The sequence below is a fragment of the Streptomyces sp. NPDC019396 genome (assembly GCF_040632375.1).
GTDB lineage: Bacteria > Actinomycetota > Actinomycetes > Streptomycetales > Streptomycetaceae > Streptomyces.
This window is the reverse complement of the sequence record NZ_JBEYBS010000010.1, coordinates 1-113,828: the sequence shown is the minus strand read 5'-3', so window position 1 is coordinate 113,828 and position 113,828 is coordinate 1. Positions and strand designations below refer to the sequence as shown.

The window sequence follows — 113,828 nt, the reverse complement described above, 5'->3', positions numbered from 1 at the left end:
AGAGTCACCACAGGGGTCTCGAAGCTCGCGTGGTAGCTGTCCGCCAGCCGGTCCCCGCCTGCCTTCGAGGCGGCATACGGCGACTGGGTGTTGATGGGGTGGTCCTCGGTGATCGGCACCGTCTGCGCGGTGCCGTAGGTCTCACTCGTGGAGGTGTGCACCAGCCGCGGGATGTCCAGTGCCCGCACCGCCTCCAGCACATTGAGCGTGCCGGTGACATTGGTGTCCACGTAGCTGTGCGGTGCCTGGTACGAGTACGGGATCGCGATCAGCGCGGCGAGGTGGTAGACGGCGTCGGCGCCCTGGACGAGGCCGCGGACGGACCCCGGGTCGCGGACATCGCCGAGGACGATCTCCACCTCGTCGAGTACCTCCGACGGCAGAGTCTCCAGCCAGCCGTAGGAGGAGAAGGAGTTGTACTGGGCCATGGCGCGCACCCGGTAGCCGGCGGCGACCAGGGTCTCGGTCAGATGGGAGCCGATGAAGCCCTCGGCCCCGGTGACGGCGGCCAGGGGAGCTGAAGTCGAGGTCACGGTGAGTGGTTCCTTTCCTGGGACGTGCTGTGTGGTGCCCGGGGGCTGTCCCCGGTGTTTCTGGTGGCTGTCTCGAACCCGTGTCTGTTGGTGATCGTGGATGTGCGATGCGTAGTGGTCCCGGACCGTGCGGGACTGCCCCGGGTCGGGCGGGGAATCAGGCGTGTGCGGTGGGCCGCCCCAGTAGCCACAGCGCGCTCGCGGTGAGGAGCACCGCGGCGGTGGCGCAGCACAGCAGCAGGACCGATGTGTCCGGTGCTCCGGCCGTGACCGCCGAGAGCGCCGCTACCGAGGCCGCGCCGACGGTGATCACGGCCGGGGTCCAGGCGATACCGAACGCCTGAAGGAGCAGCGCCGTCCACAGCAGGGCCGCGACGGCGACCACCGGCCCGGGCGGCGCTTCCGTCAGCAGCGCGGCCGGTACGAGCGGCAGCAGATAGCCGCCGAGGCAGATTGCCAGCGTCCCCGCCGACCGGAGCCGGAAGCCCGGCTCGTCCGCCGCCGCCCTCAGCGCCGTGAGCGAGAGGCCCCGATAGCGGTACAGCAGCCACTCCGCGGGGCCCATGCTCAAGGTCAGCGCCACAACGGCCAGCGCACTGCGCTGTCCCACGAACGTCACCAGCACCCCCGCGCCCAGCCCGAACAGCCCGTACGGCAGCGACGCGAAAAGCTTCGGCCGGGTGCCGTCCCCGGCCACCGCACCGGCTCGCAGCATCTCCAGGACGGAGCGCCCCGCAGCGGCGAGGGACAACAGCACCGTCAACGCCGGCAGGGCGATCCGCACCACGGCACCCGGTTCCCACCACGGCAACACCGCGGTGCCCGCGATCAGCGGGGCCAGCGTGGCCAGCAGCAGCCGCTCCCTCCCGCACACCAGCAGCACCCCGGCCGCGGCGAGATACAGCGACTGGCCCACGGCGAACAGCGCCGCAGGCCCGGGGCCCGCCACGGCAAGCGCCGCAGCCGAAGAGATCAGCGCACCGGCCGGGGCGCCGGACAGCAGCGTCCTGCCCGACTCCCGCCGCCCCACCGCCAGCCGCAGATACGCCCGGTGGCTGAGCGCCTGCCCCCATGCCCAGGACAGCAGCCCGGCCGCAATCAGCGCGTACACCCCCCGCTCCCCGTGCCACAGCCGCCCGGTCAGGACATACGCGAGACCCGGCAGGGCGAACAGCACGCCGCGCAGAGCGCACCGGACATGGTCCGGCGCCCAGGGATCGGCGCCTCGCGGCGGCTCGGGAAAGCTGCGCGGCACCCGTCCGTAGAGATCCCCGGCCAGCGAGAACAGACCCGGATGGCGGTACCGCTCCCTGATCTGTTCACCGGTCAGCCCCTCCGACTCGAGTAGGGCGGCCACCTCCCAGGCGTGCACGGCGGGCCCGATCTGGTCGGCCATGTCCGCCGCCAGCCGGTCCACCGGATCCTCGGGAGCCCTGGCCACACGCAGCGCGAGCGTGGTGTCGTGGGTGGCGCTCAGCCGCAGGGCCAGCGTGTCATCACGGCCGCCACCGGGTTCGAGGGACAGGGGGCCGCTCATCCGGCCACGCTCCTCAGCATCACCGTGCTGTCGAGGTCCGCGCCCCATGGATCGGCGAGCTGGAACATGCCGCGCACGGACAGGTCCAGATAGATGCCCCGAAAGGTCTCGATGGTCTGACGGAGCGTGAACTGATCGATGACCCTCAGCCTGGCCGCCTCACCCATCGCCGCCCGGCGTGCCGGGTCGCCCAGCAGTTCCAGAGCCGCGGCCGCCATCGCGGCCGGATCGCGCGGCGGCACGACGAGTCCGGCGTCGCCCACGGCCTCCCGTACCCCGCCCACATCGGTGGAGATGGTCGCCCGGCCGCACGACATGGCCTCTATGAGGGTGAAGGGGAAGCCCTCGCTGATGCTGGAGAGCATCACCACACTGCCCGCCGCATAGGCGTCCCGGATGTCGTCGACCCGGCCCTCGAAGGTGACCGCGTCGCCCTGTCCCAGCGAGGCGGCCAGCGCCTCACACCGCTCCCGGTACGCCTCGCCGCCGCGCGGGGTACCGCCGAACAGCCGCAGCGTGGCCTCCGGAAGCACTTCCCGGACTTCCGCGAACGCCCTGATCAGGGTCTCCAGGTCCTTGATCGGGTCGACCCGGCCGGCCCAGCTGAGAGTCGGGCGCTGCGGTTCGGGGCCCGCGGGCGGGAAGGCCGCGGGGTCGACGCCGTTGTAGACCGTGCGGATGAGCTGCGGATCGGCTCCGCCCTCCTCCTCCCAGAGCCGGTTGTAGCGGTTGCCGGGGGTGACCAGGGCGGCCTGCCGGTAGGTCTCCTCGGCCAGCAGCCGGAAGAAACCGAGCAGCACCGCCTTCACGGGCCATCGGTACGGCCCCGTGCGGTAGCCCAGATAGCGCTCCCGCAGATACACCCCGTGCTCCGTCAGCAGCAGTGGCACACCGTGCAGTTCCTTGGCGGCGAGCCCGGGGAGGACGGCGACGCCCCCGCTGACCGCGTGGGCGACCCCGTGCTCGGGCGGCCGGGCGCTCAGGGGCCGCAGCGCGTGCTCAAGGAGACCGGTGGCGGTGACGGCGTCGTGCAGGGTGGGACGGGCCTCGCGTACCGGCAGGCCCCGCCGGTTCCACACCCCGGTCAGCACCCGCAGGGCCCGGTCACCGCGCAGCGCGGGGCTGAGCCGGCCGTCCCGGGCGGCGTGCGCCATCTCGTACAGCGCGGGGGCGAAACCATCCTCGGCCGACGGGTCGAGAAGGGCGGTCAGGAATCTCTCGTACGAGGCCATCAGCAGGCGCTCCCGGCGCCCGCGTGGCGGCGCGCCCGTCGGCGCCGGACCCCACATGGGCACCGTCACGGGCTCGGACACATGCTGCGGCAGGTCCCAGGCGAGTGACTCGCGGCCGGTGCCGGTCACCGCGATCACGTCGAAGTCGATATCGGGCATACCACTGACGAGTTGGTCGCACCAGACACTCACCCCGCCGTGACTGTGGGGGTAGGTGCCTTCGGTGAGCAGGGTGACCCGCGCCGCGCCCGGGCGCGGCGCGCGGTGCTGAACGTGCATGGAATGGGCTCCACGGCAGTAAAGAACGGTGCGGATAGCGAGCGGATCGGGTTCCGGGCGCGAACGGCTCCTGGAACCCGATGCCTCGCGACGAGCCGGAGCGGCCCGGTACGAGCGGCCCGGTACGAGCGGGCCGCTGGTTCAGCTGCGCCGGGTTCGGCCCGGGGCCGCCGGGTTCCCGAGCCCGGCGGCCCCGGGTACGTCCGGCGACGGTGCCGTGGCGGTGGTGGCCAGGAACCCGGCGTCGGTCACCGGGCGCTGGGCGTCGCTGGGTTCGGCGGCGGTGTACGGGGTGCCCGGGCCGTCGAGCCCGGCGGTGGGCGAGGCCGTGGCCGCCCCCCTGTCTGACATGGCCAGCACCCGCAGATCGATGCGCGGTGTCCCGTCGGCGGCCTGCGCGGGCGCCGACGGCACCCCGAGCGTGAGGCTGCGTGCTCCTGCGGTGAGCGCGGCCGTGCGTATGGTCCGCGAAGTGCGGGTCCGCTTCATGCGGTGAAAGTCCCTCCCCCTAACCCCCCGGCACGACGACCACGCCCTCCCCCGAGCGCGGAAGTCGCCATGCCCTGTCGGTCACATGGTGGCGCCTGCTGTGTGGGTTCTGTGCGCCTTACGTGAAAGTTGACGCAAAAGCGCAGGGGATCGAGTCGGCCCGGGTCGTGACGCGATCAAGCGGGCGCAGCGGGAAAACGCTTACATTCGCCAGTGGTCCAGACAACGCGATGGATCGCGACCTGATGATTTTCAGCCAATGTGATGCGCGTACTGCGGGGGATGCGCCCGTGTGCGAGCCGACGATGGCCGACGGCGCGGTGCGCGATGGACCGCTGTACTGGTGCGCGTGTGCCAGAGGGGGAAGGCCTGGTCACAAGGGGCGGATGGGGCAAGCGGGTCGGGGAGTGTCGCGCGTCAGGCTGTGCCCCGTGTGGCCTGTGGCTCGGAGGTGGGCGGGTCGCAGGCGACATGGATGTGTGGCGTGTTCGCGATGGCGTCCTTGCTGCTTTGGCCGTTGTTGTACTCGCAGTAAAGGCACGAGTGGAAGCCGATGTCGTCGTCGCGGCCCGAGTCGCCCGCGAGCCCGTAGGTCAGGGTGACCGTCGGGCTGGGTAAGGCTAGGAGGGCGCCGCCCGCCGCGTCTGCCCCGTTCGGAGTACGGGACAGCCCTTCCGGCGAGAAACCGGCGGTTTCGAACGGGGGCGGGCGCGTGCCGTGCCCCGCGCGCCGCCCGGCATATGCACCGGTGAGACGCCTGCGCCCGCTCTGCGGAGTCCGTCGCCGAACGTGCGCGAGCCGCCACTCGGCGCTCTCCGGCAATGGCCGGTTCCGGGCACTTCACCCGGTCGGACCCGAGCCGGGGTGCGCTACCCCGCGCGGCGCGGCTCAATGGAGGACAAGGTGTGCACACCTGCGCCGTACGACCGGCAAAGCCGTACGACAAAGGAGGTCCGTACGGCATGGATCCCGACTTCGATGAGGCAGTGCTCGACGCGCTCTTCACACAGCCCCCGATCGGGCTGCACGTGATGGACCGCGAGCTGCGCATCGTGCGGTTCAACTCCGCCGCGCCGGGGGTGCGGGGCCTGGAGGCGCGCAAGCTGCAGGGCCGCACCTGGCGGGAGCTCGGGCTCATCGACGCCGAAACCGAGCAAAGGGTGCGCCGGGTGCTCGACACCGGCGAAGCGATCAAGGACCTGCGCTACCGGGGGCGGCTGCCCGGCACAGGCGAGGACGTCAGACTGCTGTCCATCACCGCGTTCCGCATCCGTGACCGCGAGGGAAACCCCCTGGGTGTCGCGGCGACCACGGTGGACATCACCGAACGTGACAGCGCCGAGCGGCGTCTCGACCTGCTCTACCGGGCCGGAGCGGCCATCGGCAGCACCCTCGACGTCTTCCGCACCGCGCAGGAGCTCACCGACGTCGCCGCGCCCGAGCTGGCCGACGCCGCCGTGGTCGATGTACTGGACTCCGTCCTGCACGGCGAAGCCCCAGCCCCCGGCCCGCTGACCGAGCCCATCACCGTCCGCAGGGCGGGCATCCGCGTCGCCGGCTCCCTCGCCCAGCAGAATCCCATCCGGGTCGGCGACGTGCGGGTGATGCCGTACGGCACCCCCTTCGCCGGGGCGCTGGGCGATCTGCAACCACGGCTCATAAGGGAGCTGGAGGCCGACGACACCCGCCTCGCCCGGGATCCGCGGTGGGCGGAGCTGCTGCGGGAAGCGGGCGCACACTCCCTGATGGCCGTTCCGCTCACCGCACGCGGGGTGGTGCTGGGCATGGCGGCCTTCTACCGTCTGCGCGGCTCCGACCCCTTCGACGAAGCGGACCTCGAGCTCGCGACCGACCTGGTGGCCAGGGCCGCCGTCTGCGTGGACAACGCCCGCCGCTTCACCCGTGAGCACACCCTCGCACGTCTCACCCAGCGCACCCTGGTGCCCGCCCGGCTCCCGGCGCACAGCGCCCTGGAGACCGCCTACGCTTATCTGCCGGTGGCATCCGGCGGAGCCTGGTACGACGTCCTGCCGCTCTCCGGGACCCGGGTGGCGCTCGTGGCAGGCGACGTGTCGGGCCGGGGAATGCGGGCCGTGACCACCATGGGGAGGTTGCGCACGGCTGTCGGGGCCTTCGCCGCCATGGACCTCCAGCCCGACGATCTCCTCGCCCGGCTGGACGACCTGACGGTGCGGCTCGGAAGTGAGCTACGGGAACCGGGCCGCGACGAACCGCTCCTGACGGCGTCATGCGTCTACGCGGTGTACGACCCCGCCACCGGGCTCTGCGCCGTGGCCCGCGCGGGCCACCCCCCGCCCGTCCTGGTGCCTCCGGACGGGCAGATCCGGGTGATCGACGGCCCGGACGGCCCGGTGCTGGGCAGGGGCGCGGGCGAGTACACCGCCACCACCGTCCGGCTCCCCGAAGGCAGTGTCCTCGTCCTCCAGAACCAGGCAATGTTCCCGGGGACGCCGGACCCGGGAAGCACGGACAGCCGGCTCGCTCACTACCGCTCCGTCCTGAGCCGGCCCGACACTCCCCTGCAGGAGCTGTGCGACAGGCTGCTGGCAGCCCTGCTCCCCGACGAGCCCCAGGACGACGCCCTGGTGCTGATGGCCCGCACCCGCGTCCTCGGCCCCGACCGCATCGGCTCCTGGAACCTGCCCAACGAGCCGGCCAGCGCGGCCGCCGCCCGCCGCCTCGTCTCCGGGCTGCTCGGCACATGGGGCCTCGGGGAGCTGGGTTTCAGTACCGAGCTCATCGCCACCGAGCTGGTCACCAACGCCGTCCGCTACTCCTCCGGGTCCGTCGAGCTCCGGCTGATCCGGGACGCCGCCCTCATCTGCGAGGTGTCCGACACCAGCACCGCGGCGCCCCATCTGCGGCACGCCGAGGACGACGACGAGGGCGGCCGGGGACTGGACATGGTCGCCCACATCAGCCGCCGCTGGGGGACCCGGCTGACCGGAGGCGGCAAGACCATCTGGACGGAACAGCAGCTGCCCGAGCCCTCCCCGGTGCCCGGTGACCGAGAGGCGGGGTGAACGTGAGCACGGACCATCCCGCCGCGGGTACGGGCAGCGCACTGGTCGAGCTGAGCAAGGTCAACAAGCACTTCGGCGCCCTGCACGTGCTCCGGGACATCGACCTGACCGTCCACCGGGGCGAAGTGGTCGTCGTCATCGGGCCGTCCGGGTCCGGCAAGTCGACCCTGTGCCGCGCCATCAACCGCCTGGAGACCATCGACTCGGGCGAGATCGTCATCGACGGCAGACCGCTCCCGGCCGAAGGCAGGGAGCTCGCCCGGCTGCGCGCCGACGTCGGCATGGTGTTCCAGTCCTTCAACCTCTTCGCCCACAAGACCGTGCTCCAGAACGTCACGCTCGGACAGCTCAAGGTCCGCAAGAAGCAGAAGTCCGAGGCCGAGGCACGGGCCCGCTCACTGCTGAACAGGGTCGGGGTCGCCGCCCAGGCGGACAAGTACCCCGCCCAGCTCTCCGGCGGCCAGCAGCAACGCGTCGCCATCGCCCGGGCCCTGGCCATGGACCCGAAGATCATGCTCTTCGACGAGCCCACCTCGGCACTGGACCCGGAGATGATCAACGAAGTGCTGGAGGTCATGCGGCAGCTCGCCCGGGACGGCATGACCATGGTGGTCGTCACGCACGAGATGGGTTTCGCCCGTTCGGCCGCCAACCGCGTGGTGTTCATGGCCGACGGGCGGATCGTGGAGGAGACGACGCCCGACGCGTTCTTCACGAACCCGCGCAGCGACCGAGCCAGGGACTTCCTGTCGAAGATCCTTCACCACTGACTTCCAGGGACGATCACCATGAAGCTACGCAAGGCCACCATGGCAGCCGCCGCGCTCCTGCTGCCCCTGACCGGCACCGTAGCCGCCTGCGGCTCGGACGGCGGCGGTCAGACCGGCGACGACAAGGACAAGATCACAGTCGGTATCAAGTACGACCAGCCGGGCATCGGGCTGAAGACCCCGGACGGCAAGTACACGGGCTTCGACGTCGACGTGGCTACGTACATAGCGAAGCAGCTGGGCTACAAGCCCGACCAGATCGTGTGGAAGGAAGCCAAGAGCGCCGACCGCGAGACGCTGCTCCAGCGGGGCGACGTGGACTTCATCGCGGCCTCGTACTCCATCAACGACGAGCGCCGCAAGAAGGTCGACTTCGCGGGCCCGTATCTGCTGGCCCACCAGGACGTCCTCGTGCGCGCGAACGACGGCTCCATCACCAAGCCGTCGGATCTGAACAACAAGAAGCTCTGCTCCGTCACGGGTTCCACCTCGGCGCAGAACGTCAAGACCAAGATCGCCCCCCAGGCCCAGCTCCAGGAGTACGGCGGCTACTCCGAATGCCTGACCGGGCTGGAGAACAAGGCCGTCGACGCGCTGACCACCGACGACTCGATCCTCGCCGGATACGCGGCACAGGAGCAGTTCAAGGGGAAGTTCAAGCTCGGCGGGTTCAAGCTGAGCAACGAGAACTACGGCATCGGGGTCCAGAAGGGCAGCGAGCTCAAGAACAAGATCAACGCCGCCCTGGAGAAGATGGTCAAGGACGGCACCTGGGAAGCGTATGTGAAGAAGAACTTCGGACCCGCCGGATACCGGAACGAGCCGCCGCCGAAGATCGGCGTCGTCGTCAGCTGACGGCCCGACGCGAAGCGGAAGGCGGGAGCCCGTGTTCGACTTCCTTGAGGGGTACGACCTGCTCGGGGCCTTCTGGACCACCATCCGGCTCACGGTCTATTCCGCCGTCGGGGCGCTGGTGTGGGGCACCGTGCTGGCGGCGATGAGGGTCAGCCCCGTGCCCCTGATGCGCGGTGTCGGCGCCGCGTACGTCAACATCGTGCGGAACATCCCGCTGACCGTCATCATCGTCTTCACCTCCCTCGGTCTGTTCCAGACCCTCGGAGTGACCCTGGGAGCGAGCACCTTCGAGGGGATCAACTTCCGGCTGGCGGTGCTCGGACTGACCGCCTACACGGCGGCGTTCGTCTGCGAGGCCCTGAGGTCCGGGATCAACACCGTGCCCGTCGGACAGGTGGAGGCCGCCCGGGCCATCGGCCTGAGCTTTCCGCAGGTGCTCGGCCTCATCGTGCTCCCGCAGTCCTTCCGCTCCGTGGTCGGACCACTGGCGAACGTGCTGATCGCCCTGACCAAGAACACCACGGTGGCCGCTGCCATCGGGGTCGCCGAGGCCGCGCTGCTGATGCGGGAGATGATCGAGAACGAAGCCCAGCTCATCCTGATCTCCGCCATCTTCGCCTTCGGGTTCATCTGCCTCACCCTGCCCATGGGGCTGCTGCTCGGCTGGGTGGCAAGGAAGGTGGCGGTGCGGCGATGACCTCCGTGCTCTACGACGCGCCCGGACCGCGCGCCCGGCGGCGCAACGCCGTGTACACAGCGGTCTTCCTCGTCGCGCTCGCCGCCCTGATCTGGTGGGTCGTGCGCAGCCTCGCCGAGAAGGGCCAGCTGGAGTGGTCCAAATGGGCGCCGTTCTTCACCGATCCGCGGGTATGGACGACCTACATCCTCCCGGGCCTGGAGTACACCCTCGTCGGCGCGGCCCTCTCCATGGCGATCGCCCTGCCGCTCGGCGCGCTGTTCGGCATCGCCCGGCTGTCTCAGCATCGGTGGGTCCTGGCCGTCGCGGGATTGTTCGTGGAGTTCTTCCGTGCCATCCCCGTGCTCGTCCTGATGCTGTTCGCCAACGCCGCGTACGCCGAGTTCACAGCCGTCAGCCCGGACGACCGTCCGCTGTACGCAGTGGTGACCGGGCTGGTGCTCTACAACGCCTCCGTGCTCGCCGAGATCGTCCGCGCGGGCATTCTGTCCCTGCCCGGCGGCCAGACGGACGCGGCCAAGGCGATCGGCATGCGCAAGGGCCAGTCGATGCGGTACGTGCTGCTGCCGCAGTCGGTGACGGCCATGCTCCCGGCGATCGTCAGCCAGCTCGTGGTCATCGTGAAGGACACGGCGCTCGGCGGAGCGGTTCTGGGCTTCTCCGAACTGCTGGCATCGGTCCGACCGATGAGCGCCAACTACGGCGCCAACACCATCGCCAGTTTCACCGTCGTGGCCGTCGTCTTCATCGTGCTGAACTTCGCCCTGACCACCTTCGCGGGCTGGCTGGAGCGGCGGCTCAGGCGCGGCAGGAAGTCGACCGGAGCGGTGGTCGGCGCCGACGCGGTCGCGGAGTTCGCGACACCGGGGGAGCACGTGAATCCGGGGCAGGAGCGGACCTGAGTGCGGCGGCCCGGCCCTGCGCCTCAGCGTGGGCCGGCCCTGAGCATCAGAGCAGCTCGTCGTCCGTGAAACCGAGAAGCGAGGTCACCCCGTCATGAGGCGCGTTGCCGTGCAGCGGCAGCTCCGCCCAGATGATCTTTCCGCCGTGGGTGTAGCGGGTGCCCCAGCGCTGGGCGAGCTGCGCCACCAGGAACAGCCCACGGCCGCCCTCGTCGGTGGTGGCCGCGTACCGCAGATGGGGCGAGGTGTTGCTGCCGTCGGCCACCTCGACGGTCAGGCTCTGGTCGTGGAGCAGCCGCACGCGGATCGGCCCCGAGCCGTACCGGATGGCGTTGGTGAGCAGCTCGCTGAGGATCAGTTCGGTGCCGAAGGCGAGGTCCGCCAGCCCCCAGGCCTCCAGGGTGCGGCCGGCCCTGGCCCGCATCCCGGAGACCGCGCTCGGATCGGACGGCACCTCCCACTCGGTGACCCGGTCCGAGCCGAGGTGCCGGGTGCGGGCGATCAGCAGCGCCACATCGTCCTTCGCGCGGGCCGGCAGCAGCGCGTCCAGCACGTCCTGGCAGGTCTCGTCCGGGGTGCGGTCGGCGTGGGCGAGCGCCTGACGCAACAGCTCGATACCGACGTCGATGTCCCGGCTGCGGTCCTCGATCAGACCGTCCGTGTAGAACACCAGCCGACTGCCCTCCTCCAGCGTCAGCTCCGCCGCCTCGAACGGCATGCCTCCCAGACCGAGCGGGGGCCCGGCCGGCAGCTCGGGGAAGTCCACCCGGCCGTCGGGGTGCACCAGAGCGGGCAGCGGGTGGCCCGCCCTGGCCATGGAGCAGGTGCGGGAGACGGGGTCGTAGACGGCGTACAGACATGTGGCGCCGGTCATCGACGGGCTCCCCTCACCACCGGGCTCGTCCTGGTCGATCCGCCCCACCAGGTCGTCCAGATGCCCGAGCAACTCGTCCGGAGGCAGGTCCAGGGTCGAGAAGTTGTGCACCGCCGTACGCAGCCGTCCCATCGTCGCGGCGGCGTGCAGCCCGTGGCCCACCACGTCACCGACCACCAGGGCCACCCTGCTGCCCGGCAGCGGAATCACGTCGAACCAGTCTCCGCCGACCCCCGACTGCGCCGGCAGATAGCGGTGCGCCACCTCGACCGCGCTCTGCTCCGGGAGGGCACGGGGCAGCAGACTGCGCTGAAGGGTCACGGCCAGGGCGTGCTCGCGCGTGTAGCGGCGGGCGTTGTCGACGGACACCGCGGCCCGCGCCACCAGCTCCTCCGCCAGTGACAGATCCTCGTCCTCGAAGGGGCCGGGCTTCTCGGAGCGCCAGAAGTTGGCCACGCCGAGGACCACGCCGCGTGCCTGGAGCGGCACGGTGATCAGCGAGTGGATGCCGTACGAGACCACGGCGTGCGTCCGGTCCGGATCCTGGGCCAGCCAGCCCGGGGCGTCCGACAGATCGGGCACGAGTTCCGCCACCCCGGTGCCGAGCCCCCTGGCCTGTGGAGTCGACGGCAGGAAGGCGATCAGCTTGCCGAGCTCGTAGAGGGGGTGGTCGTCGCGGATGCCGCTCACCGCCGTGCGGCGCATATGAGGGGTGCCCGTGCCGTTCGGCTCCTCGCCGTTCAGCACCGGGTCGGCCAGGTCGACGGTCACGAAGTCCGCGAAGCGGGGTACCGCGACATTCGCGAGCTCCCGTGCGGTCCGGGTGACGTCGAGCGTCGTCCCGATGCCCACCCCGGCGTCGTACAGCAGCTGGAGCCGCTTGCGGGCCAGTTCCGCCCTGCCCGTCAGGGCCTGGAGCTCCGTGGAGTCGCGGATGGTGGCGACGGTGCCCAGCGGGCCGCCCGGCCCGTCGGTGGGCCGCTGGTTGACCACCAGCAGCCGTTCCCCGGCCGAGTGGACCTCGTCGGTGGCGGTACGACCCGAACCGAGCAGCTCGGCGGTGGCGGGATCGAGCCCCGGCAGGCCGGCGACCGGCTGCCCCTCGGCGTCCTGGCCCAGGTCGAGGAGTCGTTTCGCCTCGTCGTTCGCGAGCACCAGACGGCCGTCCCCGCCGACGATGACGACACCCTCGCGCACCGCGTGCAGCACGGCGTCGTGGTGCTCGTACATCCGGGTCATCTCGGCGGGCCCCAGGCCGTGCGTCTGGCGTTTGAGCCGCCGGGTGGTCAGCGCCGTACCGGCCGTGGCGAGGGCCAGCCCGACCGCCCCGGCACCGAGGATCACCGGCAGCTGACGGTTCACCGCACCCGCCACGTTCTTGACCTTGAGCCCCGCGGAAACGAGGGCGACCACCTTGCCGTCGCGCGCGGTCACCGGCACTACCGCCTGCACCTCGTGACCCAGCGGTCCGTGGACGCTCTCGACGAGCACCTCACCCCTCAGCGAGGGCTCGATCGTCCCGACGAACCGGTGCCCGATCCGCTCCGGCAGGGGATGGGTGTAGCGGATCCCCTTGGTGTCCATCACCACGATGAAGTCGACCCCCGCGGCCTTGCGGGTCTCCTCGGTGATCGGCTGGAGCACCCGCGAGGGGTTGGGCAGTTTCAGCGTGGCCTGGAGCCCCGGGGAGTGAGCAAACGTTTCCGCCACCGCGATGGAGCGGTTCTGTGCCTCGCGGTCGGTGTCGTGCCTGGACTGGAGCACCAGAGCCAGGATCGTCCCGAGCACGAGCAGGACCACGACCGCCACCTGGAGGACGAAGACCTGCCCGGCGACGCTCATGGGGCGTTTTCTGATCAGTGGCCTGATCACGGTCTTCTTTCTAGCACCGTGGGGCCCTGCGGGGCCATACGGGGGCATTCCCGCCTCGGGGACCCTGGTCCGCCTGCGGGACGGGGACGCGTAAGGGATACCCGCCCGCGCCGTAGATCACACGGTCCCCGCACATGAGCCGCTCCATGGGGGCGGTGGTCCCGGAAATCCCCGCCCGTCCGGGGCTCCGGCGCCATCAGGAGGAACCCGTCCACCCTGAGGTCACGAGGCCCGGAGGGGGCGGGCGCACCGCGAAACCTCCCTGCCCCGTGAGGCTCATCCGCAGGTGTACGTGAACCGGGTCGCCGCCGAACGCTCCACCGGAGAGGTGATCCGCACCTCGGCGCGGGCGTCGAAGACACCCTCGCCGTGGAAGGTCCACCGCAGCTTCAGCCGTGCCTGCCGCTGCCCGCGGGCCAGGCGTTCGGCCAGCTCCTCCGAAACGGTCCCGTCGTTGCGCACCCAGCGGTACCTCACGGTGCCCGGCCGTCCGTTCGTCTCCACCAGCGCGGTGATCACCGAGGTGCCGTCGCACCCTGGCCCACCGGCAGGAGTACTCACCGACAGCTCGCGAACCGAGACGCCCGGCCCGTACCGGTCCCAGCCGAGGTAGCAGAGCACCGCGACGAGGATCACGGCGGCGAGGGTGTAGCGCCGCAGGCCCGCGAAGCGGGAGACCGGGCGCACCGGGGCCGCAGGCGGCAGGCCCGGGAGCGTGCCGTGCCAGACGGTGGTGGCCGTGACCCCGGGTCCGAAGCGGAGCACCGGGCCCTCGGTCCGGTCGGGGACGGTCAGGTCCTCCGACCCCGGTCCGGGCTCAGGCTCCGGCCGCTCGATCCAGTGGCTGGCCAGCACCGTGGCGCTGTAGTCGTCGTCCGGCTCGGCGGACGCCCCGGGCGCGCCGGACACATCGCGTGGCTCGGTCATGTGATCACGCACCGTCTGATCAGGATCCGCTGCTCGGAGCCGCCGTTCCCCGCCGCGGGCGTGGAGCCCACCCGGGCGATCCAGTAGCAGCCGCCGCCGCGGAAGGCGTGGTTGACGGTGAGGGAGTAGCGCGTGGCGCCTTCGCGCTGGAAGGTGTCACTGCCGCCGTCGGGGGAACCGGCGCCCGCCTTGTCGTCGGCCGTGGCCCAGTCCAGGGTGATGGTCACCGGGTCGGTGCCGTCCGTGACGACGTCCACCGTGGCCTGTGCGGTCACCGTCCCCGTCTGCCGCAGCGAGCCGATGGACACCGACACGACCTTCACGGGATCGGGCTCCGGTGAGGTCGGAGGGTCGGAGGTCACCGGCGGGTCGGACACGGTCGGTGGACCGGTCACCGTGGGCGGGTCGGACGCCGAAGGCGGTGCCGAGGTCGGTGCGTCCGTGGCGGTCGGGGATGCCGAAGGCGACACCTCCACGGAAGCGCTCGGGCCGGCCGAAGGGCTTGCGGACTCCGGCGCACCGGGACCCGAAGCCCCCGGGGACGGCTGCGCACCGCTGGGCAGCGCGCTGGTGGTGGCCAGCGCCTGGGCCGTGGTACGCCCCGCTTCCTCCCCGTCCGCCCGCGCCGCGAGGGCCAGCGCCAGCCCCAGCACCAGGGCGAGCGCCCCGGCCAGCAGGCCCTGAGCCCCCGGCCACAGGGCGCGAAGCCCACGGCCGGGCGGCAGCACCGTCGTCGCCAGCGCGGTGGTCCCCGCGGGCGCGGCGCCACCCGAGGGGAGCAGCAACGGCAGCAGCGAGGCGAGCGCGGCCAGTTTCCGCTGCCCCCGCTCCTCCCAGTCGGGGCCGTACGCCCCGACCGCGACCTGCTCGAGCTCGGCCACGAACGCGTCGGCGTCCGACGGGCGCTCCTGGGGGGTCTTCGCCAGCCCGTGCCGGATCAGCGGCCGGAGCGCCGGTGGCACCTCCTCCTCAGGGATCGGCGCGCTGGTGTGCTGGAGCGCCAGCTCGGCGAAGTTCTGCCCGGGGTACGGCTTGCGACCGGTCACACATTCGAAGAAGGTCGCCGTCGCCGCGTAGACATCGGCCGCGGGTGAGGCGGGCTCCCCGCTCCACTGCTCTGGCGCCATGTACGCGGGCGTGCCCGCCACCCCGGGCGTGGTGCCCCGGTTCGTGGCGATGCCGAAGTCGACCAGCTTGGAGGAACCGTCCGCCGCCACCAGGACGTTTCCCGGCTTGTAGTCGCGGTGCACCACGCCTGTGCGGTGGGCCTCGGCGAGCCCGAGCAGCGACCCCTTCAGCACCGCCAGCGCGGCCTCAGGGCCCGTCTGCCCCTCGCGGGCCAGGAGCGTGCCCAGGGCGATGCCGTCGACCAGCTCCATGACGATGGCCGCGCCCTCCGGCGCCTCGACGTACTCGTAGAGCCGTACGACATACGGCGACTCCAGGCCGCCGAGCAGTCGCGCCTCCGCCCGGAACTCCCGGACGAAGGCGGTGTCCCGCCGCAGCCGTTCGCCGAGGTATTTGACGGCGACCGGGATGCCCGTCACGTCATGCACGGCGAGCACCACGCGACCGCTGCCGCCCGCGCCGAGCTCCCTGGTCTCCGTGTATCCAGGAACCGACCACGCGTTCATCCCGCCCCCTCGCTCTCCTCACGGTAGACACATATCCGGCACACCCAGTTCCCGGCTACACCGGCGTTGTTACGGCTTCATGACTGTGCCGGCCGGCCCTGCGGGCGGCCCGTCGCGGACTTAGGCTGGGGAGCGGCCGAACGGCGGGGGTCCGCGGAGGAGTGGCATGTCGCGCAACCACCACTTCCACGTCGACCGGGGGAGTCACTCGATCACCGTGAACGTGGGTCCTGGCAGGACCGGAGGCATCGAGCTCCTCGTGGACGGCAAGGTGATCGCGTACCGCCGGGAGCACGGGACGGGGACGACGGTGCTGACGGGCGAACTCCCCGAGGACCCCGCCCGCAGCTTCCGGGTCCGGGTGCACCAACCGCATCTGGTGCGGGTGAAGCCTGGCTGCACGCTGGAGCTGGATGGTGTCGAGTTCCCCATGCCGGAGCGGTACACCGCGTTCTGATTTCGTCGGGGCTCGGTCTCCCCGCCGTGTGAACTCGCGCCCCTTCCGCTGAGGGGCGCCCCCGGCGGGGCTCGCTCCCCCTGTGCCGATCGGTCCCCCTGACGCCCGCTTTCGAGTGACCCCCGCGGCTGCGTGCCGCTGATCGGGCCGCTGCGTGTCCGACGATCGCAGGCGGTCGGCCCACTCCGGCCACAGTGCCGTGACCGGTGGAAGGCCGCCATGCACATCCTGCTCGTCGCCAGCGCCTACAACAGCCTCACCCAGCGGGTCCACGCCGAACTGCGGGACCGCGGTCACCGGGTCGCCGTGGAGACCGCGGGGAGCGGTGGGGCGGTGCGCGACGCGGTGCTCGCGCATGATCCCGAGCTGGTCGTGGCGCCGATGCTGAAGACCGCCATCCCGCGTGACGTGTGGTCGGTCCGCACCTGTCTGATCGTGCATCCCGGGCCTCCGGGCGACCGGGGCCCGTCGTCACTCGACTGGGCTATCCACGAGCGTGCCACCAGGTGGGGTGTCACCGTGTTGCAGGCGGGCGAGGAGATGGACGCCGGTGACATCTGGGCCACGGCGGACTTCCCCGTACCCGCGGCGCCGCCCGCGGCCAAGAGCGATTTGTACCGGGGAGAGGTCGCCGACGCCGCCGTCACGGCCGTGCTGCTGGCCGTGGAGCGTTTCGCGGCGGGCGGCCATACGCCGGTGCCGCAGACCACCCTGCGGGAAGCGGTGAGCGTCCGGCCGTACTTCCGTCAGGAACTGCGCGGCATCTCCTGGGCGAACGACACCACCGGGACCGTGGTGCGCACGCTGCGCGCCGCGGCCTCCCAGCCGGGTGTCCGGGACGAACTGCTCGGCGCCGAATGGTTCCTGCACGGTGGTCATCCCGAGTACGGGCTGCGCGGTCGTCCCGGGGAGTTGCTGGCGACCCGGGCCGGTGCGATCTGCCGGGCCACCGCCGACGGAGCCGTGTGGATCCCCGAGTTGCGCCCGCGCCAGGGTCCTGGCATGCCCGCCGGTCTCAAACTGCCCGCCACCCGGGCCCTGGCCCTGGCGGGGACTCTGCCGCGGCTCCCGGAGCACCCCGCACCGCTCCTCGAGGCCGACGGGGGGCCGCACCGGACCTGGAGCGACATCCGCTACCGCGAAGAGGGCCCGGTCGGGTTCCTGTCGTTCTCGTTCCCCGGCGGGGCGATGAGCACGGAGCACTGCCGGCGACTGCTCGAGGCGTACCGGACGGCCTGCTCCCGGCCCACCACCGTGCTGGTGCTGGGCGGTGCCCGGGACTTCTTCTCGAACGGCATCCACCTCCATGTCATCGAGGCTTCCGACGACCCCGCCGCGGAGTCCTGGGCGAACATCAACGCCATGGACGACCTGGTGGAGGCCGTTCTGACCACGAACGACCGGCTGGTGGTCGCCGCGCTCGGCGGCAATGCGGCCGCGGGCGGGGTGATGCTGGCGCTGGCCGCCGACGAGGTCTGGTGCCGGTCGGGGGCGGTGCTCAACCCGCACTACCGGCTGATGGGTCTGTACGGCTCCGAGTACTGGACCTACTCGCTCCCGCGCAGAGTCGGCGCCGAGACGGCCGAACTCCTCACCCGGCAGGCCCAGCCGGTCTCGGCCGCCTCCGCGTTGCGGATCGGCCTGGTGGACCGGGTCATCGACTGCGGTCCGGAGGAATTCGGAGCCGAGGCGTGCGGCCTGGCGTCGCGGCTGGCGCCGTTCCCGGCGACGCAGTCGAGGATCGCCGCCAAGAAGGCGCAGAGCGAACGGCGGGAGGCGGCCCGGCCGCTAGCCGCCTACCGGGAAGAGGAACTCGCCCGCATGCTGCGCACCTTTCGTGACCCGCACGCCCCTTACCACGCGCTGCGCCGGGCGTTCACCCGGAAGGAGCAACCGTCCCGTACTTCTCCGGAACCCCGTGCGGTGGCAGGGGAACCGGCCGCCTGTTAGCAAGGACGAAGGCCCAAAAGCGGGTCTTTGTCGCATAACTCTCCGGGAGACGTCCTCATGGATGCAGCAACGCCGACCACGGCCGACGCCGCGGACCCGTCCGGCGCGGCGGTGGGCACGGACGAGAAGCCGATCCACATTCTCTGGATCAACGCGGGACTGAGCTGCGACGGGGACTCGGTCGCGCTGACCGCCGCCATGCAGCCCAGCATCGAGGAGATCGTGCTCGGCGCGCTGCCGGGACTGCCGAAGATCCAGGTCCACTGGCCGCTGATCGACTTCGAGTGCGGCCCGGTCGGGGGCGCGGACACGTTCATCGAATGGTTCTTCAAGGGGGAGCGCGGCGAGATCGACCCGTTCGTGCTCGTCGTCGAGGGCTCCGTACCGAACGAGTCGATCAAGCGTGAGGGCTACTGGTGCGGTTTCGGTGACGACCCCGCCACGGGCCAGCCCATCACCACCAGCGAGTGGATCGACCGGCTCGCACCCAAGGCACTCGCCGTCGTCGCGATCGGCACCTGCGCCACCTACGGCGGTATCCACGCGATGGCGGGCAACCCGACGGGCGCCATGGGTGTGCCCGACTACCTGGGCTGGGACTGGACGTCCAAGGCGGGCATCCCGATCGTGTGCGTGCCCGGTTGCCCGATCCAGCCCGACAACTTCGCGGAGACCCTGACCTATCTGCTCTACCAGGCGGCCGGGTCCGCGCCCATGATCCCGCTGGACGACAAGCTCCGCCCGAGCTGGCTGTTCGGCGCCACCGTCCACGAGGGCTGCGATCGTGCCGGCTACTACGAGCAGGGCCAGTTCGCCGACGCGTACGACTCGCCCAAGTGCCTGGTCAAGCTGGGCTGCTGGGGCCCTGTCGTCAAGTGCAACGTGCCCAAGCGCGGCTGGATGAACGGCATCGGCGGCTGCCCGAACGTGGGCGGCATCTGCATTGCCTGCACCATGCCCGGCTTCCCGGACAAGTTCATGCCGTTCATGGACGAGCCTCCCGGCGCGCGGGTCTCCACCACATCCAGCGGTGCCTATGGCGCCGTGATCCGCAGGCTCCGGAACATCACGGCGAGGACCGTGGACAAGGAGCCGAAGTGGCGGCACACCGGAGACAAGATCACGACGGGCTACCGGCCGCCGTGGTGACACGGCGCACCGCAGTGCGGCCACCGCCGCAGAGCACACCGACCACCCCATCACCTGCTTGAGGATCTGCTCGAAGAGCGAGGAAGGGCACCGCACACACGATGGCAACGAAGACGCGACCCGGCGACGGCCTGGTCGAGATGTCCTGGGATCCGATCACCCGGATCGTGGGCAGCCTCGGCATCCACACCAAGATCGACTTCAAGCAGAAGCGGGTCGCCGAGTGCTACAGCACCTCGTCGGTCTTCCGCGGCTACAGCGTCTTCATGCGGGGCAAGGACCCCCGCGACGCCCACTTCATCACCAGCCGTATCTGCGGCATCTGCGGTGACAACCACGCCACGTGCTCGGTCTACGCCCAGAACATGGCCTACGGCGTGAAGCCGCCGCACCTCGGCGAATATGTCATCAACCTCGGCGAGTCGGCCGAGTACATGTTCGACCACAACATCTTCCAGGAGAACCTGGTCGGGGTCGACTACTGCGAGAAGATGGTCCGCGAGACCAACCCCGGTGTCATGGAGCAGGCGGACCGCACCGAGGCACCGCACGCCGCCGAGCACGGCTACCGCACCATCGGCGACATCATGCGCTCCCTCAACCCCCTCGAGGGCGAGTTCTACCGCGAGGCCCTCCAGGTGAGCCGCTACACCCGGGAGATGTTCTGCCTGATGGAGGGCCGCCATGTGCACCCCTCCACGCTCTACCCGGGCGGCGTCGGCACCGTCGCGTCCGTCCAGCTCTTCACGGACTACATGAGCCGTCTCATGCGCTACGTGGAGTTCATGAAGCGGGTCGTACCGCTGCACGACGACCTCTTCGACTTCTTCTACGAGGCCATGCCCGGCTACGAGGAGGTCGGCCGCCGCCGCGTGCTCCTCGGCTGCTGGGGCGCGCTCAACGACCCCGAGTACTGCGACTTCACCTACGCCAACATGACCGACTGGGGACGGAAGATGTTCGTCACCCCGGGCGTCGTCGTGGACGGCAAGCTGGTCACCAACGACCTCACCCAGATCAACCTGGGCATCCGCATCCTGCTCGGCAGCTCGTACTACGAGGACTGGGAGGGCCAGGAGCAGTTCGTCACCCACGACCCGCTCGGCAACCCGGTCGACCCGCGCCACCCGTGGAACCAGCACACCATCCCCGCCCCGCAGAAGCGGGACTTCGACGACAAGTACAGCTGGGTGATGTCCCCGCGCTGGTTCGACGGCAAGGACCACCTCGCGCTGGACACCGGCGGCGGACCCATCGCCCGCCTCTGGTCCACAGCCCTGTCGGGACTCGTCGACATCGGCTACGTCAAGGCCACCGGACACAGCGTCGTCATCAACCTGCCGCGCACGCTCACCAAGCCGGAGACCACATTCGAGTGGAAGATCCCGCAGTGGAGCAACGCGCTCGAGCGCAACCGCGCCCGCACCTACTTCCAGGCCTACGCGGCCGCCGTCGCGCTGCACTGCGCGGAGAAGGGCCTCGAGGAGGTGCGCGCCGGACGCACCCAGACCTGGGAGAAGTTCGAAGTCCCGGACGAGTCCATCGGCTGCGGATTCACCGAGGCGGTCCGCGGGGTGCTCTCCCACCACATGGTCATCAGGGACGGCAAGATCGCCAACTACCACCCGTACCCGCCGACCCCCTGGAACGCCAGTGTCCGCGACAGCTACGGCACCCCGGGCCCGTACGAGGACGCCGTTCAGAACACACCCATCTTCGAGGAGAACTCCCCGGAGAACTTCAAGGGCATCGACATCATGCGGGCCGTGCGCAGCTTCGACCCCTGTCTGCCCTGCGGAGTGCACATGTACGTGGGCGGCGGCAGGACCGTGAAGTCGCTGCACGTCCCCACCGGACTGAGCGGTCTCGCCGGATGAGCCCGGTCACCGCGGAAGAGGCGGGCCGGCGGGTCGAGGAGATCCTCGACCGGCTCGCCTCATCGGGCGACGAGAGGGCCTGCGCGGCCGTCGAGGAACTCGTCCGGGTCCTCGTGGACTTCTACGGAGCCGGACTCGCGCGGACCGTCGAACTGCTGGGCCACCGCCCGGTCGGCCAGGGATCCGGCGCCGCGCCCCTTGCCGAACTGCTCGACGACGAACTGGTCGCCGGACTGCTCGTCCTGCACGACCTGCATCCCGATGACGTCCCCACCCGGATCGCCCGCGCCCTGCACCGTGTGCGGCACTCCGTCGAATCCGCCGGGTTCGACGAGACGACGGGAGTGCTGCGGTTGCGGGTCACCGGCTCGACGGGCTGCGGTTGCCCCAGCACCCAGGAGGTCGCCCGGCAGGCCGCCGTGGAGGCCCTCGCCTGCTTCGCACCCGAGGTCACGGCCGTCGAAGTGGAGTCGTCCGCAGCTGCCCGCGAACCGGCGCTCCTCCAGATCGGCACAGGCCCGCCCGAGACCCTGGGCGCCCCCGGGGCGAGCCGGTCGGACCGGTCGTCGGTCACGGCACGGTGAGCGCGACCTTCCCCGGCCCGGGGCCGCTGCGGTCCGTCCCGGGCCCCGGGCAGGTGCCCTCCGGCCCCGCGCCCAGAGGGCTGCGCCGCTTCACCACCCCGCGCCCACCGCGCCAGGAGCAGTGCGAGCTCTGCGGTGTGCCGCTGGACGGCGAACGCCACCGCCATCTCGTCGACACCGAGAAACGCGCCCTTGCCTGCGCCTGCGCACCATGCGCCCAACTGCTCGCACACGACGGCGCATCCAGTGGCCGCTTCCGCGCGGTCCCGGGCCGCTTCCTGAGCGACCCCCGGCACCGGATCGACGACACCGCCTGGGAACTGCTGAGGATCCCCGTCGGCGTCGCCTTCTTCTTCCGCAACGCCGCCCTCGACCGGCTCGTCGCGATGTACCCGAGCCCGGCCGGAGCGACCGAGAGCGAACTCGAGCCCGTCGCCTGGCAGACGGCACTCGCCGGAACCCGGCTCGCCGCTCTGCTCGAGCCCGATGTGGAGGCACTGCTGCTGCGCCGCGCAGAGGGCCGCACCGAGTGCTACCTGGTGCCGATCGACCTCTGCTACGAGCTGGTGGGACGGATGCGGCTGCGCTGGCAGGGCTTCGACGGCGGGGCCGAGGCCAGAGCGGACCTCGAGGCCTTCTTCGCATACGTACGCCAGCAGGCCAGGGCCTTGCAGGGGAGCCGTCCATGACACAGCCCGCGACGACACCCCAGCAGGCGACGGCCCAGCCGGCCGAGTTCACCTTCAGCTGCACGGGCGTACGCGCCGACGCCTACGCGGCCGGGCCCACCCTCGTCTTCCGGTTGCGCATCACGGCCTCACCCGGGACACGGGTGCACGCCATGGCTCTGCGCTGCCAGCTGCGGATCGAACCCGCCAGGCGCGGCTACGACGCCGACGAGGCGAGCGGGCTCACCGATCTCTTCGGCGAGCGTTCCCGCTGGGGGACCACCCTCCATCCGGTGCAGTTCGCCCAGGTCTCCGTGATGGTTCCCGGCTTCACCGGAGAGACCGAGACCGACCTCGTGGTGCCCTGCACCTACGACATGGACATTGCCGCGACCCGCTACGTCGGGGCGCTGAACCAGGGCGATGTACCCCTGCTCCTGCTGTTCTCGGGCACCGCCTTCACCGGAGCCGCCGGGTTCCGGGTCGAACCGGTGCCCTGGGACCGGGAGGCCACGTACCGGATGCCGGTGAAGACCTGGCGCGAGATGATCGAACAGCACTTCCCCGGCTGCGGCTGGATCCGGCTCCCCCGCGCCACCATGGACGCCCTGCTGGCCTACCGCTCCCGTCAGGCGCTGCCTTCATGGGAGGCGACCGTGGAGGCGCTGCTCCAGAAGACGGCGGCGACGGCGCGGACAGCGCGGGAGCCGCGGGTGCCCGGCCGGTCCGACGAGAGGACGGCGCCATGACGGCAGCAGCGGATCCCGCCGCCACCCGTACCGCCTTCTCCCCGGCGGCCGAGGCACGGCTCGCCACCGCACGGCAGGTGGCCGACGCCGTGCTCTTCGAGGGCTATGTGCTCTATCCGTACCGGGCGTCGGCGGCCAAGAACCGGCTGCGCTGGCAGTTCGGCGTGCTCGTGCCGCCAGCCTGGAGCGCCGCCTGCGAGGAGCACGAGTTCCAGCACACCGAATGCCTGATGGAGCCGAAACTGGGCGCCGTGCTCGCGGTCGAGGTGCGCTTCCTGCACACCCAGCGGCGCACCGTCCAGCAGTCGACCGCGGACGGCGGCTTCGAGACCGTCCGGGAGCTGCACCTCGACGACCGGGTCCTGGTCCCCTGGGACGAGGGAGTGGAGGAGCGCGTCGAACTGGCGGTGCCCGCCGCCGCGCTGGCCGGGGACGGCGTGTCGTTCCCCTTCACCAAGCCCGCACGCGAGGACACCGAGCCCGTCCACGACGGCTCCGGGCGGACCGTGGGGCGGCTGCTGCGCCGCCGCGAGGAGATCAGCGGCGCGGTACGGCTCTCCACCACCGAACTCGACGGCCCCTACCGGACCGTGCGGCTCACCGCCGTCGTCGAGAACACCAGCCCCTGGACGCCGGGCCCGGGTGGCGAACGTGACGCGGCGCTGCCGTACTCGCTGGTCGCCAGCCATCTCCTGCTGTGCCTGGACGCGGGCGCGTTCCTGTCGATGACCGACCCGCCCGAGTGGGCCCGTGGCGCCGTCGCGGCCTGCCGCAATCTGCACACCTGGCCGGTGCTCGCGGGGGAGGCGGGCCGCACCGATCTGGTGCTGTCGTCGCCGATCATCCTGGAGGACCATCCGGCCATCGCACCGGAGAGTCCGGGCGCGCTCTACGACTCCACCGAGATCGACGAGATCCTCGCCCTGCGTACCGCCGCCCTCACCGACGAGGAGAAGCGTGAGGCACGCGGGACGGACGCACGGGCCGCGGCCGTGATCGAGCTGGCCGACACGATGCCTCCCGAAGTGCTCGAGCGGCTGCACGGAGCGGTGCGCGGACTGCGCGAGGTCACCGGCGAGGCGCCGGCGCCCGACGGGGTTTCCGACGTCACCGGCCTTCCCGAGGCCGGTGTGATGCGGCCCGACACCCCCTGGTGGGATCCGGGCGGCGACACGAGGGTCGACCCGGCGCGCGACCACGTCCTGATCGGCGGTCGGCCGGTCAGCGCGGGCAGCAGGGTGGTGCTCCGCCCGGGCCTGCGCCACACGGACGCCCAGGACCTCTTCCTCCAGGGCCGCTCCGCGCAGGTGGAGGCCGTACTGCACGACGTCGACGGAGGAGTGCACCTGGCGGTGACCGTTGACGGCGACCCGGGCGCCGACATCCGCCGTGAGCAGGGCCGCTTCCTCTACTTCCAGCCCGACGAGGTCGAACCCCTGGAGGACGCGTGAACGCCTCCGCGAACGGCGGCGCCAAGACCCTCGTCGCGGGCGTCGGCAACATCTTCCTCGGCGACGACGGCTTCGGCGTGGAGGCCGTACGCGCGCTGACCGCGCGGCCGCTGCCCGGCCATGTCGAGGTGGCCGACATCGGCATCCGAGGGGTCCACCTCGCGTACCGGCTGCTCGACGGATTCGACACGCTCGTCCTCGTCGACGCCACCGCACGCGGCGGAGAGCCCGGGACGCTGTATCTGATCGAGCCCGGCGCACCGGGGCAGACCGCGGCGGCAGGCACCGCACTCGACGGGCACGGGATGTCCCCTGATGCCGTACTGGCCCTGCTGGACACCCTGTGCGCCGGTACGGACGGCACCCCGCCGCGGCAGATCTTCGTCGTGGGCTGCGAACCCGCCTGCCTGGACGAGGGCATCGGACTCAGCCCGCCGGTGGCCGCCGCCGTGCCGGAAGCCGTACGGATGGTCATGGACCTGGTCGGGCAGCACGACGTCCTGACATCCGGCACCAAGCCCTGACACGAGGAGAAACACCATGAGCAAGAAGAGCACCTTCATCGGCGGCGCCGCCGCGGCGTCCGCCCTCGCGGCCCTCGTCTCCCTCTTCCCCGACCTCAGGCGCTATCTGAGGATCCGCAAGATGTGACTCCGCCTCACGGCCGGTCCCGTACGTCAGAGCTGCACCGAATGGCGGACGCAACGGTGTGGCGGCGGCGTGCCGGTCGGCCGGGCGCCCTGCCCCGCCCTGTAATGAGGCCGGACCAGGTGACCGCGCCGCAGGACGGAGACCCATGCACGAGATGTCCCTCGCGCTGGCCGTCGTCGACCAGGTGGAAGAGGCGGCGCGCTCCCATGGCGCCACCGCGGTCAGCACCGTACGGCTGCAGGTGGGGGAGCTGGCCGGGGTGGTTCCCGACGCCCTCGGCTTCTGCTTCGAACTGGCCTGCGCCGGAACCGTCCTGGAGGGCGCCGAGCTGATCGCGGAATCCGTACCCGGCCGGGCTCACTGCGCCGGGTGCGCCGACGACTGGGCGGTCGGCATGCCCCCGCAGCTGTGCTGTCCCGTGTGCGGCCAGGCGACCACCGAGCTGATCGCGGGCCGCGAGCTGCGTATCACCGGTGTGGAGTGGGCCGGAGAACCGGCACCGAGCCGCACCGGTGCACCGATCCCGCCGATGATCCCCGAGGAGAGCTGATCATGTGCCGTGCCGTTGATCTGCACCAGGCGGTGCTCGCCAAGAACGATGCGACGGCGCAGACCCTGCGCGCGGGCTTCGCCGCCCAGGGCACCACGGTGGTGAATCTGCTGTCCAGCCCCGGCAGCGGTAAGACCGCCCTGCTCGAGGGGGAGCTGCTGCTCGCCCGCGAACGCGGGCTGCGGGTCGCCGCGCTCACCGCCGATCTGGCGACCGAGAACGACGCCGAGCGCCTGGCCAGGTCCGGTGCCCCCGTCAAGCAGGTGCTGACCGACGGGCTGTGCCATCTGGAGGCCGGGATGCTGGCCGGTCATCTGCACGCCTGGCTGCCCGAGCACACCCGGCTGCTGTTCGTGGAGAACGTCGGGAACCTGGTCTGCCCGGCCTCGTACGATCTCGGCGAGTCGCTCCGTGTGGTGCTCGCCTCGGTGACCGAGGGCGAGGACAAGCCGCTGAAGTACCCCACGGCCTTCGGACTCGCCCAGCTGGTGATCGTGACCAAGACCGATATCGCCGAGGCCGTCGGTTTCGACGAGGGGGTCTTCCGCGCCCATGTCCAGCAGGTCAACCCGGGTGTGGACGTGCTCCTCACCTCCGCTCGTACGGGACAGGGCGCCGGCGTCCTGCTCGACCGGGCCCTGGCGGCGGCGGAGGGAACCCCGGTCCACTCCCCGGTCATGGCGCGGGCACGGTCGTGAGCACCCCGCAGCAGGAGGCAGGCGCCCCGGCGGTTCTGGGCGTCACGCCATCCGTGCAGCGGCGCCGAGTCACCGTCAGGGGTGTGGTGCAGGGCGTGGGCTTCCGGCCGTACGTGTACACCCTCGCCACCGGTCTCGAGCTGGCCGGGCATGTCACCAACACCGGTGACGGGGTGGTCGCCGAGGTCGAGGGCGCACCGCTCGCCGTGGCCAGCTTCTGCACCCGTATCGGCGTGGACATCCCGCCGCTCGCGCTCGTGGAGTCGGTGCACGACGAGGAGCTCCCGGCGACGGGCGCCAGCGGGTTCGCCATCGTCGCCTCACTCAAGGACGGACCCATCCGCACCCTGGTATCGCCGGACACGGCCACCTGCGACGACTGCCTGGCCGAGCTCGCCGACCCGGACGACCGGCGCCACCGGCATCCGTTCATCACCTGCACACACTGCGGCCCGCGCTTCACCATCGTCACGGGACTGCCCTACGACCGGGCGCACACGACCATGGCCGACTTCCGGATGTGCGAGGAATGCGCCCAGGAGTACGAGGACCCGGGGGACCGCCGCTTCCACGCCCAGCCCGTCGCCTGCCACGCCTGCGGGCCCCGGCTGCGGCTGATCCTGGCACCGGCCGCCCCGGGCCTGCGGCATGAGCTGGTCGAGTCCCTCGACCCCAACGACCGCAGTCTGATCGGTCCCGTCGCCGCCGATCCGATCGACCACGCACGCCGGCTCCTCGCCGAGGGCGCGATCCTCGCCGTCAAGGGACTGGGCGGCTACCACCTCGCCTGCGATGCCACGAACCACTCGGCGGTCGCTCTGCTGCGCCGCCGCAAGGCGCGGGGCGACAAGCCGTTCGCCCTGATGGCCAGGGACCTCGCCACCGTGGAACACCTCGTCCACCTCGGGACCGCCGAACGGGAGCTGCTCACCGGCAGCATCCGCCCGATCGTCCTGCTGCGCCGCCGCGCCGAACCCTTGTCACGGCCCGGCGCTCCCCGGCCGGCGGCGGTGGTCGCCCCCGGCAGCCCGGACCTCGGCGTGATGCTTCCGTACACACCGGTGCACCATCTGCTGCTCGGCCCCGGCGACCCGTCCCGCCCCCAGGCCCCGGCGGGCCCCGAACTGCTCGTGATGACCAGCGGCAACTTCGTGGGAGAGCCGATCGTCACCGACGACACGGAGGCACTGGACAGGCTGGCACACCTGGCCGACGCGTGGCTGCTGCACGACCGACCCATCCATGTGCCCTGCGACGACTCGGTGGTACGCGTCTGCGACGGCGAACCCCTGATCGTGCGCCGCTCACGCGGCTACGCGCCGCTGCCGATGACCCTGCCGGTCCCCGTGGTGTCCGCGCTCGCGGTCGGCGGCGACCTCAAGAACACCCTCTGCCTCGGCAGCGGCCGCAAGGCCTGGCTCTCCGCGCACATCGGCGACATGGACGACCTCGCCACCCAGCACGCCTTCGAGTGCGCCGAGGAGCAGCTCGAACAGATCACAGGAGTGCGGCCCGCGCTGCTGGCCGCCGACCGGCATCCCGGATACCGCTCCGGCCAGTGGGCCCAGCGTCACGCAGACGACCGCCCGCTCGTGCGCGTCCAGCATCACCACGCCCATGTCGCGTCCGCGATGGCCGAGCACGGACTGGACGGCGGCGAGCCGGTGATCGGTGTCGCCTTCGACGGCACCGGCTACGGCGACGACGGCGCCGTCTGGGGAGGCGAGTTCCTGCTGGCCGACTACGACGGCTTCACCCGCTATGCCCACCTCTCCTACGCACCACTCCCCGGCGGCGACGCCGCCGTCCAGCGGCCCTACCGCATGGCACTGGCGCATCTGTGGGCGGCGCGCATCGAGTGGACCCCCGACCTGCCCTGCGTCCAGGCCTGCCCGGAGCGTGAACAGTCAGTGCTCGCAAGGCAGTTGGAGCGCGGGCTCAACTGCGTGCCCACCTCCAGCATGGGTCGGCTGTTCGATGCCGTGTCCTCGCTCGCGGGTGTGTGCCACCTCGTCGGCTACGAGGCACAGGCCGCTGTCGAGCTCGAAGCCGCCGCGGTCGGCGCCGCCGGTGTGCACCCGGAGGCCGGGTCCGAGGCCGATGCCTATGCCTTCGCGCTGCGTCCGCCGCAGCCGGATGGTCAGGACCCGCTGACGGCCGACCCCGCTCCCGTACTCGCCGCCGTGGCCCGCGACCTCCGCACCGGCACCCCCGCCGCCGTGATCGCCGCCCGCTTCCACGCGGCCGTCGCACGGCTCGTGCGCACGGTCTGCGCATCGGCGCGCGAGCAGCACGGACTGACCACGGTGGCCCTGACCGGGGGAGTGTTCGCCAACGCGATGCTCTCCTCCGCCTGCGCCCGGGGACTGCGCGAAGACGGATTCACCGTGCTGCGCCACCACCGGATCCCCCCGAACGACGGGGGACTCGCCCTCGGCCAGCTCGTGGTGGCCGCCCGCAGTACGGCCGGGGCCGCTGGGTGACGCGGTGACGCGGTGGCGCGGTGACGACAGAAAGGGAGACGCGTATGTGTTTGGCGGTACCCGGAAAGGTCCTGGACATCGAGGACCGGGACGGCACCCGGATGGCCACTGTCGACTTCGGCGGCGTGGTGAAGGAGGTGTGCCTGGAGTATCTGCCGGACCTGCGAGTCGGTGAATACGCCATCGTCCACGTGGGGTTCGCCCTGCAACGGCTGGACGAGGAGTCGGCCCGCCAGACCCTGGAGCTGTTCGAGAACCTCGGCATGCTCCAGGAGGAGTTCGGCGACCCCTGGGAGCAGGCCGCGGCCGAGGCGCACGGCACCGACTCCCTTGACGGCCACGCGGACGGTGCGGCACAGGAGGCGCAGCGGTGAAGTACATCGACGAGTTCCAGGACCCCGAACTCGCCGGGCGGCTGCTCGACGAGATCCGCGCCACCGTGACCCGGCCCTGGGCGCTCATGGAGGTCTGCGGCGGTCAGACGCACACCATCATCCGACATGGCATCGACCAACTCCTCCCCGACGAGGTGGAGTTGATCCATGGGCCCGGCTGCCCGGTGTGTGTGACGCCGCTCGAGGTCATCGACAAGGCCCTGGAGATCGCCTCCCGCCCGGGAGTGATCTTCTGCTCTTTCGGTGACATGCTGCGCGTCCCCGGTACCGGCCGCGACCTCTTCCAGGTGCGTGGCGAGGGCGGTGACGTACGCGTCGTCTACTCGCCGCTCGACGCCCTGCGGATCGCCCAGCAGAACCCGGACCGCCAGGTCGTCTTCTTCGGTATCGGATTCGAGACCACCGCCCCGCCCAACGCCATGACGGTGTATCAGGCGCGCAGGCTCGGCATCCGCAACTTCAGCCTGCTGGTGTCCCATGTGCGGGTGCCACCCGCGATCGAGGCGATCATGCAGTCACCGGACTGCCGGGTGCAGGCCTTCCTCGCCGCGGGGCATGTGTGCAGCGTGATGGGTATCGGGGAGTACCCGGAGCTCGCCGAACGCCACCGGGTCCCGATCGTCGTGACCGGCTTCGAGCCCCTGGACATCCTCGAAGGGGTACGCCGCACCGTCCGGCAGCTGGAACGCGGCGAGCACACCGTCGACAACGCCTATCCACGTGCCGTCAGGCCCGAGGGGAACCCGTCAGCGCAGGTGATGCTCGACGATGTCTTCGAGGTCACCGACCGTGCCTGGCGCGGTATCGGGGTGATCCCGGACAGTGGCTGGCGGCTCTCCGCGCGCTACCGCGACTACGACGCGGAGCACCGCTTCTCCGTCTCCGGGATCGACACCCGGGAGCCGGCCGCCTGTCGCAGCGGCGAGGTGCTGCAGGGACTGCTGAAGCCCCATCAGTGCGAGGCGTTCGGCACCGTCTGCACCCCGCGCACCCCCCTCGGCGCCACCATGGTGTCCAGCGAGGGAGCGTGCGCCGCCTACTACCTCTACCGGCGGCTTGAGCTGCCGGCCCCGTCCCTGGAAGGCGGTTCCGTTGTCTGAGGCCACCACCCGAGCGTCCGTCACCACCGAGACCGCCGCCATGTCAGGTGCCCCGGATGTCCTGGCGTGGACGTGCCCGCTGCCGGTGCGCGACCGGGCCCGGGTCGTCATGGGCCACGGAGGCGGCGGCGCCATGTCCGCCGAACTGGTCAGGGACGTGTTCGGGCCCGCGTACGGCGGGCCGGCGCTCGCCGGACTCGGTGACAGCGCCACGCTCGAACTCGGCGGTGCGCGGCTCGCGTTCTCCACGGACTCGTTCGTGGTGCGCCCGCTGTTCTTCCCCGGTGGCAGCATCGGAGACCTCGCGGTCAACGGCACGGTGAACGACCTCGCCATGAGTGGGGCGAAGCCCGCCTACCTGTCCTGCGGGTTCATCCTAGAAGAGGGCGTGGAGATCGGCGTCGTCGCCCGGGTCGCGGAGGCGCTCGGTGCCGCGGCACGTACGGCGGGAGTGGAGATCGCCACCGGTGACACCAAGGTCGTGGAGTCCGGCCACGGCGACGGCGTCTACATCAACACCTCGGGCATCGGCCTCATCCCGCAGGGCGTCGACCTGCGCCCGCAGCGCGTCGTCCCCGGCGACGTGGTGATCGTCAGCGGCGCGATCGGCGTCCACGGGGTCGCCGTCATGAGCGTGCGCGAGGGCCTGGAATTCGGGGTGGAGATCCAGAGCGACTGCGCCGCGCTCGGGGGACTGGTCGAGGCGATGCTCGCCGCCACCGACGACCCCGGCGCCCTGCACGTGCTGCGTGACCCGACGCGCGGCGGCCTTGCCGCCGCACTCAACGAGATCGCGGCAGCATCGGGGACGGGCGTGGTCGTCACGGAGCGCGCCGTACCCGTACCCCCCGCCGTCGCCAACGCCTGTGCCGTGCTGGGCCTTGACCCGATGTACGTCGCCAACGAGGGCAAACTCGTCGCCTTCGTCCACCCCGATGCCGCGGACGCGGTGCTCGCGGCGATGCGGGCACACCCGCTCGGCCGCGAGGCGGTCGTGATCGGAGAGGTGACCGACGCCCATCACGGCATGGTGGTGGCACGCACCGGCCTTGGCGGTACCCGGGTGGTGGACATGCCGCTCGGTGAACAGCTTCCGCGTATCTGCTGATCACACCGGACATATGGTCACCCCCGGTGGCGACGCGATGGCATGACGCTCGCTCGCCGGGCTGTTTGCCCGATAATGGTCATTCGGGTGGTATCTGGGTTCGGCGGTGCCTGACCGCCTGGCAGAGGAGGGCGCTATGAACCGGGACGGAACCGGCGAGGACTACGAGCTCGTCTTCGCGCATGCCGGCGCGAAGGACACGGGAGCGGCGGCCGATGAGGACGCGGTCGTCGTACACCGCACCGACCGCAAGGGCCCGGGCGGCCATCCCGTCTACGCCGACGACACCGGCATCGTCCAGGCCGAGATCAGCGACCGCGGGGAGGTGCGGATGCTCGCGAGCGGCGGTCACCAGCAGCCCGCATCGGGCGTCGAGGCCCGGCGCCCGGCCTGAGGCGCTTTGCGCCCTTGGTCCGGCTGCGGCTGCGCGGGCCCGCGGCGGTGTGCCGCGGGCCCGCCCTGCGTCACCCGCCTGCGCCGGGTGCGCGTTTCGCGCGCTGTTCACGGCTTGTACGCCATGCTCGTCCATGACGCGGAACTCCGACCGAGCCGGTCCGCCCCGCACGGTGGTCCGACCCGTGGGGCCGCGTCCCGGCCGGTCGCCGGGCTTGCCGGTCTCACCACACGAGTTCGTCGTCCAGCACCATCATCGTCTCCTCGGGCGGCTCGCCCCCGAGGGCCATCTCGGCCCAGATGACCTTTCCTCCGGCGACGTAACGCGTCCCCCAGCGCTGCGAGTACTGGGCGACGAGGAACAGTCCCCGCCCGCCCTCGTCGGTGGCGCCGGCCCGGCGCAGATGCGGGGACGTGCTGCTGCCGTCGGACACCTCGCAGACCAGCGTGCTCCCGTAGAGCAGCCGCGCCTGCACCGGTTCCGTTCCGTAGCGGATGGCGTTGGTGAGCAGCTCGCTGAGCACCAGTTCGGCGACGAACGACGCGTCGGCCAGGTCCCATTCGGCCAGCTTGCGCGCCGCTTGCGCACGCGCCCGGGAGACCTCCGCGACATCGAGCGGCACGTCCCAGACCGCGACCCGGTCCGCGGGCAGCCGGTGCGTACGGGCGACGAGCAGGGCGATGTCGTCGCTCGCCGGAGCACGTGGCATCGCCTCGGTCACCGCCTGGCAGGTCTCCTCCGGGGAGAGGTCCGGTACGGCGATGGCACGGCGCAGCAGCTCCAGGCCCTCGTCGATGTCGCGTCGGCGGTCCTCGACCAGACCGTCCGTGAACAGCACGATCCGGCTGCCCTCCGGCAGTTCGATCTCGGACTCCTCGAACGGATGCCCGCCCACGCCGAGCGGGGGCGAGACCGGCAGTTCCGGATATGTCACCACCCCGTGCACCGGGTCGACCACGGCAGGCGGCAGATGTCCCGCGTGCGCGAGGGTGCAGCGCCCCCTGACCGAGTCGTACACGGCGTACAGGCACGTGGCACCGGTCACCGGACCGCGGTCCTGGTCGTCCTCCGCCCGCTGGTCCGCGTCGATCCGGATCACCAGGTCGTCGAGATGGGCCAGCAGATCGGCGGGCGGCAGATCGAGTGAGGAGAAGTTGAGCACGGCCGTGCGCAGCCGCCCCATCGTGGCCGCGGCGTACATCCCGTGCCCGACGACGTCACCGACGACCAGGGCGACCCGGAAGCCCGGCAGCGGAATCACGTCGAACCAGTCGCCACCCACACCTGCCTGGGCCGGCTGATAGCGCCAGGCCACCTCCAGGGCGTCCTGCACCGGCAGATCGCGGGGCAGCAGGCTGCGCTGGAGGGTGACGGCCATCGCGTGCTCCCGGGTGAACCGCCGGGCGTTGTCCACCGCCACGGCCGCGCGCGCGACGAGCTCCTCGGCGAACGAGGTGTCGTCCTCGTCGTAGGGCGGCTGGTCCCCGGTCCGCCAGAAGTTGGCCATGCCGAGCACCACGCCCCGTGCCTGGAGGGGGACCGTGATGAGCGAGCGGATCCCGTACTCCAGGGCCTGGCGCGCCCCCTCGGGGTCCTGCGCCCGCCAGTTCGCCAGCTCGGTCAGATCCGGCGACAGCACGGCCTGTCCGGTGTCCAGGGCCATCGCCATCGGGGTCGTCGGGATCACGAAGCGGATCAGGTCGCCCACGGGCTGGAGCGGCGGGTCGCTGCGGATCCCGATCAGCGTGGTACGCCGCATCTCGGTGGCCGTGGTCGTCGGCTCCTCCCCGCTGAGCACGTAGTCCAGCAGCTCGACCGTCATGAAATCGGCGAACCGGGGCACGGCCACCTCGGCGAGCTCCTCCGTCGTGCGCTGCACGTTCAGCGTGGTGCCGATCCGCACCCCCGCCTCGTACAGCAGGGTCAGCCGCTCCCTGGCGATCTCCGCACGCCCCGACAGGGCCCGTAGCTCCGTGGTGTCCCGGAGGCTGGCGACCACGCCCGGCACGCCGCCGTACGGGGCCGTCGGGCGGGTGTTCACGGCGAGCAACCGGTCACCGGAGAGGAAGACCGCGTCGGAGACCTCTTCGCCGGACACCAGGAGCTGGGTCATCCCGGCGCCCAGACCGAGCTCGGAGACGGGCTGGCGGTCCGCGTCCGGGGGCAGTTCGAGCAGCCGGCGGGCCTCGTCGTTGGCGAGGACCAGCCGGCCGTCGCCGCCGACGATCAGCACGCCTTCGCGCACCGCGTGCAGCACCGCGTCATGGTGCTCGTACATCCGGGTCATCTCGCCAGGGTCGAGGCCGTGCGTCTGCCGCCGCAGCCGCCGGCTGACAAGCGCCGCACCGCCCGTGGCCAGGGCGAGTGCACCGGCCGCCGACGCCAGCACGACGGGCAGCTGCCGGTCCAGCAGATCCCCCACATTGGCGACCTGGATACCGGCGCTCACCATCCCGACCACCTGTCCCGTGGCGTCGGTGACCGGGACGACCGCCCTGACCGCGTCGCGCGGATGGCCCACGAACGTCTCGGTGAACGACTCACCCGCGGCGGCGCGCGAGACGTCTCCTTCGGCAGGTGTACCGATCAGCGCGGGCACCGGGTCGGTGTAGCGGGTGCCGTCGGGGCTGAGCACGGTGATGAAGTCGACCCCGGCCGCGCGCTGGGCCTGGATGGCGTCGGGCTGGAGGAGCACGGTGGGGTTGGGCGATTTCAGCGCCGCCGCCGTGGCCGGCCCGTGCGCGAAGCTCACCGCCGCGGCCAGCGAGCGGTTCTCGGCGTCCTGGCGGCTGTCGTACCGCGCCTGGAGGACGAGGGCGGCCGTGCCGGCGATGACGAGGAGGATCACCACGATCGCCTGGAGCAGGAAGACCTGGGCGGCCAGACTGTGCACCCCGAGCAGCGTCCCCGGACGTCCCCATCGGCCTGCCGAGCGCTCGCGCTGCTGATCGCGCTGCCGCGGTCGGCTGGGCGGCCGGACCGCCGGCAGCCGGGACCGGCGGGATCGTCCGATCATGTTCACAGTTCTAGCACTGGGCCGGCCTCCGGGGCGACCGCGCGGACAGGTGCGTTCATCGGCTGCCGAGGTCGGCCTCGATACGGTGCCGGACCATCGCCTCGTGGAACAGCCGGCCGACCAGCGCCCCGCCGTACACCACGAAACCCACCCCCACCAGCCAGGACTGCAGCACGAGCACCGTTCCGAACGGCCCGTACGTGACGGCGTTCGCGGCGATCAGCGGCGAGAACACCACCTGCGAGAAGATTCGCAGTCCGACCAGCCCCAGCGCGGTGGCCGCGGCCCCGGGAGCGAGGGCCCGCCAGCGGATCCGGCCGCACAGCAGCAGCCGCTGCGACCACCAGAAGAAGAAGAACGCGCCGACCACATCCCCGGTCGCCACGCCCACCGTCTCCACCGCGGACGCGTCCACCGGGGTCGGGGTGGTGACGAACACCAGCAGAGCCACGATCAGCACGCCCAGCCAGACGATATGGCGCCACATCGTGTGCCAGCGCGCCGTGGGCAGGTCCCACGCCCGCTCGTACCCGGTCTGCACGGCGGAACCGAAGGTCACACCGAACGCGGCCAGCGCGCCGAGACCCAGCGCGGTCGTCCGCTGGAGGGCCTGGCCGGGGCGGCCGAACAACTGCTCCACCTCTTCCTGGGACACCTCCGAGACCCCCAGGCCCTGGACGAGCCACCGCGCGAACCCCTGCCCGCTCGGCAGGTCCGCCGCCGCCACCACGACCAGCAGTGGAACAAGGGTGAGGAAGCCCAGGGCGGCGAAGCCCATGGCCCGGTGCATCAGCTCCATCTCCCGGCCCCGGCTCCACGCCAGCCCCACCACCGAGGTCTGCACGCGCCGGTACAGGCGTGCGAACCAGTGGCCGTGGTGCGCCGGGTCGCCGTCGTCCGGCGTCCCGAATCGGAAGGGCATGTGGCGTGGGTACCCGCTATGAGGAGGTGACCAGTCCCGCACGCCGCCGAACGGGTGCCCCCGGTCGGCCGGTCCCGGTCCGGCCCGTGGGTTCAGACCTCGGGCTCGAAGGATGCGCCGCGTCCATCGCTTCGCAGGCGGCCCCTAAGGCTCGAAGTATGATGATCGTGTGCACTGGAGTGGGCCATGACGCGGCGTCGTCCCCCGTCATCGGCGAGCGCCGACGACCTCCTCGCCACACTCAAGAGGCTCACCGCGCAGGCGAGGCAGGGTGTCGAGCTCCAGCGGGCCCGGGTCGACCTGGCCGAGGCCCTCCAACGGGACATGCTCCCTTCCGGGCTCCCCGCACGGCCAGGCCTGAGGACCGCGGCACGCTACGCCCCCGCCCGCGACGGCCTGGACATCGGCGGTGACTGGTTCGACGGCTTCGTCATGCACGACGGCTCGCTCGGGTTCTCCATCGGGGACGTCCAGGGCCACGACGTCGAGGCGGCTGCCTACATGGGGCAGATCCGGTTCGGACTGCGTGCGGTCGCCATCGCGTCCACCGACCCGGGAGTGGTGCTGAGCAGGGCCAATGACCTGCTGGTTTCGGTGGCTCGTGACCTCTTCGCCACCTGCACCTTCGTCCGGTTCGACGCGGTGGACTGGCTGATCGAGAGCGCTCGGGCCGGGCATGTCCCCGCCGTCTGGGCCACGGACGACGGCCGCAGCGGCGCCGCCCAGGACGAGGGAGGACTGCCGCTCGGGGTGCAGCCGGGCGAGGAGTATCCGGTGACCAGGCGCAGGCTCACTCGGGCGGGAGCCTTCGTGCTCCTCACCGACGGGGTGATCGAAGGGCCGACCGTGCCGCTCGACGCGGGGCTCGACAGGGTGATCCGGCTGGTGGGGCAGGGGGCGGCCGCCGGCGCCGATGCCGATGAGCTCGCCGCGGAAGTGATGACGGCGGCCGAGTTCACGGCCCACAAGGACGACGCGGCCGTACTCGTCCTGCGCCATGACGCCGCCGCGCCGCCTACGTCGAACGGACGGGTGGGCTGACACGCCCACGACGGCCTGACCCGGGCGGCGACGCGGCGGCTCTCCGCGGGGGCGCCCGGCTCAGGACGTGCGCCCGGCCGGGGGACGTTGTGTGATGAGGTGTGGTCCGCACCAGGATTCTCCGGCATTACGGCGCGGTGGTGCTGCTGATGATCGCCGTCGCCCTCGCCTACTACGCGGCGGCGCGGCTCGGACTGACGCTCCGGGTGAGTGTCGAAGGCGCGATCGTCACCCCGCTGTGGCCACCCACCGGAATCGCACTGGCCGCACTGCTCTGGTTCGGGCTGCGGGTCTGGCCGGGCATCGCACTCGGCACCCTCTTCGTCATCCTGGCCATCACCCCGTTCCGCCCCCATGTGCTCGGCATCCTCGCCGGGAACACCCTGGCGCCGGTGGTCGCCTATCTGATGCTGCGCCGGGTCGGCTTCCGTCCCCAGCTCGACCGGCTGAGGGACGGGCTCGCTCTCGTGTTCCTGGGCGCCCTGGCGGGGATGCTGATCAGCGCGACCGCGGCGTCCCTCGTGCTGATGGCGTCCGGCCAGATCACGCCCGACGACTTCTGGCCGGTCTGGTCGGCGTGGTGGACGGGCGACGCCATGGGTGTGCTGGTGGTCACGCCGCTGCTGCTGGTGGCCCGGAGGATCCGCTGGCCCGTCGGCGTGCCCCTCGCACGCTGGGCCGAGGCCGCGGCGCTCCTGCTCAGCACCGCGGCCGTGGCGCGCGTCAGCACCACGAGCGCGGCGTCGCTGCTGTTCCTGGTGTTCCCCCTGCTGGTCTGGGCGGCGCTGCGCTTCGAGCTGCGGGGCACCGCCCCCTGCGTGCTGGTCGTGTCCGTGCTGGCGATCTCGGCCGCGACCGACCACGCGGGGCCGTTCGCCGGGCACAGTCTCCTCGCGGTCATGGGCACCTTGCAGGCGCTGAACGGCTCCGTGGCGCTGACCGGGCTGCTGCTGTCGGCGATCGTGACGGAGCAGCGGACGATCCGCCGACGGATCGAACAGGCGTGTGCCGAGCTGGAGGATGTCGTGGACCGGCTCATCCCGGAAGGCGCGGCCGGCCGATGGCGGCCGCCCGAGGACTTCAGGAGCTGACCGGGGGCCGCGTTCAGGCCCAGGGCGTGAACTCGACCGCCCGCCCCTGTGTGTCGCGCCGGATCTCCAGCAGCCCCTGAACCGCCTCGCGGTCGATCGGCCCGTACACATGCGGGAACAGTGTGTCCGGAGCGACGCCCGGTGGCGGTGAGGAGCCTGCCGGCTCACGCCGCACGGGTGAGCGCAGCCGGTGCTCGTCGATCAGCAGCGCCATCAGCGGTCCGGGCGTGTCGCGGTAGTACGCGTCGGCGACGGCCAGGGTCGTCGCCTCGTCGGGGGAGCAGTGGATGAAGCCCTCGGCGGCGAAGGACGGCGGGGCGTACGGGCGTTCGGGAATGGCGAGCCAGTCGTCGAGCGGGACCACATGGATGATCATCGTTCAGTTATAGCCAAGCCAGCCGGCATGTCGCCTGCCGGACGGCGTCAGGACGGTCGGCGGTCAGCACCGTCGGCCGGTGCGGGTCAGGCCCGGATGACCGTCACCCCGGCGTCCTCGAACGCGGCGGCGGTCTCGTCGGGGACGGCCGCGTCGGTCACCAGCGTGTCCACCTGGCCGGTGCCGCAGATACGGGCGAAGGCGCGAGCCGCGAGCTTGGTCGAGTCCGCGGCCACCACCACCCGCTCGGCCCGCTCGCACAGCAGCCGGTTGATCGCGGCCTCGGCCTCGTCGTGAGCAGCCGCGCCGTGCTCCGCGTCGAAGGCATCGACCCCGAGCACGGCGGTGTCGAGCGTGATCTGGCTGAGCACGGCGTGGGCGAGTGGGCCGATGAGCTCGTAGGACTGAGGGCGGGCCACCCCGCCGGTGACGACGATCTTGAACTGGGGTCTGATGGCCAGTTCGTTGGCGATGTTGAGCGCGTTGGTGACGATGGTCAGAGCGGGTGATCCCGAGGCGAGATCGGGCCGGGCCGCCAGTGCCCGGGCCACCTCGGTGGTCGTGGTGCCGCCCGTGAAGCCCACGGCGGTGCCCGGTGCGATCAGCGCGGCCACCGCCGCGCTGATGCGCTGCTTCTCCGCCGCGCGCCGGGAGGTCTTGTAGCGCAGGGGCAACTCGTACGACACGCCGTGCACGACGGCGCCGCCGCGGGTGCGGACGAGCATCTGCTGTTCGGCGAGCTGGTCGAAGTCGCGGCGGATGGTGGCGGCCGATACGTCCAGCGCCGCCGCGGCCTCGTCGACGTCCAGCCGGCCCCGCTCGACCAGCAGTTCCAGCAGTTCCTTCCAGCGGGCGTCGCGCGACACCGTGGCTCCCTTCCCCGGACGTGCTCCGCGTCCTTGATCGCTGGCTGTGACCCTAACGCACATGACTCCTTGCCGCATGCTTGAAGTTGATTGAAAAAGAGCAGTACTTTGCAGAAAAGCGCATGGGTGGGCGTAGCCCGGAGGGTGGAGCATGGTGATGGGTCATATCGCGAACGAACTGGCCAGCCAGCCGGAATGCTGGGAGCGCGCGGCGGAGCTGGCCGCCGGCAGGGCGGGGCTGCTCCCCGGTCAGGGCGAGCGCGTGGCGTTCACCGGCTGCGGGACCTCGCTGTACATGAGCCAGGCCGCCGCCGCGCTGCGCGAAGCGGCCGGGCAGGGCGAGTCGGACGCGTACCCGCCCTCCGAGTTCCCCCCGCACCGGCACTACGACCGCGTCGTCGCGCTCACCCGCTCCGGCACCACCACCGAGGTGCTGCACCTCCTCGGGGGGCTGCGGGGGAGGGCCCGCACCACCGTGCTCACCGCTGACCCCGCCTCCCCGGTGACGGCGCTCGCCGACGATGTCATCGTCCTCGACTTCGCCGACGAGGAATCCGTGGTCCAGACCCGCTTCGCGACCTCGGCGCTCACCCTCCTGCGGGCCCACGCCGGACGGCACACGGGCGCCGTCGTGGACGACGCCCGGGCGGCACTCGCCCTGCCGCTGTCCCCGGGTCTCGCCGAGTGCACGCAGTTCACCTTCCTGGGCAGGGGCTGGACCGCGGGGCTGGCGAGCGAGGCGGCGCTCAAGGTGCGGGAGGCCTCGGCCTCGTGGGCGGAGGCCTACCCGGCGATGGAGTACCGCCACGGCCCGATCAGTGTCACCACGCGCGGCACCGCCACCTGGATGATCGGTGCGCCGCCGCCGGGACTCGCCGACGAGGTGCGGGCCACCGGCGCCATGTGGGTGGCCGGTCACCTCGACCCGCTGGCCGAGCTGGTGCGGGTCCAGCGTCTGGCCGTCGCCGTGGCCGGGGCGCGCGGCCTGGACCCGGACCACCCGCGTCACCTCAGCCGCTCCGTCATACTCCCCGGAGGCTGACCGTGCCCGTCGCCGACACCGGAACGCTGGTCGCGGAGGCGGCCCAGGACCGCCGCGCCGTGGCCGCGTTCAGCATCATCACGCTCGAACACGCCGAAGCCGTCGTCGCCGGGGCGGAGTCGGCAGACTCCCCGGTCATCCTCCAGATCAGCGAGAACGCCGTGAGATACCGCCTCGGCCGGGTGCGCCCCCTCGCGCGCGCCGCACTGGAAGCGGCCCGGGACGCCACCGTGCCGGTCGCGCTCCATCTGGACCACGTCACCAGCGGCGAGCTGCTCCGCCAGGCGGCCGAGGCCGGTTTCAGCTCGCTGATGTACGACGCGTCGCGGCTGCCGTTCGAGGGGAATCTCGCCGCGACCCGCGCCGCCGCCGAGTGGGCGCACGCCCATGGCCTCTGGATCGAGGCCGAGTTGGGCGAGGTCGGCGGCAAGAACGGCGCCGCGCCACGGGACGCCCACGCACCCGGTGCGCGTACCGACCCGGACGAGGCCCGTGGCTTCGTCCACGCGGCGGGAGTGGATGCCCTCGCCGTGGCCATCGGCAGCTCCCATGCGATGACGACACGCACGGCAGCGCTCGACCACGGGCTGCTCGCCAGGCTGAGCGCGGCCGTGGATGTGCCGCTGGTGCTGCATGGATCGTCGGGGGTCCCGGACGGGGAGCTGTCGGCGGCGGTCCGGGGTGGCATGGCGAAGATCAACATCGGCACGGCGCTGAACCTCGCCATGACCCGGGCCATCCGCGCCCGGCTGGCGGCCGACGCCGACGCGGTCGACTCCCGCGCCTATCTGTCGGCCGGCAGGGCGGCGATGACCGCGACGGTCGCCCGGCTGATCGGCGTGCTGAGCGAGGCGGGTGGGGCGGCCGGCTGACCTCGGCAGGCGACAGCGGCAGGATTGGACGGCCAGGGAGCGCGGAATGGCGGAATGGCGGAATGGCGGAATAGGGAAATGGGGGAATAGGGGACGGAGACAGAAAGGACTTGCCCAACTGGCGTTCGGACGCGCCCGGTTGATCGTAAGATTTGACTGCTCCCGATCGCCGAGGGGCTGTTTCATCCGACGTGGTTGGGAAGGGGCTCGTACTCCGTGGTCGCGGTCCACCGAGTCGTCACATCATGGTTACCCTGCTGAGCATCGCGGGCGGCTGTGCCGTGGCCGCTTCCGCATTCCTCTTCTGGGCGCTGACGCTGCGCCGCTCGCTGGGGCGCGCCCGCCGGCTGGCGGCCGCCCGGGCCGCCGAGGTCGAGCATCTGGCCGCGGTACGCGCGCCGGCCGTCACCGAGCGGCTCCGCCGGGGACAGCGGCCCGAAGGCGTACCCGGCCCTCTCGGCCCGGATTCCGACACCGGTGAGGACTTCGCCCGTGCCCTTGAATCCGTCGTCGAGGCACTCGGCTCCGACGAGGCCGTACGCAGGGAGCGCACCCTGCGGGACTCCGTGCAGACGGCCTTCGAGTCCGTCGCCCGCTCCGTCCACGCCATGGCCACGGTGCAGCAGCAGGTACTCGACCGCGTCGAACGATCCATCGACGACCCCCTGTTGATGGCCGAGGTCATGAAGGCCGACCACGCCGCCGCGCAGATGACCCGCAAGGCCCAGACCCTGCTGGTGATGTGCGGTGTCTGGCCCGCCCGCCGGGAGACCCGCCCGGTGTCCCTCTACGACTGTGTACGGGGTGCCCAGTCGCGCATCGTGGAGTTCGGCCGCGTCGAGATCCACGGCGGACAGATGCTCCACGTGGTGGCGCCCGCCGTCGAGGGCCTGATGCACGCGATCGCCGAACTCCTCGAGAACGCGACGGTGTTCTCACCCTCCAGCAGCCATGTCGTCGTCACCATCAGCGAGGTCGGCGCCGGCGCCGTCGTCGGGATCGACGACGCGGGCCTCGGTATGCCGCCCGACGTGCTGCAACAGGCGGCCGCACGGCTGCGTGACGACCTGGACCTGACACAGCTCGGAGCCGTGCCCCGGCTCGGGCTCGCCTGTGTCGGCCGCTGGACCCGCGAGCTCGGTTTCCAGGTGGAGCTGACCGGGGCGTCCGCCTACGGAGGCACCCGCGCCGTCGCCTTCGTACCGCACCGGCTGCTCACCGAACCGCCGCCGTTCCGGCCCTCGTCCGCGCGCACCGCCACGGCAGCGGGGTACGTGGCGGCAGACGCGGAGACCGCATCCGGGACGGCGGACGAGCCGGCGGGCAGCGGCCTGCCGAGACGCCGCAGCCGCCGCGGCGCCCGGGAGGCAGCCGTGCACCAGACCACGTGGACACCACCGGCGGTCGCGGCCGCAGCGCCGCCCACCATGTCCGACGAGCGCCCGTGGACCCCGGAGGATGCCCGCGCCTCGATCGCCGATGTGCTCTCCGGGACACGGCGCGGCCGAGCCGAGGCGGAGAACAGCAGGACGCCCGAAGGACCCGACCACGAGGGAGGCCGGCTGTGACCGGAACCATCACCAAGCTGCCCGACCTGGGCTGGATGCTGCGACCGCTGACGGAGATCCCGGGCGTCAGGCATGCCGTCGTGGTCTCGGAGGACGGGCTGCGGCTCGGCCACGCGTCCGCGCCCAACCTGTCGGGACCCGTGGCCGAACTGAGCGTCGCCGAGGCCGAATCGCTCTCTGCCGCCTGTGCCGCCATGACCATGACCGGACGGTCCACCGCGGGGCTCCTGTTCGGCAGCGCGGCCGGGGTGCGCCAGCTCATGCTGGAGTCCGACCACGGATTCGTGCTGTTCACCCAGGCCGGATTCGGCGCGCACCTCGGTGTCGCCACCGACACGGGCGCCGACATCGGCCTGGTCGCCCAGCAGATGCAGCTGCTCGTCGCACAGATCGGCGCGCACCTGAGCACCCAGCCGAGGGACCCGGTGGCTCCGCTGAACCCCTCGTCATGACCGAACACCCGGAGAGAAGGACCACCTCGGCGGTACGGCCGTATGTGATCACCGGTGGCCGGGCGGGCACGGGCGGGGAGCCGCTCGCCTGGGAAACCCTGGTGATGGCCACGGACGCGGCCTATCCGCCATCCCTCCAACCGGAGCACGTGAGCATCCTGGCGCACTGCCAGGGGCTGCTGTCGGTCGCCGAGGTGGCCGCGCATCTCGGCCAGCCGTCGTCGGTGGTCCAGGTGCTGCTCACCGACCTCCTCACGTGGGGTCTGATCGTGATCCGCCCGCCGATCCCCGCAGCAGAACGAGCCGATGTCACCATGCTGAGAAAGGTCCTACATGGCCTCGAAAGCCGCCTTTGAGGCAACGGCCGGGACACCGCGACCGCCAGGGACACCGGCGGGGACCCCGCTCGGGCCCCCGGCGGCGTCTCCGGGGACCCCGGCACAGGCAGCGCCGGCGGCCCCGGGCCCCGGGGCCCAGGCACCAGCGGCGCCGGGGACGCCCCCGTCACCGGGCAAGTACCTCACCTCCGGGGTCATGGGCGCGGCCAAGATCCTCGTCGTCGGCCCGCTCGGCGTCGGCAAGACCACCCTGATCGGGACCGTCTCGGAGATCGAACCGCTCTCCACCGAGGCGGTGATGACCCGCGCCGGGGCCCGTGTCGACACCACGCCGGACCAGTCCAAGACGACCACCACCGTCGCCCTGGACTTCGGCCGGATCACCATCGACGGGGAACTGGTGCTCTACCTCTTCGGCACCCCCGGCCAGCCCCGCTTCCTGCCCGCGTGGCGCGATCTCGCCAAGGGGTCGCTCGGCGCGCTCGCGCTGGTCGACACCCGCGACCTGGAGTCGTCCTTCGACGCGCTGGGCAATCTCGAGGACCTCGGGCTGCCGTTCGCCGTCGCGGTCAACGTGTTCCCCGGCAGCCCCAGGATCGCCGACGACGAGCTGCGCACCGCACTCGACCTGCTCCCCGACACCCCGCTGGTGTTCTGCGACGCCCGTGAAGCCACCTCGTCCGTACGCGCGCTGATCGCGCTCCTGCGGCATCTCATCGACGTGACGGAGTCCGCATGACCCCACGGCACGGACGCTGCCCCGCCACGGCGCTGTACGGGCACCTCCACGGTGATGCCATGCCCGCCCTCTACGAGGAGCTCCGGGAGCAGCACGGACCGGTGGCTCCCGTCACCGTCGCACCCGGAATCCGGGCATGGCTGGTGCTCGGACACCGCGAGCTGCTCCAACTCACGCGTCAGGAGCAGGACTTCTCGCACGACCCGCGCCACTGGACCCTGCTGCGCGAGGGGCGGGTGCCACCCGACTCCCCGATCCTGCCGATGGTCGGCTGGCGTCCCGCGCTGCTGTACGCGGACGGGCAGCAGCACCGCAGAATGCGCGCCGCGGTCTCCGACGCGCTCGCCGGGGTCAACGGACACGAACTGCGCCGCAGCGTCCGGGCCACCGCGGAAGGGCTGATCGCCTCGTTCGCCGGGCGTCGTGAGGCCGATCTCGTGCCGCACTACGCGCGCCGGCTGCCCATGCAGGCCATCACCGGTGTGCTCGGTCTGGACGAGCGCACCGGCCAGCGCTTCGTGCAGGCCATCGCGGGCATGGTCGTCGGCAACGCCGACTCGGCCAACGCCAGCCGGCGCCTCGCCACCATCCTGCGCGCCGTCATAGAGAAGAAGCGGCGCAGCCCGGGACAGGACATCACCTCGGCACTGCTGCACCATCCCGCGGAGCTCACCGACGACGAAGTGCTGCACAACCTCGTGGTGATGTTCGTGGCGGGCAACCAGACCACCGTGAACTGGATCGCCACGACGCTGCGCATCCTGCTGTGCGACCCGGCATTCCGCTCCTCGCTCTCGGGCGGTCACCTCAGCGTGGACGACGCACTCGACCTGGTGCTGTGGCGCTTCCCACCGACGCAGAACTTCCCTGCGCGCTACGCCATCCGGGACGTGGAGTTCGGCGGGCAGTACATCAGGGCCGGCGACATGCTCGTCCTCGGACTCGCCGCAGCCAACGCCGACCCGGCCGTACTGCCCCCGGATGGCGGCCCGATAGCCGGAAACCGCTCCCATCTGGCATTCGGCGCGGGTCCGCACACCTGCCCGGCCCAGGACCCCGCCCGGCTGATCACCCGGACCGCGGTGGACACCATCCGGCACCGTCTGCCCGACCTGGAACTGGCCGTGCCGGAAACCGAGCTGTCCTGGATCTCCTCGCCCTGGACGAAGGGCCTCGCCGCGCTCCCGGTCCGGTTCACCGACCCTCAGCTGCCCCTCGCACCTGTGGCGGCGCACGCCGCGCCACAGCCGACGGCACCACAGACAGGAGACCTCCGTTGAACACCTCACCCATGTCCCCGCACCGGATGGACCCGGCCGGTGGCTGCCCGCACGCGGACAACGCGAGGCTGCTGGCCCGCGGTGCCGTGACACCGGTCGTCCTGCCCGGGGACATCGCGGGCATGGCGGTACTCGGACATGACGCGCTGAAGGAGTTCCTGGCCCACCCCGACGTCGCCAAGGGCGCCGAGCACTTCACCGAACTGCGCGAGGGCCGGATCGCCGACGGCTGGCCGCTGAAGACCTTCGCGACCGTCCAGGGCATGACCACAGCCGACGGAGCCAACCACCGGCGGCTGCGGGTGCTGGTGAGCAAGGCCTTCACCGCGCGCCGGGTGGAGGAACTGAGGCCGCGCATCGAGACCGTCACCGCATCGCTGCTGGACGGCCTCGAGGCCGCCGCGGCGGACGGGGACGGTGTGACCGACCTGCGGCGGCACTTCGCCATGCCGCTGCCCATGGGAGTCATCTGCGAACTGCTGGGCGTGGACCCGGAGCACCACGAGCGTCTGCACCACCTGTCGAACCAGGTCGTCGCCACGGACATCGGACCCGAGGAGGCCATGGCCGCCAACCGCGAACTGGTCGCCGTGCTCACCGCCGTCGCCACCGCCCGGATGGCCGACCCCGGCGACGACCTCACCAGTGCGCTGATCGCGGCCCGGGAGGAGGACGGAGACCGCCTCAGCGAGCACGAACTGATCGGCACCCTGCTGCTGATGATCATCGCCGGGCACGAGACCACGCTGAACCTGATCACCAACGCGGTCCGGGCGCTGTGCGCCCACCGCGATCAGCTGGCGCTCGTACAGGACGGCAAGGCGAGCTGGGCCGACGTCGTGGAGGAGACCCTGCGCTGGGACAGCCCGGTCAGCTACTTCCCGTTCCGCTACCCGACGAAGGACCTCACCGTCGACGGCACGGTCATCCCCAAGGGCACCCCGGTCCTGGCCGGCTACTCCGCCGCCGGCCGTGACAAGTCGGCCCACGGGGAGGAAGCCGATCGCTTCGACGTCAGCCGCGCCTCAGAGGCCCGCCACCTCTCACTCGGCCACGGCCCGCACTACTGCCTCGGCGCCCCACTGGCCCGCATGGAGGCGACCATCGCCCTGGAGCGGCTGTTCGCCAGGTTCCCCGGCCTCGACCTGGCCCTGCCGGAGCCGGAACTCACGCGACACGCAAGTTTCGTCGGCAACAGCGTGCAGGAGCTGCCCGTACGCCTGGGGGCCTGAAGCCACGCCTGGAGCGACGGCCCGTCACCCGAACGGACCGGCACCCGCGCACCGCGCGGGTGCCTCGGCCCGGTGTCTGCGAGGCTGGGAAACGCCGGGGTTTTGGGCACGAGCGAGCAGGGAGGGACCATGGCCGGACAGTTCCAGGCGACCGTCGTGATCGACCGGTACGTCGACGAGGTCCTCGCCTTCCTCGCCGACGGTGCGAACGATCCGAGCGCCGCACGCAAGGACGTTGACGCCTTCGCCCGGTGCATCGAGACGGCCGTCGAGGCGTCCTGAGACTCGGGCGCCGGCTACGCGAGCCAGAGGGCGTTGCGTCGGTGCCGCGCCGGAGGGATGTCCACGGTCTCCGCGGCATCCGGTGTGAGGTCGTCCGCGGTGGAGTTCACCAGCTTCAGGGCAGTCTCCACCTGGGTGCGCAGCCGCTGGCGCTCCCGGCGTTCCTCCGCAGCGGACCACTCGGCGACGGAGCGGTCCCGCTGGAAGCGAGGCCACGAGCGGACATTCACCGTGCGGCGGATCACGCGGGGTCGAGGTCTCCTGGACTCTCGTATCGCGTCGGCGAAATCGCGGGCGCTGTACCTGAGATCGTGGAGAACGCTGGAATGCCAGGCATCGCCTGGCGAACGGCCGTTTCCACGGTGGCCGTAGGGAGGCCGAAGGTGGTGGGCGGTGCGTGACACCGGACTCCGTTCGCAGCGACCGCCAGGTATCTCCTGGCGGGCTACCTGAAGCCCGTCGGCCCCGTCGAACGTGCGTTTTCCACGCGTGTCACCCTATCCCCCTTCCGTGGACCGCAGCAGCAGCCGGAGCTGCTTCTCCCCGTCGCCCGACACCGCGTGTTCCACCTCGACCGCGAAGCCGAGGGTGAGCGCCTTGGCGAGGCGGTCCACCGCGGGGTACGAGCCGGAGAGCTCGGCGGCCACGGGTGACCCGAGCGAGGTGGCCGCCACCGGAGCGGCGGTGTCGGCGGGGGCCACGTCATAGGTTGCGGACCACACGGTGGGGTGGCCGTGGCCCGCCTCGTGGACGTGCTCCTCGGCGTCGCGGTCGCAGGGGTACGCGGCGAGCAGCGCGCCGAAGACGGCGTCCGCGTCCTGGGGCGAGCCGGTGAGCTGCACCGACACTTCCTCGTGCCTGTCGGCGACCTTCACGGTGGTCACCGTCCTCTCTCGCGCTGGCATGGACGGAGACGTTCTCCTTCCAAGGTCGCACTTCGGCGACCGAATGGCACGGCCCGGCCGCTCATGCCCCCGGCACCTCCCGGGTCCTCGTCCAGTGGAGCAGCTCGTCGGCTGTCCAGGCGGTGATGACCCGGTCCTCGGACACCCCGCATTCCTCGGCCCGGGCACACCCGGCCGACAGCCAGTCGAGCTGGCCCGGCGCGTGCGCGTCCGAGTCGATCGCGAACAGCGTCCCCGCCGCCACGGCGCGGCGCAGCAGACGCCGTGGCGGGTCCAGCCGGTCAGGACGGCTGTTGATCTCCACCGCCGTCCCCGACTCCGCGCATGCCGCGAAAACCGCCTCGGCGTCGAACTCCGACTCCGGCCTGCCGGAGACCCCGTGCCGTTCCTTCAGCAGGCGCCCCGTGCAGTGACCCAGCACGTCCACGAGCGGGCTGCGGACCGCCGCGAGCATCCGGCGGGTCATGGGTCGCGCCGCCATACGCAGCTGGGAGTGCACCGACGCCACCACCACGTCGAGCCGGGCCAGCAGCTCGGAATCCTGGTCAAGCGTGCCGTCCGGCAGGATGTCGCACTCGATCCCGGTCAGCAGCCGGAAAGGTGCCCAGGTCCTGTTGAGATCCGCCACCACGTCGAGCTGTTCCCGAAGCCGTTCCGCGGGCAGCCCGCGTGCCACGGTGAGCCTGGGGGAGTGGTCGGTGAGCACCGCCCACTCGTGCCCGATGGCCGCCGCGGTCCGCCCCATCAGCTCGATCGGGCTACCACCGTCCGACCAGTCCGAATGCAGATGGCAGTCGCCGCGCAGTGCCGCCCGCAGCCGTCGCCCGGCATCCCCGTCGGGCCGGCCGGTCACGTCCTCCTCCAGCCGCCGCAGATACGCGGGCAGCTCGCCGGCCAGCGACTCCCGCACGACCTGGGCGGTCTTGGGGCCGATGCCCCGCACCGACTCCAGCGCACCGGCCGCGGCACGTGCCCGCACCTCGTCCTCGCCGAGCGCCGCGACCGCGGCCGACGCCGCCCGGAAGGCCCGTACCCGGTAGGTCGGAGCCCCGGACCGCTCCAGCAGGAACGCGATCCGGTCCAGCGCCTGCACGGGATCCATGGCGGGGGAGCTACTCCTGGAGCACGGACAGGACGTTGCCCGCGGGATCCCTGAACCAGGCGATGGCGGGACCCTCCTGGCGGGCGATACCGCGCTCGTCCTGGCCGAAGCCTTCGTAGCGCTCGAAGACCACCCCGAGCCCCACGAGCGCGTCGACCGTCCGCTCGATGTCGTCCACCGGGAAGTTCAGCACCGTGAAGGTCGCCGGTGTGTGGCCGTCCCCCTTGGGATAGACCAGCACGGTGGTGTCCCCGGCGAGACGCAGCGTGAGCAGCCCGTGTTCCTCGGACACTCGCAGACCGAGCGTCTCGCCGTAGAACTCCTTCGCCCTCCCGATGTCATCGGTCGAGAAGCCGCTGAACGCTCTGCTGTCACCCAGCATGGCCCTGTCCCTTCTTCGATCCGTCAGTCCCCGTCTCCGGTTTCCCCTTCAGTCTTCATCCTCGACCCCGTCCCCGCTTCGTACCTGGCGACCGACGAACTCCCTGGCCAGCTCGTCACCCAACGTGACCGCGTCCTGATGGGACTCGATCGGAGAGACATGCGAGCCGCGGAACGCGATGTACGTGACGCCGGAGTCGGCGCCCCCGCCCTCGGGGCCCGGTTCGATGCCGAGGCGCTCGGCCGTCGCGTAGGAGGCCTCGCCGATGATGTCGTGCGGTCCGGTGTCCCCGACGACCGCGTACTGCACCCTGTCGCCGTAGACCACGGCCACGACGCTGCCGCCGCTGATCCCGGACGAGAAGGGCTCCCACAGGTCGCTCGCCACGGGCACCACCACGAACGGCAGCCCCTCGGAGCTGAGGTAGTCCCCGTCGGACTGCGCGAAAGCGGTCTGGGGCTGGAAACTCGGGTCCGTGTCGTCGTTGCAGCGCGCGGAGTACTGCCCGTCGCAGTCGATGTCCATGTCCGCCTTCCAGAACACCACGTCCGGCGTGCCGCACACCGGTATGTCCGCGGGTTCCGTCGCGTCGCTGCGGTACAGGCCGTCGGATATTCGGGTGCAGGTCCGCACCTTGGCCAGCAGTTCGTCCGCGGTCACCGAACCCTCGGAGGAGCTACGGGCGGTGGCGGTGCCCGGAAGCGTGGCGAGCAGGGTTGCCGCTCCGGTCACGGCGAAGGTCCTGGCGAACGTCCTGGGGAAGGGGCACTCACGGAGACGGGAAAGGCGAGGCAGGAAGAGGGACAGGGACACGGGGGTACTCCTCGGATCAATCAGAGGTGGAGGGCCGCTGTCGGCGGCCCTCCTGGCGTATGTGATGGGCAAGGCGGTCGAGGAAGATCCGCTGGCCGGGAACGAGCAGCTCGGCGGCCCGTTCCAGCGAGAACCAGCCGACCCGGTCGATCTCGGGGAACTCGCGCAGGACCCCGGACCGGGGCGGCCACTCCATGCTGAACATGCCGGGCTCCAGCCGCTCCGGGTCGAGATCGCCCTCGACGGCCCAGACGGTGACGAGCTTGCCGCCCGGTTGGCGGCTCTCACCGAGCGACAGGCGCTCCCCGGCCGGTGCGGGCAGGCCGAGTTCCTCCTCGAACTCGCGGCGTGCGGCGGCCTCGGGTTCTTCCTCAGGGCCGTACTCCCCCTTGGGGATCGACCAGGCGCCCGCGTCACGGGATGCCCAGAAAGGCCCGCCCATGTGCGCGATCAGCACCTCCACCTCCGGGCCCGCGGCACGGAAGATCAGCAAACCGGCACTGCGCTTGGCCATGGCGCCGAGTCTGGCGCCCGGTCCTACCCTCCGCCATCGCTCCGGTACGCCGTGTCACGCCAGTGTGGCGCGCGGGACCCGATCAGCTGGCCAATCCGGCGGCGCGCGGATGCCCCGGAGAGTGATCCGCTGAAGGGGTGGCGGCCGCGCCTCGCTCGTCACGGCCACCAAGCCCCCGCGTTGCGCCGTCCTTCCGTGCGCGGCAGGGTCGTAGGTGCGAGTCCAAGGAGGACACAGCCATGCCCATCGCGTCGGTGAATCCCGCGACCGGTGAGACGCTCAAGACCTTCGATCCCCTCGGGCCCGAGGGGATCGAGAAGCGCCTGGCGGCCGCCCATGAGGCCTTCCTCGAGTACCGCGTCACGGGCTTCGGAGAGCGTGCGCGGCTGCTCAAACGAGCCGCGGGGCTCCTCGAGGAGGATCAGGACGACATCGCGCGCACCATGACCCGCGAGATGGGCAAACCCATCACGGCCGCCAGGGCGGAGGCGGCCAAGTGCGTGAAGGCGATGCGCTGGTACGCCGCACACGCCGAACGGCTGCTCGCCGACGAAGCCGTGCCGGACGAGGAAGCCGCGGACTCGGGTGCGTCACGGGCCTTCGTCCGCTACCGCCCGCTGGGTGTCGTGCTCGCCGTGATGCCGTGGAACTTCCCGCTGTGGCAGGTCGTACGATTCGCCGCGCCCGCGCTGATGGCGGGCAACACCGGGCTGCTGAAGCACGCCTCGAACGTGCCGCAGACCGCGCTGTACCTGGGGGACCTCTTCCACCGGGCCGGCTTCCCCGAGGGCTGCTTCCAGACCCTGCTGATCGGCTCCGCCGAGGTGGAGGGGGTGCTGCGGGACGTGAGGGTGGCCGCGGCGACCCTCACCGGAAGCGAACCCGCGGGCCGCTCCGTCGCCTCCATCGCCGGTGACGAGGTGAAGAAGACCGTCCTGGAACTCGGGGGCAGCGACCCCTATGTGGTCATGCCCTCCGCCGACGTCGACAAGGCCGCCAGGGTGGCGGTGACCGCACGCGTCCAGAACAACGGCCAGTCCTGCATCGCCGCCAAGCGCTTCATCGTGCACGAGGACGTGTACGACACCTTCACCGAGCGCTTCACCGCCCGGATGGAGGGGCTGACCGTGGGGGACCCGCTGGAGGAGTCCACCGACATCGGCCCGCTGGCCAGCGAGCAGGGACGCGCCGACCTGGAGGCGCTGGTCGACGACGCCCTGCGGCTCGGTGCCGGGGCGCTCTGCGGGGCGGGCAGGCCCGAGGCGTATCCGCGAGGCTGGTACTACCTCCCCACCGTCCTCACCGGGATCACACCCCGGATGCGGATCCACCGCGAGGAGACCTTCGGGCCGGTGGCCACCGTGTACCGGGTCGCCGATCTCGACGAAGCGGTACGGACAGCCAACGACTCGCCCTTCGGGCTGAGTTCGAACGTGTGGACCCGAGACGAGGAAGAAGTGGCCCGCTTCGTCAGGGACCTTGAGGCGGGCGGGGTGTTCGTCAACGGAATGACCGCCTCGCACCCTGCCATGCCCTTCGGCGGTGTCAAACGCTCCGGATACGGGCGGGAGTTGTCCGGGCACGGCATCAAGGAATTCTGCAACACCACCACCGTGTGGCGGGGCGGCGCCGAACGGTAACTGAGCCGCTGTTCGAGCCTCCCGATCCCTGGGCAGGAGACCCTCGCACGCACCGGCAGGCGACGGGCAGGAGTGCACGGATCATGGAGCGGCAGGGGAACTGGAGCTTTCTCGACGACCGTGGCCATCTGGCGACGGCGACTCGGCGGCCACGTAGGGCCGTCACGTACGTACAGGCCGGAGCGAGCCTCTGGGACCACGGCATACGGCCGGCAGGGCTGTTCGGGTCGAACCACGACGGTGACGGCCCCGACCCGGTGAAAGCCGCGGGACTGCCCGTGGAGGGCATCGCCTACCTCGGGTCCGGGGCGGGGCTCGACTCCGGTGCACTGCTCCGCGGCGAACCCGACCTCGTCGTCGCCGTCACCTACGGCGGCGGACAGGTATACGCCCTCGATCCCGACACGGCCAAACACATCGAGGAGCGCGTTCCGCTGGTCGTGCTCGACGTCGGCCAGGGTCGGTCACTCGCCGCGGTCCGCGCCCGTTTCGCCGAACTGGCCCGTGAGCTGGGGGCCGACGGCGAGACGGCCATGGCCCTGCCGCTCGCCCGCGCGGAGGCGCGCCTGCGTGACCAGGCGGCTCTGGGCGTGCCCGAGGCGCGTCCCACTGTGCTCGCGCTGTCACCCGCCTCCGCGGAAGGCGCCTATCTCGCGAAGCCGTACGCCTGGCCCGATCTGCGTGAACTCGCCGGCTTCGGAGTCGACGTGCTGAACCCTCAGGGAGGTTCCAGCACGCACTGGTCGGCGGTCGACTGGTCCGAAGTCCCCGCCCTGGCCGCGCGGATCCTGCTCGTCGACATGCGCGCCAACGCCCACCCACTGGACGCCCTGCGTGCCAACCCCGCCTGGCAGGAGGCCGTTTCAGGAGCGCACCTCGTACCGTGGAACCCGGAGGGCCCGTGCAGCGCCCGGGCGCACACGCGGTTCTTCAACCAGGTCGCCGATGCGGTGGAAGCGGCGCGGAGCACGTCGTAGCGACTCGCGGGCGAGATGCCCGGGTGGACCGCGACCCGTGGAACACACGGCACCGACGATCCGCCGTCTACCGCCCTTCTCGGCCCATCGGCGGCTCCTGCGGTGTCTCCGGGACCGCGCCGAACAGCACGGCCCTGGCGACCTCGGGTGCGAACAGCGCGGTCACCGGCGCGCGCAGGGTCAGTACGGAGCGGAAGGCGCTGCCCACGACGGGGTCACCCGCGTAGCGTTCCTGGACCCGGTCGAGGTACCAGCCGACGGGCCGGTCCAGGGCACCGGCGGCCAACGCGTTCCCGGTCGCTCCCGGCATCTGCCGGTCGGAGCCTGCCGAGATGTCCCACGCCTGGCGCGAGGCCCGGCACACCGTTTGCTGGACCCGGAGCGTCGTGGGCGTGCGGCGAGGGTCGGCCAGCGCGTCGCGCAGGGCCACGGCACTCATCGCGGCGACGGACATGCCCTGTCCGTAGACGGGGTTGAACGTGCACAGCGCGTCGCCCGTCGCGAGGAATCCGGCCGGGCGGCGTCCCGGACGGTCGTAGCGGCGGCGGAGATTGGAGGTCTTCCGGAAGCCCCACACGGGCGACAGCGGCTCGCTCTCCAGCAGCCACCGGTGCACGAACGGATGCGGCAGCCGCTTCGCGTAGGCCGTGAACCCCGCCTCGTCCGTCGGCGGTTCGTCCCCGCGCAGACCGGAGAACGTGACCAGGTAGGTCCCGTCCTCCAGGGGGATGACGCCACCTCCGTGGACCTGCCGAGGGTTGGGGATGACGTAGTAGGCGAGGGCGTCGGTGCCCAGGGACCCGCCATGGCCGCGATAGATCCGCGAGGCGTAGGCCAGACCCGTGTCGATGGTCTCCTCCGCCGCGGGCTCGGCCTCGATCGCCGTGAGCCACTGCGCGGCGCGCGAGCTGTGTCCTGAGGCGTCCACGACCACATCGGCCTCCAGGGGCCGCGGCTCGCCGCCGCTCCCGGAGCCGGCACCCTCATCCGCGCCGGAGCCGGCCCCGGTGCCGCGCTCGCGCAGCAGCACCCCCCGTACCCGTGAGGAGTCCCCGAGGAGCCCGACGACTTCCGTTGATTCCACGAGGGAGATCACCGGATTGGCCAGCACCCGCTCCCTGACCAGATGTTCGAGCTGTGCGCGCGAGCCGGTGTAGATGTGCGTGGTCGCGGGCGTACGACGGAACCACCGCCCGCTCTGCCACTGCACCATGTCCGACGGCAGCCCCACGCACGGGGCGCCCGAGGCTCTCAACCCGGCCATGAAGCCGGGGAGAAGGGCGTCGAGCGCGAGCTGTCCCCCTTCCAGCAGCACATGCGGGTGGCGGCTCTGCGGTACGCCCGCCCGCGCCTCGGGCCCGGGGGAGAGACGGTCGCGCTCGACCACCGTGACGGTGTCCGCGTGCCCCGCGAGCACATGAGCGGCGAGCAGCCCCGCCAGACTGCCGCCGATCACGACGGCATGGCGCCGGCGTCGGGCGTCGCCGCTCCCGCCGATGTTCCAACTTGGCGTGTCGTGCGCGTGGTTCACCCGAGCCCCCGTGCCGTTGTCCATGGTCTGTCCCACGACGGCCAGTATCGCCGTTCAGGGGCGGCACAGGGCGCGGCAAGCCGAAATCGACCGCCTTCGGGTGATCACCCACCCTCGTCGGATGGCCCTCCGAGCTCCTCCAGGGCGTGCGTCAGCCACTGGATCCAGAACCGTTCCAGATCGATACCGCCCCGCAGCACCACGTGCCGCAGCCGGTCCTCGACGGAGTCGCGCTCCGGTGGGAAGTGCCGCTCCTCGATGTCCAGGTACTCGGCCAACTGGCGCCTGTGCAGCTCCAGGTGGCGCCGCAGCTCCGCCTCGAGACCCCCGGTGCCCACCACCGCCGCGGCGCGCATCCTCAGCAGCAGCGCGTCCCGGACCGGCTTGGGGTCCTCGGTCCTGCCCACCCACGCCGCCAACTCGGCCCGTCCGGCGGGCAGTACCTCGTACTCCTTCTTCTGGCCTCGCGAGCGCTGGGCGGTTTGCAGGGCACGGATGTGCCCCGCCTCCTCCAGCTTTCCGAGCTCCCGGTAGATCTGCTGGTGCGTCGCCTGCCAGAAGTAGCCGATCGAGCGGTCGAAGCGCCGGGTCAGTTCCAGACCCGACGACGGCTTCTCGAGCAGGGCGGTGAGGATCGCGTGCGGGAGTGACATGGACCGCATCCTAGGCAGCCCCGGCAGGGCTTCAGGCGACGGCCGGAGCTGGCGGCGTACGGCGCGTGCGACGTACCGGAACCGGTGAGGGCCGGAACCGGAAACCACCGGTCCCGGCCCGCACCGGACAGGAGCTAGAGCGACGCGGCCAGGCGTGTCCCCTGGTCGATGGCGCGCTTGGCGTCGAGCTCGGCGGCCACATCCGCGCCACCGATGAGGTGGACCGTGCGGCCCGAGGCGCTCAGCTGCTCGTACAGGTCGCGCTTCGGCTCCTGACCGGCGCAGAGCACCACGGTGTCCACGTCGAGGACGGCCGAGGTGCCGTCCACGGTGATGTGCAGTCCGTCGTCGTCGATGCGGTCGTAGGTCGCCCCGGCGACCATGGTCACCCCGCGGTGCCTGAGCTCGGTGCGGTGGATCCAGCCCGTCGTCTTTCCGAGCCCGGCGCCGACCTTGGTGGTCTTGCGCTGCAGGAGGTGCACGGTGCGCGGCGGCTTCGGACGCTCGGGGGAGCGGAGTCCGCCCGGGGTCTCGTAGGCCGTGTCCACGCCCCACTGCCGGAAGTACGTCTCCGGGTCGAGGCTCGCGCCCTCGCCGCCGTCCGTGAGGAACTCCGCCACGTCGAAGCCGATGCCACCGGCGCCGACGACCGCCACGCGCTCACCGACCTCGGCCCCGTCGCGCAGCACATCGAGGTAGCTGACCACGCTCGGGTGGTCGACACCCTCGATCTCGGGGGTGCGGGGAGAGACCCCGGTCGCGATGACGATCTCGTCGTAGCCCGCGAGAAGCTCCGGCGTGGCGAACGTGCCCAGCCGGACCTCCACACCGTGCAGTTCGAGCTGGGTGCGGAAGTAGCGCAGCGTCTCCTCGAACTCCTCCTTGCCGGGAATCCGCTTGGCGACGTTCAGCTGCCCGCCGATCTCGTCGGCGGCGTCGAACAGCGTCACCTCGTGCCCCCGCTCGGCGGCCGACACGGCGAAGGACAGTCCCGCGGGACCGGCGCCGACGACGGCAAGGCGCTTGCGGAGCCGGGTGGGGGAGAGCACCAGCTCGGTCTCGTGGCAGGCGCGCGGGTTGACCAGGCAGGAGGTGATCTTGCCGCTGAAGGTGTGGTCCAGGCAGGCCTGGTTGCAGCCGATGCAGGTGTTGATCGTGTCGGCGCGGTCCTCGCGCGCCTTGGCGACGAAGTCCGGGTCGGCGAGGAAAGGCCGGGCCATGGAGACCATGTCGGCACGGCCCTCGGCGAGCAGCCGCTCGGCGACCTCGGGGGTGTTGATCCGGTTGCTGGTGACCAGCGGCACCGAGACCGCGCCCATGAGCTTCTGCGTCACCCAGGTGTACGCGCCGCGGGGTACGGAGGTCGCGATCGTCGGGATCCGGGCCTCGTGCCAGCCGATCCCCGTGTTGATGATCGAGGCACCGGCCGCCTCGATCTCCTTGGCGAGTGCCACCACCTCGTCGAGCGAGGAGCCGCCCGGCACCAGGTCGAGCATCGACAGCCGGTAGATGATGATGAAGTCGTCGCCGACCCGCTCACGGGTGCGCCGGACTATCTCGCGCGGGAAGCGGGTCCGGTTGGCGTAGGTGCCGCCCCAGCGGTCGTCCCGCTTGTTGGTGGCGCTCGCGATGAACTCGTTGATCAGGTAGCCCTCGGAGCCCATGATCTCGACGCCGTCGTATCCGGCGGACTTCGCCAGCTCGGCGGCCCGTACGTAGTCGTCGACGGTGCGCTCGACGTCCGCGTCGCTGAGGGCGTTCGGCACGAACGGGCTGATCGGCGCCTGGAGCGCACTCGGCGCGACGAGCTGCGGGTGGTAGGCGTACCGGCCGAAGTGCAGGATCTGCATCGCGATCCGGCCGCCCGCCGCGTGGACCGCGTCGGTGACCGTCCGGTGCTGCTCGGCCTCTTCCTCGGTGGTGAGCTTGGCGCCGCCGTCGTAGGGGCGGCCCTCGTCGTTGGGCGCGATCCCGCCCGTGACGATCAGGCCCACGCCGCCTCGGGCGCGTGCGGCGTAGAAGGCCGCCATCCGCTCGAAGCCGTTCTCCGCCTCCTCCAGGCCGATGTGCATCGATCCCATCAGGACCCGGTTGGGCAGCGTGGTGAACCCGAGGTCGAGCGGGCTGAGCAGATGCGGGTACGGGGTCATCCGGCGCCTCCTCGCGCAATGTGGTCGTCATAGTTGTAGACGGTCCGAGGAGGGTTGTGCAACTAGTTGCATAAGCTCGGGGAGTGAGCTGCGCTACGTCGGCGAAGAGGTGACGGACGCGGACGGAGCCGTACGGGGCCGGGACGCACCCGCGTCCCGGCCCCGTACGGCTCACACACAGCGCGCGCCGGCGGGCGCGCCGTGGCGTCACACCTTGCGGTAGTCGTACGCCTCCGTGGCCGCCGCCGCCACCGCGTCCAGATCCGCGCCCGCCGATGCCGTGACGAGCGCCGCCACCGCGCCCTCGGTGAACGGAGCATCCACCAGCCGTGTGCCGTCGGGCAGTTCCTCGCCCTCCGCGATCAGGGACTTCACGGTCAGCACGGCACTGCCGAGATCCGCCAGCACGGCCACCCCCGCGCCCTGGTCCACCTCCGCCGCGGCGTTCGAGATCAGCTCGGCGCTGGTGCCGAAGCGGCCGTCCACCGTGCCTCCCGCGGCGGCGATCGGCGCTGTCTCACCCCCGCCCGACAGTGCCCTGGCCATCGCGGCGACCGACAGGGCCACCTCCGCGCTGTGCGAGACCAGGACGATGCCCACCAGGCTCACGACGCCTCCCCTGAACCGTCGTCCGCCGCGGCCCGGACGAGGGCGGCGACCAGCAGGGCCGACGACGTCGCGCCCGGGTCCTGGTGCCCGATACTGCGCTCGCCCAGATAACTGGCCCTGCCCTTGCGCGCCAGCATCGGCACGGTGGCGGCGGCGCCCCGCTCCGCGGCCTCCCGGGCCGCGGCGAACGACTCGCCCAGCGCCTCCACGGCCGGCTCCAGCGCGTCCAGCATCGTCTTGTCCCCGGCCTTCGCCCCGCCGAGCTGTGCGACCGCCGCGACTCCCGCCCGCAGCGCTTCGGTGAGCCGCTCCCGCGACACCTCCGTGCCGTCGCCGAGCATCTTGCCCGCCCGCCGCAGCAGCGTCCCGTACAGCGGCCCCGAAGCTCCACCGACCGTCGAGATCAGCTGCCGCCCGGCCAGCACCAGCATGGCTCCCGGGGTGTCGGGCGCGTCGTTCTCCAGCGCGGCCTTGACGGCGGTGAACCCACGCTGCATGTTGATGCCGTGGTCCGCGTCGCCGATCGCCGAGTCGAGCTCGGTGAGCTGCGCCGCCTCACGGGCCATGGTGTCGGCCGTGACGTACATCCAGCGGCGGAAGAACCCGGTGTCGAGGGTCTCGGACACGTGCACTCCTATTCCCGGTTCCGTGGCACGTACGGGGTCCATCGGATCAGCGGCCCCACCGCAGCGCCGGAGTCTGCACCGGCGCGTCCCACAGCCTCATCAGGTCCTCGTCCATCGCGCACACCGACACCGAGCAACCGGCCATGTCGAGCGAGGTCACGTAGTTCCCGACGAGGGTACGGGCCACCGGCACGCCCCGCTCCCCGAGCACCCGGTGCACCTCGGCGTTGAACCCGTACAGCTCCAGCAGCGGCGTCGCCCCCATGCCGTTGACGAGCAACAGCACCGGAGTCGACGGCTTCAGGTCCTCCAGCACGGCGTCGACCGCGAAGTCCGCGATCTCACGGGACGTCATCATCGCCCGGCGCTCGCGCCCCGGCTCACCGTGGATACCGATGCCGAGCTCCAGCTCACCGGCCGGCAGATCGAAGGTGGGGGACCCCTTCGCGGGCGTCGTCACGGCGGTCAGCGCCACACCGAAGCTCCGCGACCGTGCGTTCACCTCGCGTGCGATCGACTCGACCCGCTCCAGCGGAGCGCCCTCCTCGGCGGCCGCCCCCGCGATCTTCTCGACGAACAGTGTCGCGCCCGTCCCGCGCCGGCCCGCCGTATAGAGGCTGTCCGTCACCGCCACGTCATCGTTGACCAGCACTTTGGCGATCTGGACACCCTCGTCCTCGGCCAGCTCGGCCGCCATGTCGAAGTTCAGGACGTCGCCCGTGTAGTTCTTGACCACGAACAGCACCCCGGCCCCGCTGTCGACCGCCGCGGCCGCACGCACCATCTGGTCGGGCACGGGTGAGGTGAACACCTCCCCAGGGCAAGCCCCGCTCAGCATTCCCGGGCCCACGAACCCCGCGTGCAACGGCTCGTGCCCGGAACCGCCCCCGGACACCAGCGCCACCTTCCCGGAGACGGGCGCGTCGCTCCGCACCACCACCCGGTTCTCCACGTCCACCCGCAGCTCGGGGTGCGCGGCGGCCATCCCCCGCAGCCCATCCGCGACGACCGTCTCCGGGACATTGATCAGCATCTTCATGCCTTCTCCTAGGGAGCTCAGCGGGTGACTCTCCGACCGGTGCTCTTCCTGCTCAGATCTGGTGCGTGAGGCGGACGGAGCCTCGTTCACCAGTATCGACCTTGCGGCAGCCGGGGTCATGTGGGCCGCGGGCATCCCGCGTGCCGGCCACGCCGATCGGGATTTTGGCAGGTTCACGGCTTGCGGGGGTACACGTCCGTGACCGTCCAGGAAGAGGAGACGACATGAGCGCAGACGAAGTATCCGGCGAAGCCGGTCGAGGCGACAGCCGCGGCGAGACGGAGGACGAGCGGGCGGACCGGCGCTGGCAGGAGCTCGTCCAGGAGATACGGGTGACACAGACAGGTGTGCAGATCCTCTTCGGGTTCCTGCTCACGGTCGTGTTCACACCCGCCTTCCAGAAGCTGGGCCAGACCGACAGGACCATCTACATCGTGACGGTCATCCTGGGGTCGCTGGCCACGGGGGCGCTCATAGGGCCGGTGGCGTTCCATCGGATCGTCTCAGGGCGGAGCATCAAGCCGATGATGGTCGTCTGGGCGTCACGGCTCACGTTCCTGGGGCTGGTGCTCCTGCTCGCCACTCTGATCTCGGCGCTCTTCCTGATCCTGCGGACCGCGACGCACGACGGCTTCGTGCCCTACCTCGTCGCCGGGGTCTTCGCCTGGTACCTCGTCTGCTGGCTGGTCCTTCCCCTCTGGGCCCGTTCCCGCTACACCTCGGACGACTCCCCGGCCGAGTGACGGCGCCCCAGCGTGGCGGCCGCCCGGTCGCTCGCCGCGCGAGCGGGAAGCCGCGCGCGGACACCTCCGCCGGCCGAAGAGGGACCGCCGAGTGCACGCGGCGCGGGGAACACGGCGTGTGTCCTTCGGGAATCCGGGGGCAGACGACCGAGGACGGCGAAGGACCAGCGGGCTCTGAAGCCCGTAGCCCGGAAAGGCGAAATCGGGGCGGAAAGCCTGCCTCGATATGCAGGGAGGATTCAGCGTGACTGAGATGTGGAGCTACAAGTCCACGGCGGGCCACCTGGCAGGGACCGACCTGACCGGTTACAAGGTCGAGGCGACCGACGGCAGCATCGGCAAGGTCGACAAGCACTCCGATGAGGTCACCGACGCGTACCTGGTGGTGGACACGGGTGCATGGATCTTCGGCAGGGAAGTGCTCCTCCCGGCAAGCACGGTGAGCCGCATCGACGTGGAGGAACGGAAGATCTACGTCGACAGGACGAAGGACCAGATCAAGGACGCCCCCGAATTCCACCGGGACAAGCACCTCGGTGACCCCGGCTATCACGAAACGCTGGGCACCTACTACGGCTTGGGCGGCCCCTTCGGCGGTCGGATCGTCTGACCGGCCGTCCGTGCCGTCCGCGTAAGCCGAGCATGACGGCACTGAAGGATCTGGGGTGTGAGGGTCTCCCTCGCACCCCATTTCTTTGTGCACAGGGAAGATCCCGGGCCCTGACCGTCTCGCTGATCGTCAGCTGGTGGTCGAGGATGCCGGAGACGAGCAGCCAACTCCCGCCTCCTGCACCGCCATGTCCCAGCAGTCCCCGGCTTCCTGGGCCCCGGCCGCCGCGGGCAATGCGGCGAGATGAGCTCTCGCCTCGCGGAGCGCCGTTCGAGGGATGATTCCACGTCCCGTCAGGAAACGGCGGGCCCGCCCCAGTCCGTGTGCTGGCGCTTCCCGGGTTGCTGCTGTCCGGTCGCCCCAGCAGTGTTGCCGGCGCTCACGTGGCGGAAATGCGGCGGCAACCGCGCACGTTGCACGTGGCCGGTTGCCGCGCCTGCCGGACGCCTCAGGCGAGGTGGATCATCTGGTCATGAAGTGCCCGTGCTTCCCGGTCGACCCGAGGACTGTGTCGAGGGGGCGGAGTCTCCGAGGGACAGCAGGAGTTTCCGGAGCAGGCCGTCGAGGCTTTTGCGTTCGTCCTCGTGGAGCCCGTTGAGCAGGCGGCGCTCGTTCTCCACGTGGCTCGAGACGACCCGGTCGACGAGTGCGAGTCCCTCGTCGGTGATGGTGATGAGCAGGCGGCGGCGGTTCTCGGGGTCGGTCTGGCGTGTCACGAGGTTGCGCTTGACCAGGCGATCCACCCGGTTGGTGAGTGCGGACGAGCCGACCATCGAGGTGGCCACGAGGTCTTTCGGGGTCAGTGTGTGCGGAGGGCCGGAGCGCCGGAGGGTGGCCAGCATGTCGAACTCCCAGGCTTCGAGGCCGTGGGTGTGCATGTGGGTGCTGATCTCTTTCGAGAGCAGCCGGTAGGCGCGGTGGATGCGGCCGACGGGCGCCATGGGCGAAACATCCAGGTCTGGGCGCGTATTGGCCCATTGGGCCAGGATCATGTCGACTACGTCGTTCATTTCAACACCAGATTCTTCAACATCGAATCGTTTTGACGCCAGGCTAGCAGCCCTTTAGCATCTCGAATAGTTCGACATCGTATGGTTCTGCATCGGAACGTTTGATCACGTATGGTTTGATGTCGAGCCAGGGGGCAGGGCGGAGACCGCCTGAATGCTCCCGGCAACACCCCCTGAACGGTGGGGAGTTGCCGCACTCGCCAGCCAGGAGGGGGTCTTCGCCGTGACGACTGTGGGCAATGTGGTTCTGCTGCCGCAGACCAATCAGCTACGGGCGATGCATACGGTCATCCGTGACAAGGACGCGTCGTCCCTCGCATCGCCCCAGGCGCTGGAGCGCGTCTGCCGTGCCGCCCCCGGCTTGAAGATCGTCACGTCGGCTGTGGAGGACGGGCTCAACGGGCGCGCCTTCATGGTTCCCGGCATCGGCGATTTCGGCGGCAGGTTCTTCGGCACGGTCTCGCCTGCGGCTGCGTCGTGAAGAACCGCGCCGGCTTCGACTCCGCTCTGACCGCCCTGGCACCCATGGTGTGGGGGAGTACGTACCTGGTGACGACTGAGCTGCTGCCGCCCGACCGGCCGCTGCTCGCTGCCGCTGTCCGCGCCCTACCGGGCGGTCTGATCCTGACCGCGGTGGGACGGACGCTTCCGCACGGCCGATGGTGGTGGCGCGCGTCGGTCCTGGGAGCCCTGAACATCGGTGGCTTCTTCTACCTGCTCTTCGTCGCCGCCTACCACCTGCCAGGTGGTGTTGCCTCGCTCGTGGGTTCCGTCCAGCCGGTCCTCGTCCTGGTGCTGTCCGCGCTGCTGCTGCACGAAGCGGTTCGCGGCTGGCATGTGGCCGCATGCCTGCTCGGAGTGGCCGGAGTCGGGCTGCTGGTCGTGGGCCCCAAGGCTGACCTGGATGCAGTGGGCGTGCTCGCCGGCGTGAGCGCGGCTGCCTGTATGGCATCCGGAATCGTCCTGACAAAGCGCTGGGGCCGCCCGCCAGGGGTCGGTCTGCTCACCTTCACCGGCTGGCAGCTCGCCGTCGGCGGCCTGTTGCTCACTCCGGTCGCCTTGCTGGGTGAAGACCTTCCGGCGCGCCTGACCTGGCAGAACGCTGCTGGTTTTGCCTACCTCGGCTTCATCGGAGCCTTCCTGGCCTATGCCGTCTGGTTCCGCGGCATCGAGCGGCTACCCGCATTGACGGTGTCACTACTGGGCTTCGCCAGTCCGCTCGCGGCGACTCTCCTCGGCTACGTCTTCCTGAACCAGGGGCTGACGGTCGTCCAAGGGGCGGGCGCGGTGACAGTAGTGGCTGCGGTCCTGCTCGTCCAGCGTCCACCGGTGCGAAAGGACCGGCGGTGCCACGACATCAACCAGGTGAAGGAGCAGACCTCTTATGACCGCGTTCCCTGATGCCGCAGACGGTGCGACCGGTGCGCTGATCAAGGATCCGCAACACGGCACCGACGGCCCGTTCAGCACACCGGACGAGTCCACCTACTACGGCGGCGACCACCGCGGTTACACCGACTATCCGGCCCTCGGCCGGGGAAGCGGCAGGTGACGCCGGTCGTCCGGCCCGGCGAGCGCCCACTGGACGTGTTCGCCGGACGGGCCCCGGGCACTCGCTGAACGCATCGCCGCTGGACCGAGCACGCGCACCGCCCGGTCTACGGCGGGGCCACGCGCGGGGCGACGGCGGTGGCTTCCTCACCGGTGAGCTCGTCGAGCGAGCGCCCTGCGGGCTCGATGCGGAAGGCCAGCGTGACGACGAAGGCGAGGGCGCTCGTCACAGCGATGCCGTACAGGAGTGCGCTCTGGCCGATGTCCGCCAGAAGCACCGGGAAGAGGAACGTCCCCAGCGCGGCGCCGGCCTTTCCGCAGCCGGCCGCGAAGCCGTGGCCCGCGGCTCGTACGTCGGCGGGGAAGACCTCCGCGGGCAGGGCGAAGGTCGTCGCGTTGGGGCCCGTGTTCATGAAGACGTTGAACATGGCGAAGCCGGTGAAGACCATCGCGAGGTGGGCCGGGGACCCCCCGTGGAGCTCGTCCGACACCGCCAGCAGGCACAGCGCGAACGTCATCATGGCGAAGCCGACGAGCTGGAGCGGGACCCGGCCCACCCGGTCGACCAGGGCGATCGCCAGCGCGAACCCGACCACGAGGAACACGTCCAGCGCGGCGGTGCCCTCGGTGGACACGATGTCGTCGGCGATGAAGGTGGCGTTCGCGCCGCCCAGTGCGAACCCGGCGAGCAGTGTGGGGGTGAAGATGCCCACGCCGTAGGTCGCGATGTCCATCAGGAACCACGGCACTGCCGTGAAGACCGTGCGTCGCAGCAGCCTCCGCGAGAACAACTGCGGCTGGACGAAGGCGCGCAGGCCCTCCGGGGGCGGGGCATGGCGCTCGCAGTCCTGCTGTGTGAGGTGGATCCGGTGTCCGGTCATCGCCTGTCCCACCGCGCAGGCCTCCTGCTCATGGCCGTTGCGGGCGAGCCAGCGGGGGCTCTCGGGCATTCTCCGCCGGAGCACGATGATGAGCAGGGCGGGAAGCACACCGAATCCGAGCATCAGCCGCCAGGAGCCGAGGTCCGGGAGCAGGAGCAGGGTCACCACACCGACCACGGACCCCAGCAGGATGCCCGCCGCCTGGAGGCTGAACGCGCCGACCAGCCAGCGTCCCCGGTTGCGGCTGGGCAGGATCTCCGCCAGGTAGCTCGCCGCGATCGGGTAGTCCAGGCCCACCGCCACCCCGAGCAGCAGCCGGAAGGCGATCAGCGACCAGATGTCCCAGGCGCAGGCGCAGGCCACCGAGAACACGACGAACAACCACAGGTCGACGCGGAAGATCCGGCTGCGCCCGAGCCGGTCGCCGAGCGGACCCAGCAGCGCGGCGCCGAGCGCGGCACCGACGATCGCGGCGGCCGAGAGCAGCCCCTGTTCGGCCGCGCCCACACCGAAGTCCCTGGCGATCAGAGGATTCGCCACGCCGATGATGAAGAAGTCGAAGCCGTCGAGCATGATGCCGAGCCCGGCCAGCAGCCAGAACCTCAGATGCAGCCGCGACATCGGTGAGTCGTCGAGCGCGGCCCCGAGCGCTCGTGTGCTCCCCGGAGATTCGTGGGTCACCAAGGGCAAGCGCACTGTGAACGACCCCCAAAGCCGTCTCTCTGGTCACCGGCACGATGCACGGGCGTACGGCCTGGGTCGGCGGCGAACGGCCCGGGGCCGAGTCAAGGCGAACGGGAGTGAGGGATCAACGCGCCGCGCGGGTGGTTCGCCGAGCCGTCATCCCACCGTCGACTCCCGGAAAGGCCGGGAGCCCTGCTTCCGGTGCGCGTCCGGTGGGCGTTCGGTCCGGGACGGCCGCGCGCCCGTGCCCTGCCCCCAGACGGGACGGGTCAGGGCAGGGCACCGGCGGACGTTCAGCGGCGTCAGTGCCGCACTACCGCGGTACCGGAGCGGTCGATGGCGTCAGTACCGCAGGGCGCTGGCTATCCCGCCCACCCCGGCGAGCGTGCCGTCGGGCACGAAGCGCACCTGCGCACCGGTCTCCAGGGACTTCTCGACGATCTCGTCCACGATGTCGTCGAGGGCGCCCCGGTCGCCGGGCTCGGCCGGCAGGAGGTGGCCACCGGAATTGCGGACGGTCTCGCGGTAGTTCTCCTCCACCGCCAGCAGCGCGACCCGGCCGGACATCACGTTCTGGTGGATCTCGTCCAGCCCGGCGGCGAAGGCACGCCGCCCACGGGCCCGGTCCAGCTCCGCGAGCACGCCTTCGACCTCCTGCCGCGCCCGGGCCTCGGCATGGGGGCGCACCGCCTGCCAGAGGGCATCCGCAGGACCGTGCTGCAGACCGCCCATCGGGACGTGGACGGCCTTGCCCTTGGACACCGTCCCCGCGTGGTCGAGCAGCGAGAGCGCGGCGGGCTCGCCCACCACGTACAGCGCCCTGGGGTCGGTCCTGAGCAGTGTGCCCATCGCGGTGTCCGAGGCTTTCAGGAACTGGCGGGTGGCCTCGTCGGTGAAGGTGCTCGGCACATCGCCGATCCGCTCGCGGCGTTCGGCGTCGAAGTTCTCGAAGACCCGGGTCATCGGGAAGGCACCCCGGTGGATCTCGGTGAGCCGGCCGGCCGTGCCGCTCCACAGCGTGACGTGGTCGGACGAGATGGCCAGCACCCAGAACGGGCGTTCCGCGGCCTGGGCCGAAACGAGATTGCGGGTCAGATACGTGTCGGAGAGCACCACGCGTTCCGGCACGGTCCGGCCGAGCATCCACACCTCGTGTTCCCCGGGGGCGGCGAAGACGACCAGGCCGTCCTCGGCGTGCACCAGGTCGATCTCCTGCATCGCGCGGTTCAACTCCTCGGTGATGGCGATGCGGGTGGCCCGGGGGACGTCGGGATCGGTCTCCAGCTGTTCCTTCGCTTCGGCCATCAGGTTGCGCAGCCGGACGGGATCCTGCTCTTTGTCCGGCTCACGGCGATGCGTGGGCATGAGCAGCGACACGGCGGGATAAGGGTGCTGCCTCCGCAGTCGGGCGAGTGTTTCGGAGCTGAGAGAAGGGTGCATCGGAGCCCTTTCTGCGCATGCGGGGGTTGGTGCGGCATCCGGACGGCGCCGAGGTGCCGTCCGGATGCGGGTCGTGCCTACGCGGAGCCGGTGAGTTGCTCGGCGAGCTCTGTCTCGGCCTCCTCGTCGAACGAGGTCTTCAGTACGGTGCCCCCGTGCGGCCGCATCGCCGCGGCGAACTCCTCCTCGCCGATACCCGAAGCCATGATCACGACCGCTGCGGAACCGGGCTCCAGGAGCGAGCGGACCTGCTCGCGGAAGGTGTCGTCGACCCCCATCGTGCGCAGCTTCCCGTAGAGTCCGCCGATCGCCGCGCCCAGTACGCCGAGGGCCGGCGTGGCGACGAGCAGTCCGATGACCATCGCCCAGAGGGCACCCGAGGTGGCCGAGAGCGCGATCCTGTCATCCCGGCGCGGCGTGTCCACGTGCGTCTCGCCCGACTCGTCCACCGAGACGACCGCGACCCCGGTGAGATCGGCGACCGTGTCGCTCGGCATCCGCTGCACCGTCCTGAGGGCCTCGTGAGCGGTCTGGGGGCTGTCGTAGCCGATGACTACCAGCTCGGACATCAGAGCCTCCTCGGTCACCGGAGCGGCACCGTACCCCTGAAACCATATGCCCGATTTCCGATGCCCGCTTCCGGATGTATGTCCCATCTAGTGGGCCCGTTCGTGAAGTCTCCCCCTGGGGGGCCGGCTCAACTGCCGGGTCATCGGGCTGGTCGCGCCCATTGACTTCGCCAACTCCTCTTGGTTCAGTGGCTCATCCACTGAACCACTGGGAGGGACCGCGTGGAGGCACTGCCCCGCGAAACCATCGTCGACGTCCTCGAGAGCCGTCTGCGTGACGACATCTTCACCGGGCGCCATCCCGCGGGCAGCTATCTGCCGCCCGAACGCCAGCTCGCCGACGGCTACGGCGTCACCCGCACCACCCTCAAGCACGCCTTCGGCCGCCTCGCCCAGGCCGGCCTCCTGGAGACCCGGCACGGTGTCGGCACCAGGGTGCGCGACTACGCGCGCTTCGGAGGGGCGGACCTGCTGCCCATGCTGGTCCGCCACAGCCCGGACTGGATCGGCGAGATCTTCGAAGTGCGGCGGGGCATCGGTGCGTTGATCGCCGCACGGGCCGCGGCCCGGGCCACCGGGGAGCACCGCGCCGAGCTGCGGACCCTGCTGGCGGCCGTGGGGGCCGCCGGGACCCCCGACGCGGTGCAGCTCGCCGATATCGACGTGCACCGGGCTCTGGCCCGCGCGACCGACAACCGCGTCTACGTCCTGCTCACCAACACCCTCTTCAACGCCTATCTCCCCGTACGGGCCGCGTTGGTCGGCCCATTCGCGGACGCCGAAGCCGCCCACGCACGGCTCGCGCCCGTGGTCGAGTGCGTGGCGGCCGGTGACGAGAGCGGCGCCAGGGCCGCGGCCGAGGCGTATCTGACGGCGACCGAGCGGATCATGCTGGAGGGACTCGCATGAGCACGAGCAGCGGCATCCTGACCGGCGGCACCCGTGGCACGGACTTCCGCGAGACGATGCTCGGCACCGTCCGGCTCGACGGCGAGGACAGGACCCGCCGGGTCCGTCTCGACCTGAGCGTGTCGGCGGACCGGGTGCTGAGCCTCTTCGGCACCACCCACGCGGCCACCAGCGGCCGGATACGCATCGCCGACTGGGCGGACGACCCGGGCACCGAGGGTGAGTTGGAGATCTCGCCGCTCGCCAGGCGCCGTATCCGCTACCGGCTTTCGTTCACCGCCGGCGGTCGCCGCCTCAGCCTCGACGGCTGGAAGTCCGTGACCCCCCTGCGGCCGGTGACCTCGATGACCGTGCTGCCGTACACGCTGTACGAGGACGGCGCCCCCATCGGCACGGGCACCCTGCGGTTCCCCGTGGCCACGGGCCTGCTGCCCTTCCTGGCGAGCTTCCGCTTCCCGCGCCGTGAGGTCCCGCGTTCCGCGCTTCCAGGTTCGGCGCTTCCGGGCCCCGGGCTTCCGCGCCCGGAGGACGCCGGCCCGCTGATGGCACCCCGCTGGCACGGCGAGCCCGGCCGTACGGAGGTCTGGTACACCACCCTGACCGACCCGGGTACCGGCACCGGTGTGTGGCTCCACCACGAACTCGTCGCTCCCGCGGACGGATCCGAACCCTACGCGCACGGCTGGGCCGCCGTGTTCCCCAAGGACGAGCCGGTGCGGCACGCCCGGTTCGGGCCCGCCAAGTGGACCGGCGGCGAGACCGGCTTCGCCGCCGAAGGGATCTCGGCCGAGCCCGGGCGGCTCACCGGAGCGGCCGGCGCCCTGCACTGGGAACTCGCCGAACAGCCCACCGACACGCCGCTGTTCACCTTCCCTCGCTGGTCCTGGCAGCGCCCGCTGCTCCCGGCGGCCCAGATCCTCCCCGCCGCGCGCGCCACGTACCGCGGCACCTTCTCGTACGGGGACACCACCCTCACGCTCGACTCGGCACCCGGGGCCTCCGCCCGGATCTACGGCCACGGCAACGCCCGCCGCTGGTCCTGGCTCCACGCGGACCTCGGCGGGGGAGACGTGCTGGAAATCGTCGCCGCGGTCTCCATGCGGCCCGGACTGCGACGCCTGCCGCCCCTGGTCTTTCTCAGGCTGCGCAAGGACGGACGCACCTGGCCGCGACGGGCGGAGCGCTCGGCCGTCGGCTGGGCCGGGATAGGGCGCTTCCACGCGGCCATCGGGCTCCCCACCTGGACGGTGACCGGTCGGGCGGGGCTGCGGCGTATCCGCGTCGAGGTCACCCAGCCCGACGAGCGCACCCTGGCGCTCGACTACACCGACCCCGACGGGGCACAGGCCGTCTGCCGCAACAGCGAAAGCGCCGACGCGCACGTGCTCCTGGAGCGCCGGCGGTGGGGCGGTTGGAGCACTGAGGCGCGATGGACGCTGACGGGCACGGCGCACGCGGAGGTGGGGACCCGATGAGCCACGCCGGTACGGGGAGCCTCGGGGGTTTCGTGGCAGCGCTGATCGCCGACGACGGCAGCGACACATGGCCCGCGCGGGTACCCGGGAGGCTGGACTCGGTCCTGAAGACGATGCCGCTGCCCGCCCGCGCCGGGATACGGGCCGCCGCCCGCACCATCGACGCCTACGCCGTCGCCCGCACCGGACGCGGGCTCGCCCGTCTCAGCGGAGAAGAGCGGGACGCCGTGCTCGCGGGACTCGGCGCCCGGCCGCGGCTCGCCCCGTTGCTCGACGTGCTCAAGGTGCCGGTGCTGCTCGCCGCCGGTACCGAGCGGATGCTCGAGAACGGCGGCCTGCGGTCACCGCTGCTGCCCCGTAAGGACCCCCCGCTCGACTGCACACCGTCCGCCCGGTGGCCCGCGCGGTCCACCGCGGACGCCGTCGTGATCGGCTCCGGAGCGGGCGGCGCGATGGCGGCACGCACCCTGGCCCGCGCGGGCCTTGACGTGGTCGTCCTGGAAGAGGGCCACCACCACTCCACCGAGTCGTTCGGCCGGCGGGCCCCGCTCGACCGTTTCGCCGAGCTCTACCGGGACGGCGGCGCCACCGTCGCCATCGGCCGCCAGCCGCTGCTGCTGCCCGTGGGCCGGGCGGTGGGCGGCACCACCGTCGTCAACTCGGGCACCTGCTACCGGACACCGGACCATGTCCTCACCCGGTGGACCCGGGAATTCGGCTGGGCGCTCGCCGAGCGTCTCGGGCCCTGCCTCGACGAGGCCGAACGTACCCTGCGCGTAGCCACCCAGCCCCTCGACGTACTCGGCAACAACGGCCGGCTCGCCCTCGCGGGCGCAGAACGGCTCGGCTGGCAGGCGGCACCGCTGCGTCGCAACGCCCCCGGCTGCCAGGGCTCCTGCCAGTGTGTGGTCGGCTGCCCGAGCGGCGCCAAGCAGAGTGTGCAGCTGTCGGTGCTGCCGGAAGCCTGCGCGGCCGGGGCGCATATCGTCACCGGTGCCGAGGTGCGGCGGATCCTGGTCGACCGCGACCGCCCCGGAGGCCCGCGCGCCGCGGGCGTACGGATACGAGGCGAGGACGGCGGCGTCTTCGAGATCCTCACCCCGCTGGTCGTGGTCGCCGCGGGCGCCCTCCAGTCACCGCCGCTGCTGCGCCGCTCAGGGCTCGGCGGCCACCCGCGCCTGGGCCGCAACCTCAGTGTCCACCCGGCCACGAGCGTCGCCGGACGCTTCGCCGAGCCCGTCACCGCCTGGGAAGGTGTGCTCCAGAGCGTCGGAGTGGAGGAGCACCATCACGCAGGCGTACTCATCGAGGCCACCGCGACCCCGCCCGGCATGGGTTCGTTCGTCCTGCCGGGGCTCGGCAGCGAGCTGAGGCGCGAACTCGATGCGGCCGACCGGCTGGCCACACTCGGAGCCATGATCGCCGACCGCCCCTCCGGACGCGTGATCGGGCGTGACCGGACCCTGCTCCGCTACGACCTCGACCACCGTGACGCCGGACGGCTGATCCACGCCGTCCGGGCCATGGGGGAGCTGCTCCTCGCCGCGGGAGCGGACGAGGTCCTCACGGGGATCCCGGTGGCACCCCGCGTACGCACCCTGGCGGAGCTGGACGAGGTGCTCGCCCGGGTCGGCCCGGGGCAACTGCATCTGTCCGCCTACCACCCCACCGGCACGGTGGCCGCGGGCGCCGACCCGGAGCGTTTCCCGGCCGACGGGGCAGGGCGTCTGCGCGGCGTACACGGTGTGCTGATCGCGGACGCGTCCGTGCTGCCGGGCTGCCCCGAGGTCAACCCCCAGCTCAGCATCATGGCGGCGGCGCTCGCGGTCAGCCAGGCACGCCTGGAGCGCTGACCGGCCGCCCTCGCCTGGCGGACCCGGCCCGCGTCGCGCAGCGTGGATGACGGGGACCGCGAGAAAGGTGAGCAGGATGAGCACGCACGAACCGGCCCTGCGTGTCGTGGTGGGCGTCGATGGTTCACCCTCGTCGTACGCCGCGCTGCGCTGGGCCGTACGGCACGCCGCGCTGATCGGAGCCACGGTGGAGGCGGTCGGGGCGTACGAGGTACCGGGTGCCCACGGCTGGTCCGCACCCGCCGTGGACGCCGACCTCGATCAGGAGAACGCCAGCACCGCGCTCGCCGACGAGCTCCGCAAGGTCCTGGGCGACACCGGGGGCACCCGGGTGGACCACCACCTGACCCGGGGCAACCCCGTCGAAGTGCTGCTCGCCGCGTCGGACGGAGCCGAGCTGCTGGTGGTCGGCAGCCGGGGTCGCGGCGGCTTCGCCCGGATGCTGCTGGGTTCCGTGAGTCAGCAGGTGGCGCAGCACGCCAAGTGCCCGGTCGTCATCGTCCGCGCGGACACGGCATAGCCGGGCGGCCTGACGGCGGTCCCGGCCCGGGAATCACTCCTGGCGGGTGAGTCCCCGGCCGGCCGGCTGCCGGACACTGGCGGCAGGAGGAGGGAGGCGTGCCATGACCACATCCTCCGGTTTCCACGACGGGCACGGCCCGAAGGATCCCCTCGACGTCCTCGGCGAGGTGGGTGGCTCATGGGGCTGGGCACTCGGCCTGGCCCTGGCGACCCTGATCCCAGGGATCCTCGTGCTCGTCTGGCCCAACGAGACCCTGCACGTCCTCGCGGTCATCATCGGCCTCCAGCTGCTGATCGCCGGAGGCTTCCGCTTCGTCACCGCGCTCTCGCGGAACGGCGGCCACGAAGGCGGCAGGCTGTCCGGCGTGCTCATCGCGGTGGTGGCGGTGCTCGCCGGGGTCCTGGTGCTGCGCAACCCGCTCCAGACCGTCGCCGCACTGTCTCTGATCGTCGGTGCGGTATGGCTGCTGTCGGGCCTGCTGACGGCCTTCGTCGCCGTCACGGACCGCGGCAGACGTCACCGCGGCGTCACCTTCGCCACCGGAGTGCTGGGCGTGATCGCCGGAATCGTCGTCCTGGCCTTCCCCCTGGACTCCGCGGTCGCACTGGCCAGGCTGCTCGGCCTGTGGCTCGTACTGCTGGGCATCGTCGAGCTGGCGGGCGCGTTCGCGCTCCGCTCGGCGATACGGAGCGGCTCGCAGCAGTCGGTACGGGGGAGCTGACCGTCAGCATCTTCCGGGAGTTGCACCCTCAAGAGAATCGAGGAACACATGACTTCCACGACCCCGTCCCGGTCCGGGACATCCGGAGAGGTGGCCGAAGGCCTCGTCCTCTTCACCGCCGTGATGCTGGTGATCGCGGGCATCCTCGACATCTGCCGCGGCATCATGGCGATCGCCAAGGACGACATCTTCGTCGTCACCCCCGGCTATGTCTTCAAGTTCGACCTGGCCGGCTGGGGCTGGATCCACCTGATCCTCGGGGTGATCGCCCTCGCGGCCGGCATCGGCCTGTTCAAGGCCCAGGCCTGGGCCCGGGTGCTCGGCATCGTCGTCGCGACGCTGCTGATCATCACGAACTTCCTGTCCCTGCCGTACACCCCGGTATGGGCGATCCTGGCCATCGCCTTCTGCGTGTTCGTGATCTGGGGCCTGTGTGTGGCCGGACGGGACTCCTTCGTCGACGGAGCGCCACGGACACCGTGAGGAGTGCCGTGCCGGCCGTGGCACGGTCGAAGACATGCTGCTCCCCGCCCGCGGGGAGCAGCTGTCACCCCCCACCCTTCCTCTCCACCCCGCTCGCCGCGCGCCCCTTCCGTATTACTGCAACACGTTCTACCGTGTCCGCACCGCACGCACCACGACGCAAGCCGGCGCGGACCCGTCACCGGGGCCGCGAGACGCCTGGAGGGGCCGTGCATCTCGCCTACACGCCCGAGCAGCAGCAGTTGCGCGCCGAGTTGCGTGCGTACTTCGACGGGCTCGTACCCGACCACGTCTACGCCCGCTACGCCGACCCCGCCGCACAGAAGCGGTTCTACCGCGAGACGATCCGCAGACTCGGGTCCGACGGGTGGCTGGGTGTCGGGTGGCCGAAGGAGTACGGGGGGCGCGGGCTGAGCCCGATGGAGCAGTTCATCTTCTTCGACGAGGCGGCCCAGGCAGGTGTCCCGCTGCCGCTGATGGCGCTGAACACCGTCGGGCCGACGATCATGCAGTTCGGCACCGACGAGCAGAAGACGCACTTCCTGCCGCGGATCCTCTCCGGTGAGATCGACTTCGCCATCGGCTACAGCGAACCCGACGCGGGGACCGACCTGGCCGCGCTCAAGACCCGTGCCGTCCGGGAGGGCGACACCTATGTGGTCAACGGCCAGAAGATCTGGACGACCAACGGGGACACCGCCGACTGGGTGTGGCTCGCCGTGCGCACCGATCCCGACGCGCCGCCGCACAAGGGCATCACGATGCTGCTGGTGCCGACCTCGGATCCCGGCTACTCCTGCACCGTCATCAACACCCTCGCCTCGCACGACACCACCGCCAGCTACTACGAGGACATCCGCGTGCCCCTGTCGCGCCGCGTCGGCGAGGAGAACAAGGGCTGGCGGCTGATCACCAATCAGCTCAACCACGAGCGCGTCACCCTGGCCGCCCACGGCACCATGGCCATCCGCGCGCTCCACGACGTGCAGCGCTGGGCTGCGGAGACCAAGCTCGCCGACGGTCGCAGGGTCATCGACCTCGGCTGGGTCCGTGGCCGCCTGGCCCGCACACACACCCGGCTGGACGCCATGAAGCTGCTCAACTGGCAGATGGTGGGCGCCGTCCAGGACGGCAGCCTCACCCCGCAGGACGCCTCCGCCGTCAAGGTGTACGGCTCCGAGGCGCGCCGCGACGCCTACGCCTGGCTGATGGAGGTCGTCGGAGCCGCCGGACCGCTCAAGGAGGGCTCGGCCGGAGCCGTGCTGCACGGGGAGCTCGAACGCGGCTACCGTTCGGCCGTCATCTTCACCTTCGGCGGGGGCAACAACGAGATCCAGCGCGAGATCATCTCCTGGATCGGCCTCGGGATGCCGCGCGTGCGCCGCTGACGTCTCGCGACCACAGATCTTGGTTGTCACATACCAGAGCTGGTGGCACCAGGCGGACCCGGGATCAGGTCGAGGGGCGCTGGGCTACGCCACGGCACCGGAGGCGGCTGGGCGGTCGGAGGGGGTGGTGTCACCGCTGCTGACAGGCGCACAGGTTACCGAGAGCCGCCGCACGGCTGCGCACCGATGGCGGGAGCGGATGATCAGCCCGAGCGGGCTACTCGGAGTCGCCAGGCGCTTCGGCGTCGTGCGGGGCGTCCGGTGCGTGATCGGCGTTGGTCGCCGGCTGTGCGGCGTACGCCTCGATGCGATCGGGCAGTTCGAGTTTGGCGCCCTTGCGGTTGGCCGGGTGCGAAGCTGATTGATCGACGCGACGGTGTCGTTGCTGTGCGACGGGATTCCGTACCGGAACTGATCCAGCCCGGCGCAGAGCTCGGTCCAATCGGCGTTTGGTAGCCGGGGCACGGACTCGGAAGTGGACGACACACCTGCTCGCGCCACCGCCCTTCCGCTCGGAACGGAGACTCCTCCGGTAAGTCTTCAGACCTGCACGCAAAGCGTCACACCCGTCCGGCCCCGGAGGCAGAGGAGTTCCCTGTGCAGTCCGAAATGCGCACCGTGGTTGTCGGTGTCGGGAATGAATTCCGGCACGATGACGGAGTCGGCTGGGCAGTGGTGAATACGCTCCGTAACCGCGCTTCCCGCGGGCGGCTCGCCTCCGGAACGGAGCTGAGAATCTGCGACGGAGATCCGGTTCGACTCATCGAATGCTGGGACAACGCAGTTCTCACCGTTGCCATTGATGCGGCACGGGCTCATCCGGCACATCCAGGTCGTGTGCACCGCATGGAACTGAGTGCCCGGTGGCTGGCCCCTGTCGCGACCGCAAGCTCGCACGGATTCGGCCTCGGCGAGGCGTGGAGCCTTGCCCGGATGCTCGGGCGACTGCCCCAGCGGCTCGTGCTGTACGCCGTTGAGGTGGCTGACTCGTCCGTGGGTAGAGGACTTTCTCCCGAGGTCGCCGGGGTAGTCGATGCCGTCGCCGACAGCGTGATCTCAGAGATCACGCGCCAACGCGGAGGCCCGACGCCCGGCTGAGCCGGTGTGCGCCCGTACACGAGGACTCGGCCGCTCCGGCAGAGGGGGCCGTCCGGCCCTGCTGCGTTGCACCGGGCAGCCCTGCGGTCGGGTGCGGGCGTAGCCGACGCTGGGAGAGTCACCGAAGGTGAGAGGTCTGTCTGCCATGACCGAGGCAATGAGGGCACCTCAGCAGGCGAGTCGCCCCACCGCCCAGCACGAGGCGCACGCGCTCCTCATGGATGGCACAACGGTGCGCATCCGGCCGGTCCTGCCAAGTGATCACGATCGGGTGTCGGCTCTGTACGAGGAGATGTCCCCGGAGAACCTGAGGTTGCGATTCTTCACCGTGAACCGACGCTCGGCAGAGCGGTCGGCAGACCGGCTGTGTGCCTCGGCTGTACCGGGCCGCCGAGCGCTGCTCGCCGAATCTGGCGAGACGCTCGTCGGCCTCGCCGAATACGAGCGGTTCGACGGCACGACGGCGGATGTCGGTCTGGCCGTCGCGGATCGCTGGCACCACCGCGGCGTGGGGACTCTCCTGCTGGAGCACCTCGTCTCTCTCGCCAGAGCCGACGGCATCACCGAATTCAGCGCCGACGCGCTCTGGGAGAACCATGAGGTGCTGAGGGTGTTCGCGGATCTCGGGCTCTCCGTGACGAGGCGCTTCGCCGGGCCCGAGGTGCGTTGCTCCGTCCGGCTCGCAGAGGACGAGGCCTATCTGTCGGCGGTCGACGCGCGGGGACGGACCGCAGATGTGGAGAGCCTGCGGCTACTGCTGCAGCCCGGTTCCATCGCGGTCATTGGTCCGGGCCGGCGACCGGGCTCGGTGGGGCGGGCGATTCTGCGAAAACTCCGCGGAGGCGGATTCAGGGGCCGACTCTATGCCGTGCATCCAAGGGCCTCCACAGTCCTGGGCGTGTCCACCTACCCGAACGTGCAGAGCCTTCCCCAGGTGCCTGATCTTGCGGTCATCGCGGTGCGGGCGTCCATGGTTCCCCTCGTGGCAGAGGAGTGCGGCAAGCGGGGTATTCGTGGCCTGCTGGTCGTTTCCTCGGGGCTTGACGACCTTCAGGCCAATGCCCTGCGGTCCACGTGCCGCTGGTACGGAATGCGTCTCGTCGGCCCCGACTGCCTGGGAATCGCCAACACGGAGGAAGCCGTGCACGTCGACGCCACGTTTGGCCCTGAGCCGCCTCGCGCCGGCACGGCCGGTGTCGCGGTGCAGTCCGGGGGCGTTGGCATCGCACTGCTCAGCGGACTGTCCCGGCTGGGTATCGGCGTCTCCTCCTTCGTTTCGCTCGGTGACACGTACGACGTCGGCGGCAACGACATGCTGCAGTGGTGGGAATGTGACCAGCGCACCGACATGGCGTTGCTGCACCTGGAGTCCTTCGGGAATCCGCGGGCGTTCTCCCGCACCGCCCGGCGCGTGACCCGCCGGATACCCGTCCTCACAGTCGATTCAGGTCGGTCGAATGCGGGACGACGGGCTGCCGCGTCCCATACGGCCGCTGCTGCCACGCCAACGGTCACCCGTCGTGCACTGTTCGCCCAGGCCGGCGTCACCGCCACCCGCAGTATCGCGGAACTTCTCGAGACCGCTGCTCTCATACATGCGCAGCCGCTGCCGGCCGGACGTCGGGTTGCCGTCGTGAGCAACGCGGGCGGGACGGGTGTGCTCGCGGCCGATGCCTGTGTGGAAGCCGGCCTCGACATCCCGCTCCTGAGCGACGAACTCTCTTCGAGCCTCCTTTGCGTTCTGCCTGGGGGAGCAAGTGCCACCAACCCTGTCGACACCACCGCCGCCGTGTCCGAGGACCAGTTGCGCGAGTGCCTCGGCACGCTTACGGATTGCGCCGAGATCAACGCAATGGTCGTGTCGCTCGTGCCGACGGCGGTGGCGAAGGCGACCGGAGACGACCTCGTGCGGGCTGTCACCACGTTGCCGCAAGGATGTGGCTGTCCGGTCATAGCCGTGCTGCCCGACCAAGTGCCGTCCGTTCAGCTTCTCGCCGGCGCTACCGGCTCGATTCCCGCCTACGCCGACCCCCAGGCCGCGTTCCGCGCCCTGGGACACGCCGCTGAGCGTTCCGCGTGGCTTGGCCGGCGGCCGGGGACGGTTCCGCTGCTCGACCACGTCGATACCGACCGGGCCAGGGCGCTGGTGGGCGCCTATCTGGCCGAGCACCCGCAGGGTGGTTGGGTCGGTCCCCGAGAGTGCGTGGAGCTTTTGACCTGTTACGGAATAGCGCAACTACCGTCGGTGTGGGCGGAGTCCGAAGACCGAGGCCGGGGCCGTCCGCCTCGGGCTGCGCGACGAAGCCGAGGTACGAGCGGCATATCGCGCTTTCGTAGCGTGCTTCGGGGCGCGTCTGACCGGAGTCCTCGTCCAACCACTCGCAGAACGCGGTGTCGAACTCCTCGCCGGTGTCGTCCAGGACGAGGTCTTCGGGCCTTTGGTCCTGTTCGGTCTCGGCGGAACCGCAACCGAGGTGCTCGGCGACCACGTAGCCCTACTCGCTCCCCTCACCGACCGGGACGCACACGACCTGGTCTCCACGCCCCGTTGCGCCCCCCTGCTCCATGGGTACCGTGGTGGCGAACCGGTCGACGTCGCCGGGCTCGAACAAACGCTGCTACGACTCTCGTACATGGCCTGCGCCTTGCCTCAACTCGCCGAGGCGGATTTCAATCCCGTGGTAGCTCGGGCTGATGGCTGTGACGTGGCCGACGCACGCATCCGGCTCACGCCCCAGCGTTCCTGCGACCCGTATCTGCGGCGTCTGCGGTAAGGAGGCAAGACGATGAAGCACGACAGAGTCGGCACCGTGATGACGAGCGAGGTCGTTCGGGCACGCTCGGACACCACCTTCCGAGAGATCGTCCAGGCGTTCGACCAGTATCGGATCAGTGGTCTACCTGTCGTGGACGACGACGACAAAGTGATCGGGGTGCTGTCGGAGACGGACCTCCTCACGCGGGCCATGGAGACCGAGAACCAGCAGCAGACCGCTCACCGGCTCTCCTGGCCATGGCGCACTCGGCGGGGGCAGACCGTGGACGCAGGCATTCAGAAACTGAACGCAGATCAGCTGATGACCCACCCGGCGATCACCGTCCACGCCGAGGAGTCCATCGCCCTGGCAGCGCGCACCCTGGCCGAGCACCACGTCGAACGACTGCCCGTGGTCGACGAAGAAGAACGGCTCGTCGGTATCGTCACGCGTCGCGACCTGCTGCAGGTCTTCCTACGGCCGGACAGGGAGATTCACGGGATCATCGTCCACGACATCCTCGACCGCACACTCTGGCTGCCGCCCGGCACACTGGTCGTCGACGTGCGAGAAGGCACCGTGACGCTGTCGGGCGAGTTGGAATATCGGAGTGAGACCCTCCTGGTCGTGAGACTGGTCGAGCTGACTGACGGCGTGGTGGATGTCATCGACCATCTGACATACCGAGTCGACAACACTCGTCGTCCCAACCTCGAGTCGTCCGCGCCGCTCGCCGTCGGTGACCATCAGACTCCCGAAACCTGAAGACGAGGCGGCAGCTCAGCGATCATGCTCACCGTCGGCGGGACCGACGCTCCGGCCCGTGAGGTGTTCGGGACGGATCACCACCCACACGTCGCGGTCACTGCCTGCCCACGGCTTTGTGTGGGCGCGTTCGGCCAGCCGCTGCTGGGCTTCGGGCTCCGTGACGATTCGCGCCGGGCCGACGGCCAGCACGCTCCAGCCGCTGTTCAGGGTCTCGTCGGCATGGTCGATCTCGAAGGCGACGTCCGCTCCTGCGGCCGCCGCCGACACGGAGTCCGGCGCTGTACGAAAAGCGATCATGTCATCCACCACCTCGTAGTTGACCGGGACGACTGCCGGCCCTTCGGGTGTGGTCACCGCGATGCGCCCCACGCCGTGCGTGGAAAGCTTGGCGCGGCACTCGTCTGGTCCAAGGGCCCGAAGTCGAGAGTGTGAATGCTCCGTGCCCTGGCCGGACGGCAGATCGGTGTCGTCGCCGCGCAGGAATGGCACGCTGACGGTGAGCGCCGCCGCCAGGCTGATCAAAGTCGCCGGGCTCGGGTCGGCCGGGTGCTCTTCGAGGTAGGCAAGGTAGGTCGGCGCGATCCCGGCTCGACGGGCAGTTTCTGCCCGTGTCAGGCCCTGTCGCTCGCGTTCGACGCCCACACGCCGGCCGATGTCGCCCGGATCGGGCGCGGCGGCAACCTGGGACGTACCAGCCCCAGCCCCCGGCTGGTCCACGCCCGGTTTCCAGGCGCTCTCCCGGACCGCCTGGGACTCCTGCCCGAGGTGCCTGATGTGCGCGTCGGGCCCGGGAAACACGAGCGTCACTTCGTCCGTGTCCGACCAGCGCACGTCGTAGGGAGGCGTGCCGTCTTCATGGCGGAGTCCGACGATCTCGCCGTCTCGCCTTGCACCGCCCGTTGCCGTGCTCTCGATGACGAGTTGATCCCCGAGGTGAGCTCGCATGATCGCCGCCCTTTCCTCAGAATGTTGATGTGTCCAACGTGCCACGTCGGTCATGCCGGCGCACGGACAGCGACTGGTACCACCCGTACCAACGGACGGCGACCCCAACCAGTGGGAGTTCCGACATGCACCACCGAACGGTGGCAGAGCTCATGACCCGAGATGTAGTTCGGGCGCCGCGTGACATGCCATTCAAGGAGATCGTCAAATTGCTGGCGGAGCACGACGTCACCGCAGTGCCCGTGGTAGATGAACTGGACCACCCCTTGGGCGTGGTATCCGAAGCCGATCTCCTGCGGAAAACCGCTGATCAGGCGGACTTGTCCGGCCTGACGACGATTCCGCATCTGGAGGCGTGGGAGCGGGCGAAGGCCGAGGGCGCACTTGCCGAGGAGCTGATGTCGGCTCCCGCGGTGTGCGCCCGTCCGGAGTGGAGCGTGGTGGAGGCCGCCCGCCTGATGGAGATCCACAACGTCAAGCGATTGCCCGTGGTGGACGACGCGGACAGGCTCAAGGGCGTCGTCAGCCGCCGCGACCTGCTGCGGATCTTTCTGCGCCGCGACGACGCCATCCGAGAGGAGATCACCCGGGACGTGCTGCAGCAGACGCTAGGCCTCGCGTCCTCCGATGTGTCGGTCGAAGTGCGCGAAGGGAAGGTCGATCTCAGTGGATCCGTCGAGGTGCAGAGCCTGATCCCGATCATCGACCGGCTCTGCCGGAGCGTGGACGGTGTCGTCTCGGTTTCAGACCACGTCACGCAGCGGACCGGCGCCCCTCCGCGTCCCGCACCCGGCCGGTGACTGGTCTGCTGTCAGGCTTCACCGGCAGCGCACAGGCACGGTACGACCTCAATCGACACGGGGCAGCGGCTCACGCTGCGTGTTCGCGGCTTCCCAGCGCTCCACAGTTGTGTGCCCAGCTCGGCATCGGACCGCATGCACCGGGGCCAGAGCTGAGGTATCCATCGAATGGGAGTGAACCGCGCAGGGCTACTTCTGTCGCGTAGGCGGATCAGTTCACCCACCTCACCGAAACGGAGGCAGTCGCCATGGAGCCCATCGTCACTGTGGGCCTCGACGGTTCCCCGGAGAGCGTTGCAGCCGCTCGTTGGGCCGCTGACGAAGCCGAGCGGCGCAAGCTCACACTGCATTTGCTGCACGCCTGGCCCATGCTGGTGCCGGAGCCGACCAGCATACCCTCGGAGATCGATCAGAACTACTGGGCGAAGCGTCTCGTGCACACCATGCGGGCGGAGCTTCAGGCACGCCATCCAGGCCTCTCGATCGTTGGCGACCTGGTCGCTGATGACGCACAGGACGCACTACTGCGGGCCGCATCGGAGTCCGAGCTGACTGTCCTCGGTTCGCGGGGGCTGGAACTCGTCGAGAGCTACTTCCTGGGCGACATCAGCACGCCGGTTGTGGCACGGGCCGGTCGACCGGTGGTCCTGGTCCGTGCCGAGACACACAAGGCTGGCCCCCCGCCCGCACCAGGTACGACGGGCGGCGTAGTGGTGGCGCTGAAGTTGCACGGCCCCTGCGACGATCTGCTCGAGTTCGCCTTCGAATCGGCCGCGGCGCGCGCTTCCACTCTGCGGGCCGTGCATGCACAGAGCCTGCCTGTCCACGCCCATGTTCCCTGGGGGGTGGACCACGAAGTCAGCGAAGAAATCACGCGGGATCTGCAGAAGCAGCTGAGTCAGGCCCTCCGTACGTGGCGCGAGAGGTTTCCCGTTGTGGAGGTGGCGGACAGTATCGGCCTCGAAAGCCCCGCCAGGGCAGTCGTACGGGCTGCCGAAAGCGCCGAGCTGCTGGTCGTTGGCCGACGCAAGCACCGTCCCGCCCTGACTTCCCGCCTGGGCCCCGTGGCCCAAGCCGCCGTCCACCACGCGCGCTGCCCCCTCGCCGTCGTTCCTCATGACTGAGCCGGAAGGACGAGGGGAGCGGGTGGTGCCGGTGCACCCGACCGACCCGTCCGCCCTGCGGCCCGGTGCCGGCCTCAGCCTTGCGCCAGTCCCGCGCGCAGAGGTGCGCGAGACTCACACGGCCGTCGTGTTCTTCGTCGGCGACCGCGCCTACAAGGTCAAGAAGCCGGTCGATCTGACGTTCCTGGACTACACCACCGTGGCGGCACGCCGAGCCGCCTGCGAACGCGAAGTCGCCCTCAACCGTCGCTTCTCGCCCGACGTCTACCTGGGGTTGGGAGAGATCCGAAGCCCGCATACGGATGCGCCCGAGCCGCTCGTCGTGATGCGTCGCATGCCACCGGACCGCCGCCTCTCCCGGCTGGTACGCGAAGGGGAAACTGTCGACGACGCCCTCCGGGCCGTCGCCCGACAGCTCGCCGCACGTCACGCGGACGCGCCACGCAGCGGAGAAGTGGACGAACAAGGCACGCGCGACGCGCTGTCGTCGCGCTGGCAGGCAAGCTTCGCGCAGGTCCGGGCGCTGGCGGACGACGAAGGTTTCGCACCGAACGGTGCAGCGGAGGTCGAGCAGCTGGTGCGCCGCTATCTCGCCGGTCGAAAGCATCTGTTCGACACCCGGATAGAGCAAGGGCGAGTCGTCGACGGCCACGGCGACCTGATGGCCGAGGACATCTTCTGCCTCGACGACGGACCCCGGATCCTGGACTGCCTGGAGTTCGACGACCACCTTCGCTACGTCGACGGCCTCGACGACGCGGCCTTCCTCGCCATGGACCTGGAGCAGCTCGGCGCTCCAGAGGCTGCGGCGTTCTTCCTGGCCCGGTACAGCGAGTACTCCGGCGACCCCGCGCCCCCGTCGCTGTGGCACCACTACGTCGCCTACCGCGCGTTCGTCCGTGCCAAGGTGGCTCTGATCCAGGCACGCCAGGGCGCCCCCGGCGCCGAGGCGGATTCCCGGCGACTGATCACGACGGCGCTGCGCCACCTGCGTACCTCCGCAGTCGGACTGACGCTCGTCGGCGGGCTTCCGGGCAGTGGGAAATCCACGCTTTCCGGGGCACTGGCCGATCGCCTGGGCGTCACGCTCCTCAGCAGCGACCGCGTCCGCAAGGAACTGGCGGGCATCCCGGCCGACGAGTCCGCCGCAGCCGGATACGGCGAAGGCCTGTACGCACCGGAGTGGACCGCAAGGACCTACGCGACCCTGCTCGACCGAGCGTCCGCCCTGCTGTCCGCCGGCGAGTCCGTCGTCCTGGACGCCACCTGGTCGGACGCCCGACAGCGCGAAGCGGCTCTGCATATGGCCGATCGGGTCAGCGCCGATCTGGTGGCGCTGCACTGCCAGGTTCCCGGCGATGTGGCAGCGGCTCGTCTGGAGACCCGCGCCCCCGGAGCGTCCGACGCCGACCTCGACGTGGCCACCGCCATGGCGGGCAGTGAGCCGGCGTGGGCAGAGGCCGTCACGATTGACACCAGTGGGTCCGTGGAGTCCGCGATCGTCCAGGCGCTCTCGGCCATACGCCCATGGAGTACGAGCCAGGCGCCGGTTTTCCGGCGCTCCTACATGGAGCCGGACTGAGGAGGTCAGAGACAGCGCGCGATGGATCAACTCCGCTAAGCGGAACGCGGACGACGCGGGCTCAGACGACACCGTCCGTGTGAGGCGCACCGGCAGGTGCCGATGACCGCTTCGTGTGCCCGACGGGCGAGGTGGTTGGTCAGTCCCGAGGCGACCGCGGCGCTGAGCACCCCTGTCGCTCCGGTGCGGGCGGCGATGTCCTGCAGCGCCGCCACGCCCTCCAGCAACCGCTGGGTGGCACCGACGTCGACCAGGCGGATGGCGCAATCCAGACCGGCGCGCGCCACGCCGGTGTCGGGTGGCTCGACGCACAGCACCACCACACCCACGGCGCCCAGGTCGTCCGGTCTCTGCACGGAAGCAGGTCGGATCGGTGACATCCACGCGCACGCCACCGAGCTGTCGGGCCCTGTCCTCATTGCGTCCCCCGCCCACCGCCCGGCATGCCTGCGGCGGTCACGGCGGGTGACGTCCTGGACCTCACGCTCGCCAACCACCTGCCCGAGGCTACGTCGCTGCACTCCCACGGCATCCGTCTGCGCTGCGACATGGACGGCGTACCGGGCCTGACCCAGCCCCCGATCAGGCCCGGTTGCGGACTTCAGCTACCGCTTCGCCGTGGCCCACCCGGGCACCTACTGGGTCCACTCCCACTCGGGCATGCAGACGGACCGCGGCGGTCCGCTTCCGGGGCCCCGGAACGGTCTTGCGTCGCGGAGCGTCGCGTTCAGGTGTTCTGCGGGTGGAGGTCGAGTGCGATGTGCGGGGCGAGTGCGTGCAGGAAGTCCGGTGCGTCGAAGATCTCGCCGGCGGAGGCGACGCCAACAGTCTTGGTGCGGCCGGTCAGGACGCGATCGAGGGCCTCGACAGCCAGGGGCGCCGTGACGGCGTAGATGTCCTGGCCGCCGGCCGTGGCCCGGCGCTCGGCTCCGCCCGAGCGCACGACGACGTCGACCAGGAAGGTCTGGTCGGAGCGCCCCTTCCGGTCGGTGGCGGTCGGGGCCGGTGTGTGGGGTGCGGCGACGTCGCGGACCGCTTCGGCGGTCATATAGGTGGTCACGTCCGGGATGGACAGGTGCTGGGGGACGGTGACGACGTCCGCCATCGTGAACTCCCCGATCACTACCCGGGGCCCCATCGGTTCCGGGAAGGTCCACTCCAGGGCGGGCGCGGCGTCGGTGCGCTGCTCCCACTGTCCGCCGCGGTAGCGCAGGCGGACCTCGCCGCGCCGCTCGCGGGAGACGGCACCGGACAGGCGGGTGCCGGTGGTGGGGTGCCAGCTGCTGAGCGCGTAGGCGATGTGGGCCTCGTCGGCTGCGGTCCAGTTGCCCATCGCCGCGGTGGCCAGCAGGTCGCCGAGGCCGCCGAAGAAGGCCATGGCCGGGACGATCACCGCTCCCGCTTCCTGGGCCCGCTCGCGATAGTGGGCGAAGGTGTCGAGATTCGCCTCGAGTTCGGCGGCCACGTCCAGGTATGGGATCTTCGCACGGAGCGCGGCTTCGATCACGGGGCCGGTGGTCGTCGCGAAGGGGCCGGCGCAGTTGATGACCGCCACTGTTCCCGCCAGGGCCCGGTCCAGCGAAGGCGCATCGTCGACCGATGCCACCCGGGCCTCAAGCCCGAGCTCGTCGGCCAGCTCCCGCACAGCCTGCGCGTTGCGCCCGGACGGCACCGGGACGAACCCACGCGCGGCCAGCTCCGCGACCACGAACTTCCCGGTGTGACCGTACGCGCCGAACACCGCCACCAGCTGACCCGACCCCATGAGACCCTCCCGTGCACTCGAACACCGCTGCGCTGTCGATCCGCCGCGGCCTGACACTCCCATCCTGTCCTCGTGGCAGCACCCCGCACGAGCGTCGGAAACGACATGGCGCGTACAGTTTCGGACATGCCCACCGTTGCGCTGGCCGTCACCGACGGCATGCTGCACTACGAACTGTCCGTGGCCGTCGAGGTCTTCGGAGCCGACCTGACCCACATAGTGGACCCCTGGTACGACTTCTCCCTCTGCGGGAGCGGCCCGGTGCGTGTCGACCGCTTCTGCCTCGAACCCGACCACGGACTCGACCACCTCGCGCACGCGGACACGGTGATCGTGCCCGGCTGGGCCGACACGGACCGCGAACCACCCGCCGAACTGGTCGAGGCGGTGCGCGCAGCCCACGCGGCCGGCGCACGCGTCGCCTCCCTGTGCACGGGCGCCTTCGTCCTGGGCGCGGCCGGACTGCTCGACGGAAAACGCGCCACCACACACTGGGCTCACACACGGGAACTGGCCCGGCGACACCCAGCGGCCACCGTCGATCCGAACGTTCTCTACGTCGACAACGGCGACATCCTCACCTCCGCGGGCAAGGCCGCCGCCATGGACCTGTGCCTGCACCTGGTCCGCCTCGACCACGGCTCAGCCAACGCCAACAAGATCGCCCGCCGTCTGGTCATCCCTCCCCACCGCGACGGGGGCCAGGCCCAGTTCATCTCCACCCCCCTCCCCGCCCCAGGCAACCACCCCCTGGCGGAGCTCTTCCCCTGGGCGCTGGAACGACTGAACCAACCGCTCACCGTGGAGGACCTGGCCCGCCAGGCCCGCATGAGCTCACGCCACCTCGCCCGCCACTTCAAACACCTCACCGGCACCACACCACTGCAATGGCTCCACACCCAGCGCATCCGCCACGCCCAGGAACTCCTGGAAACCACCAACGCCACCGTCGACACCATCGCCACGGCCGCCGGCATGGGCAGCGCCACCACCCTGCGCCGCCACTTCCACCGCAGTGTCGGCGTCCCACCCGACACCTACCGCCGCACCTTCCGCCCCTGAAAACCAGTCCCGGGAAATCTGACACTTCACGCTCGGTGGCCATCGGTGGCCACTTCTTACGCGTCCGTCCCCCGCCGCGGGGTGGGCGGAGACCCGATGTGGTCGCCGTGATCGGACGACGCGAAGACGCCGGCCGTGTCCCCTCCTGTGTGAAGGAAGCGTTCGTCCAGGATGGCGGCCAGGCCGTCCAGCGCCCCGCGCAGCATTGTGGCGGAGAGCCGGGAGTCGGGATGGCGGGCGCTCACCGCCTGCTCTGCGAGGCTGGCGGCGTGGCCGACCGAACCCGGCGGAACGGCAGTCTCGCGACGGCCGCGTGCGGGCGCCGGGGTGGGGTCGGTTCTCCCGTCCTCATCCCGGCGGAGCCGTGCCGCTACCTCTGCTCGGCGGGCCGCAGGTCCAGGACCACGGTGCCGGAGCCGAAGGTCGTGGTGCCGGCAAGCGTCCATGATGTGCCGGGGGTGCCATCAAGGAAGAGGCGCTTGCCCTTGCCGACGATGACGGGATGGATCCAGAGCTTGAGCTCGTCGACGAGCCCGAGTTCGATCAGAGAGTTCGTCAGGTCACCGCTGGCGTACATCAGGATGTCGCCCGCGTACTGGCCCTTGATCTTTGCGATCTCGGTGGCCAGGTCACCGCGGACCACGGTGGCGTTCCACTCCGCCTGCCGGAGGGTGGTGGAGACGACGTGCTTGGGGAGGGTGTTCATCCGAACTGCGAACTCGCCCTCGGATGCCTCCATCTGCGGCCAGGCGGCGGACATGCCCTCGTAGGTGACCCGGCCCAGCAGTAGGGCGTCGGCGGCGAACAACTGGCCGTGGGCGTACTTGGCGTGGTCGCCGTTGAAGTACGGGCCGGTCCAGGCCGGGTTCTCCATGACGCCGTCGAGCGACAGGTAGGTCAGGGCGACGATCTTGCCCATGGAATTCTCCTTGGTTCAGGACAGAGCAGGGGAATGCGGCGTCTCGGCTGCAGACTCGTGCCGTGTGCGCCGTCCGGATCAGACTGCTCCGCAAGATCGGTTCGAACAACGCCCGATACTGGAACCCACGTTTAGCGGGGTTCAACACCGGAGCCAGAACTGAAGGGGGCCTTGTGCTCGAACGCCTGGAGCTCGAAGCGTTCCTCACGCTGGCCGAGGAACTGCACTTCGGGCGTACCGCCGAGCGCCTGCACGTCACGACCGGCCGGATCAGCCAAACCATCAAGAAGCTCGAGCGGTACATCGGCGCGCCGCTGTTCGAGCGCACCAACCGAAGCGTTCGCCTGACCGCGCTCGGCCACCGGCTGCACGAGGACCTCCGGCCAGGCTACGAGCAGATCCAGGCCGGCCTCGACCACGCGATCGACAGCGTCCGGCAGACCCGCAGCGCACTGCGCGTCGGATTCGTGGGCGCCGCTGCCGGACAGGTCGCCCACCAAGCCCGTGAACTGTTCCCCGAACGCGAGCCTGACTGTTCGGTCCACGTTCGGGAGGCACAGATCATCGACGCCGTCGCTCTGCTGCGCGAGGGTGACGTGGACGTCCTTGTCCTGAGCTTGCCGCTACCTGGGCCCGACCTGGTCATCGGACCGGTGCTGATCTCCGAACCTCGGATGCTTGCCGTCCCGGCCGGCCACCCCCTGGCCGACCGCAAGAGCGTGACCATGGAAGACCTCCCCGGCATCCCGCTCCTGCGGCTGGCCGGCGCGCTGCCCGGTGACTGGCCGTCAGATCGCTGGCCCGAGCGCACGCCCCGTGGCCGGGCCGTCCCCGGCGGCCCGTCGTTCGAAACCTTCCAGGAGGCCCTGCAGCTCATCGGCGCGGGAAGCGGCGGATACATCGTCGGAGCGCAGGTCACTCGGTTCTACACCCGCCCTGACATCGCGTTCATCCCGTTCTCCGACGCCCCGCCGATAGACTGGGCCCCCGTCTGGCTCAGGTCCAACAACACCCCGCGCATCCGCGCCTTCGCCCGGACCGCCCAGGAGGTTGCCATCCGCATCTACCTGACCGCCATTCACCAATGACCCCAGATCAGCTCTTCCGGCCCACATCTGCGTCCCCGCGAGCCAGCGCCACCGAGGTGACCGGCGCGCATCCGAAGGGCTGCGGACTGACCGTGAGTAGACCGGTCGGTGGAGTTCCTGGGCCTGGTCACCGCCTGCCACGCTCGAAACACCACGGCGCGCCATGTCATGGACGGCTCAGAAACGGGGACTCAAGAACCTCACAGGCGCCTCGCCTGCTACACCAAGATCGTCTTCTGCATTTGACCAGTGGTCTGCCTGTCGCGCCGAGTCACCGGCCCTGGCCCCGGTGTGCCCGTGCCACACGCTCGGGGCCGTCAGGTCCCCGCCGAGCACGTTTGATCACGGTCGTCCACCAGACCGGGAGGACCGGCACCTCCGGGCAGACGCCGTCGAGGCGTGCTCGCCGCGATGCGGCGGCAGGCCGCCGAGTCAGTTCTCACGTCCGTTCAGCCGTACGGGACGTGGCGAGAAAGCGGGGGAGAGGGCATCCGGCGGATCGCGCAGCACCGTCCAGGCGACCGGGCCGAGCACGTCGGCCAAGCGCTGGAAGACGTCCAGGAACAGGTCGTCGATGGTCACGAGGCCGACAACAGGCCCGCGCTCGTCGAGGACGGGCAGCCTGCGCACACCTGATTTGCGAAAGGCTTGGTAGGCGGCATGGATGTCATCGGTGGTCTCCAGTGTGACCACGGACGACGTCATCATCCGCGAAACGGGAGTCTCCGGTGGGACGTCACGGCCCAGGCAACGAACTGTGAGGTCGCGGTCGGTGATGATGCCGCGCAGTGTGCCCTCCTCGGCCACCACCAGGCAGCCGACCCCTTCCTGGAGCATGAGGCGGGCAGCTTGTGCCGCTGACGTGTCCGGGCCCACCGTCGCTACCGGCGACATCATGAAGTCGGAGACCTTCACCGCATACCCCTCTTGCCTTCGGGTAGTGAACGCGGCGCGTCACCACCGGCCGATGCCGTGAAACCGGCACCCCATTGTCACGCCGGCCGTGCCATCAACGCACCCAGAAGATTCCCCGACACAGCCCTGATCCAAGCCGGCCGCAGCGCAGTGGATGCCGGCCGGCGGGCGGTGGTCCTTGCATCGGCGAGCAGCGAAGGCCGGAGGGTGTCCCACCCTCCCCCGTCCTTGCCACTGAGCTCCCTGGCCGCGGCGCTCGTACTCGACTCGGCCGTGTCACCGGCCTTTTCGTGTCGGGCTCAAGGTGCTGCTCGATGGCATCGGCAGCCGCCTTCTTCTGCGCCGGCGTCGACCTCACCCAGCGCGATGCTGTCTCCGTCGTCGGCTCAAGCCCGCGCGAGGAGCGTCCTGCCCGGGAGCAACGAGGCCGGCCACGGCCGCGCCCGCGCGGTCCGTACGAGCTGCCTGGGCCGAATGGCCCTCGGGCACATCCGGTTGTCCCTCGCGACGATCACGGCCCGCAGGCATTCTGAGGGGGTACTCCTGTGCATTGACGGCCGGAGAAAGGCGGTGGGTACAGTGGAGTCACCCTTGGTCGTGGGCGTCGACGGCTCCGACTCCAGCCTCGACGCACTGGTCTGGGCTGTCGACGAGGCCGCCCGTCACTCGCTCGCCTTGCGCCTGGTGTACGCCTCCCGATGGGAACGCTACGAGGGCCCCGCCGCCTTCGTCGAAGATCTCGAACGCCCTTCGGAGCAGCAGCTCATCGACGCCGTCGTCGATGTGGCCACTGAGTGTGCCCACCGGCGGAACGCGGGCGTCAAGGTCGTGGCAGAGGTTCTTCCGGAGGACACCGTGACCGCACTGGTGACGGAGAGCCGCCGCGCTTCGATGCTGGTCACGGGCACGCGCGGCCGCGGCGGGCTCACAGGCCTACTGCTGGGCTCGGTGTCGCTGGGGGTGGCAGCGCGAGCACACTGCCCGGTGGTCGTGGTCCGCGGTGACACGGCCGGCCGCAAGGGCACGCACGGGCGCGTCCTGCTGGGAATCGCCGATACCGGGCAGGGCTCCAGCGCCGCCGGTTTCGCGTTCCGGGAAGCCGCGGTGCGCGCCTGCGAACTCGAGGCGGTCCGAGCCTGGCGCCGACCGGCACACCAGCCCGCCGACCACATACTGCAGGCCGCCGACCCGGGGCTGTACAACAGGGAGAGGGCGGCCGCGCAGATCGACGTGGCCGTCTCCGAGGAGGCCCAGGAGCATCCCGAGGTCCTGCTGCGCCGCTCGACCGTCGAAGGCCCGGCCCACAAGGTGCTGGTGCAGCACAGCGCCGCGGCGGACCTGGTGGTCGTGGGGGCGCACCGCAGACAGGGGCACTTCGGTCTCCAGCTCGGGCGGGTGACCCATACGGTGCTTCATCACAGCGAATGTCCTGTTGCCGTGGTACCGCAGGAGGAATGACGGCGCCGGTCCCTCTCGCCCATCTACGAGCCGGGGCCTTCGGGCCGGCCCTGCATACGGCAAGAGAGCGGACCACTCGTGCACCGCAACGCCGTCCCGCGTCGGCGACGTGATGACCAACCGCGTAGTCGCTGACCGTCGGAGGCCGAGGGCCGATCGGGGCCGAGCAGGGGACTGTTGGGCCCTGGAGACTGCGCGCGTCGAGTGCTCTCCTGGAAATGGCGGAAAGGACCCCTGAAGAGGCGCGGAGAAGCGGCTGGCGGCCGTGCACCGTGCGATCAGGATCCGCGAGAAGCGGATGGGTCCTTTTCGTCTGGTGTCGGGCGGGAGTGCCGGACCCGGCTGATCGTTTCGTCGGCGACCACGCCGTTGACGGCACTGGCGTTCGATGACCGGATTGTCGGCACGCTCCGCGGCCTGCTCAGGTCAGCGTCGGACGGCGTCCCGCACCGTCGCCTGCACAGTGCCGGGCGGGGCCCCAAGGTCGGGTCCGGCACTTCCCGGTGGATCTCGTCGCTGATGATGTCGTCTCCCTCGCAGGAGCGGCCGGACGATCCCCCATCTGGGCGGATGATCCGAAGATTGTCCCGACGGGAGGTGCGGAGATGAGGCACAGCAGGGTCGAGAGTCTGATGGTGGCTGAGGTTGTATCGGTCGTTCCCTCGACGCCGTTCAAGGAGGTCGCCAAGCAGCTTGCCGAGCACGACATCAGTGGAGTGCCGGTTCTGGACGAAGGCGATCGGGTGGTCGGGGTCATCTCAGAGAGCGATCTTCTGATGCGCCAGGCATCGGCAGGAGGCTCCGGTTGGGAGAGGGCCCCGTCGGACCGCGCCGACCGTGCGGACGCGCCCACCGCGGAACAGCTGATGTCCGCGCCGGCCATCACGGTGCGCGCCGACGACACGGTCACGGAGGCGGCGCGCACGATGCTGCGGCACAGCGTGGAACGACTGCCGGTGGTCGACGAATGGGGCCGTCTGGTCGGGATCGTCACCCGACGTGATCTCCTCAAGGTGTTCCTGCGGCCGGACCAGGAGATCCGGCTCCGAGTCATCGAGGAGGTGCTGGTGGACACGCTGGGACTGGCGCCTGACGCGGTCGAGGTCCACGTAGTCGATGGAACGGTCACACTGGAAGGATGTCTGGAGACGCTCAGCGAGGTCCCGGTCCTGCGTCGGCTGGCCGAGCAGATAGACGGCGTCGTGGCGGTGAACGACCTTCTCACCGCTCGCGTCAACGAGGCCCCGAATCCCAGCCCCTGAGTCGGCCGTCGCAGTGATCCGCTGCTGGGCGCATCTACCGCTCAGGTGTCCGGCGTCAGTCAGCCAGGCGCCTGGTGTCCGGGGTGTTCGTCTCCATGGCGACGCCGGACATGGTGGTGACTCGCGGCCGCGTCACCTTCTTCGGCGTCCCGACCAATACGGTTCCACGCTCGCCCATTCCGCACCCCACGCATCCAGGTTCGTCGCTCGAGTCGCCGCGACCGTAGAGAGAACACTCCCAGGGAAACGGCGGATATCCCAACCAGTGCGGACAGGCCCGCAGCGGTGGATGCCGCGGCCACCTCGATGGTTCCGCGCGGCTTCGGCGCGCGTTTACCGTCCTTGTTCACCCAGATCCGCACCACACTGCCGGAGTCGGTGCCGGCCGGTACTTCGAGAGCACCCCGGTGAACGACTCCTCGGAAGCGCCATGTCGCCTGCATGAAGGCCTTATCCGCGACACCCGATCGTGTGCGGCTCGGCTCTGCCTCCACTCCTGGCGCGACGATCGCACTGACCTGGTGGCGCTGCTCCTTCTCGAAGATGGCGTGCTGTTGCCCGCTGTGCCAGGTTGCCCAGGCAGCCGCCACCGCAAGGCATAGCGCCACAACTACGGTAAGGGCGAATTCCACCATCAGCCGACTTCGAGCTCGGTCGACAGGGCGGCTCAGCGGCTGAGCAGCCTCCCGCCCGGCCGCGCGGAGCAGATGGCGCCAGAAGGTGCCCCGTGCGGTTCCGGTCGGCCGCAGTCCCGAAAGGCCTTGCGGCATGACGGCCTCCTTGCGTCGACCCCGGCCCGTCCGTCCTCGAGCCTTGGCGATGAAGCCTCCGGCCGCGAGTCCTGAGCACCTCAGCGAGCAACGAGCAGTTCTTCGACGAGTCCTGCTACCAGGACGGGCCCTGCAGCCATGGGATCGAGTACACCGCGGCTCCGGGTTCTCACGGCGTGGTGAGGTGGTCGACCACCTCGGTCACGTCGGCCAGACCGCCGATCCGGTCGATGAGCCGCTGGGCGTCGACGCGGTCCATCGGTCCGCTCACTTCCACGGTCCCATCGCGGACGGCGACCGTCACCGTCTCCCGGGCGGTGGGGAATTCCTCTGCGATGATCCTGGACTGGATGTCCTTCTGGATGCCTGCGTCGTCCCTCACCAGGGCACTCAGCAGGATGTTCCTTCTGACTACACCGACCAATTGCCCGTCCTGGTCTGCCACGGGCAGTCGCTTGAGTCGGGACAGCGAGGCGAGCCACGCTGCCTCGGCAACGGTCGCTTCAGGGTGCACGGTGATCGCCGGCGCGGTCATCAGGTCCTCCGCGGTCCGGGCGCGCGTCATTTCGTGGAGCCCCCGGCGCACAAGAGGGCCGCGTGCACCGGGCTCGTGGGCCGTTGCCTCGATGGCGGCCTTGGCCAGCAAGTCGGACTCCGACACCACCCCCACCACCCGGCCGTCGGCGTCGGTTACGGGCAGTGATCCCACACCTGCGTCGGTCAGCGCCCGCGCAATAGCGAGAAAGGAATCTTTGATGTTCACCGATGCAGCGGAGACATCCATGACATCACGGACCAGCAGTATGGGGGCCACAGCATCCGGCCCGGGTCGACCCTGCTGCGGCCGGTGCGGCGGGGGTGACTGAGCATGGGAATGCCACGTCGCCGCCTGGCGGGCAAAAGCCGTTGCCACCGCGCCGAGGTGCCGAAGCATCGGGTGCTGCTCCCGGTTCTCGCCGGCGCGGCTTTCCTCCCTCACCGCGCCGTGGGCGTCGGCGCAGGGCGAAGGGCCAGCGCGCTCGTTCATGGCTGCCTCCTCGCGCGGAGGGACTCTTTCCCACAATGTCTCTCGGCCCAGAGCTGTGACCAAGGTCCGTTCGGCCCCCTCTGGAGTGGCGCAAGGTCCCGGCAGGCGCCCGGGCTCGTCCACCCCACGACCGACGGGGCCGCAGGCCCCCCAGCTACGGCGCGACGGAGGAACCGCGAAGACGCCCTTCCTGGCCGGGATCCGCTGATGATCCGGCAGAGACCGCATTCAGCCACTTGCGGTGGGACCGAACGTCCCTCCGCGAGGACGTATGGTCCCTCTCTTCCAGCCCCGCTGTAGAGCCAGCGTGAGAAGTGCGGGGCGGCGGTCGGCCGCGTACGGGTCGGATGACGACCGGGGCCGCAGGGACAGGCGGGACAGATGAACACCTACGTGTACGACTTCGCCGAGAGCGGTGGGGAACTGGCCCACCTGCTCGGGAACAAGGGCGCGAACCTCGCACAGATGGCTCGGATGGGTATGCCGGTGCCTCCCGGGTTCACTGTGACCACGGAAGCGTGCCGGGTCTTCCTGGCCACCGGTGAACCTCCAGCCGATGTGCGGCAGCAGGTGCATGACCACCTCGCGACCCTCGAAGCCACGGCCGGGAAGCGGCTGGGGCAGGCGGACAACCCGCTGCTCGTCTCGGTCAGGTCCGGGGCGAGCATTTCGATGCCGGGCATGATGGAGACCGTCCTCGACATCGGCCTCAACGACTACTCGGTGCTCGGACTCGGCAAGACGCCGGAGCGTGAACGGTTCGCCTGGGACTCATACCGGAGGCTCGTACAGATGTACGGCAGCACCGTGATGGGCGTGGACAGCTCTTTGTTCGAGGCATTGCTGAACAGCATCGAGGAACAACATCACGCGGCGGACGACAGCTGCCTGGACGCATGTGATCTGATCCGCATCACGGAGTCCTTCAAGGACCTCGTCCTTGAGAGGACGGGCCGTGCGTTCCCGCAGGAGCCATCCGAGCAGTTGTGGGAAGCCGTACTCGCCGTATTCGCTTCGTGGAACGGTGAACGGGCCCGGCTCTACCGCCGCCGCGAACACATCCCGGACGACCTCGGTACTGCGGTCACCGTTCAGGCCATGGTCTTCGGCAACTTCGGGCCGGACTCCGGCAGCGGCGTCGCCTTCACCCGTGATCCGGCAACCGGCTGCCCCGGTGTCTATGGCGACTACTTGCCCAGCGCCCAGGGCGAGGACGTCGTCTCAGGGGTGCGCAACACCGTACCCCTCCAGGAGCTGGCCTCCTTGGATCCCGCATCGTTCGCGCAGCTCCGCGAGCACATGCGCAAACTGGAGGGCCACTACCGCGACCTGTGTGACATCGAGTTCACCATTGAGCGGGGCACGCTTTGGATGCTCCAGACACGCGTGGGCAAACGCACCGCTCAGGCAGCTTTCAGCATCGCCTCGCAACTGGCCGATGAAGGGGTGATCACACCCCGGGAGGCGTTGGGCCGGGTCGACGGCGCAGGACTCGCCCAGCTCATGTTCCCCCGCTTCGACACCACCGGCACCGGCAACGTGATCGCCAGGGGAATCCCCGCCTCACCGGGTGCGGCTGTGGGAGCTGTCGTCTTCGACTCGGCGGCAGCGGTCCGCAGGGCCGGCGCGGGAGAGAAGGTCGTCCTCGTGCGGCACGAGACCACGGCCGACGACCTGCCCGGAATGGTCGCTGCCCAGGCCGTGCTCACCAGCCGCGGCGGAAAGACCAGCCACGCAGCGGTCGTGGCCCGGGGGATGGGCAGGGTGTGCGTGTGCGGGGCGGAAGGCATCGCGGTGGACGTGGAGGCACGGTGCTTCACCGCCGGGGATCTGACCGTCTCCGAGGGCACCGTCGTCTCTGTGGACGGCTCCCGGGGGCTCGTCCTCATGGGGGCGGTGCCCATGGTCGATTCCGACGTCATGCGCTACTTCGACCGGGGCGGACTGTTGCCGGACGGCGCTTCTCAGGAACCGGCCCGCTCCGTTCACCGGCTCATGACGGAGGCCGACGCTGCACGGCGGCTGGAGGTGCGGGCAAACGCGGACACGCCCTGCGATGCGGCACGGGCCCGGCGCTTCGGCGCGCAGGGAATCGGACTGTGCCGCACCGAGCACATGTTCCTCGGTGACCGGCGTCCCCTGGTCGAAGACATGATCCTCGCCGAGAGTGAGACGGCCAGGGCTGCCGCGCTCGATGCATTGCTGCCACTGCAACGTTCGGATTTCATCGGGATCCTCGAGGAGATGGACGGACTCCCGGTGACGATCCGGCTGCTTGATCCGCCACTGCACGAGTTCCTGCCCGACCGAACCGAATTGGCGGTGCGGGTGGCCCGGAGCGAAGCCCTCGGCACGCCGCCTGACCCCCGGGGTGCCTCTCTGCTGGCCGCGGTAACCCGCATGCACGAGGAGAACCCCATGCTCGGTCTGCGCGGTGTCCGGCTCGCACTGGTGGTGCCCGGACTCGTCGCCATGCAGGTGCGGGCCATTGCCGAGGCGGTGGTGGCACGCACGCTGGCCGGCGGCACCCCACGGGCCGAGATCATGGTTCCGCTCGTCGACGCGGTGGAGGAACTGCGTCTGGTGAAGGAGGAGGTCGGCCGCGTCTTGACTGCGGTCTCCACCGAGACAGGCATCGATGTCGATTGCCCGGTGGGAACGATGATTGAGCTACCGAGGGCGGCTCTGACGGCGGGCAGGATCGCCGAAGAAGCTCGGTTCTTCTCGTTCGGTACGAACGACCTGACGCAGACCACCTGGGGCTTCTCGCGGGACGACGTTGAGGCGGCGTTCTTCTCCGCCTACCTCGACAAGGGGGTGTTCACAGCGTCACCCTTTGAGACGCTCGACCGCGAGGGCGTGGGGCGCCTGGTCCGCATCGCCGTCAGTGAGGGCCGAAGGGCGCACCCCGACCTCGTGATCGGCGTCTGCGGGGAGCACGGCGGAGACCCCGCCTCCGTGCGCTTCTTTCACGAGGTCGGACTGGACTACGTCTCCTGCTCACCGTTCCGCGTGCCCGTCGCGCGACTGGAAGCCGGCCGAGCAGCGCTGCCGGCAACCGACTGAGAGGGGTCGGCGGGCCACGGTGCGTCCGCACCGTCGCACAAGCGCACGAAGCCAGAACGCGGCAGGAGTCGTTGCGGCTGTACAAGCCGTACGGCCGCCCTCCCGGCAATGCGATGCGCGCGACGACGGGCGGGGGCAGGCTGGAAGTGCTGCCCCCCCACGGCCGGTGGGAGGGGCTCTGAGCGGCAGTGAGGAGGCCCCTTGGGGGTACCGAGCATGACCACGCAGTCGGAGGTGATCAGACTCATGGAGCAGCGGAAACCCCTGTTGGTCGTGGACGCGGACGGTGTCGTCTCGGAGTGGAGCAAGGACGCCGAACGCGTTCTGGGGCACACCGCTGCCGACGTAGTGGGGAGGCCTGCCACGATCCTGGTGGAAGCACCGGCTCACACTGGCGAGCGGGTGAGGTTCGCGCCGGGCGGCGCCCGGTGGACCGACGGGACAACAGGTCTGGACCTGCGCGTCGAACCCATTGTGCGCGCGGACGGATCGAGCGCCTGGGGCATCTGGATGACGAGCCGGCACAGCACAGAGGCCGGCCTGGGCACGGCACTCCTGGATGCCCTGTTCACCCAGTCACCGGTCGGCCTCGTCGTCGTGGACGCGGATCTGCGCGTGCTGCGCGTCAACACCGCCTCGAAGGGCATGCGCGGTGCCTCCGTCGAGCAGCTGCTCGGTCGGCCGGTGACCGAGGCCTTCGACATGGCCGACCCCGATGGCGTGAGAGCGATGGTCGGCGCCGTGCTCGCGAACGGTGTGCCGGTCCTCGACCGCCTCGTACACGGCCGTCCACCGGCTGTTTCCGGTCCCCAGAACATCTACTCGGTCTCCGTCTTCCGCCTCCAGGACGACGCCACTGGCCGCGTTCTGGGGGCCGCGGCCTCTTTGGTGGATGTCACCGATCGGGAGCGCGCGCGGCAGCACGCAGCTGTGCGCAGCGCCGCGCGTCAGGGGATCGGCAGTTCGCTGGACGTGATCACGACCTGCCGTGAACTCGTGGACGTCGCGGTACCCGGCTTTGCGGATACCGCGGTGGTGGATGTCCTGGACAGCGTGGTGCGCGGGGAGGAACCGCCACCGGGCCCGCTCTTCGGCAACGAACCGATGCGGCGTAGCGCATTCAAGACGGGAACCGGGCAGCCGCAGGCATACCCGGTGGGTGGTACCAGCAGGTTCCCCTTCCCGACTCCGTACACGCAGAGCCTGGGCGACCTCGAACCTCGTCTCCTCAGCGTGGACGAGACCACCCCATGGCTGGCCGCCGATCCGAGACGCGCGCAACTGATGCGCATCGGTGGCGTTCACTGCATGATCGTGGCCCCGCTCGTCCTGCGTGGCGCGGTGCTGGGCATGGCCTGCTTCTACCGCTCGGCCCGGCCCGAGCCGTTCACACCCGACGACCTGATTCTGGCTCTCGAGCTTGCAGCACGCACCGCAGTGTGCCTGGACAACGCCCGCCGGTACACGCGCGAGCACACCATCGCCCTCACTCTGCAGCGTCATCTCCTGCCACACGGGCCCAGTTCCCAGATGGCCGCTGAGGTCGTTCATTTCCACCTCCCCGCCGAGGCGGGCGGCGGCTGGTTCGACGCCATACCACTGTCCAGTGCCCGAATCGGACTCGTGGTGGGCGACGTGGCCGGCCACGGTATCCACACCGCCACCACCATGGGCCAGTTGCGCACCGCCATCAACACGCTGGCCGCACTGGACCTGTATCCGGACGACCTGCTCGCCCGCCTCAACGACACCGTGATCCGCCTCGCACGCGAACGGTCGGCACTGCCGCCCGCCGACCCGCTGCGCGACGAACCCGTGAAGGCCACCTGCGTATACGCGGTCTACGACCCGCTCACCGGAGACTGCAATATCGCCCGTGCCGGATACCCGGCGCCCGTGCTGGTTCACCCCGACGGCACCACCGAGATCCCCGATATTCCCGTCGGGCCTTCGCTGGGCGGCGAAGAGGCACCATTCGCCGCCGCACAGTTTCGTCTTGCCCCCGGCAGTGTCCTCGCGTTGTACACCGACGGACTCGTCGCGGCCGCTCGTGCCACCACGGAGACCTCCCTGGAGCGCCTTCGCTCTGCGCTGTCCCGTCCTGGTCGCTGCCTGAGCGACCTACGCGATGACGCCGTCTACGCCTTGCAGCCGGCTCCGCCGCTGGGCGAGGACGCCATCCTCCTCCTGGCCCGAACCCAGACTCTCAGCGAGGACCAAGTCGCTACCTGGGCCGTGCCTCCCCACCCGGAGGCCGTTGCCGCAGCTCGCGCCCACGCCGTCCGGAAACTCTCCGACTGGAAGCTGACCGGGGAGTCCGTCACCCTCGAGATCATCGTCAGTGAGCTGGTCACCAACGCTATCCGCCACGGTGCACCACCCGTGCAGCTACGGCTTATCAAGGACCGCACCCTCACCTGCGAGGTCTCGGACGCAAGCCCGGCCGGCCCCCACCTCCGTCATGCCCGTACCGTCGACGAAGGCGGTCGCGGTCTGTTCATCGTCGCCCAACTCGCTCAGCACTGGGGTACGCGGTACGGCGAGCACGGCAAGACCATCTGGACCGAGCTGGCTCTATGACGCGAGCCCCGCCGGGCGTGAGGCGGAAGCCGGCGGGATTGGTTGCCGTTACCAGCACGCTCCTTGCCTGCCTGGGAGCCCGAGGTTTCCGCCCCCGGCGGCCTTCGGCTTCTCCAGCCCCCATTGAAAGGCGCCTGGGTCGGACGAGGACGGCATCGGCCCTCGGTGTCATGCCTCTTGCGGGCAGGTGAGGCGGCAGTTCACCTCGACGACGCCTTCCACCGCGTGGGCCAGGCGTTCCGCGACGGGTATCAGAGTGCCGTCACGGACCGTGCCGGCCAGGGTGACGACTCCGTCGGTGACATCGACGCGGATGCCTTGCCGGGAGACAGCGAAGAGGCGGTCGACCACTTCGCGGCGGACCTCGGCGGCAAGGTCGTCATCGGGGCGGAGGAACACCTTCAAGAGGTCGGCGCGGCTGAGGATTCCCTGGAGGGTCCCGTCGGCGTCGACCACGGGTAGCCGCTTGATCCGTTGCCGGACCATGGCACGGGCGGCCTGCGGCAAGGTGGCGTCCGCACGGATGGTGATCGCGGGAGTGGTCATGAGGTCCCCGGCGCGCACCGCGCCCGCTTTTGCCGTGTCGTCCAGGTTCCGCATCTGCTCGACGAGTCCGGGCCCCCTGTCGTGGAACTCCTCCTTGGGCAGCAGATCCGCCTCGGACACCACGCCCACCACGCGGCCCTCCCCCTCGACTACCGGCATGGCAGTCACCTTCCACTGCTCCATAGCGGCAACGATCTCCTTGAACGGCGCATCGCGCTCCACGGCCACGACGGTCCGCGTCATCACGTCGCCGACGGTGTACGGGGTGGAGACCATGGTGCACCCTCCTGGGAAGCACAGGCCCTGCGTACGTGCGGACAACCTGCCGCATGACCGGTGGTCGGCCGCCCCGATGGCGCGGGGAACCCTCTCGTATGCCTGCTCCTCACTTTCGCATCCACAACGCCGCTCCAAATGGGCCAAGAGGCTCCGCCGCAGGGCCGTCCGGCCCATGCGGTGCGGCCACTGCCAGGGACACGCTTGCAGAGAGCGGATCCGCGACGATTCGGAGGGCGACGTCATCATGAAGGCACTCGTCTTCGAGGGGCCGGGGCGGACAGTGTGGCAGGAGGTCCCTGACCCGGGCATCAAGGACGCTGCGGACGCGGTCGTCAGGGTGGATGCGGTCACGATCTGCGGGACCGACCTGCACATCGTCAAGGGCGACGTTCCGGAAGTCGAGCCGGGCCGGATACTCGGGCACGAGGCCGTGGGCGAGGTCATGGAGGTCGGCGGCGACGTCCGCACCGTGCGGCCCGGCGACCGCGTGCTGGTGTCCTGCATAGCGGCATGCGGTCGGTGCCGCTTCTGCCGTGAGAACCGGTACGGCCAGTGCCGCGGCGGCGGGGGCTGGGTCCTCGGGCACTTGATCGACGGCACACAGGCCGAGTACGTCCGTGTTCCCTTCGCCGACCTCTCGGTGCATCCGCTGCCCAGTACCGTCGGCGGCGAGGACGCTGTGCTTCTCGCGGACATCTTCCCCACCGCCTACGAGGTGGGGGTCCTCAACGGGGCGGTCCAGCCCGGCGACACGATCGTCGTGGTCGGGGCAGGCCCGATCGGGCTGGCAACGATCGCGACGGCGCGCTTCTACACTCCTGGGCAGATCATCGCAGTGGACCTCGCCGAGGCGCGGCTCGCCGCTGCCCGCGGCATCGGCGCCGACGCGACCGTCAACGTCAGCGAGGGGCCCGAGCAGCTCATCGAGGACCTCACCGAGGGTATCGGGGCGGATCTGATCGTCGAAGCGGTGGGTGTGCCCGAGTCCTTCGAGATGTGCACCCGCATGGTCCGGCCCGGGGGGCGGGTCGCCAACATCGGCGTGCACGGAAAACCGGCGGCCCTCCACCTGGAGGACTTGTGGATCAAGGACGTGACCATTACGACCGGCCTTGTCGACACGTACTCCACGCCCCTCCTGCTGCGCATGATGGAGGCGGGCAAGCTGCCCACCTCGGTTCTGGTCACCCACCGCTTCGAGCTGGATCAGATGGAGGAGGCATACGACGTGTTCTCCCACGCCGCCGACACCGGAGCCCTGAAAGTGGTACTCGCCGGAGCACGGCACGACGCCGTGGCCCTGCCTAGCGAGCAGCACGAACAGAGGTGAAGCACGATGCCGAGTACAACTCCCCGCCCTCACACCGACTTCGGGCGGCGGCTCGCGGCCCGTCGCGAGGATCTCGGACTGACCCCGGAAGACGTGGCAGCGCGTGCCGGGGCGGCGACGACGTACATCCAGTATCTGGAGGAGCGGCCCGCCGCACCCGAGGCGGGGACCCTGCGCCGGATCGCCGCCGCCCTTGAGACGACCGTCGAGGAGCTGGCCGGGGGTACGGTGGACCAGCCGCCGGGCCGCGGCATGGCCCTGCGTGACGCCGGACTGGCCGAACTCGACGAGGCCGAGTGCCGTGATCTGATGTCCACGCACGGTGTGGGAAGGATCGGCGTGCTCACACCCGAGGGGCCCGCCGTCGTGCCGGTGAACTACCAGACCTTCGGTGCCGAGATCGCCTTCCGCACGACTCTCGGCAAGGTTCCCGCCTTCGCCGCGGGCAGCGAAGTGGCCTTCGAGGTGGACCACATCGACGACGTCTTCAGCCAGGGCTGGAGTGTCCTGGTCGTGGGGATGGCGCGGGCCGTCACCGACGAGGCCGTCGTCCGCCGACTGGAGGCGGAGGCACACACTTCCCCCTGGGCCGGAGGGGAACGGGATCTGTGGCTGGCCGTCGCGCCTTCCCGAATCACCGGGCGGCGGATCGTCAGCACGTGGGCAGGGGGCGGGGAGTGACGTGATGGGAGTGACCAGCGACGCGGGGATCGCGTCTCGGGACGCGCCGACACGGAGCATCCCCCGTTTCCCCGAGCACGTGCTCCGGTACGGCACGGGTGTACAGCTGACGAGAGACGCATCGCGGTGACCGCCGGATGGACGTGGGTGTACGACGGGTACGACCCCAAACAGGAGCGTTTGCGGGAGGCCCTGTGCACCCTCGGCAACGGCTACTTCGCCACCCGCGGAGCCGCCTCGGAAACCTGCCCCGGGCCCGTGCACTATCCGGGGACCTATGTGGCCGGCTGCTACGACCGTTTGGAGTCCACGGTGGCAGACCGCCACGTGTGGAACGAGGACATGGTGAACCTGCCCAACTGGCTGCCTCTTCGCTACCGGTGTCTTCCGCACGAAGGCGCGCCGGGAGACTGGCTCACCCCCGACCACCCCAGCCTTCGCCACTATCGGTTGAGGATTGACCTGCGCGCGGGAACCCTCGTCCGGCAGATGCTCTTCCACGACAGCCGTGGACGCCGCCTTGGCGTCACCCACACCCGCATCGTGCACATGGCTGAGCCGCACCTCGGAGCTCAGCAGACCACGCTCCGCGCTTACGGTTGGAGTGGGAAAATCGAAGTGGAGGCCGGCCTGGATGGCGATGTCGTCAACGCAGGGGTCGAGCGATACCGTGAGCTCAACGGCCGTCACCTGACGGGACATCGCGTCGGCACGGAACCGCACGGAATCCGGTGGCTCTCGTGTACGACCGCGCATTCCGGTGTTCGAATCGGTATGGCCCTGCGCACCACCGTCCGCCCGTCAGCCGAGGGCCGCGGAAGCCTGACCGAGTCCGCCGCGGTGGACACGTACTCGATGCCGATCTCCCGGGGCAGGCCGGTGACCGTGGTGAAGACGGTCGCGCTGCACACCTCCCGAGACGGACCTGACGAGGACCCCCTCCGCGCCGCTATCAGCCAGGTGGCGACCGCGCCCGCCTTCGCCAGCCTGCTGGCATCCCACCGCACCGCTTGGTCCCGTCTGTGGAGCCAGGCGGAACTGGACGTTCCCGGCGACGCCGGTCGGGTCCTGCGCCTGCACCTGTTCCACGTGCTGCAGACATTGTCACCTCACACCACAGACCTCGACGTGGGGGTGCCCGCGAGAGGACTGCACGGCGAGGCTTACCGCGGCCACATCTTCTGGGACGAACTGTTTGTCATGCCCTACCTCACCCTGCACTTCCCCGAGGTGGCCCGGGCCCTGCTCGGCTATCGTCACCACCGCCTTCCGGAGGCGATCGCCATGGCGACCGCAGCAGGCAGGCAAGGGGCGATGTTCCCCTGGCAGAGCGCCGACAGCGGCCACGAAGAGACCCAGGAGTGCCACCTCAACCCTCGTACCGGCCACTGGCTGCCGGACCACTCCCATTTGCAGCGGCACGTGGGGTCCGCGATCGCCTACAACGTCTGGCGCTATGGTGAGGCAACCGGCGACAACAGGTTCTTCCACGGCCCGGGAGCGGACTTGCTGCTCGCGGTCGCCACCTACTGGGCGAGTGCTGCCTCCTACGACCGGTCCCTTGGCCGCTACCGCATCCGGGGGGTCGTCGGTCCTGACGAATACCACGACTCATACCCCGGTGCCGCGACGGCGGGCGTGGACGACAACGCCTACACCAACGTCACCGCAGCCTGGGTACTCGACCGGGCGCGCGACCTCTTCGGCCGGCTTCTGCCCGCGAGGAGGGAAGAACTGCGTGAGCGGCTCGCACTGGACGACGAAGCACTGGAACGGTGGGACGACATCTCCCACCGCTTGCACGTGCCGTTTCACGCAGGAGTAATCAGCCAATTCGACGGATACGGCGAGCTGACCGAACTCGACTGGGACGCCTACCGGAGCCGGTACATCAACATCCGCCGACTCGACCGCATCCTGGAAGCCGAAGGCGACACGGTCAACCGGTACAAGGCGTCCAAGCAGGCCGACACGCTCATGCTCGGCTACCTGTTCTCCCCGACCGAGCTGGCAGCGCTCTTCAAGCGCCTGGGCCATCGCCTGGACGACGACCTGTGGCGGCGCACCGTCAGCTACTACTCGGAACGCACCAGCCACGGCTCGACCCTCAGCAGTCTCGTCCACGGCTGGGTGCTGACCAGGCTCCAGGGTGTCGACGCATGGCGCTACTGCGAAGAAGCCCTGCTCAGCGACGTCGCAGACATTCAAGGGGGCACCACCGGCGAAGGAGTTCACCTCGGGGCGATGGCCGGGACCATCGATCTCGTACAGCGAGGAATCACGGGCCTCGAGGCCGGCCCCGCAGGACTGGCACTGGACCCCGTGCCGCTGCACGAGCTCACACGCTTCTCCTTCAGTCTGTGCTTCCGGGGGCGACGCGGGATCCGGGTGGAGACCCGGCCGGGAAGGCTGGGCATCAGCGTGCCCGCGGGGCAGCGACATCCGCTCAGTGTGATCCTCCCCGGTGATCGCCACGTCACTGTGCCTGCGGGTGAACAGCGCTGGTACCGGCTTCCCGGCTCGTGACCGGCTCCTGTCCGGCAAGGGGCACGATCAGTCGTGGGCGACGACGGCGACCGGCGCGGCCACATGGTGCAGCACGGCATGAGCGACGTGACCGAGGTGCCCTCCGACGGGGGACCGGCGGATGCGGCGGCCGACGACCACGAGAGCGGCGTCGGTAGCCTCGGAAAGCAGTTGCTCCGCGGGAGCTCCCACGAGCACTCTTTCCCCGGTCTTGACCGAGGGATACCGCTGCCGCCAAGGTCGCAGCATCTCGGAAAGCGTTCCGGCCATCCCCTCCGCCACTTCCTTCAGGACGCCGGGGTCGAGCTGCGGTGCGTAGCTGAAGGCGAAAGGCACCGTCCATCCGTGTACGGCGCGCACCCCGCAAGCGCGCCGTGCAGCCTCGTCGAAGGCAAACGCCAGCACTGCGTCCGGCGTCTCGTGGATGTCCACCCCGACGACGATGTCCTGGCGCGGCTCTGTGGCGCCTGGTTCTTCCGAAGCACGCACCAGTACGACCGGTGTGTCCGTCAGGCCGATGGTGGCCATGCCCACCGACCCGACGAAGAACTGCTCCAGTCGCCCCCGTCCTCGTGAGCCGAGCACGAGCATCTGTGCGTCAGCGGCCTCGACAGCCAGTACGCCGGCCGCTCGGCCGACGCGCCTCTTCACGGACACGTCCAGACCAGGGTGGCGGTCACGCAAGCGGCCGGCAGACTCCTCGAGGAGCCCCTGTGCCCCAGTCGGGTGTTCGGCAGGATCGACCGGGGGCATAGCGCCGAAAACGGTCGGCCATCGTTCTTCCGCATGCACCAAGCGCAACGGCGCTTCTCGGAGAATCGCCTCCTCCGCGGCCCATTCCGCCGCGGCATGGCCCTCGGCGGACCCGTCCACTCCAACGGTCACAGGGTGAGTCATCGTCGTGCACCTTCCTCGCTCCGGCCGTCCGCGGCGACATCCCCAGCATTACCGGACGGAGGCCGCGGTAGCAGAGGCCGACGGACCCCAGCCTGGGCCGAATGGCCCTCCGACGCACCGGAGCCAAGGTCGGGCACGGGGGCAACGGTCGGGGATACGAGGCCGGGGCCGTCTCGCGGTGCACAGGGCCTGCTGCGTCTCCACGCGTTGGCGGCTTGCTCAGGCAGCGGCAGGCTCAGGGCGGCGCAGTTCCGCCTTTCCGAAGAGGAGGGCGTAGCCGTCGGGGAGCTGGTGCAGGATGCGGGCGAGGAGGTCGGGTCCTGCGAGGCGGGTGACAGCGGCGAAGACGGCGCCGGTGTCCCAGCGGGCGGTCGCCGGGGTGGCGCTGGTACGGGCGGCCAGGTCCTTGACGAAGTCCCAGCCCGGGAGCGGCTCACCGTCCGGCGCCGAGGCGGTGAGAGCAAGGGCGGCTTCAACCGGCAGGCACTGTGTCAGGTCGACGCGTTCCTTGCCGGTCAGCTGGCGGCCGAGGGCGGCGAGGACTTGGCGGACGGCTACCGCGGCGCGTTCGCGGGTGGGGTAGGCGCCTTCGTAGCGCACACGTTCCAGCATCTGCTCGAACGTCATGGACGTCTGGGAGGAGTTCGCGCGAGGCTGGTCGTACATGGCTTCGCATGCCTTTCTTCGCGAAGGTCCGGGCAAGCCCGGGGTGGGCTGCGGACGGTCAGGTGGGGTGGGGTTGGGGGTTGCCGAAGAGGAGGTCGTAGCCGGGGGGGAGCTGAAGGAGGACTTCGCGGGTGAGGACATCACCCGCGGTAGCAGCTGCTGTGGACAGGACGGCGCCGATGTCCCACAGGGCCGTCTTCTCGGTGGCGCCCTCGATCCAGGCCGCGGTCGCACGGACGAACCGTTCCGGTGAGAGCGGCTCTGCCGCCTGCAGCGGGTTGAGGAGGATCAGGGCGTACGTCTCCGGGAGCCGGGCGGCGAGTTCGGCCCGCACCGTGCCCACCAGGTGTGCGCCGAGCAGGGCCAGGACGACGCGGGCAACGCGGTCGGCCTCTTCCATGGTTGCGTACTCGCCGCGTTCCTGGACATGGGCCAGGAACGACTCCTCGCGTATCGACATCACGTCACCTCCGGGGAGGGGTGAAGGGTGCGGAGGGCGGGTGCCGGAGGGGGAGATCAGCTCTCCCGCCCTCCGCGGCCGGCCGGAGCGGGAGGGTTCAGCCGGAGATCTGCTTGCGGCCGGCTCCGGCGCCGATGCTGACCTTGCGGGGCTTGGCGCGCTCGGCGATCGGGATGCGCAGGGTCAGGACACCCGCGTCGTAGTCGGCCTGGATACGCTCGGTGTCCAGGGTGTCCGCGAGGACGATCTGGCGGGAGAAGACGCCCAGGGGCCTCTCGGACAGCTCTACCTTCACGGAGTCGGCCTTGGCGACCGGGCGGCGCTCCGCCTTCACGGTCAGCATGTTCCGCTCGACGTCGATGTCGATCGCCTCGGTGCTCACTCCGGGCAGGTCGAAGGCGATCACGTATTCGTCGCCCTCGCGGTAGGCGTCCATCGGCATCACCGACGGCTTCGACCAGGTTCCGGACGTACCCGACAGCTGCTGGACGATGCGGTCCATCTCGCGGAACGGGTCGGTGCGCATCAACATCGCGAAACACCTCCAGTTGGTTCAGGCAGAAACTGCCAATGCGCTTCAACGTGCATCCGTTGTAGCATGTCATCGAAACGATGACAAGCGGGGAGTCATCTGGAGGATGACAGAGCGATGGAGAGTCCCATGAGCGGAGCCGCCACCTCGGGCGCACCAGTCCCCTTCCCCGCCGCCGCCGCGGCACTGGAAGCCATCAACCAGTCCGTGAAGGAAGCGCAGCGATCCTCCGCCCGGACACCTTTCACCGCAGAGCCAGCCGCGGCCGACGCCGACCCGCACCCGGCCCTGGCCGCACTGCTGATGCTGCGCGAGGTCCGCGAGCAGCTCGCCGGCTGGGAGAGCGGGCTGATCGAAACCGCCCGCGGACAGGGCGCGAGCTGGGCCGACCTCGCCGGCCCCCTCGGGGTCGCCAGCCGCCAGGCCGCCGAACGCCGCTACCTGCGGCTGCGCCCCGGCGCCCCCGGCTCCACCGGGGAAGAGCGTGTCCAGGCCACCCGCGACACCCGCGCCGCCGAACGCACCGTCACCGCATGGGCCCGCGACAACGCCGCGGACCTGCGCCGCCTCGCCGGAGAGATCACCGCCCTCACCGACCTGCCCGCCAGCGCCGACCACGCGCTCGGCGAGCTGAACCAGGCCCTCGCCCACAACGACCCCGCCCGCCTCGTACGCCCCCTGACCGCGACCCGGGCCCACCTGCGGCCCGAGACCGGCGGCCTCGCCGAACGCATCGACGCCCTCACCCGGCGCACAGAAGAGCTCCGCCAGGACACCCACGACCAGCGCAGCACATAGACGGTGGGCGAAGCGCCCGGCGGCACATCGCACCAGGTGCGGGGCAGGGCACCCATGAAAGTGGAACCAGCCGGGCTACTCTGCCGTGCACGCCTCCGGGGCGCGCGGAATCGAGAGAAACCCGCCCCGCGGGCCGGTCCGCTGCAAGACACGCCGGGTCAGCGGCGAACCTCGAAGCCGGAGGTCTGACACTCTGTCCGTGGCCGCCGCGACGAGTCGCCTGCGGCACGGCAGAGTCTCGCTGGCTGCCGATGTGTGCTGTCCCGGACGCCGAGACCAAGGACCGAGGATGACGCCCTCCCGGAGTGACGGAGCACCTGCCGACGCGCAGACCGCGTCGGTGACCCTCGACCTCGAAGGCCTTGACGCGTTGGTGGATGTCCTGAAGCGGCGTGGCCGCACCGTGGTCGGCCCCACGGTGCGGGACGGCGCGATCGTGCTCGCCGAACTGGATTCCGCCGGGGAGCTGCCCGGCGGCTGGGGTGTCGAGCTGGAAGCGGGGCAGTACCGGATCCGGCGACGGGACGACGACGCCGTGTTCGCGCACAGCGCGGGGCCGCAGTCGTGGAAGACCTTCCTCCACCCGGAACGTGTGCGGCAGTGGACCGCGGACCGCGCGCCGGACGGCGACCTGGCGGTACGCGTCGATACGCCACGGAGCGTGGCCTACGCGTTCCTCGGCGTGAGGCCGTGCGATCTGCGGGCCATCAGGATCCTGGACCGGGTAATGACCGGTGGCCGGTACCAGGACTCCGCCTACCTTTCTCGTCGTACCGGCGCCTTCCTGATCGCGGTCGAGTGCACGGAACCTGGAGCGACCTGCTTCTGTGTGTCCATGGGCGCGGGCCCGGCAGTGGACGCCGGGTACGACCTCGCGCTCACCGAGGTGCTGGACGCCGAGGGCCACCGATTTCTCTGCAGGAGCGGCAGCGAGGAGGGGGCCGCCGTACTGGCGGCACTCCCGCACCGCAGCGCGGACGACGCCACGCGCACCGCCGCTGCCGGGGCCGTGCGCCAGGCCGCCGAGCGCATGGGCCGGTCCATGCCGCCGGTCGACCTGCGCACCCTGATGCGTGACAACCTGGAGGCCGAGCGCTGGGACGACGTAACCTCCCGCTGCCTGAGCTGCGGCAACTGCACCATGGTCTGCCCGACGTGCTTCTGCACGACCACCGAGGACGTCACCGATCTGACCGGCGACCACGCCGAGCGCTGGAGCCGCTGGGATTCCTGCTACGACCTGGACTTCTCAGGCCTGCACACCGGCCCGGTCCGTGCCACGCCACGCAGCCGGTACCGCCAGTGGCTCACCCACAAACTGGGCACGTGGCACGACCAGTTCGACAGCTCCGGATGCGTTGGCTGCGGGCGCTGCATCGTCTGGTGCCCCACCGGAATCGACCTCACCGAGGAGGCGCACGCCCTGCACGACGAAGCCACGAGGACAAGGGGCCACGGTGACCTTTCCGGCCAGGGCTGAACCTTCGGCAGACGTGCTCAGTTCACTCTCCTCGGAGTTCCGTGAGCAGTTGATGGCACTCGCGCTCGCAGTCGGCTTTCCCGCGTCCGCCCGGCTCTTCGAAGAGGGCGAGCGCGCCGACCGCTTCTGGGTTATCCGTACGGGCAGCGTCGCCCTGGACATTCAGATTCCTGGTCGCGGTCGCGCGGTGGTCGAGACGATCGGAGCGGGACATCTCCTCGGCTGGTCCTGGCTGTGCCCCCCGTGCCAGTGGCATCTCGGAGCGGAGGCCAGAAGTGTCGTCACCGCGTGGGAGTTCGATGCCTCCGCAGTGCGCGAACAGTGCGCCGCGCATCCGGCGTTCGGCCTGGCGCTGGTGACCCTGGTCGCCGAGACCATCGGCGACCGACTGCGCGCGACACGCACCCGGCTGCTCGACCTGTACGGACCGCTGGGAGGCGGGCCGTCCGCATGACCATGGTCCCCCTCCCGTACCGGCTCGCGGACCGCCGACGCGAGACCGCCGACACCGTCACGGTCGACCTGGAGCCGTCCGGTGAGACACTCCGTGCCTTCTCGCCCGGTCAGTTCGCCATGGTGTATGCCTTCGGCGTCGGCGAGATCCCCGTCTCGGTCTCCCGCATGACCGGGGAACGGCTCACACACACGATCCGCGCGGTGGGTGCGGTGTCCCGGGCACTGTGCGATCTGCCCACAGGAGGGCTGGTCGGTGTACGCGGACCGTTCGGCACCGGCTGGAACGCAGAAGTGGCGCGCGGTCACGATCTGCTCGTCATCGGTGGAGGAATCGGCCTCGCCCCCCTTCGCCCGCTGATCCACACCGTCCTGTCCGACCCGCACGTATACGGGCGCATGAACGTCCTCGCCGGTGCACGGACCCCGGACGATCTGCTGTACCAGGACGAGCTCCCCGACTGGAGACACCCCTTCTGCGGCGTAACGGTCGACCGGCCCACCGAGGGCTGGACCGGACGGGTCGGAGTCGTCACGTCGCTGATCGACGAGGCTCACTTCACCCCGGCGCACACCAGCGCGTTCGTCTGTGGCCCCGAAGTCATGATCCGCGCGACCGCACGGGCGCTGCTCCATCGCGGCGTACGAGCCGACCGCATCCGGGTCTCCTTGGAACGCAACATGCGCTGCGCCACCGGCCACTGCGGGCACTGCCAGCTCGGTCCCCTGCTGCTCTGCCGCGATGGTCCCGTCGTCACGCACGACCTGGCCGAGCCCCTCCTCGCCGTGAGGGAGCTGTGACATGACCCGTCCCGTCCAGCCCCGGAAGCCCGGGCGGCCCCGTCTCGGCGTGTTCAAGTTCGCCTCGTGCGACGGCTGCCAGCTCACCCTCCTCGACTGCGAGGACGAGCTGCTGGCCATCGCCGAGGACATCGAAGTGGCCCACTTCCTCGAGGCATCCAGTGACATCGGGCGCGGGCCGTACGACCTGTCGCTCGTCGAAGGCTCCATCACCACCGCCGAGGACGCGGAACGGATCCGGCGCATCCGCGCCGATTCCCGCCACCTGGTCACCATCGGTGCCTGCGCCACGGCAGGAGGAGTTCAGGCTCTACGCAACTACGCCGACGTCGCCGAGTACCTGCAGGTCGTCTACGCCCGCCCGGACTACATCGCGACCCTCGCCACCTCGACCCCGATCTCCGCTCACGTACCCGTCGACTTCGAGCTACGGGGCTGCCCCATCGACCGCTCCCAGCTGCTGGAGGTCATCACCGCCTTTCTCGCCGGACGCAAGCCCGGCGTCCCGAACCACAGCGTGTGCTTCTCCTGCAAGCGCCGCGGCACCGTGTGCGTTACCGTCGCCCACGGCACCCCTTGTCTGGGGCCTGTCACCCACGCCGGCTGTGGAGCCATTTGCCCGGCCTACGGGCGTGGCTGCTATGGCTGCTTCGGCCCTGCGGCGACCACCAATCTGCCGGCCCTCGTGCCGCTCATGCACCGCGACGGGATGAGCGACGAGGAGATCGGGAGGTGCCTGCACACCTTCAACGTCACCGCCTTCACCGCCTTGGAGGATGCCGTGGGGGAGGAGGATCCGCCGTGACCGAATCCGCTGCCGAGTCACGCGTCGTACGCATCCCGGCACTCGCCCGCGTCGAGGGTGAGACCGCGCTGCATCTGGTGACCAGGGGCACCACCGTCATCCGGGCCCAGCTGAAGATCTACGAACCCCCGCGGTTCTTCGAAGCCTTCCTCCGAGGCCGTGCTCACACCGAGCCTCCCGACATCACCTCACGCATCTGCGGTATCTGCCCGGTCGCCTACCAATTGAGTGCCTGCCGGGCCATCGAGAACGCCTGCGGAGTGGTGGTCGACGGCCAACTCGCGGCTCTGCGCCGCCTGCTGTACTGCGGTGAGTGGATCGAGAGCCAGAGTCTGCACATCCATCTGCTGCACGCCCCTGACTTCCTCGGCTACGACGACGTGTTCGGCATGTCCCGTACGCACGTCGCCCACGTGCAACGCGGGCTGAGGCTCAAACAGGCGGGCAACTCCGTGATCGAACTCCTCGGGGGGCGCGCGATCCACCCCATCAACGTCCGTCTCGGCGGATTCCACCGCACACCCGCCCCCTCCGAACTCCGTCCTCTGGCGGATCGCCTGCGCGTCGCCCTGGAGGACGCCTGGGACACCGTGCGCTGGGTCTCCGGATTCGACTTCCCCGACGCCGTGTGCGACGTCGATCTCTTCGCTCTCGCCGAGCCGGACACGTATGCCATCGAGTCCGGCGTGCCCACCGTGCTCCAAGCCGGTGGGGGAGGGGCGCCGCGCAGCTTCCCCGTCCACGACTTCCCGGACCACGTCGTGGAGGAGCAGGTCGCGCACTCCACCGCACTTCACTCCAGGTTGGACGGCCGTCGTCACCTCACAGGCTCCCTCGCCCGCTACGCCATCAGCGGCCACCTGCTGTCCCCTCTGGCCCTCCAAGCGGCGCGGGAGGCCGGTCTGGCCGATCCTCCGCTGCTCGCCCGTACGGCAGGCAGCGCCCCGGACAGAGGATCTCCGAACCCGTACCGAAGCATCCTCGTGCGAGCCGTCGAGGTGCTGTATGCGGTGGAGGAGGCCCTGCGGATCATCGAGGCGTACGAGCCCCCCGCACAAGCTCATGTGGCCGTGCCGCCCCGGACCGCGGTCGGGCACGGTGCGACCGAGGCTCCGCGCGGGCTGCTCTACCACCGCTACGCACTCGACGACGAGGGCCGCATCACCGAAGCATGCCTGGTGCCGCCCACCGCACAGAACCAGGGCGCAATCGAGGAGGACCTGCGCCGCGCCGTTCAGGCCGAACTGGCCCGCAGCGTCACGGACGAGTCCGAGCTCGCCCGTCTGTGCGAACGACTCATCCGGAACCACGACCCCTGCATCTCCTGCTCGGCCCACTTCCTTGATCTGGACATCGAACGGCAGCACGTACAGGCAGAGAGCCCGGCCTGACACATCGCCGTTCGTGTCCACGTCGGCCAACCGAGAGCACTACTCGATAGCGGGATCCTCGTCCGCGCGCCGGGCGACGTCCCGCACGGTCTGCTCGACTTCCTGAGGGGACGCCGCTACATCTCGTCGTGCGGCGTACGCTGCGACTGCGCTGTGGAAAGCGTCGTCGGCAGCCCGCCAGGCCCGCCGTTGAGCCTCGAATTCCGCGCCCTTGAGGCCTGCCAGCTTCGCGCGCTCCACTTCGGCGACGCGCTCCAGTTTGATCAATTCATAGGGGATTCCTGCCACGAAACTGGATCCTAAGGGCTGTCCCGTAATCCCCGGTGGATCAGCGCACGGCGTCAGATGCGGTGCATCGCAAGGCGGAGGGTCGTCCTCATACTGGGCGTAT

105 protein-coding genes and 3 pseudogenes (1 of these 108 running past the window's edge) are annotated in these 113,828 nt (G+C 70.5%); 68 read left to right on the top strand and 40 right to left on the bottom strand.

The genetic code is table 11. The annotated features are described in order from the left end of the window. From ABZ532_RS14210 to ABZ532_RS14195, 4 genes are all read right to left on the bottom strand, one after another. Positions 1–533: the 5' portion of an SDR family NAD(P)-dependent oxidoreductase gene (locus tag ABZ532_RS14210; protein ID WP_361282349.1), read on the bottom strand. 475 nt of this gene lie to the left of the window's left edge; only the first 533 of its 1,008 coding nucleotides appear in the window; the start codon lies at positions 531–533; its stop codon lies beyond the left edge, outside the window. A 157-nt stretch (positions 534–690) separates the two neighbouring features. Next, positions 691–2,070, bottom strand: coding sequence for a hypothetical protein (locus ABZ532_RS14205; protein ID WP_361282347.1), 1,380 nt, complete (start codon positions 2,068–2,070; stop codon positions 691–693). Then, on the bottom strand, positions 2,067–3,581 hold the full coding sequence (pelF, locus tag ABZ532_RS14200) for a GT4 family glycosyltransferase PelF (RefSeq protein ID WP_361282345.1): 1,515 nt from the start codon (positions 3,579–3,581) through the stop codon (positions 2,067–2,069). Before pelF ends, ABZ532_RS14205 begins: the two co-directional genes overlap by 4 nt. A 141-nt stretch (positions 3,582–3,722) precedes the next feature. Beyond that, positions 3,723–4,070: a hypothetical protein gene (locus tag ABZ532_RS14195; RefSeq protein WP_361282343.1), complete on the bottom strand. Its 348-nt coding sequence runs from the start codon at positions 4,068–4,070 to the stop codon at positions 3,723–3,725. 962 nt (positions 4,071–5,032) lie between these two features. Between ABZ532_RS14195 and ABZ532_RS14190 the strand changes: the two genes are divergently transcribed. Genes ABZ532_RS14190 through ABZ532_RS14170 form a run of 5 tightly spaced genes read left to right on the top strand, consistent with a single transcriptional unit; the run spans position 5,033 to position 10,338 of the window. Then, the gene (locus ABZ532_RS14190; RefSeq protein WP_361282341.1) at positions 5,033–7,114 is read left to right on the top strand and encodes a SpoIIE family protein phosphatase; all 2,082 of its coding nucleotides are present in this window, start codon (positions 5,033–5,035) and stop codon (positions 7,112–7,114) included. A 2-nt stretch (positions 7,115–7,116) separates the two neighbouring features. Next, positions 7,117–7,884, top strand: coding sequence for an amino acid ABC transporter ATP-binding protein (locus ABZ532_RS14185; protein WP_361282339.1), 768 nt, complete (start codon positions 7,117–7,119; stop codon positions 7,882–7,884). An 18-nt stretch (positions 7,885–7,902) separates the two neighbouring features. Next, complete coding sequence (locus tag ABZ532_RS14180; protein ID WP_361282337.1) at positions 7,903–8,739, top strand: glutamate ABC transporter substrate-binding protein; 837 nt, start codon at positions 7,903–7,905, stop codon at positions 8,737–8,739. 31 nt (positions 8,740–8,770) lie between these two features. Then, complete coding sequence (locus ABZ532_RS14175) at positions 8,771–9,436, top strand: amino acid ABC transporter permease (RefSeq protein ID WP_361282335.1); 666 nt, start codon at positions 8,771–8,773, stop codon at positions 9,434–9,436. Next, a complete protein-coding gene (locus tag ABZ532_RS14170; protein WP_361282333.1) occupies positions 9,433–10,338 on the top strand; it encodes an amino acid ABC transporter permease in 906 nt (301 codons plus the stop codon). The genes ABZ532_RS14175 and ABZ532_RS14170 overlap by 4 nt, the downstream gene beginning before the upstream one ends. Positions 10,339–10,384: 46 nt before the next feature. Here the strand turns inward: ABZ532_RS14170 and ABZ532_RS14165 are convergent, their stop codons facing one another. From ABZ532_RS14165 to ABZ532_RS14155, 3 genes are all read right to left on the bottom strand, one after another. Further along, complete coding sequence (locus ABZ532_RS14165) at positions 10,385–13,054, bottom strand: SpoIIE family protein phosphatase (protein ID WP_361282331.1); 2,670 nt, start codon at positions 13,052–13,054, stop codon at positions 10,385–10,387. A 306-nt stretch (positions 13,055–13,360) separates the two neighbouring features. Beyond that, positions 13,361–14,011, bottom strand: coding sequence for a hypothetical protein (locus ABZ532_RS14160; RefSeq protein ID WP_361282329.1), 651 nt, complete (start codon positions 14,009–14,011; stop codon positions 13,361–13,363). Further along, the gene (locus ABZ532_RS14155; RefSeq protein WP_361282327.1) at positions 14,008–15,645 is read right to left on the bottom strand and encodes a protein kinase; all 1,638 of its coding nucleotides are present in this window, start codon (positions 15,643–15,645) and stop codon (positions 14,008–14,010) included. Before ABZ532_RS14155 ends, ABZ532_RS14160 begins: the two co-directional genes overlap by 4 nt. Positions 15,646–15,811: 166 nt before the next feature. Between ABZ532_RS14155 and ABZ532_RS14150 the strand changes: the two genes are divergently transcribed. The 16 genes from ABZ532_RS14150 to ABZ532_RS14075 all read left to right on the top strand — a co-directional run bounded on the left by ABZ532_RS14150 (position 15,812) and on the right by ABZ532_RS14075 (position 31,909). Further along, positions 15,812–16,102, top strand: coding sequence for a hypothetical protein (locus ABZ532_RS14150; protein ID WP_361282325.1), 291 nt, complete (start codon positions 15,812–15,814; stop codon positions 16,100–16,102). Between the two features lie 219 nt (positions 16,103–16,321). Continuing rightward, positions 16,322–18,052 carry an enoyl-CoA hydratase-related protein gene (locus ABZ532_RS14145; protein ID WP_361282323.1) on the top strand — a complete coding sequence of 577 codons (1,731 nt, stop codon included), beginning with the start codon at positions 16,322–16,324 and terminating at the stop codon, positions 18,050–18,052. A gap of 57 nt (positions 18,053–18,109) precedes the next feature. Further along, on the top strand, positions 18,110–19,201 hold the full coding sequence (locus ABZ532_RS14140) for a hydrogenase expression protein HypE (RefSeq protein ID WP_361282321.1): 1,092 nt from the start codon (positions 18,110–18,112) through the stop codon (positions 19,199–19,201). A gap of 101 nt (positions 19,202–19,302) precedes the next feature. Next, positions 19,303–21,078, top strand: coding sequence for a nickel-dependent hydrogenase large subunit (locus tag ABZ532_RS14135; protein ID WP_361282319.1), 1,776 nt, complete (start codon positions 19,303–19,305; stop codon positions 21,076–21,078). After that, positions 21,075–21,662 carry a hypothetical protein gene (locus ABZ532_RS14130; RefSeq protein ID WP_361282317.1) on the top strand — a complete coding sequence of 196 codons (588 nt, stop codon included), beginning with the start codon at positions 21,075–21,077 and terminating at the stop codon, positions 21,660–21,662. Before ABZ532_RS14135 ends, ABZ532_RS14130 begins: the two co-directional genes overlap by 4 nt. 53 nt (positions 21,663–21,715) lie before the next feature. Beyond that, positions 21,716–22,351, top strand: coding sequence for a DUF5947 family protein (locus tag ABZ532_RS14125; RefSeq protein WP_361282555.1), 636 nt, complete (start codon positions 21,716–21,718; stop codon positions 22,349–22,351). Further along, positions 22,348–23,079: a DUF6084 family protein gene (locus ABZ532_RS14120; protein ID WP_361282315.1), complete on the top strand. Its 732-nt coding sequence runs from the start codon at positions 22,348–22,350 to the stop codon at positions 23,077–23,079. Before ABZ532_RS14125 ends, ABZ532_RS14120 begins: the two co-directional genes overlap by 4 nt. Further along, positions 23,076–24,530 (top strand): hypothetical protein, encoded by a 1,455-nt coding sequence (locus ABZ532_RS14115; protein ID WP_361282313.1) that lies wholly within the window; start codon positions 23,076–23,078, stop codon positions 24,528–24,530. Before ABZ532_RS14120 ends, ABZ532_RS14115 begins: the two co-directional genes overlap by 4 nt. Further along, a complete protein-coding gene (locus tag ABZ532_RS14110) occupies positions 24,527–25,054 on the top strand; it encodes a hydrogenase maturation protease (protein ID WP_361282311.1) in 528 nt (175 codons plus the stop codon). Before ABZ532_RS14115 ends, ABZ532_RS14110 begins: the two co-directional genes overlap by 4 nt. A 272-nt stretch (positions 25,055–25,326) precedes the next feature. Then, positions 25,327–25,731: a hydrogenase maturation nickel metallochaperone HypA gene (locus ABZ532_RS14105; protein ID WP_361282309.1), complete on the top strand. Its 405-nt coding sequence runs from the start codon at positions 25,327–25,329 to the stop codon at positions 25,729–25,731. A gap of 2 nt (positions 25,732–25,733) precedes the next feature. Then, positions 25,734–26,429 carry a hydrogenase nickel incorporation protein HypB gene (hypB, locus tag ABZ532_RS14100; RefSeq protein ID WP_361282307.1) on the top strand — a complete coding sequence of 232 codons (696 nt, stop codon included), beginning with the start codon at positions 25,734–25,736 and terminating at the stop codon, positions 26,427–26,429. A gap of 53 nt (positions 26,430–26,482) precedes the next feature. Then, a complete protein-coding gene (gene hypF, locus ABZ532_RS14095) occupies positions 26,483–28,912 on the top strand; it encodes a carbamoyltransferase HypF (RefSeq protein WP_361282553.1) in 2,430 nt (809 codons plus the stop codon). Between the two features lie 44 nt (positions 28,913–28,956). Continuing rightward, entirely contained in the window at positions 28,957–29,286 is a 330-nt protein-coding gene (locus tag ABZ532_RS14090) for a HypC/HybG/HupF family hydrogenase formation chaperone (RefSeq protein WP_361282305.1), read from the top strand. Further along, entirely contained in the window at positions 29,283–30,407 is a 1,125-nt protein-coding gene (gene hypD, locus ABZ532_RS14085; protein ID WP_361282303.1) for a hydrogenase formation protein HypD, read from the top strand. Before ABZ532_RS14090 ends, hypD begins: the two co-directional genes overlap by 4 nt. A 40-nt stretch (positions 30,408–30,447) precedes the next feature. Then, positions 30,448–31,515, top strand: coding sequence for a hydrogenase expression/formation protein HypE (gene hypE / locus ABZ532_RS14080; protein ID WP_361282551.1), 1,068 nt, complete (start codon positions 30,448–30,450; stop codon positions 31,513–31,515). Positions 31,516–31,651: 136 nt separating this feature from the next. Beyond that, positions 31,652–31,909 carry a DUF6296 family protein gene (locus tag ABZ532_RS14075; protein ID WP_361282301.1) on the top strand — a complete coding sequence of 86 codons (258 nt, stop codon included), beginning with the start codon at positions 31,652–31,654 and terminating at the stop codon, positions 31,907–31,909. Positions 31,910–32,132: 223 nt separating this feature from the next. On the opposite strand, the gene ABZ532_RS14070 is transcribed toward ABZ532_RS14075, so the two are convergent. Then, complete coding sequence (locus ABZ532_RS14070; protein ID WP_361282299.1) at positions 32,133–34,925, bottom strand: SpoIIE family protein phosphatase; 2,793 nt, start codon at positions 34,923–34,925, stop codon at positions 32,133–32,135. Between the two features lie 55 nt (positions 34,926–34,980). After that, positions 34,981–35,847: a YhjD/YihY/BrkB family envelope integrity protein gene (locus tag ABZ532_RS14065; protein ID WP_361282297.1), complete on the bottom strand. Its 867-nt coding sequence runs from the start codon at positions 35,845–35,847 to the stop codon at positions 34,981–34,983. Positions 35,848–36,033: 186 nt separating this feature from the next. On the opposite strand from ABZ532_RS14065, the gene ABZ532_RS14060 reads away from it, so the two are divergent. Both ABZ532_RS14060 and ABZ532_RS14055 read left to right on the top strand, forming a co-directional pair. After that, positions 36,034–36,888 (top strand): PP2C family protein-serine/threonine phosphatase, encoded by an 855-nt coding sequence (locus ABZ532_RS14060; RefSeq protein WP_361282295.1) that lies wholly within the window; start codon positions 36,034–36,036, stop codon positions 36,886–36,888. Positions 36,889–36,989: 101 nt separating this feature from the next. Further along, positions 36,990–37,979, top strand: coding sequence for an MASE1 domain-containing protein (locus ABZ532_RS14055; RefSeq protein ID WP_361282293.1), 990 nt, complete (start codon positions 36,990–36,992; stop codon positions 37,977–37,979). 13 nt (positions 37,980–37,992) lie between these two features. On the opposite strand, the gene ABZ532_RS14050 is transcribed toward ABZ532_RS14055, so the two are convergent. Then, a complete protein-coding gene (locus ABZ532_RS14050) occupies positions 37,993–38,355 on the bottom strand; it encodes a DUF952 domain-containing protein (protein ID WP_361282291.1) in 363 nt (120 codons plus the stop codon). 86 nt (positions 38,356–38,441) lie between these two features. Further along, the gene (locus ABZ532_RS14045; RefSeq protein WP_361282289.1) at positions 38,442–39,221 is read right to left on the bottom strand and encodes a DeoR/GlpR family DNA-binding transcription regulator; all 780 of its coding nucleotides are present in this window, start codon (positions 39,219–39,221) and stop codon (positions 38,442–38,444) included. Between the two features lie 157 nt (positions 39,222–39,378). Between ABZ532_RS14045 and ABZ532_RS14040 the strand changes: the two genes are divergently transcribed. The 9 genes from ABZ532_RS14040 to ABZ532_RS14000 all read left to right on the top strand — a co-directional run bounded on the left by ABZ532_RS14040 (position 39,379) and on the right by ABZ532_RS14000 (position 47,026). Next, positions 39,379–40,263, top strand: coding sequence for a sugar isomerase (locus ABZ532_RS14040; protein ID WP_361282287.1), 885 nt, complete (start codon positions 39,379–39,381; stop codon positions 40,261–40,263). A 2-nt stretch (positions 40,264–40,265) separates the two neighbouring features. Beyond that, the gene (locus ABZ532_RS14035) at positions 40,266–41,135 is read left to right on the top strand and encodes a class II fructose-bisphosphate aldolase (protein WP_361282285.1); all 870 of its coding nucleotides are present in this window, start codon (positions 40,266–40,268) and stop codon (positions 41,133–41,135) included. Between the two features lie 245 nt (positions 41,136–41,380). After that, positions 41,381–42,703, top strand: a complete 1,323-nt coding sequence (locus ABZ532_RS14030) for an ATP-binding protein (RefSeq protein WP_361282283.1) — start codon at positions 41,381–41,383, stop codon at positions 42,701–42,703. Beyond that, entirely contained in the window at positions 42,700–43,155 is a 456-nt protein-coding gene (locus ABZ532_RS14025) for a roadblock/LC7 domain-containing protein (protein WP_361282281.1), read from the top strand. Before ABZ532_RS14030 ends, ABZ532_RS14025 begins: the two co-directional genes overlap by 4 nt. Further along, positions 43,152–43,511, top strand: coding sequence for a DUF742 domain-containing protein (locus ABZ532_RS14020; RefSeq protein ID WP_361282279.1), 360 nt, complete (start codon positions 43,152–43,154; stop codon positions 43,509–43,511). Before ABZ532_RS14025 ends, ABZ532_RS14020 begins: the two co-directional genes overlap by 4 nt. 178 nt (positions 43,512–43,689) lie before the next feature. Beyond that, positions 43,690–44,232 (top strand): ATP/GTP-binding protein, encoded by a 543-nt coding sequence (locus ABZ532_RS14015; protein ID WP_361282277.1) that lies wholly within the window; start codon positions 43,690–43,692, stop codon positions 44,230–44,232. Continuing rightward, on the top strand, positions 44,229–45,512 hold the full coding sequence (locus ABZ532_RS14010; protein WP_361282275.1) for a cytochrome P450: 1,284 nt from the start codon (positions 44,229–44,231) through the stop codon (positions 45,510–45,512). Before ABZ532_RS14015 ends, ABZ532_RS14010 begins: the two co-directional genes overlap by 4 nt. 11 nt (positions 45,513–45,523) lie before the next feature. Continuing rightward, complete coding sequence (locus ABZ532_RS14005; protein WP_361282549.1) at positions 45,524–46,744, top strand: cytochrome P450; 1,221 nt, start codon at positions 45,524–45,526, stop codon at positions 46,742–46,744. 129 nt (positions 46,745–46,873) lie between these two features. After that, positions 46,874–47,026, top strand: a complete 153-nt coding sequence (locus ABZ532_RS14000) for a hypothetical protein (RefSeq protein WP_361282273.1) — start codon at positions 46,874–46,876, stop codon at positions 47,024–47,026. A 14-nt stretch (positions 47,027–47,040) separates the two neighbouring features. Here ABZ532_RS14000 and ABZ532_RS13995 read toward each other — a convergent pair whose 3' ends face one another. The 6 genes from ABZ532_RS13995 to ABZ532_RS13970 all read right to left on the bottom strand — a co-directional run bounded on the left by ABZ532_RS13995 (position 47,041) and on the right by ABZ532_RS13970 (position 50,742). Then, positions 47,041–47,271, bottom strand: coding sequence for a hypothetical protein (locus ABZ532_RS13995; protein WP_361282271.1), 231 nt, complete (start codon positions 47,269–47,271; stop codon positions 47,041–47,043). Positions 47,272–47,523: 252 nt separating this feature from the next. After that, positions 47,524–47,931, bottom strand: a complete 408-nt coding sequence (locus ABZ532_RS13990) for a hypothetical protein (protein WP_361282269.1) — start codon at positions 47,929–47,931, stop codon at positions 47,524–47,526. A 61-nt stretch (positions 47,932–47,992) separates the two neighbouring features. Next, positions 47,993–49,033, bottom strand: coding sequence for a PHP domain-containing protein (locus tag ABZ532_RS13985; RefSeq protein ID WP_361282267.1), 1,041 nt, complete (start codon positions 49,031–49,033; stop codon positions 47,993–47,995). 10 nt (positions 49,034–49,043) lie between these two features. Continuing rightward, positions 49,044–49,415 carry a VOC family protein gene (locus ABZ532_RS13980; protein WP_361282265.1) on the bottom strand — a complete coding sequence of 124 codons (372 nt, stop codon included), beginning with the start codon at positions 49,413–49,415 and terminating at the stop codon, positions 49,044–49,046. 48 nt (positions 49,416–49,463) lie between these two features. Beyond that, positions 49,464–50,129 (bottom strand): glycoside hydrolase family 75 protein, encoded by a 666-nt coding sequence (locus ABZ532_RS13975; protein WP_361282547.1) that lies wholly within the window; start codon positions 50,127–50,129, stop codon positions 49,464–49,466. Between the two features lie 115 nt (positions 50,130–50,244). Then, positions 50,245–50,742, bottom strand: a complete 498-nt coding sequence (locus tag ABZ532_RS13970) for an NUDIX domain-containing protein (RefSeq protein WP_361282263.1) — start codon at positions 50,740–50,742, stop codon at positions 50,245–50,247. A 239-nt stretch (positions 50,743–50,981) separates the two neighbouring features. Here ABZ532_RS13970 and ABZ532_RS13965 point away from each other — a divergent pair, with 239 nt between their 5' ends. Further along, positions 50,982–52,382, top strand: coding sequence for an NADP-dependent succinic semialdehyde dehydrogenase (locus tag ABZ532_RS13965; RefSeq protein WP_361282261.1), 1,401 nt, complete (start codon positions 50,982–50,984; stop codon positions 52,380–52,382). 83 nt (positions 52,383–52,465) lie between these two features. Continuing rightward, positions 52,466–53,359 (top strand): ABC transporter substrate-binding protein, encoded by an 894-nt coding sequence (locus ABZ532_RS13960; RefSeq protein WP_361282259.1) that lies wholly within the window; start codon positions 52,466–52,468, stop codon positions 53,357–53,359. Positions 53,360–53,426: 67 nt separating this feature from the next. Here the strand turns inward: ABZ532_RS13960 and ABZ532_RS13955 are convergent, their stop codons facing one another. The 6 genes from ABZ532_RS13955 to dhaK form a co-directional block, all read right to left on the bottom strand. Next, complete coding sequence (locus ABZ532_RS13955) at positions 53,427–54,812, bottom strand: monooxygenase (RefSeq protein ID WP_361282545.1); 1,386 nt, start codon at positions 54,810–54,812, stop codon at positions 53,427–53,429. Between the two features lie 182 nt (positions 54,813–54,994). Continuing rightward, on the bottom strand, positions 54,995–55,543 hold the full coding sequence (locus ABZ532_RS13950) for a PadR family transcriptional regulator (RefSeq protein WP_361282257.1): 549 nt from the start codon (positions 55,541–55,543) through the stop codon (positions 54,995–54,997). Between the two features lie 134 nt (positions 55,544–55,677). Next, positions 55,678–57,693, bottom strand: a complete 2,016-nt coding sequence (locus ABZ532_RS13945) for an NADPH-dependent 2,4-dienoyl-CoA reductase (RefSeq protein WP_361282255.1) — start codon at positions 57,691–57,693, stop codon at positions 55,678–55,680. A 207-nt stretch (positions 57,694–57,900) separates the two neighbouring features. Beyond that, the gene (locus tag ABZ532_RS13940) at positions 57,901–58,302 is read right to left on the bottom strand and encodes a PTS fructose transporter subunit IIA (protein ID WP_361282253.1); all 402 of its coding nucleotides are present in this window, start codon (positions 58,300–58,302) and stop codon (positions 57,901–57,903) included. Continuing rightward, complete coding sequence (gene dhaL, locus ABZ532_RS13935; protein ID WP_361282543.1) at positions 58,299–58,889, bottom strand: dihydroxyacetone kinase subunit DhaL; 591 nt, start codon at positions 58,887–58,889, stop codon at positions 58,299–58,301. The genes ABZ532_RS13940 and dhaL overlap by 4 nt, the downstream gene beginning before the upstream one ends. 85 nt (positions 58,890–58,974) lie before the next feature. Beyond that, complete coding sequence (dhaK, locus tag ABZ532_RS13930) at positions 58,975–59,967, bottom strand: dihydroxyacetone kinase subunit DhaK (RefSeq protein ID WP_361282251.1); 993 nt, start codon at positions 59,965–59,967, stop codon at positions 58,975–58,977. A 224-nt stretch (positions 59,968–60,191) separates the two neighbouring features. Between dhaK and ABZ532_RS13925 the strand changes: the two genes are divergently transcribed. After that, entirely contained in the window at positions 60,192–60,710 is a 519-nt protein-coding gene (locus tag ABZ532_RS13925) for a DUF6328 family protein (RefSeq protein ID WP_361282249.1), read from the top strand. A 253-nt stretch (positions 60,711–60,963) separates the two neighbouring features. After that, a complete protein-coding gene (locus ABZ532_RS13920) occupies positions 60,964–61,320 on the top strand; it encodes a PRC-barrel domain-containing protein (RefSeq protein WP_361282541.1) in 357 nt (118 codons plus the stop codon). A 470-nt stretch (positions 61,321–61,790) separates the two neighbouring features. On the opposite strand, the gene ABZ532_RS13915 is transcribed toward ABZ532_RS13920, so the two are convergent. Beyond that, on the bottom strand, positions 61,791–62,330 hold the full coding sequence (locus ABZ532_RS13915) for a MarR family transcriptional regulator (RefSeq protein WP_361282247.1): 540 nt from the start codon (positions 62,328–62,330) through the stop codon (positions 61,791–61,793). A 307-nt stretch (positions 62,331–62,637) separates the two neighbouring features. On the opposite strand from ABZ532_RS13915, the pseudogene ABZ532_RS13910 reads away from it, so the two are divergent. From ABZ532_RS13910 to ABZ532_RS13900, 3 genes and pseudogenes are all read left to right on the top strand, one after another. Continuing rightward, positions 62,638–62,811 (top strand): annotated as a pseudogene (locus ABZ532_RS13910) (uracil phosphoribosyltransferase); the annotation flags it as partial. Beyond that, positions 62,808–63,731 carry an EamA family transporter gene (locus tag ABZ532_RS13905; RefSeq protein ID WP_361282245.1) on the top strand — a complete coding sequence of 308 codons (924 nt, stop codon included), beginning with the start codon at positions 62,808–62,810 and terminating at the stop codon, positions 63,729–63,731. The pseudogene ABZ532_RS13910 and the gene ABZ532_RS13905, both read left to right, overlap by 4 nt. Then, entirely contained in the window at positions 63,715–63,882 is a 168-nt protein-coding gene (locus tag ABZ532_RS13900; RefSeq protein ID WP_361282243.1) for a hypothetical protein, read from the top strand. Before ABZ532_RS13905 ends, ABZ532_RS13900 begins: the two co-directional genes overlap by 17 nt. 106 nt (positions 63,883–63,988) lie before the next feature. On the opposite strand, the gene ABZ532_RS13895 is transcribed toward ABZ532_RS13900, so the two are convergent. The 3 genes from ABZ532_RS13895 to ABZ532_RS13885 form a co-directional block, all read right to left on the bottom strand. After that, a complete protein-coding gene (locus tag ABZ532_RS13895) occupies positions 63,989–65,443 on the bottom strand; it encodes an MFS transporter (RefSeq protein WP_361282241.1) in 1,455 nt (484 codons plus the stop codon). Between the two features lie 345 nt (positions 65,444–65,788). Then, on the bottom strand, positions 65,789–66,886 hold the full coding sequence (locus tag ABZ532_RS13890; RefSeq protein WP_361282239.1) for a chemotaxis protein: 1,098 nt from the start codon (positions 66,884–66,886) through the stop codon (positions 65,789–65,791). A 77-nt stretch (positions 66,887–66,963) separates the two neighbouring features. Further along, a complete protein-coding gene (locus ABZ532_RS13885; protein WP_361282237.1) occupies positions 66,964–67,455 on the bottom strand; it encodes a DUF1269 domain-containing protein in 492 nt (163 codons plus the stop codon). A 222-nt stretch (positions 67,456–67,677) separates the two neighbouring features. Between ABZ532_RS13885 and ABZ532_RS13880 the strand changes: the two genes are divergently transcribed. The 10 genes and pseudogenes from ABZ532_RS13880 (at position 67,678) to ABZ532_RS13835 (ending at position 79,426) form a co-directional block, all read left to right on the top strand. Beyond that, the gene (locus ABZ532_RS13880) at positions 67,678–68,364 is read left to right on the top strand and encodes a GntR family transcriptional regulator (protein ID WP_361282235.1); all 687 of its coding nucleotides are present in this window, start codon (positions 67,678–67,680) and stop codon (positions 68,362–68,364) included. Next, positions 68,361–69,839: a hypothetical protein gene (locus ABZ532_RS13875; RefSeq protein ID WP_361282233.1), complete on the top strand. Its 1,479-nt coding sequence runs from the start codon at positions 68,361–68,363 to the stop codon at positions 69,837–69,839. The genes ABZ532_RS13880 and ABZ532_RS13875 overlap by 4 nt, the downstream gene beginning before the upstream one ends. After that, positions 69,836–71,692, top strand: coding sequence for a GMC family oxidoreductase (locus ABZ532_RS13870; protein WP_361282231.1), 1,857 nt, complete (start codon positions 69,836–69,838; stop codon positions 71,690–71,692). Before ABZ532_RS13875 ends, ABZ532_RS13870 begins: the two co-directional genes overlap by 4 nt. A gap of 76 nt (positions 71,693–71,768) precedes the next feature. After that, entirely contained in the window at positions 71,769–72,212 is a 444-nt protein-coding gene (locus tag ABZ532_RS13865) for a universal stress protein (protein ID WP_361282229.1), read from the top strand. A 103-nt stretch (positions 72,213–72,315) separates the two neighbouring features. After that, complete coding sequence (locus ABZ532_RS13860; RefSeq protein WP_361282227.1) at positions 72,316–72,936, top strand: DUF308 domain-containing protein; 621 nt, start codon at positions 72,316–72,318, stop codon at positions 72,934–72,936. A gap of 48 nt (positions 72,937–72,984) precedes the next feature. Next, a complete protein-coding gene (locus ABZ532_RS13855; RefSeq protein ID WP_361282225.1) occupies positions 72,985–73,419 on the top strand; it encodes a hypothetical protein in 435 nt (144 codons plus the stop codon). Between the two features lie 209 nt (positions 73,420–73,628). Next, positions 73,629–74,807: an acyl-CoA dehydrogenase family protein gene (locus tag ABZ532_RS13850; protein ID WP_361282223.1), complete on the top strand. Its 1,179-nt coding sequence runs from the start codon at positions 73,629–73,631 to the stop codon at positions 74,805–74,807. A 597-nt stretch (positions 74,808–75,404) separates the two neighbouring features. After that, positions 75,405–75,905: a hydrogenase maturation protease gene (locus ABZ532_RS13845; protein ID WP_361282221.1), complete on the top strand. Its 501-nt coding sequence runs from the start codon at positions 75,405–75,407 to the stop codon at positions 75,903–75,905. Between the two features lie 145 nt (positions 75,906–76,050). Continuing rightward, positions 76,051–78,679 (top strand): annotated as a pseudogene (locus ABZ532_RS13840) (bifunctional GNAT family N-acetyltransferase/acetate--CoA ligase family protein). Positions 78,680–78,691: 12 nt separating this feature from the next. Further along, entirely contained in the window at positions 78,692–79,426 is a 735-nt protein-coding gene (locus tag ABZ532_RS13835; protein ID WP_361282219.1) for a CBS domain-containing protein, read from the top strand. 15 nt (positions 79,427–79,441) lie between these two features. Here ABZ532_RS13835 and ABZ532_RS13830 read toward each other — a convergent pair whose 3' ends face one another. Beyond that, positions 79,442–80,374 carry a DUF1918 domain-containing protein gene (locus tag ABZ532_RS13830; protein ID WP_361282217.1) on the bottom strand — a complete coding sequence of 311 codons (933 nt, stop codon included), beginning with the start codon at positions 80,372–80,374 and terminating at the stop codon, positions 79,442–79,444. A 125-nt stretch (positions 80,375–80,499) separates the two neighbouring features. Between ABZ532_RS13830 and ABZ532_RS13825 the strand changes: the two genes are divergently transcribed. From ABZ532_RS13825 to ABZ532_RS13815, 3 genes are all read left to right on the top strand, one after another. Further along, positions 80,500–81,174, top strand: a complete 675-nt coding sequence (locus ABZ532_RS13825) for a CBS domain-containing protein (protein WP_361282215.1) — start codon at positions 80,500–80,502, stop codon at positions 81,172–81,174. Between the two features lie 248 nt (positions 81,175–81,422). Beyond that, positions 81,423–82,298: a universal stress protein gene (locus ABZ532_RS13820; RefSeq protein WP_361282213.1), complete on the top strand. Its 876-nt coding sequence runs from the start codon at positions 81,423–81,425 to the stop codon at positions 82,296–82,298. 103 nt (positions 82,299–82,401) lie between these two features. Next, positions 82,402–83,880, top strand: a complete 1,479-nt coding sequence (locus ABZ532_RS13815; RefSeq protein ID WP_361282539.1) for an AAA family ATPase — start codon at positions 82,402–82,404, stop codon at positions 83,878–83,880. Positions 83,881–83,915: 35 nt separating this feature from the next. Here the strand turns inward: ABZ532_RS13815 and ABZ532_RS13810 are convergent, their stop codons facing one another. Further along, on the bottom strand, positions 83,916–84,236 hold the full coding sequence (locus ABZ532_RS13810; RefSeq protein WP_361282211.1) for a hypothetical protein: 321 nt from the start codon (positions 84,234–84,236) through the stop codon (positions 83,916–83,918). Between the two features lie 99 nt (positions 84,237–84,335). Here ABZ532_RS13810 and ABZ532_RS13805 point away from each other — a divergent pair. Beyond that, positions 84,336–84,558: pseudogene (locus ABZ532_RS13805) on the top strand (multicopper oxidase domain-containing protein); the annotation flags it as partial. A gap of 49 nt (positions 84,559–84,607) precedes the next feature. Here ABZ532_RS13805 and ABZ532_RS13800 read toward each other — a convergent pair. After that, positions 84,608–85,645 carry a saccharopine dehydrogenase NADP-binding domain-containing protein gene (locus tag ABZ532_RS13800; protein ID WP_361282209.1) on the bottom strand — a complete coding sequence of 346 codons (1,038 nt, stop codon included), beginning with the start codon at positions 85,643–85,645 and terminating at the stop codon, positions 84,608–84,610. Positions 85,646–85,771: 126 nt separating this feature from the next. Between ABZ532_RS13800 and ABZ532_RS13795 the strand changes: the two genes are divergently transcribed. Beyond that, positions 85,772–86,707: a helix-turn-helix domain-containing protein gene (locus tag ABZ532_RS13795; RefSeq protein WP_361282207.1), complete on the top strand. Its 936-nt coding sequence runs from the start codon at positions 85,772–85,774 to the stop codon at positions 86,705–86,707. Between the two features lie 56 nt (positions 86,708–86,763). Here the strand turns inward: ABZ532_RS13795 and ABZ532_RS13790 are convergent, their stop codons facing one another. Continuing rightward, entirely contained in the window at positions 86,764–86,952 is a 189-nt protein-coding gene (locus ABZ532_RS13790) for a hypothetical protein (protein WP_361282205.1), read from the bottom strand. Positions 86,953–87,077: 125 nt separating this feature from the next. Beyond that, a complete protein-coding gene (locus ABZ532_RS13785; protein ID WP_361282203.1) occupies positions 87,078–87,626 on the bottom strand; it encodes a dihydrofolate reductase family protein in 549 nt (182 codons plus the stop codon). A 173-nt stretch (positions 87,627–87,799) separates the two neighbouring features. Between ABZ532_RS13785 and ABZ532_RS13780 the strand changes: the two genes are divergently transcribed. Continuing rightward, entirely contained in the window at positions 87,800–88,714 is a 915-nt protein-coding gene (locus tag ABZ532_RS13780) for a LysR family transcriptional regulator (protein ID WP_361282201.1), read from the top strand. A gap of 432 nt (positions 88,715–89,146) precedes the next feature. On the opposite strand, the gene ABZ532_RS13775 is transcribed toward ABZ532_RS13780, so the two are convergent. Then, positions 89,147–89,629: a CBS domain-containing protein gene (locus tag ABZ532_RS13775; protein WP_361282199.1), complete on the bottom strand. Its 483-nt coding sequence runs from the start codon at positions 89,627–89,629 to the stop codon at positions 89,147–89,149. 570 nt (positions 89,630–90,199) lie between these two features. Here ABZ532_RS13775 and ABZ532_RS13770 point away from each other — a divergent pair. Beyond that, positions 90,200–91,087: a universal stress protein gene (locus ABZ532_RS13770; protein ID WP_361282197.1), complete on the top strand. Its 888-nt coding sequence runs from the start codon at positions 90,200–90,202 to the stop codon at positions 91,085–91,087. 605 nt (positions 91,088–91,692) lie between these two features. Further along, on the top strand, positions 91,693–92,349 hold the full coding sequence (locus ABZ532_RS13765; protein WP_361282195.1) for a CBS domain-containing protein: 657 nt from the start codon (positions 91,693–91,695) through the stop codon (positions 92,347–92,349). A gap of 939 nt (positions 92,350–93,288) precedes the next feature. Here ABZ532_RS13765 and ABZ532_RS13760 read toward each other — a convergent pair. Beyond that, on the bottom strand, positions 93,289–94,146 hold the full coding sequence (locus ABZ532_RS13760; RefSeq protein WP_361282192.1) for a CBS domain-containing protein: 858 nt from the start codon (positions 94,144–94,146) through the stop codon (positions 93,289–93,291). 381 nt (positions 94,147–94,527) lie between these two features. On the opposite strand from ABZ532_RS13760, the gene ppdK reads away from it, so the two are divergent. After that, positions 94,528–97,212 carry a pyruvate, phosphate dikinase gene (gene ppdK, locus ABZ532_RS13755; protein WP_361282190.1) on the top strand — a complete coding sequence of 895 codons (2,685 nt, stop codon included), beginning with the start codon at positions 94,528–94,530 and terminating at the stop codon, positions 97,210–97,212. 216 nt (positions 97,213–97,428) lie between these two features. Beyond that, complete coding sequence (locus ABZ532_RS13750; protein ID WP_361282188.1) at positions 97,429–99,792, top strand: SpoIIE family protein phosphatase; 2,364 nt, start codon at positions 97,429–97,431, stop codon at positions 99,790–99,792. Between the two features lie 168 nt (positions 99,793–99,960). Here the strand turns inward: ABZ532_RS13750 and ABZ532_RS13745 are convergent, their stop codons facing one another. Next, positions 99,961–100,614, bottom strand: a complete 654-nt coding sequence (locus tag ABZ532_RS13745; protein WP_361282186.1) for a CBS domain-containing protein — start codon at positions 100,612–100,614, stop codon at positions 99,961–99,963. A 247-nt stretch (positions 100,615–100,861) separates the two neighbouring features. Between ABZ532_RS13745 and ABZ532_RS13740 the strand changes: the two genes are divergently transcribed. The 3 genes from ABZ532_RS13740 to ABZ532_RS13730 all read left to right on the top strand — a co-directional run bounded on the left by ABZ532_RS13740 (position 100,862) and on the right by ABZ532_RS13730 (position 105,154). Then, the gene (locus ABZ532_RS13740) at positions 100,862–101,947 is read left to right on the top strand and encodes an alcohol dehydrogenase catalytic domain-containing protein (protein WP_361282184.1); all 1,086 of its coding nucleotides are present in this window, start codon (positions 100,862–100,864) and stop codon (positions 101,945–101,947) included. Positions 101,948–101,953: 6 nt separating this feature from the next. Continuing rightward, positions 101,954–102,628: a pyridoxamine 5'-phosphate oxidase family protein gene (locus tag ABZ532_RS13735; protein WP_361282182.1), complete on the top strand. Its 675-nt coding sequence runs from the start codon at positions 101,954–101,956 to the stop codon at positions 102,626–102,628. Positions 102,629–102,754: 126 nt separating this feature from the next. Continuing rightward, the gene (locus ABZ532_RS13730; RefSeq protein ID WP_361282180.1) at positions 102,755–105,154 is read left to right on the top strand and encodes a glycosyl hydrolase family 65 protein; all 2,400 of its coding nucleotides are present in this window, start codon (positions 102,755–102,757) and stop codon (positions 105,152–105,154) included. 27 nt (positions 105,155–105,181) lie between these two features. Here ABZ532_RS13730 and ABZ532_RS13725 read toward each other — a convergent pair whose 3' ends face one another. From ABZ532_RS13725 to ABZ532_RS13710, 4 genes are all read right to left on the bottom strand, one after another. Further along, complete coding sequence (locus ABZ532_RS13725) at positions 105,182–106,051, bottom strand: universal stress protein (protein ID WP_361282178.1); 870 nt, start codon at positions 106,049–106,051, stop codon at positions 105,182–105,184. A gap of 219 nt (positions 106,052–106,270) precedes the next feature. Further along, on the bottom strand, positions 106,271–106,717 hold the full coding sequence (locus ABZ532_RS13720) for a DUF2267 domain-containing protein (RefSeq protein WP_361282176.1): 447 nt from the start codon (positions 106,715–106,717) through the stop codon (positions 106,271–106,273). 58 nt (positions 106,718–106,775) lie between these two features. After that, entirely contained in the window at positions 106,776–107,177 is a 402-nt protein-coding gene (locus ABZ532_RS13715) for a DUF2267 domain-containing protein (RefSeq protein WP_361282174.1), read from the bottom strand. 97 nt (positions 107,178–107,274) lie between these two features. Further along, positions 107,275–107,709 carry an Hsp20/alpha crystallin family protein gene (locus ABZ532_RS13710; protein WP_361282172.1) on the bottom strand — a complete coding sequence of 145 codons (435 nt, stop codon included), beginning with the start codon at positions 107,707–107,709 and terminating at the stop codon, positions 107,275–107,277. A gap of 129 nt (positions 107,710–107,838) precedes the next feature. On the opposite strand from ABZ532_RS13710, the gene ABZ532_RS13705 reads away from it, so the two are divergent. From ABZ532_RS13705 to ABZ532_RS13680, 6 genes are all read left to right on the top strand, one after another. After that, positions 107,839–108,507, top strand: a complete 669-nt coding sequence (locus ABZ532_RS13705) for an HSP18 transcriptional regulator (protein ID WP_361282170.1) — start codon at positions 107,839–107,841, stop codon at positions 108,505–108,507. A 289-nt stretch (positions 108,508–108,796) separates the two neighbouring features. Next, the gene (locus ABZ532_RS13700; RefSeq protein WP_361282168.1) at positions 108,797–109,987 is read left to right on the top strand and encodes a 4Fe-4S dicluster domain-containing protein; all 1,191 of its coding nucleotides are present in this window, start codon (positions 108,797–108,799) and stop codon (positions 109,985–109,987) included. Between the two features lie 52 nt (positions 109,988–110,039). Continuing rightward, positions 110,040–110,441: a cyclic nucleotide-binding domain-containing protein gene (locus tag ABZ532_RS13695; protein ID WP_361282537.1), complete on the top strand. Its 402-nt coding sequence runs from the start codon at positions 110,040–110,042 to the stop codon at positions 110,439–110,441. Beyond that, positions 110,438–111,241 (top strand): FAD/NAD(P)-binding protein, encoded by an 804-nt coding sequence (locus tag ABZ532_RS13690; protein ID WP_361282166.1) that lies wholly within the window; start codon positions 110,438–110,440, stop codon positions 111,239–111,241. The genes ABZ532_RS13695 and ABZ532_RS13690 overlap by 4 nt, the downstream gene beginning before the upstream one ends. Position 111,242: 1 nt before the next feature. Continuing rightward, on the top strand, positions 111,243–112,046 hold the full coding sequence (locus tag ABZ532_RS13685) for an oxidoreductase (protein ID WP_361282164.1): 804 nt from the start codon (positions 111,243–111,245) through the stop codon (positions 112,044–112,046). Then, the gene (locus ABZ532_RS13680) at positions 112,043–113,437 is read left to right on the top strand and encodes a nickel-dependent hydrogenase large subunit (protein WP_361282162.1); all 1,395 of its coding nucleotides are present in this window, start codon (positions 112,043–112,045) and stop codon (positions 113,435–113,437) included. The genes ABZ532_RS13685 and ABZ532_RS13680 overlap by 4 nt, the downstream gene beginning before the upstream one ends. Before the next feature lie 39 nt (positions 113,438–113,476). On the opposite strand, the gene ABZ532_RS13675 is transcribed toward ABZ532_RS13680, so the two are convergent. Further along, positions 113,477–113,828 (bottom strand): hypothetical protein (locus tag ABZ532_RS13675; RefSeq protein WP_361282160.1); only part of this gene is annotated, 352 nt, incomplete at its 5' end.

Excerpts from the sequence above, each read along its gene's own strand:
- ABZ532_RS14120 (WP_361282315.1), top strand. The coding sequence starts at position 22,348 with ATGACACAGCCCGCGACGACACCCCAGCAGGCGACGGCCCAGCCGGCC.
- ABZ532_RS13700 (WP_361282168.1), top strand. The coding sequence starts at position 108,797 with ATGACGCCCTCCCGGAGTGACGGAGCACCTGCCGACGCGCAGACCGCG.
- ABZ532_RS13830 (WP_361282217.1), bottom strand. The coding sequence starts at position 80,374 with ATGCGAGCTCACCTCGGGGATCAACTCGTCATCGAGAGCACGGCAACG.
- dhaK (WP_361282251.1), bottom strand. The coding sequence starts at position 59,967 with ATGAAGATGCTGATCAATGTCCCGGAGACGGTCGTCGCGGATGGGCTG.
- ABZ532_RS14170 (WP_361282333.1), top strand. The coding sequence starts at position 9,433 with ATGACCTCCGTGCTCTACGACGCGCCCGGACCGCGCGCCCGGCGGCGC.
- ABZ532_RS13965 (WP_361282261.1), top strand. The coding sequence starts at position 50,982 with ATGCCCATCGCGTCGGTGAATCCCGCGACCGGTGAGACGCTCAAGACC.
- ABZ532_RS13705 (WP_361282170.1), top strand. The coding sequence starts at position 107,839 with ATGAGCGGAGCCGCCACCTCGGGCGCACCAGTCCCCTTCCCCGCCGCC.
- ABZ532_RS14205 (WP_361282347.1), bottom strand. The coding sequence starts at position 2,070 with ATGAGCGGCCCCCTGTCCCTCGAACCCGGTGGCGGCCGTGATGACACG.
- ABZ532_RS13970 (WP_361282263.1), bottom strand. The coding sequence starts at position 50,742 with ATGGCCAAGCGCAGTGCCGGTTTGCTGATCTTCCGTGCCGCGGGCCCG.
- ABZ532_RS13980 (WP_361282265.1), bottom strand. The coding sequence starts at position 49,415 with ATGCTGGGTGACAGCAGAGCGTTCAGCGGCTTCTCGACCGATGACATC.
- ABZ532_RS14005 (WP_361282549.1), top strand. The coding sequence starts at position 45,524 with ATGTCCCCGCACCGGATGGACCCGGCCGGTGGCTGCCCGCACGCGGAC.
- ppdK (WP_361282190.1), top strand. The coding sequence starts at position 94,528 with ATGAACACCTACGTGTACGACTTCGCCGAGAGCGGTGGGGAACTGGCC.
- ABZ532_RS14115 (WP_361282313.1), top strand. The coding sequence starts at position 23,076 with ATGACGGCAGCAGCGGATCCCGCCGCCACCCGTACCGCCTTCTCCCCG.
- ABZ532_RS13835 (WP_361282219.1), top strand. The coding sequence starts at position 78,692 with ATGAAGCACGACAGAGTCGGCACCGTGATGACGAGCGAGGTCGTTCGG.
- ABZ532_RS13795 (WP_361282207.1), top strand. The coding sequence starts at position 85,772 with ATGCCCACCGTTGCGCTGGCCGTCACCGACGGCATGCTGCACTACGAA.
- ABZ532_RS13875 (WP_361282233.1), top strand. The coding sequence starts at position 68,361 with ATGAGCACGAGCAGCGGCATCCTGACCGGCGGCACCCGTGGCACGGAC.
- ABZ532_RS13685 (WP_361282164.1), top strand. The coding sequence starts at position 111,243 with ATGACCCGTCCCGTCCAGCCCCGGAAGCCCGGGCGGCCCCGTCTCGGC.
- ABZ532_RS13740 (WP_361282184.1), top strand. The coding sequence starts at position 100,862 with ATGAAGGCACTCGTCTTCGAGGGGCCGGGGCGGACAGTGTGGCAGGAG.
- ABZ532_RS13765 (WP_361282195.1), top strand. The coding sequence starts at position 91,693 with ATGAGGCACAGCAGGGTCGAGAGTCTGATGGTGGCTGAGGTTGTATCG.
- ABZ532_RS14195 (WP_361282343.1), bottom strand. The coding sequence starts at position 4,070 with ATGAAGCGGACCCGCACTTCGCGGACCATACGCACGGCCGCGCTCACC.
- ABZ532_RS13720 (WP_361282176.1), bottom strand. The coding sequence starts at position 106,717 with ATGTACGACCAGCCTCGCGCGAACTCCTCCCAGACGTCCATGACGTTC.
- ABZ532_RS13860 (WP_361282227.1), top strand. The coding sequence starts at position 72,316 with ATGACCACATCCTCCGGTTTCCACGACGGGCACGGCCCGAAGGATCCC.
- ABZ532_RS14150 (WP_361282325.1), top strand. The coding sequence starts at position 15,812 with ATGTCGCGCAACCACCACTTCCACGTCGACCGGGGGAGTCACTCGATC.
- ABZ532_RS14155 (WP_361282327.1), bottom strand. The coding sequence starts at position 15,645 with ATGAACGCGTGGTCGGTTCCTGGATACACGGAGACCAGGGAGCTCGGC.
- ABZ532_RS13820 (WP_361282213.1), top strand. The coding sequence starts at position 81,423 with ATGGAGCCCATCGTCACTGTGGGCCTCGACGGTTCCCCGGAGAGCGTT.
- ABZ532_RS14020 (WP_361282279.1), top strand. The coding sequence starts at position 43,152 with ATGACCGAACACCCGGAGAGAAGGACCACCTCGGCGGTACGGCCGTAT.
- dhaL (WP_361282543.1), bottom strand. The coding sequence starts at position 58,889 with ATGTACGTCACGGCCGACACCATGGCCCGTGAGGCGGCGCAGCTCACC.
- ABZ532_RS14065 (WP_361282297.1), bottom strand. The coding sequence starts at position 35,847 with ATGCCCTTCCGATTCGGGACGCCGGACGACGGCGACCCGGCGCACCAC.
- ABZ532_RS14040 (WP_361282287.1), top strand. The coding sequence starts at position 39,379 with ATGGGTCATATCGCGAACGAACTGGCCAGCCAGCCGGAATGCTGGGAG.
- hypB (WP_361282307.1), top strand. The coding sequence starts at position 25,734 with ATGTGCCGTGCCGTTGATCTGCACCAGGCGGTGCTCGCCAAGAACGAT.
- ABZ532_RS13950 (WP_361282257.1), bottom strand. The coding sequence starts at position 55,543 with ATGTCACTCCCGCACGCGATCCTCACCGCCCTGCTCGAGAAGCCGTCG.
- ABZ532_RS13725 (WP_361282178.1), bottom strand. The coding sequence starts at position 106,051 with ATGACTCACCCTGTGACCGTTGGAGTGGACGGGTCCGCCGAGGGCCAT.
- ABZ532_RS13900 (WP_361282243.1), top strand. The coding sequence starts at position 63,715 with ATGACCGCGTTCCCTGATGCCGCAGACGGTGCGACCGGTGCGCTGATC.
- ABZ532_RS13710 (WP_361282172.1), bottom strand. The coding sequence starts at position 107,709 with ATGTTGATGCGCACCGACCCGTTCCGCGAGATGGACCGCATCGTCCAG.
- ABZ532_RS14030 (WP_361282283.1), top strand. The coding sequence starts at position 41,381 with ATGGTTACCCTGCTGAGCATCGCGGGCGGCTGTGCCGTGGCCGCTTCC.
- ABZ532_RS14165 (WP_361282331.1), bottom strand. The coding sequence starts at position 13,054 with ATGAGCGTCGCCGGGCAGGTCTTCGTCCTCCAGGTGGCGGTCGTGGTC.
- ABZ532_RS13785 (WP_361282203.1), bottom strand. The coding sequence starts at position 87,626 with ATGGGCAAGATCGTCGCCCTGACCTACCTGTCGCTCGACGGCGTCATG.
- ABZ532_RS13920 (WP_361282541.1), top strand. The coding sequence starts at position 60,964 with ATGTGGAGCTACAAGTCCACGGCGGGCCACCTGGCAGGGACCGACCTG.
- ABZ532_RS14135 (WP_361282319.1), top strand. The coding sequence starts at position 19,303 with ATGGCAACGAAGACGCGACCCGGCGACGGCCTGGTCGAGATGTCCTGG.
- ABZ532_RS13745 (WP_361282186.1), bottom strand. The coding sequence starts at position 100,614 with ATGGTCTCCACCCCGTACACCGTCGGCGACGTGATGACGCGGACCGTC.
- ABZ532_RS14105 (WP_361282309.1), top strand. The coding sequence starts at position 25,327 with ATGCACGAGATGTCCCTCGCGCTGGCCGTCGTCGACCAGGTGGAAGAG.
- ABZ532_RS14000 (WP_361282273.1), top strand. The coding sequence starts at position 46,874 with ATGGCCGGACAGTTCCAGGCGACCGTCGTGATCGACCGGTACGTCGAC.
- ABZ532_RS13715 (WP_361282174.1), bottom strand. The coding sequence starts at position 107,177 with ATGTCGATACGCGAGGAGTCGTTCCTGGCCCATGTCCAGGAACGCGGC.
- ABZ532_RS14050 (WP_361282291.1), bottom strand. The coding sequence starts at position 38,355 with ATGATCATCCATGTGGTCCCGCTCGACGACTGGCTCGCCATTCCCGAA.
- ABZ532_RS14060 (WP_361282295.1), top strand. The coding sequence starts at position 36,034 with ATGACGCGGCGTCGTCCCCCGTCATCGGCGAGCGCCGACGACCTCCTC.
- ABZ532_RS14015 (WP_361282277.1), top strand. The coding sequence starts at position 43,690 with ATGGGCGCGGCCAAGATCCTCGTCGTCGGCCCGCTCGGCGTCGGCAAG.
- ABZ532_RS13800 (WP_361282209.1), bottom strand. The coding sequence starts at position 85,645 with ATGGGGTCGGGTCAGCTGGTGGCGGTGTTCGGCGCGTACGGTCACACC.
- ABZ532_RS13750 (WP_361282188.1), top strand. The coding sequence starts at position 97,429 with ATGACCACGCAGTCGGAGGTGATCAGACTCATGGAGCAGCGGAAACCC.
- ABZ532_RS13865 (WP_361282229.1), top strand. The coding sequence starts at position 71,769 with ATGAGCACGCACGAACCGGCCCTGCGTGTCGTGGTGGGCGTCGATGGT.
- ABZ532_RS14130 (WP_361282317.1), top strand. The coding sequence starts at position 21,075 with ATGAGCCCGGTCACCGCGGAAGAGGCGGGCCGGCGGGTCGAGGAGATC.
- ABZ532_RS13695 (WP_361282537.1), top strand. The coding sequence starts at position 110,040 with ATGGCACTCGCGCTCGCAGTCGGCTTTCCCGCGTCCGCCCGGCTCTTC.
- ABZ532_RS14160 (WP_361282329.1), bottom strand. The coding sequence starts at position 14,011 with ATGACCGAGCCACGCGATGTGTCCGGCGCGCCCGGGGCGTCCGCCGAG.
- ABZ532_RS14180 (WP_361282337.1), top strand. The coding sequence starts at position 7,903 with ATGAAGCTACGCAAGGCCACCATGGCAGCCGCCGCGCTCCTGCTGCCC.
- ABZ532_RS14010 (WP_361282275.1), top strand. The coding sequence starts at position 44,229 with ATGACCCCACGGCACGGACGCTGCCCCGCCACGGCGCTGTACGGGCAC.
- ABZ532_RS13690 (WP_361282166.1), top strand. The coding sequence starts at position 110,438 with ATGACCATGGTCCCCCTCCCGTACCGGCTCGCGGACCGCCGACGCGAG.
- hypE (WP_361282551.1), top strand. The coding sequence starts at position 30,448 with ATGTCAGGTGCCCCGGATGTCCTGGCGTGGACGTGCCCGCTGCCGGTG.
- ABZ532_RS13960 (WP_361282259.1), top strand. The coding sequence starts at position 52,466 with ATGGAGCGGCAGGGGAACTGGAGCTTTCTCGACGACCGTGGCCATCTG.
- ABZ532_RS13945 (WP_361282255.1), bottom strand. The coding sequence starts at position 57,693 with ATGACCCCGTACCCGCATCTGCTCAGCCCGCTCGACCTCGGGTTCACC.
- ABZ532_RS14190 (WP_361282341.1), top strand. The coding sequence starts at position 5,033 with ATGGATCCCGACTTCGATGAGGCAGTGCTCGACGCGCTCTTCACACAG.
- ABZ532_RS13735 (WP_361282182.1), top strand. The coding sequence starts at position 101,954 with ATGCCGAGTACAACTCCCCGCCCTCACACCGACTTCGGGCGGCGGCTC.
- ABZ532_RS14090 (WP_361282305.1), top strand. The coding sequence starts at position 28,957 with ATGTGTTTGGCGGTACCCGGAAAGGTCCTGGACATCGAGGACCGGGAC.
- ABZ532_RS14140 (WP_361282321.1), top strand. The coding sequence starts at position 18,110 with ATGGATGCAGCAACGCCGACCACGGCCGACGCCGCGGACCCGTCCGGC.
- pelF (WP_361282345.1), bottom strand. The coding sequence starts at position 3,581 with ATGCACGTTCAGCACCGCGCGCCGCGCCCGGGCGCGGCGCGGGTCACC.
- ABZ532_RS13855 (WP_361282225.1), top strand. The coding sequence starts at position 72,985 with ATGACTTCCACGACCCCGTCCCGGTCCGGGACATCCGGAGAGGTGGCC.
- ABZ532_RS13825 (WP_361282215.1), top strand. The coding sequence starts at position 80,500 with ATGCACCACCGAACGGTGGCAGAGCTCATGACCCGAGATGTAGTTCGG.
- ABZ532_RS14075 (WP_361282301.1), top strand. The coding sequence starts at position 31,652 with ATGAACCGGGACGGAACCGGCGAGGACTACGAGCTCGTCTTCGCGCAT.
- ABZ532_RS13990 (WP_361282269.1), bottom strand. The coding sequence starts at position 47,931 with ATGCCAGCGCGAGAGAGGACGGTGACCACCGTGAAGGTCGCCGACAGG.
- ABZ532_RS14145 (WP_361282323.1), top strand. The coding sequence starts at position 16,322 with ATGCACATCCTGCTCGTCGCCAGCGCCTACAACAGCCTCACCCAGCGG.
- ABZ532_RS13885 (WP_361282237.1), bottom strand. The coding sequence starts at position 67,455 with ATGTCCGAGCTGGTAGTCATCGGCTACGACAGCCCCCAGACCGCTCAC.
- ABZ532_RS14070 (WP_361282299.1), bottom strand. The coding sequence starts at position 34,925 with ATGATCGGACGATCCCGCCGGTCCCGGCTGCCGGCGGTCCGGCCGCCC.
- ABZ532_RS13870 (WP_361282231.1), top strand. The coding sequence starts at position 69,836 with ATGAGCCACGCCGGTACGGGGAGCCTCGGGGGTTTCGTGGCAGCGCTG.
- ABZ532_RS13925 (WP_361282249.1), top strand. The coding sequence starts at position 60,192 with ATGAGCGCAGACGAAGTATCCGGCGAAGCCGGTCGAGGCGACAGCCGC.
- ABZ532_RS13915 (WP_361282247.1), bottom strand. The coding sequence starts at position 62,330 with ATGAACGACGTAGTCGACATGATCCTGGCCCAATGGGCCAATACGCGC.
- ABZ532_RS13985 (WP_361282267.1), bottom strand. The coding sequence starts at position 49,033 with ATGGATCCCGTGCAGGCGCTGGACCGGATCGCGTTCCTGCTGGAGCGG.
- ABZ532_RS13890 (WP_361282239.1), bottom strand. The coding sequence starts at position 66,886 with ATGCACCCTTCTCTCAGCTCCGAAACACTCGCCCGACTGCGGAGGCAG.
- ABZ532_RS13760 (WP_361282192.1), bottom strand. The coding sequence starts at position 94,146 with ATGAACGAGCGCGCTGGCCCTTCGCCCTGCGCCGACGCCCACGGCGCG.